Genomic DNA, 115,124 nt, shown 5'->3' with positions numbered 1-115,124 from the left:
AAATGAGATTTAAAATCTGTTTTGATTGATTACGGAAGCGAATATATTTGAAGAGCCCGGTGCGGTAGTTCCGCACGCCGGGATCTGTACGGGGTGCACTGGGTAACCAGTGCGTCTACCGTGACTGAAATCACTTTAAAAATAGAAGGGATATTTCGTAAATATCAAGATATAGAATGGACTATTAGGCACAATAAAATTTATATACTTCAAGCAAGACCTATTACAACCTTTAAAATTAAAGATTTTGAATTACTGTGGCAAAAGGAAGATGCAGAAAATTATACTTGGGATAGGGAATGTGACAAGCCCTATGAGCCTTTAATTAATGAATTAAGCTTAATACAAGGTGAGGCTCTAAATGAAGGGTTTTATGCTGTAGGTTTTCAAAATTTTTATACTGAATATTGTGTCCAAAATGGTTACTTCTTTTATAGAGATAAAGAAATGGTAAATCAAGAGCAGCAAGAGGGAAAATTTCTAAATATGTTAGAGGGGTTACATAATGAATATAAGAACATATTCCAAGATGTTGTATTGCCAGAATTATTACTTCTTAAAAAGGATTTAGATAATTACATATCAAGAGAGTTATCGCAAGGTGAAGCATTAGTGTTTTTAGAAAAATCAGTAGAGTACATGGAATTTATAGCAACAAATCATTGGCCAGTTACTCATGGATGTGATTATGTAAATACTTTTATGGAATACTGTAAAAATATAATTAGTGATTTTAATGTAGATGATTTTTACGACCTAGTGTTTAATGTTAGTATACTAAATAAAGAAAGAGAGTTTTATATTGGTATGGCAAGTGAGGTAAATTTAAATCCAATTTTAAATGAAATGTTTAAAGCTTGTCCCTATGATGAGATTTTATATGCAAGGCTTAAGAGGGTTTCTGAAAGTGAGAATTTACTAAAATTAATAGAAGATTATATAGATCTGTTTGGAATTTGTTATTTAGATAGTGATGTTAACAGTGCTTATTTTAATCCACTACTAATGGAAGCACCTTCTAAAATAATAGGACATATGCGAGGATTTCTAAATCTTAATATTGAAAATTTTAAAGCTTCTGTAGGGAATTCTTTGAAAAATAAAAACAGAATTAAGTCCAGTATATTAAGTACATTAGACAAAGAAAAAGGGGGAGAATTTTCAAAAAAACTTATTTTAGCCCAAAAAGCATACTTAGCAAGAGATGACCATCATTATTATTTTGAACGTATGGCAAAATCATATTTACGTTTAGCATTATTAGAGGCTGAAAAAATACTAATTAGAAATAAGCAAATACAACATAAAGAAGATATATATTTTCTTACTCTAAATGAAATTAAAGAGGGATTATTAAACAGTGGTAATTTTAACAATATTATAAATGAAAGAAAGCAGCTTTTTAATTATCAAAAAAAACTATTTGCACCATCTACCATTGGAAAGCAAGTTGCTCAAAGCACCGAGGGCATAGATGAGAACAACGAAGGTGGTAAAAGTGATTTTAAAGAACAGATTGTAATTTTAAAGGGACTTTCAGGATTAAGAAAAAAGGTTAAGGCAAAAGTCAAAATGGGAATGCCTGATTATCTAGAGGAGGATTGTATATTAGTAGTGCCATTTACACGCTGTGGGGAGCTTGAACCTATAGTTAACCATGTAAAGGGCATTATTGTAGAGGCCGGTTCTCCCTTTGATCATCTAGGAATTCTTGCTAGAGAAATGAATATACCAGTTATATATAATGTTAAAAATGCAATGAGTATTCTTAAAGATGGAGATGAAGTTCAGGTAGATGGATTTGTAGGTGAAGTTCAAATAATAAAAAAATGCTAATAACTTTACTTATAATAATCAAAAACTTGTAACTATACTTTAAATTTGGCCCAAGAAAAATTTTGTATTGTATTATTATAAAAAGTTGGTATAAAACTTTCACTTAGACACAACATAATAAAGCACATAAAAATAAATATTGTAACATTCTTAAGTGTTACTTATTGGAATGTGTCTAGTGAAAGGAGGTATTTATATGAAGACTAATGAAACAATTACTGTACTAAATGAATATGGCAAGAAAGTAGATTTAGAATTGATTGATGCTATTAAAATGGATGGAAATGAATATGTGATAGTTGGCCCCAAAGATTCCGATGAGGCTTATGCTTACAGATCAGTTGTAGTGAATGGTGAAACAGAATACTCCTCCATTGGCCTTGGAGCTGAGTTTAAAAAAGTCTTAGATAAGTATAATGAGCACCAAGATCAGTAATAATTTGTAGGAGGTTTTTATATGAAGGATCAGGAGCAGGCTAGCAAGGAAAATCTGCGTGATTATATTAAAAAAGATACAAAGTCTCAAAATGCACATTCTAAGAATCAAATAATTCAATCTGTTGAAGAAAGTGCATATAATGAAAGCGTTTTTGAAACTAAAAAAAGTGAGTATGGTGGGGCTAAGTCAGAATAACGAATAGAAATATAGTATAAGAAAAGAGGCAGGTGTTTATTATCTAAATAGGATAATAAACACCTGCTATTTTTGTTATAATATAATAATAAAGGATTATATAAATAAGAATAATAAAAAGAAAGGAATTAACATATGAAGAAAATGTTTGAAGAATTTGAAAAGCATTTAATGGAAGACGAGAAGCCTTCTATATATTTCAATAAGATAATAAGTAATGACAGCATATTTACGCAGTATCCCTATACATTATTAAGCTGCTTAGTAGAAACTCCCCAATCTCCACAGCATCATCCAGAAGGGAATGTATGGATACATACGATGCTGGTGGTAGATAATGCAGCAAAGGTAAAAGGGTTAAGTGAAAATCCTAGAGCCTTTATGTGGGGTGCATTATTACATGATTTAGGAAAAGCACCTACTACAAAAATTAGAAAAGGTAAGATAACATCTTATGACCATGACACAGTGGGTGCAGAGCTTTGTAGGGAATTTCTTGGAACATTTACAGAGGAGGAAGAATTTATTAAGCGGGTTATAGCCTTAGTTAGGTGGCATATGCAAACTTTATTTGTAATTAAAGATTTACCTTTTGGCGATGTGAAAGGCATGGCTCAAGAAATATCCATCAAAGAAATTGCACTGTTATCACAGTGTGATAGGCTTGGTAGGGGTGAACTCGATGAGAGTAAAATCAAAGAGGAGAAGGAGAATATTAAAGCTTTTATCCACAAGTGTGAGAAGTATTTAGAAGGTTCGAAATAGATTTAATAAATAAAAGTATATATTGTTACAACTGCATTCACTTCGCCAAGTAATTCTGCAATTTATTTTATATATAGCTACTAAAAAATGCAAACTCGCTGACGCTCAAACATGCATTTTTCTATACGTAGCTATATATAAAATAAATTGTGAATTACTAAGGCTTGTTCAAATGCAGTTTACACAATATATACTTTTAATAATAAATGACAAATTTCAAAAATATTAAAAAGCTATAAAAAATCATCTACATTATAGGGTGCATTTTATTGACGCTCAAACATGCATTTTTCTATACGTAGCTATAACAAAATAAATTGTGAATTAGTAAGGCGCAGGGAATGCAGTTTACACAATATATACTTTCATTACTAAATCTTAAATTTGAAAAACTACTAAGATGCACCTATAAAGGCTGATTTTTTATAAAAGCATATGGTATACTAATAAAAGAATTCAACAAAAAATATTCATGGAGTACAAAATAAACCCATAGGCCGGTGGATATGGGGAGTCTGAGATATGCGGAGATGATTATTGTGAGATATGAAGGTGTAGTATATAGACCACCCAGTGAGGCATATAGTCTTATAGTACAAGTTACTATTGGATGTTCACATAATGGGTGTAGCTTTTGTGGGATGTACAAAGAAAAGAAGTTTAGAATACGTGATTTAAAAGATATTATAGAGGATTTGGAGCAGGCTAAATTAAACTATGGAATAGTTAAAAAGATATTTCTAGGGGATGGAGATGCGCTAGTACTACAAACTAGTAAATTAAAATCTATACTATCAAAAATAAGAGAATTATTTCCTGAGTGCGAAAGAGTGGGCATTTATGGCACATCTAATGATATTTTATCAAAATCACTAGACGAACTTAGAGAACTTAAAGAGTTTGGCCTTGGCATTGTGTATCTAGGTGTTGAATCTGGAAGTAATGATATATTAAAAAGTATAAATAAGGGAGTAACTGCAGGCGAGATAATTATGGCAGGACGCAAGGTTAAAGAAAGTGGAATAAAGTTATCTGCTACACTGATTTCAGGAATAGGAGGTAGGGCAAAAATAAGAGAGCATGCAATAGAATCTGCAAAACTTATAAGTGCTGTAAACCCGGATTATCTAGGTTTTTTAACTTTAATGCTAGAAAGCGGAACTCCCATATATGAAGATGTACAAAAAGGTGTTTTTCATATATTAACCCCAGAAGAAATAATGTATGAGACAAGAGAATTTTTGCAAAATGTAGAAGTTACTTATTGTGTTTTTAGAAGCAATCATGCTTCAAATTACATGGCACTTTCGGGAACATTGCCAGGAGATAAAAATCAGCTATTACAAGACATTGACCTTTCACTGAAAGATGGATATAGATATAAGCAAGAAGAAGAGAGAAGACTATAAAAAGGGGGTGGACATTATTAAGGAAAAAATTCTTAAGCTACTTAAGGAAAGTGGAAATGATTTTATATCAGGACAAAAAATCAGTAAAGATCTAGGAGTTAGTCGTGCTGCTATATGGAAATATATAAATACAATTAAAGAAGATGGCTACGAAATTGAAGCAATTTCAAGAAAAGGGTATAGAATAATCTCTTCACCAGATATACTTACCTTTGAGGAGATTAAAGACTTTCTAAGTACGCAGTATATAGGTAAAAATGTAATTTACTATGATTCTATAGGTTCAACAAATTCTATTGCTAAAGAATTAGCAGAGAGTGGGGAAGAACATGGCACAGTTATAATAAGTGAGAAGCAGACAACAGGCCGTGGACGGCTAGGACGAAAATGGATATCTCCTAAATATAAGGGCATATGGATGTCAATAATACTTAGACCAAACATAGTCACAGAAAATATATCTCAAATAACTTTAATCGGAGCAGCAGCTGTTCAACAGGCTATTTTGAAAATGGGCATTAAAACTAGTATTAAGTGGCCTAATGATATAGTACTTAATAGTAGAAAAGTCTGTGGTATATTAACAGAAATGAGTGGAGAAATAGATCATATTAATTACCTAGTTATGGGAATTGGGATAAATGTAAACTTGGAAGAAAAAGATATACCAGCGGATCTAAAAGATGTGGCTACTTCACTTATAATAGAGAGTGGTAAATGTATAGATAGGAAGCTTTTGCTAGCAAATGTCTTAAATGTTTTTGAAGAACTATATAATGATTTTATGAATGAGGGCAATGTATCCGAAACTATGGAAATTTGTAGAAAAAACTCTTTGCTTTTAGGAAAAGAAATCCAATTGATAAATAGAGGAAAACAAGTAAAAGTTAAGGCAATAGATATAAGTGATAGTGGAGAATTAGTTATTGAAAATCAACAAGGTATATTAGAATATATTGTTTCAGGGGAAGTTTCTGTAAGAGGAATTTATGGATATAATGAGTAAATATATATTAAGGTATCATAAATAAAATAGGCTAGAATACTTTAAAGATGATTAAGCTTAAAATAAAGTTAAAATGTAATTTTCATATAGACATATTAGCTAGATTAACGGTATAATATGAGTATTAAGTTTGAAAGGAGAATGATTATGGAAGAAAATAAAATTATATCAATGATGGATGAAGATGGAGAAAAGGTTGATTTTGAATTAGTAGAAATCATTGAATTAGATGAAAATAGATATGCACTATTAGCGCCTATAGGGGATGAAGAGGATGCTTTTGTCTATAAAATCACAACAGTAGATGATAAAGAGGAATATAATGCAGTTGAAGATGAAGAAGAGTTTGAAAGAGTATTAGAAGAATACGAATCAACTTTTGAGGAGTAAATAGCATACAAATAAATCCTTAATGGCTTATTGGTCATAATCCACAATCTAATAAACCTTAACCCAATAAACCCTTAGGGTTTATTGGGTTTTTATTATAAGTATAATAAAAAATTTATCCTAAATATTAAACTCCTAGGAATAATTGTGTGTTTTTATAAGTATTAATAACCTGGGAGGGGATCCTATGTTATTATTTAGAAGGATAATGAATGTTTTTGTTTTATCTGTGGTCTTAATTACAATTCTGGTAAGCTTAAGTTCTAGTAATTCTGTGAATTATAATATTGATTTGGAAAAAAGTATTATTACTCAAGAGGATACTGAATCTGTGGGAATAGATTACTTGTGTATTGTGAAAAAATCTAGAAGAGATAGGCTCCATAAGAGTTATGAAGATCAATATTCAGCTATAATAACTACAAATGCTGAAGCCACAAATATAAAGTATGCAATTTTTAATGGTAATAAAAAAATAAATGAGTATAAGATCAAAGGGAATGTAATGTTTCCTCTAAAATACTCAGAAGTAGAAGGTGTATTAACTTTTAGGGGAAATAATCTTAGGGATTGTGCAAGTTATGGAGTAGCTAATATAAAAGAGAAAAAATTGGAACGCCTCTGGAGTTTTAGAACTTCTTCTAGTACCTGGGGTGGAGGTGCAGGGTGGACTGGGCAGCCTTCATTGATTAAATGGCCAGCACATGTGAAAAAATTTATGAACTTAGAGGATAAATATAAGAAAGACGATAATTTTATAGAAGTAGTTTATGCATCATTGGATGGGCGCATATATTTCATTGATAATGAAAGTGGCAGTGAAACAAGGTCTTGCATTAATATAAAGAATCCTATAAAAGGCAGTGTATCTCTTGATCCTAGAGGGTACCCTTTACTTTATGTAGGACAAGGAATTCCAGAGAAAGGTCCCATTGGATATAGGATTTTTAGTCTTATTAACATGGAACAATTATACTTTATAGATGGAAAGGACCCTATAGCATATAGAAACTGGGGGGCGTTTGACGGTGCACCTTTAATTAATAGTGAAACGGATACATTGGTTCTTGGTGGAGAAAATGGAGTTTTTTACAATATAAAGTTAAATACCTATTTTAATGAAAAAACAGGAGAGCTTAAAATAAATCCCAAAGATATAAAGTATATATATAAAATTTCAGGGAATAATTATCAAGGCATAGAAAATTCAGTAGCAGCCTATAGAAACCTTGTTTATTTTGCAGATAATGGGGGATATATTCAATGTGTAGACTTATTAACAATGAAGCCAGTATGGTCTTTTAATTCAGGAGATGATACGGATGCATCATTAACCATTGAAGTAGAAAATAATATTCCATATATTTTTACAGGTAATGAAGTTGATAAGCAAGGAGCAAGAGGCATAAGTCATATAAGAAAAATTAATGGGATAACAGGAAAACTAGTTTTTGAAAATGCATATGAAGTAATGTCTTTAATTGGCGAAAATGCTGTTAATGGTGGAGTTCTTGCAACTAATATAATAGGTAAAAAATCAATGAAAAATTTAGTGATATTTACAATTGCTAGATATAAAGAGTTCAATTCTGGGATAATATTAGCTATAGATAAATTTACAGGAAAAGAAGCGTGGAGGTTTGAAATGCCAAATTACGCTTGGTCATCACCTGTGGATTTTTATGATGCTAATGGCACTGGATATATAATTCAATGTGACTCTTTAGGTAATATGTATTTAATCCAGGGAGAAACAGGTGAAGTATGTTTTAATATTAACTTAGGAAGTAATATAGAAAGTTCACCTGCAATTTTTAATGACAGTATTGTTGTAGCAACTAGAGGTGGAGAAATTCACTGCGTTAAGATAAAATAGGATAGGCTAGAATAGATTCGCACAGTGGCTTATTTACAGGAGGTAAAAATTTGAATTTATTAGATGTTGATATAGAAGCACTTGTAGAAACAATTTCACATGAAGACGATAATTTAGGAAAAAGCTTTTTAGACACACATACCGGGGAGGTCATATATATTCCCACAGAAGTGAGTTTAGCCTTAGAAAAGGGAACATTAATAGAGGATACTTTTGATAATTGGTTAAAAGAATTTGTTCGTGTAGCCATACTTATTAGCGAAGACACTGTTAATAGATATTTAAGTACTCCTCTTATAGATGAAGACTTTTATATAAGTACAATGAAGAAATATGTAAATACCATAATTAGTAATTCAGATTTAAAACAAGAATTACAGAAGGCATTACATAGTAAAGAACCTATAAAGAGGTTTAAACACATTTTAATGGATAAAGAAAATAAAACAGAAGAATGGTATAAATATGAAGATAGTTGTATAAATGAATTTGTTAGAGTATGGTTAAAATCTAATGGCATTGAGTTAAAGTATTTAAATTAATCATCATCTGCGATGCTGCAATTAACGACTTCAGAAGAAGATTTAGATTCCAACTGAAGTATATTTTTGTTATAGTATATTATCTCCGCTTATAGAAGTGGGAGACTTCCTTCTGAAATGTCGTTAAATCAAGCAAAAAGCAGCCAATTTGGTTGCTTTTTTCTTAAGATATCGTATTATGAAACCATTAATAATGCGTCACCAAAGGTGATGATTTAATGTTGCAGGCTAGTGTGATATAATTGTTTTATAAAAAGTGTTGATTTTATACATTTTTTTAATTATGAATTATTTGAATTATGATAATGGGAGTGAGAAATATGGAAAATGAATTTTATAATAAAATTCGAGAAAATCCAGTAATTGCAGCTGTAAACAATTTGGAAAAGTTAGAAAAGGCCATAGAATCTCCCTGCGAAATTATTTTCTTGCTTACAGGAAGTATCTTTAATTTAAAAGAGCTTGTTAATCGTATAAAAACACAGGGTAAGAGTGTATATGTACATTTGGATTTAATTGAAGGGTTTTCAAGAAATGTTTGTGCTTTAAAATATATAAATGAAAAAATTGTGCCGGACGGAATTATAACTACTAAAAGCAGCCTTATTCGAGCTGCTAAGGAAATGGGCTTATTTTCAATACAAAGACTTTTTATGTTAGATGCATTGTCACTGGAAAGTGGCATTAGTTCTATTAAAAACATAAGACCTGATGCTGTAGAAATATTACCTGGAATTATGCCAAGAGTAACAAAAACAATTAGTACTGAGGTAAATATTCCTATAATTACCGGTGGGCTAATTTCAGATAAAGAAGATGTAATTGCTAGCATTAAAGCAGGGGCTATTGGCGTTTCTACAAGCAAAGAGGAAATATGGTATATGTAATTATGTATATATCAGCTTTTAATTAATTATAATAGAATATGATAAATTTTTTGGAGGTATGTACATGTTAGCATATGAAGTAGCAATAAGGCTTGCCCTCGCGGTTATAATTGGCGGTTTAATTGGATATGAGAGAGAATTTAAAAATAGACCAGCTGGTTTTAGAACACATATTTTAGTTTGCTTAGGTGCTGCCGTTACCTCAATTATACAATTATATTCAATTGAAGATGCAACCAATATGATAATTCAGCATCCGGAACTTCAAAACGCATTAAAAGCAGATATTGGAAGACTTGGAGCGCAGGTTATAACTGGAGTTGGATTTTTAGGTGCAGGGACTATTATACATGAGAAGGGGTCCGTAAAAGGGCTTACTACGGCAGCAAGTATTTGGACAGTAGCATGCATTGGGCTTGCAGTTGGGTTAGGGTATTACACTTTAACCATACTAGCAACTATATGTGTTTTTATAGTATTAGTATTTTTTAAGACTTTTGAAGCCAAGCTTTTTAAAAACATTAATATTCTTAAAATAGAAATCCAATATAGCAACAAGAAAAATATGGTAGAAAAATTAGAAGAGTACTTTGATGGTATGGGAATAAAAGTTAAGACTATAGACTTTGCTATTGATGATGAAGAGGAAAATCCAGGTTATAGCACAACTATTTATACGATTTTAGCACCAAGACATATTAAGAGCAATAAAATTGTACAAAAAATATGCACTTTTGAAGAAATATACAAAGCAAATATAGTAGAATAAAAATAGTTATTTAGATAATATATATATTAGTAATATCTCAATTAATAAGATAAAAATTAACGTATAAAGCAATTTTTTAAATTTATTCATAATCATCACCTCATTTACATTATATGTTAAAGTGGGCGATAAAATAATTAAAGGTAAAAAAAATGTTTGAAACTTTGCAAAAGAAAAGAGAGTCCTTAATTAATAAGGACTCTCTTTTTAGTTAGTAAACCTATCTTCTAGATTTAGCAACTTCAATATTAACTTTTCTACTATTTAACTTTTTACCAGAACTATTGTTTAAAATAGAGTCAACTAGGTTTGAAGGTACATCTAAGAATGAGAATTTATCTAAAATATCAATACGGCCAAGTTCATTTTTATTAATATTAGCTGTCTCGCATAAGAAAGATATAATATCTTTAGTCATAACTTCATCCATTCTTCCGATAGAAAGGAATAATCTAACATTATCTGTTACTAATGCTGTTGTTACAGAATCATCTGCATAGTTATAGTTAACTTCTTTATCAAATATAATTTTGATTAGAGAAGCAGCTACATCTTCAGCACCAAATTCTTTTATAAGACCTTTACCAAGTGGAAGAAAGTTCTCATATAAATTTTCGTCTAAAACTAATTTTATAGAATCTAGAATAGTTTCTGATTTTGCTGCAAAAATATCTGTTATAGTAGGTACAGTTTTTTTAGTGATTATACTTTTAGTATCACGTTCAATCTGTCTTATAGCAGATGCTTCTCGTCTTGTAATAAGACTATAAGCTGTACCTTCTTTACCAGCTCTACCAGTTCTTCCAATTCTATGGATATATGATTCACTATCTTGTGGTAAATCATAGTTTATTACATGAGTAACATCTTCAACATCTATTCCTCTTGCAGCTACATCTGTTGCAATTAAGTAATTTAAATTACCATCTTTGAATTTCTTTAGAGTATTCATTCTTTGACTTTGCTTCATGTCTCCATGCATGCCTTCTACTGTATAGCCTCTTGGTTGTAATGCGTCAACTAACTCATCTACACCTTTTTTAGTTTTACAGAATAGTATACAAGTCTTAGGAGCATCTACATCAAGAATTCTACATAATGATTCAAATTTATTCTTTGGATTCACTTCGTAGTAATATTGCTTAATCTTAGAAACCGTTAAAGATTTCTTTTCTATTGCAATAATCTTTGTTTCAGGATGCATATATTTTTTAGACAATATTTTAATAGCTCTTGGCATAGTAGCTGAGAAAAGTAAAGTCTGTCTATCTTCACTTAAATTACTTATAATACTTTCGATATCTTCAATAAAGCCCATGTTTAACATTTCGTCAGCTTCATCTAAAACAAGAAATTTAGCATTGGCAAGTTTCAAAGTGCCTTTTCTAATATGGTCTAGTAATCTTCCTGGAGTTCCAACAACAATATCTACTCCTCTTTTTAGGGCAGATATTTGTCTATCAATAGATTGACCACCATATATTGGCAATATCTTAACTCTTTCATGTTTTGCAATACGTGAAAGTTCTTCAGCAACTTGAACAGCAAGTTCTCTTGTTGGAGACATTATTATTGCTTGAACTTTTCCATTAGATTTTTCCATTAAGCTTAAAATAGGGGCACCAAAGGCTAATGTTTTACCAGTTCCTGTTTGAGCCTGACCTATAATATCAAAGCCTCCTAATACAACTGGAATAGCTTTTGCTTGGATATCAGATGGATATTCAAATTTTAAATCTTGTATAGCGTGTAGTACTGATTCGTTTAGTCCTAGTTCGTCAAATTTAAGTTTTTCAATTTTGTTCATTAAAATTCCTCTTTCTTCTCATAAAGTATCAAATACATCTCATATTATTAAGTATATACAGAATAACAAATATTAAACTAAAAAAGCAAAATAAAATTGCTTTTTTCAATTATTTAAAAAAATTCCTCAAAATTGAGTTCTTTTCAATAACATAAATAAGAGGTAATCCAATTCCATAACAGCAGACTAATTCTCCCCATGCAACTTGTAGCATACAAAGTAGGAGGGGCATGTCTTTAAAATATAAAAGCTTTAACATTATGCCTATAATAATGGCATTAACTACTACGGCTGGTAATGGAGCAAGTATTCTTTTAAATTTCAGTTTGCTTTTACCAATATAGTAAGTTGAAATCGCGGCTATAAATGTTGCAAGGGAACCGAAAATCATATCCATAATACCTAGTGGACTTATGATGTTAGAGACTATACAACCAATTACCAGCCCTGGAATAGAAAAAGATGCAAAGTAAGGTAGGATAGTAAGTCCTTCAGCAATACGATATTGAATAACTCCAAAGCTGAAAAACGACAAGCTTAGAGTTAAAGCTGCATAAATAGCAGCTACCATTGCTGCAAAAACAATTTTTCTTATTTTTACAGACATGGTTCCTTCATTTAATTTAATATTCATTTTTATGCCTCCGTAGTTTTGTTTTGAGACAGGATGGTTACGAACTGTCTATACGTATTCGACCCGAACTTTAATTCTACTATATAATTTAGGATTAGTCAAATATATTTATCTTTTTATATAGGGGATTTACTCTAGTTTTAAATTGTTATAAGCTATATTGTCGCTAAATTTATTTTTGGTTATCTAAGCAAATTGGGAAATTAGAGTTAAATCATCATATGCGAAGCTTTTCATTTTCTTTGAAGCTACAATTATATGATAAAAGAATATTGATAAGAAAATAGTCTAAAATAGTTAAAAGTATGATATAGTTTATCTATCTATAATTTTATTTTTTGATTTGCTTAAATCATTCAAAATAAAATATAAGTTTAATAATGCAGTTTTGCTTAAAGGAGAATATTATGAGTAAAGAAATTTTTAATACTGAATTAACAGAATTGAGTAATGGTATTAACCTTATTACTATTAAAAAGGATAGTCAAATTTCAGCAATTCATGCTGGGGTAAATATAGGTTCATTTTATGAAGAAAAAAATGAAAAGGGAATAGCTCATTTTATAGAGCACATGCTTTTTAAAGGTACAGTTAGTAGAACCAACGAAAAATTAAACAGCGATTTAGAAAATTTAGGTGGAGAATATAATGCATATACGGATTTTAATTGTACAGTATATAGCGCTACAATTTTAAATGAAGAATTAGAGAATGCATTAGCATTGATTGGTGATATGCTCTTAAATTCAACCTTTCCAAAAGAAGAAATTGAAAAGGAAAGGGGCGTAATCCTGGCTGAAATTAGAACAATTAATGATGACATTGAAGACTTAAGCTTTAAGAGAGTTAATGAGATTGCGTTTATGTATAGTCCGCTTAGGGAGGATACTATTGGTAATGAAAACATAATAAAAAAAGTCGCAAGAAAGCAACTTGTTGATTTTTATAATAGATATTACGTGCCAAATAATTCTTTTATATCTATTGTATCCCCATTTGAACATGAGGACATAATAAATATGGTGAAGAAGTATTTTGGTAGTTGGACTAAAAAGAAATTTGAGAAGCGAGAAATAATATATGAGCATCACAAATTTGTAAAAGAAATTTCATATAAAAAAGAAATTGAGCAAAGTACCATACTATATTTATATACATTTAAGGGGCTATCTAAAGATGAAGAATTAGCTCTTAGAATATTAAATTATAAATTCGGGGAAAGTTCTAATTCTATATTATTTAGAGAACTTCGGGAAGAAAGAGGTTTGTCCTATGATGTTTACACTCATTTAGACACTTCGAATAACGTTAAAACACTGTATATTTATACGTCGGTTTCAGAAGAAGACGTAGATGAGGCAATAGACGTAATTGATTCTGCCATCAGGAATATTAAAAGTGAAAAAATAGTTTTTGATGATAATACAATAGCGTTAATGAAGAAAATATTAAAAACTGCTATAGCATCAACCTTAGAGGATTCTACGGATCTTGGCAATTATGTAATTCATCAGGCAATGGAAAATGAAGATATATATCAGTTTACTGAGGATATGAAAAATATGGGGAATATTAAGAGCAAAGACTTATATAATATTGCTAGAAAAGTATTGCAAAAGCCAACAATTCACGTATTTTTACCAGAAAAGAGAGGTTAGTTTTGAGTAGTATTATAACAAAAATTGAAATTCAAAAAAAAAATAAGAATAGAGTTAACATTTATATGAATGATGAATTTGCCTTTGCCTGTGATGCAGCTCTTGTGTATGTCCATAATATTACAAAAGGTGCAACAATTGAAAAAGATAGGCTGCAAGATATAATTGATGAAGATAATTATATTAAAGGGAAAAATTGCGCGCTTCATTTTTTAGAAAGAAGCGCGAAGTCAGCTAAACAAGTAGCAGATAAATTAGCAACAAAAGAATTTGATATTAAAACCATAGATAGAGTAATGGAGTTTTTAAAGCAGTATGAATTTGTGGATGATAAGCGATTTGTTGACTTATTTATAAAGGAAAAAATTAAGACAAGTGGAAAAAATAAAATTAAGGCTACATTACTAAAAAAATTTCTTCCAAAAGAACTAATTAAAGAAGCACTTAATAAAATAAATTCGGAGCAGCAGCTCCAAACGGCTTTGATACTCGGTGAAAGAAGAATGGGTACATTAGCTAAGAGTGAAAAAAATACGTTAAAACTTTATAAAAAAACATGGGATTATTTAGTTCGAAATGGATATGATTTTGGAATAGTAAATGAGGTTTTAGATAAAATCACTAAAAATGATAATAATGAGCAGCCAAGTGAAAAAGAACATTCTGAAGAGAATTATGAAGAAGATTATAAAAAATTACAGGAAATAGCTAGTAAAAGATACAACATATTAATTAAGTCGGAGACTGTGAAAATAAAGCTATATAAAAAGCTGGGAGACTATCTTTTAAGGCGGGGCTATAAGTGGGATGAAATCAAAAAAGTGTTAGGAGATTTAATTAATGGTGTGGAGGATTTATAGGAGTTTAGCAAGTTGCAAATTTGATTACAATTGCATAATAACGAAAGCGGGTGATAGATTTGTTTAGGGAGCCTGTTACTTTGATTTTACTATTGTTATTTATATATCCAGTAATTAAAGGGTTTATATTTAAATTTTCTTCTGAAAATTTAAAAGGATCTATTCATGGAGCGTTTCAAAGTATTTCATTTTTAAGTGCACTACTTTTAGGCATCTATTACACCAAAAAAGTTTTTATTCAGCACAATGATGGTATGTATGAAAAAATATATAAAAGTATACCTTTAGATGCTATAGAATTTATTAACAATAAACCATTAGTGATTTATGTGTTATTGATGCCACTGGTGGTGCTAATAATTTATACAGTCATAAATTTTGTGGTTAATCTTATTAGTCATATTACTATTTACCCTTTGTTTGATAGCATAGAAAATAAGTTGAAAAATAAAAGCGATATTTTTAAAAGAGTGGTAGGGGCAATATTTCAAGTGCCCAAGGCAATATGCTATGTAACTGTTATTGTTTTTATGTTGAATTTTCTGTCGCTTTTTAAGATAACTGATACATATAATCAATATTTAGAAGAGTCGCAATTATATAATTATATATCCAAAGAGGTTGTCATTCCATTGACTAATTCAAAGCTTGCCAAACAACTTCCCAATATTGTTAATAACTCTTTTAAAATTGTAGTAAAAGAAACAAGTGAAAAGGAACCTAATGTAAAAAATAAGCAAAAGGTTATAACTTATTATAATGGCGTTACTTTGGAACAAGGAGTTCAATCTAATAATGAAATTGATAAGTTTGCAATTAATCTGGTACAAAATAAAAATGCAACAAGAGAAAAAGCAAAGCTTATATACAACTGGGTAGGTAGTGAAATAGTTTATGATGATGCAAAAGCAAATAGAGTATTAAATAATGATTTAGAAGTGAAATCAGGCGCTATTCCAACCTTTGACTCGAAAAGTGGAATATGTTTTGATTACGCATGCCTACTTGTAGCTATGTGCAGGGCTAATAATATAAAGGTAAGAATTATAACTGGTCAGGGATTCAATGGGAATAATTGGGTTAGTCATGCTTGGAATCAAATATATATAGAAGACGAAAAGAAATGGATAAATGTAGATCCTACATTTTTAATTGGTGGGGACTATTTTGATAGTAAAAGATTTGTTATCGACCATAAGGAAGAGAATATAGCTGGAGAATGGTAGAAAAAGGATTTATTATAGAATAGCTCCCTGTGTTTTAGGGAGCTATTCTATAACTTTTTAATAATAAGTTAATTGCTTTTTCGCAATCTTCGTCTTCATTGTTTAGTGTCCAAGCGGTATTGAAGTAATATAATGCCTTTGGCTTGTTGAGGCACATGGCATAGCAATAGGCTAAGTTGAAGAAGTATTTGCTTTCAGGGCGTAGATTTATAGCATTATGAAATAAGGGTATTGCTTTTTCATATTCCTTTAGGTGAATAAAACATACAGCGCTATTATAAAGAGAGCCCGCCTCATTGTCTTTCATTTCTGCAGCTTTTTTATATAGAGCAATTGCTCTGTTATAATCCTTAGTATTGTATATGTCGTTAGCCTTTTGAAAGTAGTCCATTATTTTCCTCCTTATAGTTCCCCAACAGGTTATAGTTCTCTAACAAGTTATAGTTCTCTAACAAGTTATAGTTCTCTAACAAGTTGGTATTTATTTTAATGTTCCTAAATAATGATATTACTATTTTGCAAAGAATATTCCATATAAATACTGCCCAAGGATTATAATTATATTCACTTAAAATTAAAAATTATTTATTTTTGCCTACTACTTTTCTTTCGATAAATGCCACCATTTCATACATGAGGTAAGCCAAGATAGAAAGTATAACTATACTCATCATTACCATATCTAGCTGAGAAATTTGTCCGCCAAAAATAATAAGAAAGCCTAATCCGTTTTTGGCCACTAAAAATTCACCCATTATTACACCCACCCATGAGAGCCCTACATTGATTTTTAATGCAGAAATAAGAGCTCCGATGGATGCAGGAATAATTAGATTAATTAGTATTTGAAATTTAGAAGCTCCAAAGGTTTTTAAAAGCTTGATTTTATCTTCATCCACTTCTTTAAAGCCGCTTAGTATGCTTATTATAGTTACAACTATTGATATTAAAAGAGCAATTACTATTATTGCCTTTATTCCATTGCCTACCCAAAATATAATAATAGGCGCAAGAGCTACTTTAGGTAGAGCATTTAATACTATTAAGTAGGGATCCAAAACTCTTGAAACGAAATCTGACCACCATAAGAGAATTGCAATTAAAGCACCTAAAATTGTCCCAAGTACAAAACCTACTACTGTTTCAAAACAGGTTATAAAGATATTATATAGCAATGTACCTTCATTATATATTTGTATAAACGAATCATACATTTTTGAGGGTGTACTTGTTAAGAAAGAATCAATCCATTTTAGCCTGCCAGCTATTTCCCATAAACTAAAAAAAGCAATCAGTATTACGAGTCGTGTAAGAATAACACAGTATTTCTCCCTTTTTACACTTTTAATATACTTTTTGTGTTCATCGCTTTGAATCAGCATTGCGGTTCATCTCCTTCCAAATTTCATTGAAATAAACTCTAAAATTTGGAGTTTCTCTACGTTTTAAAGGAAGAGAAAAATTTTCTTCAAACTTAAGGTTTATGTTTTTAATAATTACAGCAGGGCGATTTGAAAGAATAATAATATCATCTGACATGGAGATGGCCTCTGATATATCATGAGTTACCATTATAGTAGTCTTTTTTTCTTTTTTTATAATTTCATAAACTTCATCACTAATGTTTAATCTAGTTTGATAATCTAGTGCTGAAAAAGGTTCATCTAAAAGAAGTACTTCAGGTTTTAGTGCTAAGGTACGAATTAGAGCAACTCTTTGGCGCATGCCTCCAGATAATTCTCTAGGATGATGATTTCTAAATTCCCAGAGATTATAGCGTGTTAAAAGATTTTTCACCATTTCCACATTACCTTCTGTAATACAATGGTTAATTTTAAGACCTAAAAGTACATTGTCCCATATAGTTAACCAATCGAATAGTTGATCCTTTTGAAACATATATCCAATTTTGGAAGAGGTTGAACAACCATCACAATTTTTAATTGTTATTTCCCCATTAGATGGCTTAATTAAGCCTGCTATTATATTTAATAGCGTGGATTTTCCACAACCAGAAGGACCTACAATACTTAAAAAGTGACCTTCCTGTACACCAAATGAGATATCCTTTAAAGCGGGAGTTTCTGCAGCTTGCGAATGATAATTCATGGATATATTATTAATCTCTACTTTAATCACTTTATCATCTCCTTGAGGGTTATACTTTAGTATATGAGTTTTAATAATGTATTGTTAACGACATTTCAGAAGGAAGGGTGCCTATTTTTACAAATAGGGATATATATTACGATAAAGATAAAACTTCAGCGGTTGTATAAATTTCCTTCTGAAGTCGTTAATGTTGCAGCATCGAAGATGATGATTAACGACATTTCAGAAGGAAGGCTGCCTATTTTTACAAATAGGGATATATACTACAAATAAAGTTTGTGGAGGCTTTGAAATATTGTTGTTATTAAGCTATAATATAATATAATTATATGTTAATTTTCTGTAAATGTAGTTGATATTTACAGGGGGTTTGAATATTATGTAACTAATACAAATTATAATATGGAGGAGTATATTGCAGAAAATAAATTTAGTTTTTAAAGACTAAGGATATTGGTATAGGAACAATTAGGTTATTTACTCAGATATTAAATAATTTGAAAAAATATGAAGATTGAATCCTATTGCATAAACATATATAATTAACTACTAGGTTAAAAATAAGAATAAATCCAAACTTGCGGGGAAAGAGAAGATAATTATGAAAAAAATATTAAATGTTGGGTTAGATGTAGGATCTACTACTGTTAAGATAGTAGTACTAAATCAGCAAGAAAAAATAATATATAGTAAGTATCAGAGGCATTTTTCTGATATAAAAAGTACAATAGCTGATATGTTATATGAGGCTTATAATGATTTTAAAGATTGCAATATTACTATAATGGTGACCGGTTCTGGTGGACTAGCTTTATCTAAATGGCTGAATATTAAATTCATTCAAGAAGTTGTAGCTAGCACTTATGCTATAGAGAATATTATTCCAAAAACTAATGTGGCTATTGAGCTAGGCGGAGAAGATGCAAAGATTATATATTTTGATGGGGGCATTGATCAAAGAATGAATGGTACATGCGCCGGTGGTACTGGGGCATTTATTGATCAGATGGCGTCACTTCTTCAAACGGATGCCACAGGACTTAATGAACTTGCAAAGTCACACAAAACTATATATCCTATTGCAGCTAGATGCGGAGTTTTTGCAAAAACCGATATTCAACCCTTATTAAATGAAGGGGCTGCAAAAGAAGATATTGCTGTATCGGTTTTTCAAGCAGTAGTTAATCAAACAATTAGTGGACTTGCTTGTGGTAGACCAATTAAAGGGAATGTCGCATTTCTAGGGGGTCCATTATATTTCTTATCTGAACTACGGCAAAGGTTCATTGAAACTTTAAAATTAACAGAGGAAGAAATTATTTTTCCAAAGGATTCTCAGTTATTTGTTGCACTAGGAGCGGCTATGGCTTCAAAGGATGAGTGTACTATTTCTTTTGAGCACTTAAAAATGCAGCTTCCAAAGCTTAAAGAGGCATCTGGTCAAGAAGTTCAAAGGCTTAGACCACTATTTATAGATGAACAGGAGCTACAAGCTTTTAACAAAAGGCAGAGTAAATATAAGGTAGCAAGAAGAGAACTCGCCAACTACCAAGGGGATTGTTTTTTGGGAATAGATGCTGGGTCTACTACTACTAAAGCTACACTTATAGATGAGAATGGTGCACTTTTATACTCGCATTATGGAAGTAATGAAGGTAACCCATTAACTTTAGTTAGAAAAATATTGAAAAATATATATGAAATTTTACCAAAAGGTGTAATTATTAGGAATTCGGCAGTGACAGGTTATGGTGAAGGATTAATAATGGCAGCATTAAAAGTGGATATTGGAGAAATTGAAACAATAGCTCATTACAAAGCAGCAGAATTTTTTCTGCCAGGAGCAGACTTTATATTAGACATTGGTGGACAAGATATGAAGTGTTTAAAAATAAAAGATGGTGTCATTGACAGTATAATGCTAAATGAAGCTTGTTCCTCTGGATGTGGATCTTTTATAGAAACCTTTGCTCATTCTTTAAACATGAAAATAGAAGAATTTGCAAATGTAGCTTTAAGTTCTAAAAGTCCGGTGGACCTGGGTTCAAGATGTACTGTGTTTATGAATTCAAGAGTAAAGCAGGTTCAAAAAGAAGGTGCTTCTGTAGGGGATATATCAGCAGGTCTTTCTTACTCAGTCATAAAAAATGCACTACTAAAGGTTATTAAAATAAGAGACCCAAAGGACATGGGCAAAAAAATAATTGTTCAAGGTGGGACCTTTTATAATGATGCAGTACTTAGGGCGTTTGAACTAATTTCAGGAAGAGAAGCAGTTAGACCAGATATTGCAGGTCTAATGGGTGCTTTTGGGGCCGCACTTATTGCAAAGGAAAGAACAGAGGAGGGGAAAAGTTCTACATTATTAACACTTCAACAATTGGATATCTTTAATGTAGAAACCTCAATGGGAAGATGTACGCATTGTGCAAATAAATGTGTTCTTACCATTAATAAATTTGATAAGAGCCGGGAATTTATATCTGGTAATCGCTGTGAAAAAGCACTAGGTCTCAGCGGTAAAAAAGAAGATATTCCTAATGTCTATAATTACAAATATAAAAGAATATTTGATTACATTCCACTAAAGAAGGAACAAGCATTTAGAGGCACAATAGGTATTCCAAGGGTACTTAACATATATGAAAATTATCCATTTTGGTTTACTTTCTTTACAAGTTTAGGATTTAGGGTAGAACTGTCTCAAAGATCATCTAAACAGATATATGAAATGGGAATAGATACAATACCTTCAGAATCGGCTTGTTATCCTGCTAAAATAGTACATGGACATATAATGAGTCTTATAAATAATGGAATAGATACTATATTCTATCCATGTATTCCTTATGAAAAAAAGGAACAGGCGGGAGCGGACGATCATTATAACTGTCCTATTGTAACTTCCTATCCTGAAGTAATAAAAAACAATATGGATATATTGAAGGAAAAAAACATTAAATTCTTAAGTCCTTTTATTTCTTTAGACAATAACAAAAAACTAGTTAGTAGATTAACGGATGAGTTATCATGTTTTGCCATTCATAAAGATGAAATTATGAAAGCGGCTGAAAAGGCATGGACTGAAACTGAAAAGGTGAAATTGGACATTCAAAATAAGGGTGAAGAAGTAGTAGAATATATTAGGAGAACCGGAAAGAAGGGTATAGTTTTAGCTGGGAGACCTTATCATATAGATCCAGAAATCAATCATGGTATCCCTAGTGTAATAACTGATTTTGATATGCCTGTACTTACGGAAGATTCTGTGGCTCATTTAGGTGTTGTTGAAAGACCTTTAAGAATAGTAGATCAGTGGGTATATCATTCTAGATTATATGCTGCAGCTAGTTTTGTAGCTAAAGAGCCAAATATTGAACTTATTCAGCTAAATTCTTTTGGGTGTGGACTTGATGCAGTTACCTCGGACCAAGTTCAAGAGATTCTAGGAAATAGTGGAAAGATATATACAACTTTAAAAATTGATGAAGGAAATAATTTGGGAGCAGCAAGAATCAGAATAAGGTCTCTTAAGGCTGCCCTTAATGAAAGAGAGAAAAGTGGGATTATGCCTAAAAAGCCTGAGCAGGGTCACAATAGGATTATTTTCACTAAAGAAATGAGAAAAACACACACGATTTTATCTCCACAAATGTCTCCAATACATTTTCAATTTGTACAGGAAGCTTTTAACTGCTCAGGATACAATTTAGAAATTTTACCTTCAGTGGATACTCAGGCTGTAGAGGAAGGCTTAAAATATGTAAATAATGATGCTTGCTATCCAACAATAATTGTAGTGGGACAAATAATTGCTGCATTAAAATCAGGTAAATATGATATAGAAAACACCTCTGTTATAATTTCTCAAACTGGGGGCGGGTGCAGAGCTACAAATTATATTGGATTCCTTAGGAAGGCATTAAAGGAAGCAGGGTTCCCAAAAGTTCCAGTTGTATCTTTAAATGCTGCTGGTCTTGAGTCAAATCCAGGGTTTAAATTTACGCATTCATTGGTTAAAAAATCAATAATGTCCTTGGTGTACGGAGATTTACTTATGAGAGTGCTCTATAAGGTTAGACCATACGAGCGTATACTTGGTTCAGCTAATTTACTTTACGAAAAATGGGTAAAAATATGTAAAGAGTCAGTAATAAGGGGGAAAACCCAAGAGTTTAAAAAAAATATTTCTTCTATAGTGGCTGATTTTGATAATTTAGAACTTAAAAATATTTCAAAACCTCAGATAGGGCTAGTAGGAGAGATTTTAGTTAAGTTCCACCCTACAGCTAACAATAACATTATAGATGTTATTGAAAATGAAGGTGGAGAGGCAGTTATGCCTGATTTAATAGACTTTTTCCTATACTGTGCTTTTGATGCTAACTTTAAATATGAATATTTAGGAATGAGCAAGAAGGATAAGATAATAAGCACTATAGCCATTGGATATATAGAAAGGTTTAGAAAGCATATGAAATTAGTGCTTGGACATAGTAAAAGATTTCACGCACCAAAAACTATATATGAATTAGCAAAGGGGGCAGAACCTATTTTATCCTTGGGTAATCAAACCGGTGAAGGTTGGTTTTTGACTGGCGAAATGGTAGAACTTATTGAAAGTGGTACAAAAAATATAGTGTGTATGCAACCTTTTGCTTGTCTACCTAATCATGTTACAGGTAAAGGAATGATTAAAGAATTAAAAAGACGGTACCCAGGCGCTAATATAACGGCTATAGATTATGATCCAGGTGCCAGTGAAGTAAATCAAATTAATAGAATAAAGCTAATGATGTCTGTTGCTTTAAAGAATCTTGAGAGTGAAGTAGAAGTTAAAGATGCTCACGAGGAAGTGGCTAGTGATAAAAAAATAGACTAGTAAAACGAAGGAGTGTACATTATGGATCAGGGAATTAAAAATAACACAGTATTTAAAGAAAGAAAAAGACTAATGTTATTTGGATTACCATTTACATTTACAGTATATAACATTGAAGAGGATAAGTTAACGATACAAGAAGGATTTATAAACAGGAAGATAAATGATTGTTACTTATATAAAATTCAAGATACAACTTTAAATAAGAGTTTATTTGAGAGAGTATTTGGACTTGGTACAATTATATGTCATACAGGGGATGTAACTCATCCAACACTAGTGTTAAAGCATATAAAAAAATCTGATGCCATTAAGGAGTATTTGTTTGAGACATCAGAACAAAGTAGATTAAAAAGAAGAACAGTTAATATGCAAAACATAGGGGCTGAAGACTTAGACGAAATGGAGTAGACTACGAACTCAAAACTGGAAATTTTATTAAGAGGTTTTTCTTATATTATGCTATAACGAAAAGTATATATTGCTAGAATGCTCTCCCTTCGCTAAGTAATTCTAAAATTTATTTTATTCACAGTTGCTAAAAAATGCACCTGTAAATAAATTGTGAATTACTAATGCTTGTTCGAATGCATTCTGCGCAATATATACTTTTGTTAGCATAATCTAAGAAAAATAGCTAATTTTAAATTTTAATAGTTCTATAGCTTCATATTACAAGTCACTCCGAAGAAAATTCATACTTTATTTTAGATCTTTTACTACTTTTTCTGCAAATGTATTGTTTATAATTTTATCAAAGGCAGGTCTTTGTGGAATTAAATCTGCTTTGTAAGATTGTATTATGTCCATAAGCCTAGTTAAGTCTTCTGATTTTAGTATTGGGTTTGGTGAAAAAGCATTTATTTCTCTATAGTTTTTAATAGATTCAACAAGTACTGTCTCATCTGCACCAGGGAAGAAGGACTTAATTGAATTGCATACTTCTGCGTCAGAATGACTACTTACCCATTTTTGACCTTTATAAATTGCTCTAGTGAGCTTTTCTATTATAACTGGATTTTTTTCTATATAAGATTTTGTAGCAAAAAAGCAAGTATACGGCATGGTTCCAGCAGAGGCACCTATGGAGGCTACAATATGTCCTGAATTATCTTTTTTCATCATACTAGCAGTGGGTTCAAAAAGAGCAACATAATCACCTGTGCCACCCTTGAAAGCTCCAGCAGTAGCTGTGAAAGCAAGATTTGTAATAAGTTCCATATCTTTCATAGGATCAATACCATGATTTCTTAAAACATATTCTAGAGCCATTTCAGGTACTCCGCCAGGTCTTCCACCTATTACAGTTTTACCCTTTAGGGATTCCCAGTTAAAGTTTGTTTCAGCATTTCGAGCTACTAAGAAAGACCCGTCCTTTTGTGTTAATTGTGCAAAAATTACGGGATAGTCTTCTCGCTTTTGATTGTAGATGTAAATAACTTGTTCTGGCCCACAGAAACCTATGTCTACAGCATTACTTAAAACTTGTTGCATAGTTTTGTCTGCTCCTTGGCCCGTAGAAAGGTCAATTTCAATACCTTCTTCTTTAAAGAAACCTTCAGAAATAGCTGCATACATAGGAGCATAGAAAATAGAGCGAACTACTTCATTTAATTTTACTTTTGCTAAATCTTTATTATCATTAGATTTACAACTAGAAAATAAAGTAGCTATTAGAAAAAGAGAAAGAGATAAGCAAAGAACAGGGAGTTTTTTTATTTTCATATATACCTCCATATTATAAAAATAGTATCAATGCATAATATGAATAATAGAGGAGTTTTGTTAAAAAGATTTTCAAGTAGATTATATGTAAAGATTGACTGCTCTTATTTTTGTTTGAATATGAAAAAGTGTGCATTCTAAATTAAATAATGAAATGTCTTGACATATATAAAAATCAAGAGGTATAATTAGGATAAATTAAAATTTTATAAACCTTAAAAAGCTTAGATGAAGAGGAGTAAAGGGAAATTAATATTAAGAGAGGAAGATCCATAGGTTGTAAGATCTTCTATATGAAAAACCTTGAAGGTAGCTTCGGAGCTTCTTTGTTGAATTCATTTAATATGAGTAGTAGACAAAGACGGTTTTCTTAATCGTTAAATTATCAAGAGCCTGTAGATTTGCAGGAAAAAAGGTGGTACCGCGAGTTCTTCGTCCTTTTATAGACGAAGGCTCTTTTTGTTTTTTGGAAATTAAGAGTTTCAAGAGAACTGTAAGCTATAAACTATCCTAAAGGGATACTGGTTTTATGGCGGATTTTATAAACAAGGAGGAGTTAATTATGGAAGAAAATAATAATATTGCTAAGAATTATGATCCCAAAGATTTTGAAGAAAGACTTTACGCAGGATGGGAAGAAAAAGGATACTTTACCCCAGAGGTTGATAAAAATAAAAAGCCCTTTACAATAATGATGCCACCTCCAAATATTACAGGACAATTACATTTAGGCCATGCGCTTGATAATACACTTCAAGATATTTTAATAAGAACAAAGAGGATGCAAGGGTATAGCACTTTGTGGCTTCCAGGACAAGATCATGCAAGTATAGCTACAGAAGTAAAGGTTGAAAATGAACTTTTAAAGCAAGGACTTGTTAAAAAAGAAATGGGAAGGGAAGCCTTCCTTGAAAAAGTTTGGGAGTGGACTGGTGAATATAGAGAAAAAATAAGAGGGCAATTAAAGAAAATGGGTTGTTCTGCTGACTTTACAAGGGAAAGCTTTACTATGGATGAAAACTTAAATCATGCAGTAAGAGAAGTTTTCGTTAAATTGTATAAGAATGGACTTATTTATCAGGGAAATAGGATAACAAACTGGTGTCCTAAATGTATGACGGCAATTTCAGATGCGGAAATAGTATTTGAGGAACAAGCAGGTCACTTCTGGCATATAAAATATCCAGTAGTAGGTAGTGAGGAATTCTTAGAAATAGCTACCACAAGGCCAGAAACCATGCTTGGAGATACGGCTGTGGCAGTAAATCCTAAAGATCCTCGTTATGCACACTTAGTGGGAAAAACACTAATGCTCCCTATAGTAAATAGGGAAATACCAATAGTTGCAGATGATTACGTTGATTTAGAGTTTGGAACAGGTGCAGTTAAAATCACTCCAGCACATGATCCTAATGATTTTCAAATAGGAAAGAGACATAATCTACCTGAAATAGTGGTTTTGAATGAAAATGCAACTATATGTGAAGGTTATGGAAAATACTCAGGTATTGACAGATATGAAGCAAGAAAGCTTATTGTAGAAGATTTAGATAAACAAGGCTTACTGGTTAAAATAAAAGACCACGCTCACAATGTAGGTACTCATGATAGATGTGCAACGACTGTAGAGCCACTGTTATCTAAACAATGGTATGTTAAGATGGAATCACTTGCAAAGCCAGCGATAGAGGCTGTACGGGAAAATAAAACTAAATTTGTACCAGATAAATTTGATAAAACCTACTTTCATTGGATGGAAAATATCCAAGATTGGTGTATATCAAGACAATTATGGTGGGGTCATAGAATTCCAGTGTGGTATTGCAAAGATTGTGGAGAAATTATAGCTTCAGTAAGCGAACCAACAAACTGTACTAAATGCAATAGTGCAAATCTTAATCAAGATAAAGATGTTCTTGATACGTGGTTTAGTTCAGCATTATGGCCTTTCTCAACGCTTGGTTGGCCTAGTAATACAGAGGATTTGAAATACTTTTATCCAACAAGTGTTTTAATAACCGGATACGACATTATATTCCCATGGGTTGCAAGAATGATTTTCTCAGGACTTTATAACTTAGAAGAAGTACCCTTTGAAACGGTATTAATACATGGAATGGTTAGAGATGATCAGGGAAGAAAAATGTCTAAGTCTCTTGGCAATGGTACAGACCCACTAGACGTAATAGAAAAATATGGTGCAGATGCTTTAAGATTCTCACTTGCTACAGGAAACGCACCAGGTAGCGACATGAGATTCTATGAATCAAGAGTAGAAGCAGCCAGGAATTTTGCAAATAAAATTTGGAATGCTTCTAGGTTTGTTATGATGAATTTCAATGAGGAGTTAATGGCGCAATACAAAGATAATAAAAACTACACTATTGCAGATAAGTGGATATTATCAAGAATGAACACTGTAGTATACGAAGTTACAGAAAATATCGAGAAGTTTGAAATAGGCATAGCTATACAAAAGGTTAATGATTTTATGTGGACAGAATTTTGTGATTGGTATATTGAGCTTGTTAAGCCAGTATTATATGCAGAAGACGGGGAAGCTAAAGGTATCGCATTAAATGTATTAAACAATGTATTGAAAACTGGACTTAAATTGCTTCATCCTGTTATGCCATTTATAACAGAAGAAATTTATACTCATTTAGATAACGAGTACGAATCTATAACTATTGCTAAATGGCCGGAATATGAAGATGCTCTTAAAGATGAAAACGCAGAACAAAGCATGAACTATATTATAGAAGCAATAAAAGACGTAAGAAATGCTAGAGCAGATATGGACGTACCACCTTCAAGAAAAGCCAAAACATTTATCTATGCTACAGAAGGAAAAGAAGCATTCCAACAAGGATTAGTTTATTTCCAAAAACTTGCTTCTGCAAGCGAAGTAGTATTCTTAAATTCTAAAGAAGAAGCACCAGAAAATGTAGTTACAGTAGTAACTAAGGGTGCAGAAGTGTATATGCCACTACTTGAGCTTGTAGACTTAGAAAAAGAATTAGAAAGATTAAACAAAGAAAAAGAAAAACTCGCAAAAGAAATAGATAGAGTAGAGAAAAAGCTCTGTAATGAAAAATTTACAGCAAAAGCTCCAGTAGAAGTAGTGGAAGAAGAAAAAGCTAAGGGTGAAAAATATAAAGAAATGTACAATTCGGTAGTTAAAAGTATAGAAAACTTAAAATAAACTTTAGCAAAAGGCTCCTATGTTTAAATAAAACATAGGAGCCTTTTTACTAAAAGATAAGGGGACAGTTAACAATTAATTAAACTAATTAGTAGAATAGATAAATTAGTTGTTAACTGTCCCCAATGTTTTTAGTTGTTAATCGTCCCCAATGTTTTTATTATCCATAATAATAAAAATAAAAATATAACAATAAAAGGTTGTTAACTGTCCCTATGTTGGTATAGAATTTAAGGGATAGTCAAAAATTTATTAACTGTCCCAACCTAGTTTGAAAGGAATGATAAATATGAATTATGATGAAGCTATGAATTATATAAAAAATACAGCCAAGTTTGGTACAAAACTTGGCCTTGAGAGAACTGAAAAAATATTAGAACTTTTAGGAAATCCACATAAAAAATTAAAATGCATACATATTGCAGGAACTAACGGAAAAGGTTCTACTACAGCTATGGTGACTAATATTTTGGTTGAAGCCGGATATAAGGTAGGTTCATATATTTCTCCATTTATTGAAGAGTTTGAAGAGCGTATGCAAATAAATAATGCGAATATTGCTAAAAGAGATTTAAGTGATATTATAACAGAGGTTTCAAAAGCAGTGGAAAAAGTGGTGGAACTAGGATATAGTAACCCAACAGAATTTGAAATAATTACTTGTGCAGGTTTTTTATATTTTTATAAAAACAAGGTAGATTTTGCAGTAATGGAAGTGGGCATGGGTGGAAGGCTTGATTCAACAAATGTAATTATACCTGTTTTAAGTGTTATTACATCTATTAGCTTGGATCATACTCAAATATTAGGTGATACCATAGCTAAAATTGCTTATGAAAAAGCAGGCATTATTAAAGAAGGAATTCCTGTAGTTATGTTTCCGCAACAAAAACAAAGTGAAGATGTAATAGAAAGAGTATGTAAGGAAAAAAAATGCAAATTAATAAAAGTACCCCGAGGATCAGCTACATATTTAGGAAAGGAAAATCTGCAGCAGATTGAAATAACTTCATTAGAGGGGACAACTTATAGTAATAATAATCTTATAACTCAAAAATTGAAAGTACAAACTTTAAATAGGGATTATATTATTGATTTGGCACTTCTAGGAAAGCATCAATTATTAAACTGCTCTGTAGCAATTCATGTTATAGAGGAGCTTATAGTGCAGGGCGAAAAAATAAGTAAAGATGATATTTTAAGGGGCCTCAGAATGGTAAAATGGCCAGCTCGCCTTGAGGTAATGAATAAAAAGCCCTTAGTTGTTATAGATGGAGCGCATAATATAGATGGTATAAAAAACCTAACTGAAAGTATGGACATGTATTTTAATTACAACAAAATCATATTAATTTTAGGAATACTTGCAGATAAACAAGTTGAAGAGATGATAAAGACTATAGTGCCAAAGGTAAGTAGAGTTATTACCGTTACTCCCCATAGCCAGCGGGCAGAACTTTCACAGCAATTAAAAGTCCAAGTAGAAAAATATATTGCAAGCTGTGAATCAATTGAAAATTATGAGGAGGCATATAAAAAAGCTTTGAGCTATTGCGCACAAGATGATTTATTGTTAGTGTGTGGTTCCTTATACATGGTAGGAGATATGAGAAAAATAATACGAAATATTCATATATTAAATAGATAAAAGTGGTTGTCTCAAAAGTCTAGATTGTGTGACTTTATAGAATATAAATTGCATTTTAAATGTAAAAAGCTATGTAATATAGGTTTACACCTTAATTACATAGCTTTTATACGTTAATATTGCAGCATTGCTGGTGAAGATTTGATTAAGCATTTACAATTAAGTCTTCAAGTGCCAAAGCTAATTGGTCAGGGCAAGAAGTACTTTTATCACCACACCTAATACCCTTAAGCTTTTTTATGACATCCGCAACATTCATCCCTTTTACTAAGGCGGAAATTCCAAGTAGGTTTCCGGAACATCCTCCCGTAAAAATAATCTGTGCTATTTTACCATCTACTATTTCAAAATTTATGTTTCTAGAACAAACGCCTTTTGGTGTATAACTATACATAATGTACCCCTCCATCCTTCGAGATATTAATAATCACAAAGGTTATTATATACTATTGAGTAGTTCCACTTCAAGAAATAAAGAAAAATAAGTAAAATTTAAAATAAATTTTTTTCTTAGATGATGCTAACAAAAGTATATATTGCGTAAAATGCGTTTGAGCAAGCTTTAGCAATTCACAATTTATTTTATTTATAGCTGCGTAAAGAAACCCACATGTTTGAGCGAAGCGAGTTTGTGGGTTTTAGCAGTTATAAATAAAATAAATTGTAGAATTACTTAGCGACGCGAACGCATTTGTAGCAATATATACTTTTCGTTATAGCATACTCTAAGAAAAAACTCTTTAGCTCTAATTTGCAGACTATCTTGATTTAACTCCCATATTAATTTTTATGAAAACATTGTTAGCAGATTATTACTATTTTCATATTATGGTTATGAGGAGGTGGGGGATTTGAGAAAGTTATATGTATGTAGTACTTCATCAGATTGCATATCAAAAGTTAACTTGGATTTATTTGTAGAAGAAGAAAAAATATATTTGGATAAAAAAAATCTCAAAAAAATTGGTCCTCATGGTATATATGTTTATGAAAATAAACTCATAACAGCTAATAATTATGATAATAGTATTTCTATAGTTGATATGGATAATTATGAAACTGAAAGTTATTTTATAGGCATGCACTGTAATGATTTATCAGTTTATGATAATAAAGCTTATGTAATTTGTGGTGATTGTGATGACATAATAGTTTTTGATTTAGAGAAAAAGCATATTGTAGAAGCAATTCCCTGTGGCAATTTACCACATAGTATTTATATTTGTAAAAGAAAAAATCTAATTGTAGTAGCAAACATGAATAGTGATAGTATAACCGTAATAGATTGTGCTCCTAAGGGAAGTATTAAAAACCTTAGGGTAGGGGCATATCCTACTAAAGCTCTTATTACACCAGACGGAAATTATATTTTAGTTTGTGAAAGTAATATAGGTATGGATAGCAAAGGAAGTATAAGTATTATTTCATTAAAAAACTACAATGTATTATACAATATACCTGTTGGTAATTCACCTGTGGATATGTATTGTAATGAAAGATACTGCTATATATCAAATTTTGGAGATGGCACAGTGAGTATACTCGACATAAACAATTATAAAGAAATAAGAAAAATAAAAATTGGAGGCATGCCTAGAGGGATACTGGAAGATGAAAAGTATTTGTATGTAGGTGATAACTATAACAATTTACTTTTTAGAATTGATAAATTAACTGAAAATAAAAAAGCCATTTCTATTGGCGGAGAGCCCACAGGAATGACACTTTTATAGTGACTAATCATTTATGAGAAGGTTTATTATCTTTGTATAATATTCAGAAGGATTTTCTCTCCATTTGCTGCATAAATCTCGTGCTTGTTTGTTAGAAGCAACACTAAGTTTTATATCAATAAGTGTAAAACTACCCTCTGACGCAGTTAGGTTAACTAAATAATTGTTGTTATTTTCTATTGTGTAATCAGCACTAACTGTAAGCTCTTTTTTGATATTTTCAAGATGGATTTTCAAGTAGTCATCAATAAGTTGTATTTTGGTTTCAGAAATTCTTCCTTTAAATAGTGATAGAACATTGTCACCTTTTTGGGTAATGACTAATCTATGTTTGCCCTTTTGCTCAGTAGGCTCAAGAAGGTTAGACGCTATAAGTTCCGTCATATATTGTTGCAGCGTAAAATAATTTATAAAATTATTTTCTAGAATAATTTGTGTTAATTGAATATTAGAAATAGGGAGTTTTATTTTATAAAATATATAAAGTAAAAGAAGCTTATTTTCAGCGAGGTCTAAAGCATCTTCAAACATATCGTTTCCTCTCCTCCTTGTAATCCTCTTAGTACAAAACAATTATGAACTATTTTATTTCATGTAAAATTAACTATAAACATTATAACATAAAAAGCATCGAAATGAATCGGTGCTTTTAATTTTTAATGATTTATATAAATTTTTTACAATAAATGATTTAATATGAAATAATTTTATAAAATAAATTATACATATATTTTAACTTTTAGAATATAAATTTAAAGTATAAATGTAGAGGGGGGATAGCATGGGTATGGATTACATAAAAAAGAAGTTAATAGTAATTTTTGTAATTTTTTTTGGATCTTTAATAATTTTATGTGTTTATAACTTGAAAACTAAAGGTGTATTTTTCGGCCAGCAACGCAAATTACCAATATATTCTGTAGATACTAAAGATAAGAAGATTGCAATTTCATTTGATGCAAGCTGGGGCGATGATAGAACAGATGCTATTTTAAAGACATTAGATAAATACAATGTTAAAGCAACATTTTTTATAGTTGGAGCGTGGATAGACCAGTATCCAGAAAAGTTAAAGAGCATGCATGAAAAAGGGCACGAAATAGGAAATCATTCTAATAAGCATCCTATTATGACTACAATATCTAAAGATAGAATGATTCAAGAAATAGCCATGACGGATGCTAAAATAATGTCTGTAACTGGACAAGGAAGTGCTCTTTTTAGATGTCCATCTGGAGAGTATAATAATTTAGTAATTGAAACTGTAGAAGCTACAAATCATTATTGTATTCAATGGGATGTAGACAGTATTGATTGGAAAGAAGAAGGATTAGATATCGAGTTCAATAGAATAGTAAAAAAGACTAAGCCTGGGTCCATTCTTTTATTTCATAATGATGCAAAATATACCCCTGAGAATTTACCTAGAATTTTAGAATATCTAAAAGGGGAGGGGTATGAATTTGTTAAAATATCAGACTTGATATATAAGGAAAATTATTATATAAATGTAGAAGGAAAACAAATACAAAAATAAAAATTAAATAACTTGAAATTTAGTGAGTATTTGTATTATAATGGAAACACCCAATAGTTATAATTTTGCTAAAATATATATGGGGAATATTAAAATAAATAGCAAATTATTTATTTGAGAAATTTAGGCAAAATTATATTAATATTAGGTATATTACATTAAAAAACTGAATACTTATATTCTAAGGAAAGCTTATTAAAAAAACTAAGGGAAAGAGGGGTTATGATGGATAATGTTATGTTAAATAACAAGATTTATTTAGAAGGAAAGGTAATGTCTGAATTAAAATTTAGTCATGAAATGTATGGGGAAGGTTTTTATGTATTTGATTTTGAGGTTTGGAGATTAAGTGAAACAACAGACATTTTAACTATAACAATTTCTGAGCGATTAATCGCAGGTATGAGCATCAATATAGGAAATGAATTTATAGTTGAAGGCCAGCTTAGATCCTACAATAAATTTGTTGATGGATCTAATAGGTTAATCTTAACAGTATTTGCTAGAGATATTAAAATTTGTGAAGAACGTAGTAAAAATCCAAATCAAATATTTTTAGATGGTTATATTTGCAAAAGCCCAGTATATAGGACAACACCTTTTGGAAGAGAAATTGCAGACATGCTACTGGCAGTTAACAGATTATATAATAAATCTGATTATATACCTACAATTGCTTGGGGTCGAAATTCTAGATTTTGCAAAAGTCTTGAAGTAGGGGATAATATAAGGATTTGGGGAAGACTCCAGAGTAGAGAATATCAAAAGAAATTATCTGATGAAGAAGTTATAAGAAAAGTAGCATATGAAGTGTCCATATCAAAGATGGAAAAGGTTAATAAAGATGGTGAGAACATAGTAGAATCAGATATGATAATTGATGAAGAGCAAGATTTTGATGCTCTAGATGTTATCTAGTGTATATATAGTATACGTTTTCAACTTTAGTTCGTTGAAAACACCGTAAATTAGGGAAAGTTAATTTACGGTGTTTTAGATCCAAATTTCACTGTTAACTGGTTGAAACGAAGGTACTTGATTTTAAAACTGTAGAAAGAGCATTTGTAGTAATATATGCTCTTTCTACAGTTTATTTTCTTAGGTCATCGAGTAATTTAGTTTTCTCTTTAGTGCCGTCATCCACATTTTTTATTATTTTTGCGGGTGTTCCAGCAACTACAACATTTTCAGGGACATCATTTACGACTACTGACCCTGCTGCTACTACAGAGTTTTTTCCTATCTTTACTCCTTCGAGTATTACAGCATTTGCTCCAATTAATACATTGTCTCCAATTTCGCAAGGGCTTTTGCTTGGCGGTTCTAGAACACCAGCAACTACAGCACCAGCGCCTAAGTGAACTCTCTTACCTAGTTTTCCTCTAGCTCCAACCACAGCATTCATATCTATCATAGTTTCATCGCCAATTTCAGCGCCTATATTAATTACAGCGCCCATCATTATAACGGCATTTTTGCCTATGCTAACCTTATCACGTATAATTGCACCTGGTTCAATTCTTGCATCAATGTTTTTTAGGTCTATTAAAGGAATAGCAGAATTTCGTCTGTCTTGTTCAAGTTTGAATTTTTTTATTTTATCTTTATACTTTATTAGAAAATCTGATACCTCCACACTTTCGCCAAAAAGTATATAAAAATTACCACTACCGAAATTCTCTATATTTCCAAACTGACATTGTGATAAATCCCCATCAATGTATAGTTTAATGGGAGTAGCCTTTTTAGCTTCTTTTATGTATCTTGCAATTTCATAGGGGTCTGTTAAATCATAGTTCATATTTATTCTCCTTTCGTATTATAAGTATTAAGCCAAATTGTTGTTTTTATGCATATGTTTTCATGTGCATAAAACTTGAATTTGTCATTCTTCATAAAAACATAGATAAAATTAAAAGTAAAATTTTAAAATAAAACTATGTACCTTATAAATAATATAGTAAAATGAACATTATTTAAAGGGAAATATTATTATTATCTTAGAAAAATTTAAAAATTAATGATTTTTATGCTTTTATATAGTAAAATAACAATAACTTAAACATATGTAAAGGGTGATGTTATGAATAATGTATTCTCAAATAATGTAAACAATATAGAGATTTCTGGAATTAGAAAGTTTTTTAATAAGGTATCAAAGGTTCAAGGGGCAATTTCTCTGACTCTTGGGCAACCAGATTTCCCGGTACCTACAAATATTAAAAAGGCTATGATTTCCGCTATACATGAAAATAAAACTGAGTACACAGCTAATGCTGGCATTCCGGAGCTTAGACATGAAATTTCTAATTTCTTAGGGAGCATGGATATTAACTATTTAGATGATGAGATAGTTGTCACTGTTGGTGGAAGTGAGGCGTTACTAAGCACATTTGCCGCATTTTTAAACCAGGGAGATAAAGTCTTAGTGCCCTCGCCAGCTTATCCAGCTTACGAGAGTTGTGTAAAACTTTTTGGAGCAGAAGTGGTTAACTATAATCTTAATAGTGATTTTACTATTAATTTTGAAGCCTTAAGTAAACTTATTAATGAGGAAAATCCAAAGCTTATAGTGGTGTCCTATCCTTCTAATCCTACTGGAGCAACATTATCCCTTCAGGAAAGAGATAAACTTTTTCAAATTCTAAAAGAAAAAAATATTTATATAATAAGTGATGAGATTTATAGCTCATTATGCTATGAAAAATACTATTCTATAGCTCAAATTGATGAATTAAGAGATAGAGTAATATTGGTGGGTGGATTTTCTAAAATGTTTTCCATGACGGGACTTAGGGTAGGGTATGTATGCGCAAGTAAATATATTATGGATAATATAATGAAAGTACATCAGTATAATGTTTCTTGTGCCACCTCAATATCTCAATGGGGTGCCTACACGGGATTACTTTCTTGTATGAATGACGTGGACAATATGAAAGTAGAGTTTGAGAAGAGAAAAGAATACGTATATAAAAGATTAATTGAAATGGGAATGGAGGTAATACTTCCTAAAGGTGCTTTTTATATATTTCCATCTATAACGAAATTTTCTATGGACAGCGAGGAATTTTGCAATAGACTATTATATGAAGGTAAGGTTGCTGTTGTACCTGGGTCAGCTTTTGGACCGGGGGGGGAAGGGTTCATCAGGATTTCCTATTCTTATAGTTTAGAAGTGTTAAAAGAGGGTTTGGATAGAATGGAAAAATGGCTTAAAATGTTAAACATAACTAATTGAATTAAAAAAAGCCTTGGAACAGATGGTTATCTGCTTCAAGGCTATAATATTGATTAAATCATCACCTGCGGTGCTGCAGTATTAACTACATCGTCCATACTGTATAGACCACTTTCTTTTCCGTATATATATTCACAAGCCTTTAATGCACCTATAGCAAAAACTTCTCTTGATATGGCAGTGTGCTTAATTTCAATACACTCTCCCTTTCCTGCAAATATGATCTCATGGTCACCTATAATATTTCCACCTCGTACCGCATGAATGCCTATTTCATTGCGTTCTCTTTTACATATGCCATTTCTTCCATTGTTGAAGATGGTATCTTCTTTGATAGAATCCTTAATTGTATTTGCAAGGAGCAGTGCAGTACCACTAGGAGCATCGATTTTTTGATTGTGATGCTTTTCAATTATTTCAATGTCAAAATCCTTATAAAGCATATTACTTATACTCCTCAGCATATTATTAATAATATTAATACCTATTGACATATTTGCAGAGTGAAATACTGCAATGCTTTCGCTAAGTGAATGAATTTTAGATAGCTGTTCCTGGGTATAACCAGTGGTGCAGAAGACAATAGGTATATTTTTCTCTTTGGAATAATTGCATAGAGCATCTAGAGCATCCGGTCTTGAAAAATCTAAAATCACATCTATTTCATCCACGCATTCATCTATGTGATTGTAACAATGATAGTTTAAATTAGATGAATTTTTGTCAATACCAGCAACAATTGAAATAGTTTTAGATGCTTCAGCCATTTCAGAAATAACTTTTCCCATTTTCCCATTACACCCATTTAGAAGCATTTTAATCATTAAATTTCCTCCTTTAAAGGAATATTATACGCACTTAACTCTTTTTTTAGAATTTTAAGTGTATTTTCTTCCATTTCACATAGTGGTAATCTTAAAGAGCCTACTTTAAGTCCCATAAGATTCATAGCTGTTTTTACAGGGATAGGATTAGTCTCTATAAACATCGCACTGTTAAGAGCAAGAAACCCCAGTTGAATTTTTAGAGCCTCTGCATGCTCACCTTTTAAATATAATTCACACATGTTATGAATGTCTGTAGGAATTATATTTGCAAGAACAGATATAACTCCGATAGCACCTAGGGAAAGTATAGGTATAGTTTGGTCGTCGTTACCGCAGTAAATATCTATTCTATCTCCACATAGGGCTTTAATCTGTGCTATTTGACTTATATCGCCACTTGCTTCTTTAATTGCTACAATATTTTGCACCGCACATAATTTTAGAAGTGTGTGTGGAGTAATATTAAGCGCTGTTCTTGAAGGAACGTTATATATTATTATTGGTGAATTTACATTATTTGCAATTGCACTAAAATGTTCAACTAAGCCTTTCTGAGTAGTTTTATTGTAGTATGGCGTAATTACAAGTAGTCCGTCTACTCCAATTTTTTCTGCCCATTTACTCATGCTTATGGCAGAGGCTGTGTTGTTACTGCCCGTACCTGCGATCACTGGGATTCTCTTATTAACTAAATCAACTACAAATTTTATAGTTTCTTTTCTCTCTTGCTCTGTCATAGTAGAAGCTTCGCCAGTAGTACCACATACTATAATAGCATCGGTCTTGCTGCTAATCTGCCATTCTATTAATTCCTCTAGTTTTTTGAAATCTACTCCTCTTTCATTAAATGGAGTGACTATGGCAACACCAGAACCTTTAAAAATACTCATGTAATTACCTCCTCGTAGTTATATGGGAAATAACAATTAATTGTTATTATCCATATAACTATCTTATTTCTATTACTATATATTTATTAATTCAAATTGTTTTTAGTGAAACATTTTTTTATGTTATTTGATAATAAAATTAAAGATCACATGTATTATCACTAAAATGTTTTCTTTACTATATTATATAGCCCCTTTGTGAAAATATATATACTTTTAAAAAAAAAAGAAAATCTGAAATATTTAGCTTGCAAGAAAGTATTCATAATATTATAATTATGATGTAATAGCATGAATATCATAGTCGAAAGCATATCTGAATAGGTATAACAGCAATCATAACTAATAACGACAAATAAGTTTGACAACTTACAAAAATAGTGATAATATGAAAAAAAGAAAAATGATAAAAAATGTGTTAAATGGTTCAAATTTCACATTGTTCAATATATTAGAACAACAAACAATTACAAAATTCTCCAAATCTTAAATGGTAAGAAAAGGATTTCATTCACTGCTAAAGCCGATCAAAATGGTTTTGCGAATAGTCTGAACTTTCAAAAAAATCATTTGTTAATATATTTTATGAAAGTTTTCATGCGTCTCAAATTCAAACTGACTCGAAAAAACAGTTTGAACAGGGTAGTTCAAAAACAATAGTATTTTTATTCTGAAAAATCATAATTTGGGCTTAATAAGTATTTTACTTATTGCTATATAAACATTTACATAAATATAGGGGGGGAATTTTAGTGAAAAGCAAAAAAATATTAGCTGCATTATTAACACTATCATTAACTGCATCTGTTGCATTAGTAGGATGCGGAAAACCAAAAGATACAAAAACAGGTGCTGCTGAGAGTAAAACAGCAGCAATAGACAAAGAACAGTTTTTAAATGGTCTTTTACAGGCTGAGCCAAAAACACTTGACGCATCAAAAGCTACTGATGTAAACTGTTCTGATGTATTGGTTAACTGTATGGAAGGATTAACTAGAATTGAACAAGCAGAAGATGGTAAGGACTCAATTAAAGCTGCAGGAGCTGAAAAATGGGAAACTAATACAGATAAAACTGTATGGACATTCCATTTAAGAGATTATAAGTGGTCAGATGGAAAACCGGTAACTGCTAACGATTTTGAATATGCAATTAAAAGATCTCTTAATCCAGATGTTGGTTCATTATACGCGTTTATTTTATATCCTATAAAAAATGCTCAAGCATATAATTCTAAGAAAGCAAAGGCAGCTGAAGTAGGAGTTAAGGCAATAGATGCAAAAACACTTCAATTCACATTAGATAAACCATGTCCATACTTCTTAGATTTAACTTACTTTAAAGTTATGCTACCTCAAAGAGAAGATGTAGTTAAAGCTCAAGGAGATAAGTATGGTACAGAATTAAGTGGAATGGTATTCTGCGGACCATATGTTTTAAAAAATTGGGCGCACCAAAGTAAGATAGAATTAGAAAAAAATCCAACTTATTGGGATAAAGATTCCGTTAAACTTGAAAAATTAACGCTTAATATTATAAAAGATGCAACAGCAAGAATGAACTCCTTATATAGTGGTAGCATAGATTATGCTGGAGTAAGTAAACAAGAATGGATAGAAAAGTTTAATGCAACAGGTAAATTTAATGTAATAAAAGCTAATGAAGCTGGAACAAATTTTGAGTTTTTTAACCAAAAAGATAAATATTTTAAAAATGCTAAAATACGTCAAGCATTCAGTTTAGCTAATGATAGAGAAGAAAAAATAAAGATTATATTTAGAGGCCTGGGTCAACCGGCATATGGGTTCTGTCCACCAACACTTCAAATAGGTGGAAAAGATTTCAGGGAAAAAGTTGGCGTAGAACCACTTAAAACGCTTAAGGAAGCAAATAAAGATGCAAAAGCATTATTAATTGCAGGTTTAAAAGAAATTGGAGCAGATCCGGATCCGGCAAAAGCTACATTTACTTACCTACAATCTGGAACAACTGCTGTAGAAAGAGAAATGGCTGAATACGATCAACAGATGTACAAGAAAAGCCTAGGCATAGATTTAAAAATGGAGTATGTTGAATGGCCAGTATTCCAAAAGAGAACTGAAGAAATGGACTATCAAATAGCTGGTATGGCATGGAGCGGAGACTACAACGATCCAAACACATTCTTTGATATGTGGGTTACAGGGACAGGCACCGTTCCTACAGGCTGGTCAAATGCAAAATATGATAAGTTAATTAAACAAACTACTGAAACTACCAATCCAGAAGAGAGAACAGAATTATTTAAACAGGCAGAAAAAATATTAGTAGCTGATGATGCAGTTATCTCTCCAAGTATGTATAGAATGAGAAATTCTTTTAGAAGGAAATATGTAAAAAGAGTAATGAAACCGCTATTTGGAGCTCAAGACTTTAAGTACACATACACTCAAGGAAGATAATTAAGGGTATAAACAAAATCTATAAAATCGCGACAGGGTAAAAGCCCTGTTGCGTGTTTTATAATCTGTTGTGTATTTTATGATTAATTGCGTATTTTATAATTAATTGCGTATTTTATAATTATGATAGGGGGGATATTAAAAAATGTTTAAATTTACACTTAAGAGATTAGGTTATATGTTTGTGACTCTTTGGATAGTAGCTACTATCACCTTTATGTTAATACATGCTATTCCAGGAGACCCATTAGCAGGACTAGCAAGAAAGTTGCCGGAACAAATAAGAGCAAATTACTATGAAAAATATGGACTAAATAAACCGGTAATAATACAATACGGTAAGTTTATGGAAAATATTGTGCTTCATGGAGATTTAGGAGAATCACTTGCTTACCCAGGAAGAAAAGTTAGTAATGTTATAAAATTACATGCACCTGTATCTGCAAGACTAGGTATACAAGGGCTTGTAATGGGATTTACTATAGGGGTAAGCCTTGGAATAATAGCAGCCTTTAATAGAGGGAGATGGCCAGACTATATTATTATGTTTATAGCCATATTAGGTATTTCTGTACCAAACTTTGTTATGGGATCTTTACTGCAATACTTTTTTACAGTTAAAAATATGTGGCTTCCAACAACGGGATGGGCAGGGTTTGAATACACTATATTACCAAGTATAGCCTTGAGTTTTGGTTCTATAGCCACTTATGCAAGATATATGAGAGCAAATACGCTTGACGTAATAGGTCAAGATTATATATTAACTGCAAAATCTAAAGGTATCTCGAAACTTAGCTTAGTATGGAAACATGTTATTAGGAATGCCATACTTCCAGCAATCACAATTATAGGACCGCAACTAGCAGATATATTCGTAGGTGGGTTCGTTATAGAAACTATGTTTGCAATTCCAGGATTTGGATTTAATTTTGTGTCTGCAATAGCAGATAGAGATTACACTATGATTATGGGCGAAACAGTTTTCGCATGTGCGTTATTAATAGTTGCATATTTTCTAGTAGATGTAGTATATGGATTGATTGACCCAAGAATAAGATTAACTGGGGAAAAGAGATAGGGGGGAAAAGTATGGCACAGTTATCGAAAGAAAAGTTTAAAATAATTGGATGTGAAAATGCTAATGCTGATGAAATATTAAGACCTAGTATAACCTATTGGCAAGATGCATGGAGAAGATTAAAACAAAATAAATTGGCTACTGCATCATTGATAGTACTAGTTTTAATATCAATAATGACTATTTTTGGACAATATATTAATGGATTTAGTTTCGAAGTTACAAACAATGATTTAATAAATACTAAGCCTAACATGCAGCATTGGTTTGGAACAGATACTATTGGGCGTGATATATTTTCAAGAGTCTGGGCAGGAGGTAGGGTTTCTATAGAAATAGGACTTATAGGAACTTTGATAGTTACTATAGTAGGTTCTATATACGGTGGAATATCCGGATTTTATGGTGGATTTGTTGATGACATTATGATGAGAATAGTTGAAATACTTGGAAGTATTCCTTATCTAGTAGTTGTTATATTAGTTTCACTAATATTTGAAAAAGGTATGTTTGCTATTATTGTTGCAATGAGCGTAACAGGGTGGGTTGGAATGGCAAGGCTTGTACGCGGACAGTTGTTACAAATAAAAGAACAGGAATATGTGCTAGCTGCCGCGGCGCTAGGTGCTAATCCTTCAAGAATTATTGCAAAACACTTACTTCCAAATACACTAGGAATAATGATAGTATCCATTACTTTCGCAATTCCAGGTTTTATATTTGGGGAAGCCTTCTTAAGCTTTTTAGGACAAGGAATTCAATCGCCAAAAACAAGTTGGGGAGCATTAGCAGCTGCAGCACAACCAAACTTAATGTTTTACCCTTATCAGTTATTCTTCCCATCACTATTTATTAGTTTAACGTTGTTATCATTTATGTTGCTTGGTGATGGTTTAAGAGATGCGCTAGATCCAAGATTACGTCAATAGGGAGGAAGAATTATGGAAAAAATATTAGATGTAAAAGACTTAAGAGTTTCATTTCATACTTATGCTGGTGAAGTACAAGCAGTAAGAGGTATTTCTTTTTATTTGAAAAAAGGAGAGACTTTAGCTGTAGTTGGGGAATCTGGATGTGGTAAAACTGTTACTTCAAAATCACTAATGAGATTAATACCAGAGCCACCAGGCGAAATAAAAAAAGGTTCAAAGATACTATTTGATGGTAAAGATGTAAGTCTTATGTCAGAAAAAGAACTTAGAGAGTTAAGAGGTTCAGATATTTCCATGATATTCCAAGATCCTATGACGTCTCTAAACCCAACTATGACTATTGGAAGACAAATAGCAGAAAGCTTAATTATACACAGAGGCATGAGTAAAACCGAAGCTATGAATGAAGCAATAAAAATGTTAGATCTAGTTAATATCCCTGATGCTGATAAGAGAGCTCATCAATATCCACATGAATTTTCAGGTGGTATGAGGCAAAGGGCAATGATTGCTATAGCACTAGCTTGTAATCCTAAAATACTTATAGCAGATGAACCAACAACAGCATTAGATGTTACAATACAAGCTCAAATAATGGATCTTATTGCAGATCTTCAAGAAAAGCTTGGAACAGCAGTTATTCTTGTAACTCATGATTTGGGAATTGTTGCAGATGTTGCAGATAGAATACAAGTAATGTATGCAGGACAAATAATAGAGCATGGAACGGTAGATGAAATATTTAAAAACCCACAACATCCATATACTTGGGCACTACTTCAATCAGTTCCAAGACTGGACACAAAAAATAAAGGTACGCTTTATTCTCTGCATGGAACGCCACCAGACTTACTTAAACCGCCAGTAGGATGTTCCTTTGCAGCAAGATGTGAGTACTGTATGCAAATATGTAGAGAAGAAATGCCAGAAGTTACAACTTTAAGTGAAAACCATGAAGTTTGCTGTTGGTTAAAACATTCTATGGCACCTAAGGTTGATATTCCTGCAGCATTAAGAGGTGATAAATAATGTCTAACAATAATGAAAATTTAATAGAGGTTAAAAATCTTAAAAAGTATTTTCAAGTTGGCAAAAATGCTACCTTAAAAGCAGTGGATGATGTTAGTTTTTTTATAAGAAAAGGTGAAACTCTAGGACTTGTTGGAGAATCTGGTTGTGGAAAAACTACTTGTGGAAGAACAGTAATGGGTATGTATAGTGCAACTGGTGGAGAAGTATTATTTGATGGAATTGATGTTCATAAATTAGATAAGAAAGCAAAAAAAGATTTTGCAAGAAGAGCACAAATAATATTCCAAGATCCTTATGCTTCATTAAATCCAAGAATGACTGTTGGAGATATAATTGGTGAGGGAATAGATATTCATAATCTTTACAGTGGACAAAAAAGAACTGATAGAATATATGAGCTTTTACAATTAGTAGGACTAAATAGAGAACATGGTTCAAGGTTTCCACATGAATTCTCAGGTGGACAAAGACAAAGAATAGGAATAGCAAGGGCCCTTGCTATAGAACCAGAATTTATAGTATGTGATGAGCCAATTTCAGCTCTTGACGTTTCAATTCAAGCACAAATTGTTAACTTATTGATACAACTTCAACAGGAGCTAGGACTCACTTATTTATTTATAGCTCATGATTTATCAATGGTTAAACATATATCGGATAGGGTAGGAGTAATGTATCTTGGAGCAATGGTAGAGCTTGCAAGTAGTCATGATTTATATGAAAAACCACTTCATCCATATACTCAAGCACTACTATCAGCAATACCAGTACCGGATCCGGAAGTTGAAAGGAAAAAGGCGAGAATTAAACTCGAGGGTGAAGTACCAAGTCCTATAAATCCAAAACCAGGCTGTAGATTTGCACCTAGATGTAGATATGCAAAACCAATTTGCAGCGAAGTGACACCAATACTTAAAGAAATAGAAAAAGAACATTATGTTGCTTGTCACTTATTTGATTAAAAATTACAATTCAATTTTAAAAAAAAGATGGGATATTTTATCTCATCTTTTTTTTATATTAAAAAGAAATTTCTATGTGCTTTCCTTTTTATATAAAACAAATAGGGAAGTAAAAGTAAGTAACTCAAATTAAAGTGTTAATCTGATAAAGTAAATGATTAAAATGTAGAAAAATAACAAAAAGTTCTTATAAAAAATAAAAATCTCAAACAAAATTTAATTAAACTTTAAAAAACTGTTAAACTTTTAATTAATAGTAAATACTTTCAAAATTATCAATATAAAAGATGATTTATCTTGATTTACCTTTTGAAATAATATATCATGTAAATTAAACAGAAGCCAAAATAGTTTAATTCTGAATTGTCGGAATATTTACAATGTAAATACTTTTGCAATTAAGTAAATCTAATAAGTTATATAATTCTATTTTTACTAATAAAAAGGTAGTGGACATGCCATTTTATTAGTAAAAATGAATTTGTAAATATAAAAAGGTTTACTTGGGTTTACACTATGATTTGATAATGGATGGAAACAAAATCAACTTTTTAAAAATTAATGATGGGGGGGGTTAAAAAAATGTTCAAATTTACGCTTAAGAGATTAGGTTATATGTTTGTGACTCTTTGGATAGTAGCTACTATCACCTTTATGTTGATACACGCTATTCCGGGAGACCCATTAGCAGGCCTGGCAAGAAAGTTGCCGGAACAAATAAGAGCAAATTACTACGAAAAATACGGACTGAATAAACCGGTAATAGTGCAATACGGTAAGTTTATGGAAAACATTGTGCTTCATGGAGATTTAGGAGAATCACTTGCTTACCCGGGAAGAAAAGTCAGTGGTGTTATAAAATTACATGCACCGGTATCTGCAAGACTAGGTATACAAGGGCTTATAATGGGATTTACTATAGGGGTAAGCCTTGGAATAATAGCAGCCTTTAATAGAGGGAGATGGCCAGACTATATTATTATGTTTATAGCCATATTAGGTATTTCTGTACCAAACTTTGTTATGGGATCTTTACTGCAATACTTTTTTACAGTTAAAAATATGTGGCTTCCAACAACGGGATGGGCAGGGTTTGAATACACTATATTACCAAGTATAGCCTTGAGTTTTGGTTCTATAGCCACTTATGCAAGATATATGAGAGCAAATACGCTTGACGTAATAGGTCAAGATTATATATTAACTGCAAAATCTAAAGGTATCTCGAAACTTAGCTTAGTATGGAAACATGTTATTAGGAATGCCATACTTCCAGCAATCACAATTATAGGACCGCAACTAGCAGATATATTCGTAGGTGGGTTCGTTATAGAAACTATGTTTGCAATTCCAGGATTTGGATTTAATTTTGTGTCTGCAATAGCAGATAGAGATTACACTATGATTATGGGCGAAACAGTTTTCGCATGTGCGTTATTAATAGTTGCATATTTTCTAGTAGATGTAGTATATGGATTGATTGACCCAAGAATAAGATTAACTGGGGAAAAGAGATAGGGGGGAAAAGTATGGCACAGTTATCGAAAGAAAAGTTTAAAATAATTGGATGTGAAAATGCTAATGCTGATGAAATATTAAGACCTAGTATAACCTATTGGCAAGATGCATGGAGAAGATTAAAACAAAACAAATTGGCTACTGCATCATTGGTAGTACTAATTTTAATAACAATAATGACTATTTTTGGACAATATATTAATGGATTTAGTTTCGAAACTACAAACAACAATTTAATAAATGCTAAGCCTAGCATGCAGCATTGGTTTGGAACAGATACTATTGGGCGTGATATATTTTCAAGGGTCTGGGCTGGAGGTAGGGTTTCTATAGAAATAGGACTTATAGGAACTTTCATTGTTACTATAGTAGGTTCTATATATGGTGGAATATCCGGATTTTACGGTGGGTTTGTTGATGATATTATGATGAGAATAGTTGAAATACTTGGAAGTATTCCTTGGTTAGTAATTGTTATATTAGTTTCACTAATATTTGAAAAAGGTATGTTTGCTATTATTGTTGCAATGAGCGTAACGGGGTGGGTTGGAATGGCAAGGCTTGTACGCGGACAGTTGTTACAAATAAAAGAACAGGAATATGTGCTAGCTGCTGCTGCGCTAGGTGCTAATCCTTCGAGAATTATTGCAAAACACTTACTTCCAAATACACTAGGAATAATGATTGTATCCATTACTTTCGCAATTCCAGGTTTTATATTTGGAGAAGCCTTCTTAAGCTTTTTAGGACAAGGAATTCAATCGCCAAAAACAAGTTGGGGAGCGTTAGCAGCTGCAGCACAACCAAACTTAATGTTTTACCCTTATCAGTTATTCTTCCCATCACTATTTATTAGTTTAACTTTGTTATCATTTATGTTGCTTGGTGATGGTTTAAGAGATGCGCTAGATCCAAGATTACGTCAATAGGGAGGAAGAATTATGGAAAAAATATTAGAAGTAAAAGACTTAAGAGTTTCATTTCATACTTATGCTGGTGAAGTACAAGCAGTAAGAGGCATTTCTTTTTATTTAAAAAAAGGAGAGACTTTAGCTGTAGTTGGGGAATCTGGATGTGGTAAAACTGTTACTTCAAAATCACTAATGAGATTAATACCAGAGCCACCAGGAGAAATAAAAGAAGGTTCAAAGATACTATTTGATGGCAAGGATGTTAGTCTTATGTCAGAAAAAGAGCTTAGAGAGCTTAGGGGTTCAGATATTTCCATGATATTCCAAGACCCTATGACATCGCTAAACCCAACCATGACTATTGGAAGACAAATAGCAGAAAGCTTAATTATACACAGGGGCATGAGTAAAACCGAAGCTATGAATGAAGCAATAAAAATGTTAAATCTAGTTAATATTCCTGATGCGGATAAAAGAGCTCATCAATATCCACATGAATTTTCAGGTGGTATGAGGCAAAGGGCAATGATTGCAATAGCACTAGCTTGTAATCCTAAAATACTTATAGCAGATGAACCAACAACAGCATTAGATGTTACAATACAAGCTCAAATAATGGATCTTATTGCAGATCTTCAAGAAAAGCTTGGAACGGCAGTTATTCTTGTAACTCATGATTTGGGAATTGTTGCAGACGTTGCAGATAGAATACAAGTAATGTATGCAGGACAAATAATAGAGCATGGAACAGTAGATGAAATATTTAAAAACCCACAACACCCATATACTTGGGCGCTGCTTCAATCAGTTCCAAGAATAGACACAAAAAATAAAGATACACTTTATTCTCTGCATGGAACACCACCAGATTTACTTAAACCACCAGTAGCATGTTCCTTTGCAGCAAGATGTGAGTATTGTATGCAAATATGTAGAGAAAAAATGCCAGAAGTTACAACTTTAAGTGAAAACCATGAAGTTTGCTGTTGGTTAAAACATTCTATGGCACCGAAGGTTGATATTCCTGCAGCATTAAGAGGTGATAGATAATGAATAAGAATAATGAAAATTTAATAGAGGTTAAAAATCTTAAAAAATACTTTCAAGTTGGTAAACATGCTACCTTAAAAGCGGTGGATGATGTTAGTTTTTTTATAAGAAAAGGTGAAACTCTAGGACTTGTTGGAGAATCTGGTTGTGGAAAAACTACTTGCGGAAGAACAGTAATGGGTATGTATAGCGCAACTGGTGGAGAAGTATTATTTGATGGAATTGATGTTCATAAATTAGATAAGAAAGCGAAAAAAGATTTTGCAAGAAGAGCACAAATAATATTTCAAGATCCTTATGCTTCATTAAATCCAAGAATGACTGTTGGAGATATAATTGGTGAGGGCATAGATATTCATAATCTTTACAGTGGACAAAAAAGAACTGATAGAATATATGAGCTTTTACAATTAGTAGGACTAAATAGAGAACATGGTTCAAGATTTCCACATGAATTCTCAGGTGGACAAAGACAAAGAATAGGAATAGCAAGGGCCCTTGCTATAGAACCAGAATTTATAGTATGTGATGAGCCCATTTCAGCTCTTGACGTTTCAATTCAAGCACAAATTGTTAACTTATTGATACAACTTCAACAGGAGCTAGGACTCACTTATTTATTTATAGCTCATGATTTATCAATGGTTAAACATATATCGGATAGGGTAGGAGTAATGTATCTTGGAGCAATGGTAGAGCTTGCAAGTAGTCATGATTTATATGAAAAACCACTTCATCCATATACCCAAGCACTATTATCAGCAATACCAGTACCGGATCCGGAAGTTGAAAGAAATAAGGCAAGAATTAAACTAGAGGGTGAAGTGCCAAGTCCTATAAACCCAAAACCAGGCTGTAGATTTGCACCTAGATGTAGATATACAAAACCAATTTGCAGCGAAGCAACACCAATCCTTAAAGAAATAGAAAAAGAACATTATGTTGCTTGTCACTTATTTGATTAAAATTATCATTACAATATAGTGAAAATTCTAAATATTTCACAAAACAACATGAAAATAAAATGTAATTGCAATATTCAGAAAATTATACTTGATATTTGAGAATATATGGTATATTATGAGAATATGAAATTAAACATTATATTAAATGGCATTATATACAATATATAGAATATATATTGTATATATATATATATATATATAGAATATGATATATTCGATGCTATTAAAGTTGAACAAGTTATATCATCAATTGAATAACAGGATTTTATCAAATCTTATTATGAGTCTAACCATATTAAAAGGGGGGTTTTTTCGTGAAAACAAAAAGATTAATGGCTATGTTACTAACACTTTCACTAACTGCTTCAATTGGATTGGTAGGTTGTAAAAAGAAACCGGTAGTTAAAGCACCTGAAACAAAACCTGCTCCAGAGGAAATTAAAATGGACAAAGTTCAATTTTATAATGGTATTTTAGGAATGGAGCCAAAATCACTTGACGCATCACGTTCAACTGATTTGTACTCATCAGAAATTTTAGTTAACTGTATGGAAGGTTTAACTAGAATCGAACAAGATAAAGATGGTAAAGATACTATAAAAGCTGCAGGAGCAGAAAAATGGGAAACAAATGCAGAAAAAACTGTATGGACATTCCATTTAAGAGATTATAAGTGGTCAGATGGAAAAACAGTAACAGCTAAAGATTTTGAATATGCAATCAAAAGATCTCTTAATCCAAATGTTGGTTCACAATATGCATTTATTTTATTTCCTATAAAAAATGCTCAAGCATATAATTCAAAAAAAGCTAAGGCTGAAGAAGTAGGAGTAAAAGCAATAGATGATAAGACATTGGAATTCACATTAGAAAAAGCATGTCCATATTTCTTGGATTTAACTTATTTTAAAGTTATGTACCCTCAAAGAGAAGATATAGTAAAAGCTAGTGGAGATAAATTCGGGACAGAAGCAAATACATTAGTATTCTGTGGACCATTTGTAATAAAAAATTGGGCACACCAAAGCATGGTAGAGATGGAAAAAAATCCAACTTATTGGGATAAAGATTCCGTTAAACTAGATAAACTAACGCTTAAGGTTATAAAAGATGAAACAGCAAGAATGAACTCACTATTTAGTGGCTCAATAGATGCTACTGGAGTTTCTAAAGGAGAATGGGTTGAGAAATTTAATGCAACAGGTAAATTTAATGTACTGAAAAAAAATGATCCTTCAACAAGCTATGTGCACTTTAACCAAAAAGATAAATATTTTAAAAATGTTAAAATACGTCAAGCCTTCAGTTTGGCTATTGATAGAGAAGAAAGAGTGAAAGTTGTTAATAGAGGTATAGGGCAAGTAGCATATGCATGGTGTCCACCAACACTTCAAATAGGTGGGGAAGACTTTAGAGAAAAAGTTGCTGTAGAGCCATTTAAGAAATTTAAAGAAGAACATCCAGATGCTAAGGCATTGTTAATTGAAGGTTTAAAAGAAATTGGAGCAGATCCAGATCCAGCAAAAATGACGGTTACTGAGTTAGTGGCGGGCGTAACTGCTAGAGATAGAGAAATTGCAGAATATGATCAAGATATGTATAAGAAAAAACTTGGCATAAATATAAAGGCGGAATATGTTGAATGGGCAGTATTCCAAAAGAGAACTGATGAATTTGACTATCAAATGGGCGGCGTTGGCTGGACAGGAGACTATAACGATCCAAATACTTTCTTTGATTTGTTTGTTACAGGAGCTAATATGGTTGCAACTGGTTGGTCAAATCCAAAGTATGACGATTTAATTAAACAAGCGTCTAACTCTACTGATCCAATTAAAAGAACAGAGTTCTTTAAACAAGCGGAACAAATATTATTAGTAGATGATACTGTAATAGCTCCGACGTTCTATCAAATGAGAAACACTTATAGATATAAATATCTAAACAAAGTAATGTCACCATTATTTGGAACTAATGACTACAAATATACTTTTACTAGTGGAAGAAAATAGTAAAAGTTAGATTATAAAAGAAAAGATAGTGTAGTAATATATATTACCACACTATCTTTTTATTTTAGATATATGAAAAAGTAAAGTGTATAAAAATGCTAGGGAAGTATAAATAGCATAATTTAACTTATAATTCAAATATTTAGGAAGATTAGCTTGATTTATGATAATATATGGTATATTATAAGAATATGAATTTAAGTAATATGAGAAATGGCATTAGATAGAATATATAGAACATATTGAATATATAGAATATATAGAATATGAGATATTTAATGCCGTTAAAGTTAAATAAGTTATATTATCAATTTTAATTAAATTGATAATATGTATATACTTATTATTTAAATTAAATAACAAGATTTTATAAAATCTTGTTATTAGTCTAAACATATTAAAGGGGGGGATTTTTTCGTGAAAACAAAAAGATTAATGGCTACGCTACTAACACTTTCACTAACTGCTTCAATTGCATTGGTAGGTTGTGGAAAGAAACCTGTAGTTAAAACACCTGAAACAAAAGCTACTGCAGGGGAAATTAAAATGGACAAAGTTCAATTTTATAATGGTATTTTAGCCATGGAGCCAAAATCACTTGACGCATCACGTTCAACTGATTTGTATTCATCGGAAGTATTAGTTAACTGTATGGAAGGTTTAACTAGAATTGAGCAAGATAAAGATGGTAAAGATACTATAAAAGCTGCAGGAGCAGAAAAATGGGAAACAAATGCAGAAAAAACTGTATGGACATTTCATTTAAGAGATTATAAGTGGTCAGATGGAAAAACAGTAACAGCTAAAGATTTTGAATATGCAATCAAAAGATCTCTTAATCCAAATGTTGGTTCACAATATGCATTTATTTTATTTCCTATAAAAAATGCTCAAGCATATAATTCCAAGAAAGCTAAGGCTGAAGAAGTAGGAGTAAAAGCAATAGATGACAAGACATTGGAATTCACATTAGAAAAAGCATGCCCATACTTCTTGGATTTAACCTATTTTAAAGTTATGTACCCTCAAAGAGAAGATATAGTTAAAGCTGGTGGAGATAAATACGGGACAGAAGCAAATACATTAGTATTCTGTGGACCATTTGTAATAAAAAATTGGGCGCACCAAAGTATGGTGGAACTGGAAAAGAACCCAACTTATTGGGATAAAGATTCCGTTAAACTAGATAAATTAACTCTTAAGGTTATAAAAGATGAAACAGCAAGAATGAACTCATTGTATAGTGGAGCAATAGATGCTACTGGAGTTTCTAAGGCAGAATGGATAGAGAAATTTAATGCAACAGGCAAATTTAATGTACTGAAAAAGAATGATCCTTCAACAGCCTATGTGCACTATAATCAAAAGGATAAATATTTTAAGAATCTTAAAATACGTCAGGCCTTCGGCTTAGCTATTGACAGAGAACAAAGAGTGAAAATTGTAACTAGGGGATTAGGACAAGCGGCATATGGATGGTGTCCACCAACACTTCAAATAGACGGACAAGACTTTAGAACAAAAGTTGCTATAGAGCCATTTAAAAAATTTAAAGAAGATCATCCAGATGCTAAGGCATTGTTAATTGAAGGTTTAAAAGAAATTGGAGCTGATCCAGATCCAGCAAAAATGGCAGTAACTAAGTTAGTGGCGGGGGTAACTGCTAGAGACAGAGAAATTGCAGAATATGATCAAGATATGTTAAAGAGAAACCTAGGCGTAAATATAAAAGCAGAATATGTTGAATGGGCAGTATTCCAAAAGAGAACTGATGAATATGACTATCAAATGGCTGGAGTTGGTTGGACCGGAGACTATAATGATCCAAATACTTTCTTTGATTTGTTTGTTACAGGAGCTAATATGGTTGCAACTGGTTGGTCAAATGCAAAGTATGATGATTTACTTAAACAAGCGTCTAACACTACTGATCCAGTTAAAAGAACAGAGTTCTTTAAACAAGCGGAACAAATATTATTAGTAGATGAGGCTGTAATATCTACACAGTTCTATCAAATGAGAAACACTTATAGATATAAATATCTAAACAGAGTAATGTCACCATTGTTTGGAACTAATGACTACAAATATACTTTTACTAGTGGAAGAAAATAGTATAAGTTAGATTATAAATGAAAAAATAGTGTGGTAATATTTATTACTGCACTATTTTTTTTATTTATATTATAGAGAAGAGAATTATGGAGTTTGCTGCTTATCTGATTTGAATTGCTGGTGTAGAATACAATGAAAATTCAAAATATTCTATAAAATAACAAAAAAATATATTATAATCGCAAAATTTAGAAAATTAAACTTGATTTTTGAAAATGCATAGTATATTATTAAGATATGAATTAAAGAAGTGCACAAAACGTCATTATATTGAATATATAGAATATAATGAACATATTTTCTTTATGCTAGTAAACTTAAACAGGTTATATTATCAATTTATTTAATACAAATTATATTGGTAATATATACATGTCCATCGTCCGGATTTAATAAAAAATCTTATTAAGAGCTTAAACAAATGAAAAGGGGGAATTTTTCGTGAAAACAAAAAGATTAATGGCCACTTTACTAACACTTTCATTAACTGCTTCAATTGCATTGGTAGGTTGCGGAAAGAAATCTGAAGTTGCAAAACCTGCTACAGATGCTACTGCGGTTAAAATGGATAGCCTTCAATATTTTAATGGTACCTTAAAGATGGAGCCGAAATCACTTGATCCATCCCTTGCAACTGATTTGTATTCATCAGAAGTTTTAGTAAACTGTATGGAAGGGTTAACTAGAATTGAGCAAGGAGAGGATGGTAAGGATGTTATAAAAGCTGCAGGAGCAGAAAAATGGGAAACTAATGCAGATAAAACTGTATGGACATTTCATTTAAGAGATTATAAATGGTCGGATGGAAAAGCAGTAACAGCTAAGGATTTTGAATATGCAATTAAAAGATCTCTTAATCCAACAGTTGGTTCAACCTATGCCTTTATTTTATTTCCTTTAAAAAATGCTCAAGCATATAACTCTAAGAAGGCTAAGGCTGAAGAAGTAGGAGTTAAGGCAATAGATGAAAAAACACTCCAATTCACATTAGATAAAGCATGCCCATACTTCTTGGATTTAACTTATTTTAAAGTTATGTATCCTCAAAGAGAAGATATAGTTAAAGCTCAAGGAGATAAATTTGGTACAGAATCAAATACAATGGTATTCTGTGGACCCTTTGTTTTAAAAAATTGGGCACATCAAAGCAAAATGGAATTCGAAAAAAATCCAACTTATTGGGATAAAAAGTCAGTTAAACTTGAAAAGCTAACTCTTAATATTATAAAAGAAGAAGCAGCAAGAATGAACTCCTTATATAATGGTGCAATAGACAGTGCTGCAGTTACTAAGCAAGAATGGATAGAAAAATTTAATGCAACAGGTAAGTTTAATGTATTGAAAGCTAATGAACCTTCAGCAAGTTATGTTCATTTTAATCAAAAGGATAAATATTTTAAGAATGTTAAAATACGTCAAGCATTCAGCTTAGCTATGGATAGAGAAGAAAGAATAAAGATTTTATATAAAGGATTAGGTCAACCAGCATATGCATGGTGTCCACCAACGCTTCAAATAGGTGGAAAGGACTTTAGAACTAAAGTTGGTATAGAACCACTTAAAGCCTTCAAAGAAGCAAATCCAGATGCTAAAAAGCTATTAATTGAAGGTTTAAAAGAAATTGGAGCAGATCCAGATCCGGCAAAAATGACAATTACTGCATTGCAAGCTGGAACTGATGCTGTAAGCAGAGAATTTGCAGAATATGATCAACAAATGTACAAGAAAAACCTGGGTGTAAATTTAAAAGCAGAATATGTTGAATGGCCAGTATTTCAAAAGAGAACTGATGAATTTAACTACCAAATGGCTGGTGTAGCTTGGAGCGGAGACTATAACGATCCAAACACCTTCTTTGATATGTTTGTTACAGGAGCTAATATAGTTGCAACTGGTTGGTCAAATCCAAAGTATGATGATTTAATTAAACAAGCAGCTAACACAATTGATCCAGAAAAGAGAACAGAATTTTTTAAACAAGCAGAACAAATTTTATTAGTAGATGATGCGGTTATAGCTCCGGCTTTATATAGAATGAGAAATACATTCAAATATAAATATCTAAACAGAGTAATGTCACCATTGTTTGGTGCTAATGACTACAAATATACATTTACTAATGGAAGAAAACAGTAAATAGTTTATAAATAAAAGATAGTGTGGTAAATAATTATTTACCACACTATTTTTTTTATTATGAATAAAAGAACTCCAAATTGTGAAAAATATAAGATATTACAATTGGGAGGGCTATCATGGGAAAAACACCTTTAAAAAAAATTATAAAAGCTAAATTAAGAACTAATAAAGAACTAACTAAAAACGAAATGCTCAGGGAAACACTAAAATATGAAATTGCGGAAGAACTAGGATTAACAGAAAAGATAAAAACCTGTGGCTGGAGTGGATTAACAGCAGAAGAAACAGGAAGAGTTGGGGGACTAATGACAAAAAAAAAGAAGAGTAAAAATCTCCCTAAAAACGAAGATCTTTAAAAATATGAGCAAATTATTTTGGACAATATTTGGTGTATAGGTTAGAATATTATATATCATTATAGTTTTAAAAGGAAAAATCTTTGAAAAAGGAGAAACCTTTGAAAAAGGAGAAATGTTAAAATGGATTGTTATAAAGAGTTTGCTCATATATACGATGAACTAATCAATTCTGATATTGATTATAAAACATGGGCTGCAAATATATTATGTATTTGTAGTGAATATGGCATTGACAGGGAGAGCTATTTAGATTTAGCCTGTGGTACAGGAAATCTTACTATAGAAATTGCAGGTAAATTCAAGCAAATATGGGCAGTTGATTTATCTTGCGAAATGTTGTGTGAGGCAGAGAAAAAAATTAGGGAAGCGGGTATAAAAGCAAAATTTGTATCTCAAGATATTTGTGAATTGAATTTGAATAATACCTTTAATCTTATAACTTGCTGTCTAGATTCTAGTAACTATATATTAGAAGAAGAAAAATTTAAAAAGTATCTACTTGGTGTTTATGATGTATTAAAACAGGAAGGTTTATTTATTTTTGATATCAATTCTTATTATAAACTTACTAATGTACTTGGTAATAATATTTATAATTACGATTCAGATGATGTAGTGTATATTTGGGAGAATTACTTAGAAAATGATGTAGTAGAAATGAATTTAACTTTTTTTGTAAAAGAAGGACAAGTATATCGAAGGTTTGACGAGGAGCATTCAGAAAGGGCCTATAAAGAAGAATATATAGAAAGTGTTATAAAAGAAATTGGATTTGAAATAATAAAAAAACTAGATAACTACGAAGAGAAAGCAGTAAGTGAAAACACAGAGCGAATATGTTATGTGCTAGGCAAGTCAAAAAAATAAAAGGGGGAATTTGTATATGGATAAATTGGTTAGAGCTACTGCAAAGGGCGGACAGGTTAGAATAATTGCAGCCATAACTACAGATTTAGTAAATGAGGGAGTAAACATGCATCAATGTGCACCTACTGCAGCGGCAGCATTAGGTAGGATGCTAACAGCTGGGACGCTTATGGGAACTATGCTAAAGTCGCAGAGTGATAGTTTAACAATGCAAATAGATGGTGGAGGAAAAGCTAGAGGGGTTGTAGTAACCGCTCATGCAGATTCAAGTGTAAAAGGATATATAGGAAATCCTGATGTGGATTTACCAGCGAATAGTATGGGAAAACTTGATGTAAGTGGCGCCATTGGTGTGGATGGTTATTTAAGAATTATAAGAGATATGGGACTAAAGGAACCCTATATAGGGCAAGTACCAATTTCTACAGGGGAAATCGGAGATGATCTAGCTTATTACTTTACTGTTTCAGAGCAGACACCGTCAGCTGTAGGCCTTGGAGTATTAGTGGACACAGATATGAGTATTAAGGCTTCGGGAGGGTTTGTAATCCAAATGATGCCTGGTGCAGATGAATTTTTGGCTGATATAATAACATATAGGCTTGAAGAAATTCCATCAATAACTGAATTCATAGAAAAAGGGATGACTATTGAAGAAATTTTAGGATTTATATTTGAAGACATGGAACTTAAAATACATGAAGAGATTTTGCCAACATATAAATGCGATTGTTGTAGAGAAAGAGTTGAGAGGGCATTAATAAGTATAGGTAAAAAGGACTTAGAAGAATTGCATAATGATGGTAAAACAGAGGAAATTAAATGTCATTTTTGTAATAAAAGTTATGAATTTAATCATGAAGATATTGGGGAATTGCTGAAAAGCGTTAACTCATAGATCAAAATATAGTTTTTTAAAGGAGAAGTACAGTAAATCTGTTCTTCTTTCTTTTATTATATTAATAGAAGCTATATTTTATAGTAATATCTACGTGGTTTACCATATACTAAAAAACATAGAAAAACAGAGCAAATTTGACAATTGAGGAGCATAAGAGAAATGTATATGAATAGTCATAATATATCTTGTTGACAATTGCACCAAAATTTTATACTATAGTAATGTACTAAGTCGCTAAAGAGTAAACAAAAAAGTGAAAAAAGTTAACGCATAAAGGTGTTGACAAGTTTTATGAAATGATGTAGACTATAGTAGTTGATGAAATTATGTGGGAGCATAGCTCAGCTGGGAGAGCATCTGCCTTACAAGCAGAGGGTCACAGGTTCGAACCCTGTTGTTCCCACCACATATGGCCCAGTAGCTCAGTTGGTTAGAGTGCCGCCCTGTCACGGCGGAGGTCGAGGGTCCGAGTCCCTTCTGGGTCGCCATTTTCATTTAGTAAATTTGAAAAAATTAATAAGGCTGGATAGCTCAGTCGGTAGAGCAGAGGACTGAAAATCCTCGTGTCCCTGGTTCGATTCCTGGTCTAGCCACCAATGTTGCGGGAGTGGCTCAGTGGTAGAGCGTCACCTTGCCAAGGTGAACGTCGCGAGTTCGAATCTCGTCTTCCGCTCCAATTTAATTTCAACTAATGGCGCTATAGCCAAGCGGTAAGGTCAAGGTCTGCAAAACCTTTATTCCCCGGTTCAAATCCGGGTGGCGCCTCCAAAGTAGTAAAAAAAAGTAGTTTAAGTACTGATATTTCAGTATTTAAACTGCTTTTTTACTTTATAATCATAAAGTTAGCTATTCCATCATATAAATTTAATAATGAATTAGGATGGAGATGATATTTATGAAATTGAAATCAATAACAAGGAGATTAGAAATGCTTGGCGCAGTGAAAGCATTCCAGCAACATATATTTTTAGTTAGATCATCTTATAGAAAAAAACTTCCTAAATTCTAAAAATACTACCTCTATCAACTAGTTTCCCATTTCTTAAAAACGCAGGTTCTACCTTGTGTTTGTTCAAAAATTTTAATACTTCTTTTCCATACAAATAGTTATCTAAGTGACCATAAAAAGCTAAAACGTTATCTTCAATCAGGCCGGTTGCACCACCCACAAAACCGTAGTTAAGTCCTGGAAGGAGAATATCTCCAGGAGGTACTAATAAAACATCTATTTTCTCGAAGCTCAAAGCTTTGGCAATAGAAACATCACTAGTAATGATCGCATGATTATTTACTATGCAAGTAGAGCATTTTGTATAACCTTGCTTTACATTTATTATTTTTTTGCTTTTAAAAAGTGATAAAAGATTAGTATCAGTATAATTAGTAGAGTGAACAAAAAGATTTCCTATGCACAATGCATTGAGAGATATATTATAAGGGTATTTAATTTGCAGGGTTGAATTTGATTTATAAACTTTGTAATTTAGTAAATCTAACTCCCGTATAAATTTATTATCCATATCTTTATGCACCATAATACTGTGACCCAAAATATGCATAAGCATATCTGGGTGACCAGATACAGCATCATATAAAAGATTACTAGGAGGGCAAATAAGTAAGTTATACCCTCTAGAAATTAAATATTCACTTTCTTCTTTATGAATTCTAAAATCAACAATAATGTTTTTCATTTTGAACCTCTTATCTCATATACATATTTTTATTACTATAGTTTACTTTATAACACAAAGCTATTGTAAATTGCAATATGTCGATAATTGTTTAATGTATTTTGCATATCCATTAATTTTACACACATACTATCTTATGAGAAAGGAGCGTGCGAAATGCTTTTATTAACTGTTGTATATAATAGCAGTATGGAATGCATTATTGATGAAATTAAAGATATTAAAAACTGTTTTGAACATAAAAAAATGATTTTAGGTATAGCGGAGAGTATAATAGAAGACACTCACTTCATAAAATTCTTTTGTACTGATGATAACTTAAGCGATAGCAGTGTAAAAGCATTTAATTTAAATATTGCTAATATGTTATATAAAATAGTAATAATGGAATTTTGTAAAAAAGAAATGAATAATTTTCTAGCTGAAACTTATTTTTTTCTGCGATATGATGAAATAAAACAGGTTAAACCTAGGATACAAGAGGCATTGCTTAGTGAGGGGGCTATATCTGGTCCTAGTGCGGTATATTGTATAAATAGAAAAAATAGTATTATGGATAAAATAACTAAATGCATAGAAGAAAATAATGAAATTAATATAAGTGGATTTTTGACTTTTAGGACAAAGGCGCTAAAGAATGATTTAGAGTGCATGGTTGATAAAGTTGTAGAAGAATATATGGTAGAAAAAGAATATAATGAGTTTATAAAGTTACTTAAATATTTTGTTGAAATTCAAGAAAGTAAGGTAGACGAGGTTAATATTCTAATTGAAAAAAATGGAGATTACTATTTAAAGGATGAAGAAGGAAATGATTTAGCTGGAGATATGTTAATAGAACTACCAAAAGTTAAATTTGATTTAAAGGAAAATACAGAAGAACTTATAATTAGCACTATGATAACTAGTGCCCCTAAAAAAGTAATTATACACTGTGCACAGAATTGTAGAAATAAAGAATTATTACAAACTATAAGTAAGGTCTTTATAGATAAGGTTTATTATTGTGATAAGTGCGCTGCATGTGAAAAGATAAAAAAAGGTATAACCATATGACAATTAAGGTATTTAAAAAGAATTAGAAGTCAAAAATATTTATATATTCATATGTTTAAAATAAAAACAAAAAAAGTATTGACAAGCAAAGATATAAATAGTATAGTTGTAATTGTTGTGAATGAAAATATAAAAAAATATTTTAATATAATAGAATTGTGTTTCACAAGAAGAAACAGCCGTTTCTCACCTAACAGTAATGCTAGTTAGGTTAATTAGTAATTTAAATTTGTTACTATTAAGGACGGCATTTGCTGTCCTTTTTATTATTTTAATATTATAAAATTTTCTAAATGCACCTAGGAGGTGAAAGTTATTAGTAAAAACAAAGATTTCATGATGAATGAGGAAATAAGACACATAGAAATAAGAGTTATAGGAGCTGATGGTTCTGCATTAGGTATTTTGAATACTAAAGATGCCTTAAAGCTAGCAGAAGAAAAAGACATGGATTTAGTTATGATGTCTCCTACTGCGAAACCACCAGTATGTAGAATAATGGATTTTGGTAAGTTTATCTATGAACAACAAAAAAAAGAAAAAGAAGCCAAGAAGAAGCAAAAAGTTGTAAATCTTAAGGAAATACGATTAAATGCTACAATAGAAGACCATGATATTGCAATCAAGGCTAGCAATGCTAAAAGATTTTTGTTGGATGAAGATAAAGTAAAAATAACCATTAGATTTAAAGGAAGACAAATTGAAAATACAAAAGTGGGATATAAGATACTAAGCTCTTTTGTAGAAAAAATCGGTGATGTTTATATTGTTGAAAAAGCAGCCAGGCAAGAAGGAAGAAATATGATAATGATTTTAGCTCCTAAAAGAGCATAACCGAGAGGAGGAATTTTATTATGCCTAAAATGAAGACACATAGAGGCGCAGCAAAAAGATTTAAGAAGACAGGTACAGGAAAGTTAAAAAGAGCTAAAGCTTTTAAAAGTCATCTATTAACACATAAAAGCTCAAAAACAAAAAGAAACCTTAGAAAAACTGCGTTTGTTTCAACAACTCAACTGAAAGCAATGAGAAAATTGTTACCATACTTATAATTGAATGGTGATTAGGAGGAATATTAAATGGCAAGAATAAAGAGGGCAGTTAACGCTCGTAAAAACCATAAAAAAGTATTAAAACTTGCAAAAGGATACTATGGTGGAAAAAGCAAGTTGTTTAAAACAGCTAATGAATCAGTAATAAGAGCATTAAGAAATGCTTATATTGGAAGAAGATTAAAGAAAAGAGATTTTAGAAAACTTTGGATTGCTAGAATCAATGCGGCTTCAAGACTTAGTGACCTTTCATATTCAAGATTTATGAATGGAATGAAACTTGCAGGCATAGATATTAACAGAAAAATGCTTTCTGAAATTGCTATAAATGATCCAAAAGCTTTTGCTGAATTAGTAGAAGTTGCAAAAAAACAATTACAAGCTTAGAAATTATTTATTTATAAATGTAGCCTTTAGGCTACATTTTTTATTGCATTTTGACAAATATATTTTGAATGCTATAATATAGTAATATGACATCAATGGTAAAATTTAGAGGTGGTTAAAGTGGAATCTGGTATTAAGGCTATTAAAAGGAAAAATATATATACTCCTGTTCAAATACTTGCATTAGGGTTTGCTGTGGTAATATTCATAGGTGCAATATTACTTAGTCTTCCTATATCCTCTCAGAGTGGTAAAATTACACCCTTTATAGATTGTATATTTACGTCTACTTCTGCTGTGTGTGTTACAGGACTAGTAACTGTAGATACGGGAACGTATTGGACGTATTTTGGAAAAACAGTAATAATGTTACTTATAGAAATAGGTGGTCTTGGATTTATGTCTGTTGCCACATTAGTTTTTTTTCTTTTAGGTAAAAGAATAACATTAAAAGAAAGACTAGTTATGCAGGAAGCTATGAATGTTAATTCCTTGCAAGGATTAGTTAAAATGGTTAAATACGTATTGATATTTACATTTTCTGTTGAGGGAATAGGTGCAGTATTATTCTCAACACAATTTATTCCTCAATTTGGAATTTTGAAAGGAATTTATTATAGTATATTCCATGCGGTTTCTGCTTTCTGCAATGCTGGTTTTGATTTGATGGGTAATTTCAGTAGTGTTACGGCTTATGCCAATAATTCTGTAATAATATTGACAATCGCAGCATTAATCGCAATAGGTGGGTTAGGATTTTATGTTTGGGTAGAAATCTATAATTGTAAGGGAATTAAAAGATTGTCTTTGCATTCTAGAGTAGTTATTTATACCACCCTAGTGTTAATTGTTGGAGGGGCAATACTTATGTATATTTTTGAAATGAACAATTCTTCCACCATGCAAGGAATGTCTATAAAGGGCAAATTTCTATCTTCAATTTTTGCATCAGTTTCTCCAAGAACGGCTGGGTTTAATTCTATTCCATTAGATAAAATGACTATGGCAGGAAAGTTTTTAACAATAATTCTAATGTTTATTGGTGGATCTCCTGGTTCCACAGCTGGTGGAATAAAAACAGCTACTGCGGTAGTGCTTTTTATGACTGTAGTGTCTGTGGTTCGTGGACGTGAAGAGACTGAAATATTTCAAAAACGCATAAATAAGGAAATGGTGTATAAATCTTTTGTAATAACTATTCTTTCCTTAACGCTTGTTATAATAGTTACCATGATATTATCTATTACGGAGCAGCAGGGTATTCCTTTTGAGTACTTTTTATATGAGGCTACTTCAGCATTTGCTACAGTTGGGTTAACCTTAGGGTTAACTACAAAATTAACATTTGTAGGAAAGATAGTAATAAGTCTTACAATGTATGCTGGGAGGGTAGGACTACTTACTATAATATTGGCATTAGCTAAAAGTAAAAATGCTAAATCTGGAACTATAAGGTATCCAGAAGATAAAATTTTAATTGGATAGGGGTGGAGTTGATGAGCAAAAGACAGTTTATTGTTATAGGCCTTGGAAGATTTGGAACCTCCGTTGCTGAAACACTATATTCACTAGGAAATGATGTGTTAGCGGTTGATTTCGATGAGGATGTAGTTCAAAACATTTCAGATAAAGTGACTCATGCAGTTCAAGTTGATGCAAATGATGAAAATAGCTTAAGAGCCCTTGGTATTCGTAATTTTGATTGCGCAGTTATTAGTATAGGTACTAATATCCAGTCTAGCATTTTGGCAACACTTTTAGTTAAGGAACTGGGAGTAAAATATGTAATTACAAAAGCAACTAATGCCTTGCATGCTAAAGTATTATATAAAATAGGTGCAAATAGAGTAGTTTTTCCAGAACGAGATATGGGTGTACGAGTTGCTCATAATTTAGTGTCATCAAACATATTAGATTATATAGAGTTATCACCGGATTATAGTATAGCGGAAGTTGTGAGTCCAGAAGAATGGCATAATAAAACCTTAAGAGAATTAAATATAAGAGCTCAATATGGTATAAATGTAATGGCTATAAAAAGAAACAATGACATTGATGTTTCGCCGTCTGCGGATAACATTGTTGAACCGGGCGATATTATTGTGGCTATAGGCAGTATTGAAGAATTAAATAAATTAGAAAGTCTAGTTAAATAAGGGGTATTAAGTTTGGAATATATTCAGAGTAAAGATAATTTATTGATTAAAGATATTAAAAAATTAAAAGAAAAAAAATATAGAATAAGCAGTAATATGTTTTTAGTTGAGGGTTTTAGATTTACGCAGGAAGCAATAGATTCCGATTTTGAAGTGGTAAATATTTTTATAAGTTCAAGGGGCGAGCTGAAATATGAAAACTCTTCTTTGAAAAACAAGCTACAGTGCAATACTAAAGTTTATGGCATTAGTGACAGTTTGTTTAAAAGTATTTGCGACACGGAGAATCCACAAGGTATTATGGCCGTTGTTCGAAATAAGCCTGTAGAGATTAAGTATGATCAGGGGTTCTATGTTCTTGCTGATAAAATTCAAGATCCTGGTAATATGGGAACTATAATTAGAACAGCTCATGCGGCAGGAGCATTAGGAGTTATAATTACAAAAGGTACTGTGGATATTTATAATGAGAAAACTTTAAGAGCAACCATGGGTTCTATTTTTAAAATACCTGTTCTTTATGATAATGATTTATCATTGGTTCAAAAACTTAGAAATAGTGGATTTAAACTAGTTGCTAGTTCATTAGATTGTGATAAAAATTTTTATGAGATAGATTTAAAAGAAAAAATTATTATATCAGTTGGAAATGAAGGCAATGGAATAAGCGACGAAGTTTATGAACTATGTGATTTAAAAATCAAAATTCCTATGCCTGGTGGTGCGGAATCTTTAAATGTAGCGGTGGCTGCATCAATTATGATGTACGAAGTGGTAAGGCAAAAAAATAATATATGATTTTAAAATTTATAGTTGAATTTTTTTGTAATTGTGGTTATAATGTTTTGTATACTTTTAAATAATAAACTATGACGGAGAGAGTAAATATAAGAATACTTACAGGGATAAGAAGCCTTAGACTGAGAGCTTCTAAAGCAAATTTTTATATCGAAGTTCGCTCTAGAGTTCTAACAGCGAAACAAAGTAGCTGCTAGCGGGTAAAATCGATAACTTTATCTAAGAGGACTTTTATTTAAGTCAATTAGGGTGGTACCGCGGATTTTCCGTCCCTTCATTGTGGACGGTTTTTTTTGTTTTATAAAGAATTATTAAATGTAAAAATTGCATAAATATGAAAGGAGTGTTGATTATGAAGGAAAAGTTAGAAGCCATAAAAGCAGCAGCACTGCAAGAACTAAATGAAACGAATATTAAAACAGATTTAGAAAATATTAGAGTTAAATATTTAGGTAAAAAAGGTGAATTAACACAAATATTAAGGGGCATGGGAAAGTTATCAAATGAAGAAAGACCAATTGTTGGTAAATTAGCAAATGAAGTTCGAGAGGACATAGAAACACTCATAGCTAAAGCCTCAGGTTTATTAAAAAAACATGAGGTGGAAACAAAGCTAAAAAGTGAAATTATAGATATATCATTGCCGGGGAAAAAACAAACAGTAGGGAAAAGACATCCATTAGATTTAACACTTGAAAAAGTTAATGATATATTTTTATCTATGGGATTCGCTATTGAAGAGGGTCCTGAAGTAGAGAGAGATTATTATAATTTCGAAGCTTTAAACATACCTAAAAATCATCCAGCAAGAGGTGAACAAGATACCTTTTATATAAATGATAGTATAGTTTTAAGAACTCAAACCTCGCCAGTACAAATACGAACTATGGAAGTTCAGAAACCACCTATAAAAATGATTTCACCTGGTAAAGTTTATAGATCAGATGCAGTAGATGCTACTCATTCACCAATATTTTATCAAATTGAAGGGTTAATAGTAGATAAGGGCATTACTTTTGCAGATTTAAAGGGAACCCTTGAATTATTTACCAAAAAAATGTTTGGGGATAAAATGGAAATGAAGTTTAGACCACATCATTTTCCGTTTACAGAACCATCCGCTGAGATGGATGCTACTTGTTTTGTTTGTAATGGTAAAGGCTGCAAGGTCTGCGGTGGTAGCGGCTGGATAGAACTTTTAGGTTGTGGAATGGTTCATCCTGACGTATTAAGGAATTGTGGAATTGATCCAGAAGTTTATAGTGGGTTTGCTTTCGGATTTGGTCTTGATAGAATTACAATGTTAAAATACGGAATAGATGATATTAGAGCACTTTATGAAAGTGATATGAGATTTTTAAAACAATTCTAAAATGTAAATTTATAATTACTACTTATAATAATACAAGAAGCTAAACCGTTGATAATTGTTTAGTAAAAAACAATGCTAGGAGGATATAAAATGAAAGTACCAGTTAAATGGCTTAAAGATTATGTTGATATAGATATTTCACCAAAGGAGCTTTCCGATAAACTAACTATGTCTGGTTCAAAAGTAGAAGAGATTATTATATCAGGTGCTGAAATTGAAAATGTTGTAACAGGAAAAATAATAGAAATAGTGAAACATCCAGATGCTGACGCGTTGGTTGTATGTCAAGTAAATATAGGACTTTCAGAGCCAATACAAATTGTTACAGCAGCTACTAATATGAAGCAGCAGGATATTATACCAGTAGCACTTCATGGATCAAGTTTGCATGGAGGATTAAAAATAAAAAAAGGTAAGCTTCGTGGTATAGTTTCAAATGGTATGTTCTGTTCTGAGGAAGAACTGGGAATTGCTGGGGATGAACCTGTTCATGGGTTAATGATACTTCCAGGGGATACTCCTATTGGAAAAGATATAAAAGAAGTTTTAAAGCTTCAAAGTGTATTAATAGACTTTGAAATAACTTCAAATAGACCAGATTGCTTAAGTATTCTAGGCATAGCTAGAGAAGCAGCTGCGACTTTAGGTATAGAATATAGAAAGCCAGCCCTTGATTATAAAGCTACCGCATCTGACAATGTGGAAGATATTTATAAGGTTAATATTAAAGATGAACTTTGCAGAAGGTACATGTTAAAAGGTATAAAAAATGTTAAAATAGAGCCTTCTCCACAATGGATGCAAGAAAGACTAATAGAGGCAGAAATTAGACCGATAAATAACATAGTGGATATTACAAACTTTGTTATGGTAGAGCTTGGGCAACCTATGCATGCTTTTGATGCTAGGCAAATTACTACTAATAATATAGTAATTGAAAGAGCTAATCCTAACGAAAAATTTATTACCTTGGACGAAGTAGAAAGAGAATTAGATGAAAGTATTTTAAATATAAAAGATGGAGATAGAACTATAGGTCTTGCAGGCATAATGGGAGGTTTAAATTCCGAAATTAAAGGAGATAGCACAAGCATAATATTTGAGAGTGCGAACTTTGATGGGGTAAATATTAGACTTGCTTCTAAAAAATTATCACTAAGAACTGATGCATCTTCAAAATTTGAAAAAGATTTAGATCCTAATATGGTCCAAATGGCTATGGATAGGGCTTGTAATTTAATACAAGAATTAGGTGCAGGTGAAATAATGGAAGGATGTATAGATGTATATCCGAAAATTCTAAAACCTCATACTTTAGAAGTGGATGCAACTTGGATTAATAGTTTTTTAGGAACTGATATATCCAAGCGTGATATGAAAACATATTTGGATAGATTAGAACTAGCTACAGAAATAAAAGGTGATTATTTAATTATAAAAGTGCCTACAAATAGAGCTGATATTAATATCAGAGAAGACATCGCCGAAGAAATAGCTAGAATATATGGTTATGACAATATACCATCTTCGCTTCCGAATTGTGCCACTTCAAAAAGTGGAAAAAGTGAAAAGCAAAAATTAGAAGATAAAGTAGTGCTTTCTTTAACTTCCAGTGCGCTTAATCAATCTATAAGCTATTCTTTTGTAAGTCCTAAAATTTTTAATAAAATTTTAGTGCCAGAAGATAGTAAGCTTAGAAACGTGGTTACTATAAAAAATCCTCTAGGAGAAGATTATAGTATAATGAGAACTACAACTATAGCATCTATGATGGAATGTTTAGGTCGTAATTACTCAAGAAATAATGAAGAAGCTAGATTATTTGAAATAGGCAAAGTGTATATACCAAATGAGGATTCAGATAAGCTTCCAGAAGAAAGAAACATATTAACTATAGGAATGTATGGGAATGTTGATTATTTAGATTTAAAAGGTGTAGTGGAAAATGTAATAGATAGTTTGGGATTAAAAAATACCTCATTTAAAAGAGAAAGTGAGAATCCAACTTATCACCCTGGAAAAACTTCAAATTTATATGTAAAGAGAGAACTTGTAGGCGTGGTTGGAGAAATCCATCCTAGCGTTTCAGAGAACTACGAAGTGGAACAAAGGTGCTATATAGCAGAATTAAACTTAGATATGCTATATAAATATGCTGACTTAAATAAGAAATATAATGCACTACCAAAATTCCCTGCTGTAACAAGAGATATTGCACTTATAGTGGACGCTGAAGTTCTAGTTCAAGACATTGAAGATATAATTGTAAAGCAAGGTGGAAATATTTTGGAAAGTACTAAGTTATTTGATGTTTATAAAGGCAAACAAATAGCTGAAGGTAAAAAAAGCATAGCCTATGCTATAATATATAGACGTGTTGATAAGACTTTAACTGATGAAGAAGTAAACAAAGTGCACGAAAAAATATTAAGAACTTTAGAACATAAATTAGGTGCACAGCTTAGATAATAATCTTAAATAAAAACTCTCTTAGAAATAAGAGAGTTTTTATTATTACAAGGGATATTGAAGAAATATTCTGTGAATTAATTTGAAATTTTTGGTTTTATTAAAAGATATATTGTGGTACAATGGATATAACTAATCTGTCTAAGAGGGTGTTTTAGATGAACGTTGTAACAATAAAGATAAACGGTAATGAATATAATTTAAAAGGTGACGAGCGAGAAGAATATTTACATATGGTAGCTAGCTATGTTGATAAGAAAATAAAGAGCATAATGGGTAACAATGAAAAGCTTAGCACTTCTTCAGCAGCAATTTTAACTGCTTTAAACTTAGGCGATGATATGTTTAAAAGTCATTCACTTTGCAAGGAACTTTCAATTAAAAGTGAATCTTTAGAAAAGCATGATAAAGAATCTATTGCACAATTAGAAGATTTTAAAAAACAGTTAAATCATATGGAAGCATATAATGAGGAATTGCACAATAAATTTAAAAATATAGAAAATGGTGAGTATGTAAAAACATTAGAGCAAGAAAATATAAGAGTTGGGCAAGAATTAGAAGCAATGAAAGAGTCTACGAAAGTTTGTATTGAAGAAAATAGAAAAATAAAAGTGGAGAATAAGGACATGAGATTTAAGCTCCAATCTTCTAAGTATAAAATAATTGATTTGCAAAACAAATTGATAGAATACCAAATTACTTTAGCAAAACAAAGAAAAATTAGTAATCCTCTTTTAACTAGGGACAAAGAATAAATTTATTTCATAAAATATGTAATGTTATTTATGGACAATGGATATATTGTTGAAGATGGAACACCTGAGGAAGTTTTTAATAACCCTACCAATCAACGAACAAAAGAATTTTTAGCGGAAATTTTGTAATCACAAAATTATATAAAAGTCATATATTAAAAAGAACTAGAAATAGTTCTTTTTTTTAATTATCCACTTTGTTTCAATAATTACAATATATTTTTCGAATTTACATTTACGACCTGTAATTAATTGTAGTATTATATATTTATAACTATTTATTGGATTATAAATACAATTAATTATCAAAGGACAAGGTATTAAAGAGGAATGTAAACAAAGGTAAAAATCATTAGTTGATAGGAGATAGGTTATGAAAAAGCAATCATTTATAAATATCAAAAAGTTTCAAAAGGTATTAGGCATATTTTTAATAATATTATTTCTAAATCCCATATATTCAAAAGTACTAGCTCAAACTACCATACTTCAAGAAGGTAAAGAAATTTTAAAAAATAATTATGTAACCACGGTGTCGGATTACGTATTAAATGCACCGGATTTAACTGAAATGGTGAAGAGACTTGATGATCCGTATTCTGATTATTTTACAAAAAAAGAGTATACGGAATTTGTGGGTAGCATAAACAATACATTTAGTGGAATAGGTATTGGAATTGATATGGTACCAGCAGGAATACGGGTGTCTAGGGTTATTGATAATTCCCCAGCGGTAGAGGTGGGACTTGTGGCGGGAGATATTATTGTACAAGCAGATAACAACAATTTAGTTGGAATTACATCTGCTGAGGAAGCGATAAAATATATAAAGGGTGAAACAGGGACTTATGTGAAGATAGTAGTGCAAAGAGGCAAGTCAGTACTAAATTTTAATATTCAGCGCAGAGAAATAAAGTCACCAACTGTAAGGAGTGAAATGCTAGTAGGCAAGGTAGCATATATATCTATTGTGTCTTTTGGACAGGATACAAGTGAGTTGTTTTCTGCAGCCGTAAATAAAATGAGTGAGCTGGGGGCGAGCAGCTATATTATAGACCTCAGGTATAATGGTGGGGGGTATATGGGTACAGCGCTAGATATAGCAGGTCATTTTATTGGAGGTACTCCCGCAATTATTATAGAAGATAAAGAGTTAGTAAAATATAAATTTAATGCAGTAGCTCATAAAAAGCTTATAGACAAGCCAGTAATTTTTTTGATAAATCAATATTCTGCAAGCTCATCGGAGATATTGGCAGCTGCTATTAAGGATTATGATAAGGCTATGTTTGTTGGTACAACAACCTATGGAAAAGGAGTCGCTCAGCAACTATTTCCATTGTCTGATGGTAGCGTCCTTAAGCTTACTGTGGAAAAATTTTATTCTCCTTATGGTAATATAATTCATAAGACTGGAGTATCTCCAGATTTTGAAGTAAAGGCTGATGGAGTTGATTCAATGAAGGTAGCAAATTTACTTCTAAGTAGTACAAGTGTGCCAAAAGACAAAAGCGGATATATGAGAATTGACATAGATGGCAAAGAGTATTATATTGACCTTACAATGGCTAGGAGTGAAGATTATTGGACTACATTTACTTATATACTAAGTAAAAATTCACTAAGTAACGTTTACCGGGGAACTAATGTTGGTTGGAAAAAAACAACTAAAGAGGAATTAAGCAACAATATTCTTCAAGGTTTTTCTAATTACAAAGTATTAACTGACCTAAAAAAAGACATAAATGTGGATAAACATTTTACCATAAATTTCAATATGCCTATAGATAAGGACAGTATAAAGTCACAAGGCATTGAGCTTATGGCTGAGACTACCGGAAAAAGAATTCCGGTAAAATTAGATATCAATAATAATACAGTAATAGTAACCCCTGTAGAACAATTAGAAAAAGGACGGACTTATTATTTAGTAGTCAATGATAGTGTATGTGATACAAAGGGGAAAAAAATTGTGCAAGGCACTGTAATTAAATATATAGTACCTTAACGTAGCAGGTTATTTTTAAAGTTCATGTAAGGTTTAATATTTTAAAAATAAAAAATGAAAAATAAACACTAATATAAAGAAAGACTCACAATTTTTTTAAATTGTGAGTCTTTCTTTATATTAGTAATAGCGATAACTATTCTTCTAGTCTGTAGGTTCACATATATTGCTTAAGAAGTCGAAGAATAATAATTGCTAATATATAACAATTATACTATAATTTACATAAATAGTTAGATGCAACATTAACATAATTGCTACCCATATAATTATATAGTTAGGGGAATTACAGTTTATAGAATAAAAGGGAATTAGTATTGAAAGATGAATTGTATAATAATTATATGCGTCAATACACAAAGGCACTGTTATCAGCTGTAGCATTGCCAGAACCAACATTAAAGAGGGAAAGAATTATATTGCAAGGCGATATACCAAGTCCCGCAAATCCATCTTAAAGCTATAAATTTCATGCAAGGTGACCTTATGCTATGGAAAGGTGCTAAAGTAAGGGAGGGAGATTACTATTAAAATGGAAAGAGAACTCAAAGGGATAAGAGCTACAGATCTTCTATGTAAGGAAGTGAAGTATGATGATGGTGTAGGTTGGAAGGAGATTGTAGCTATTATTACAGCACAATTTCAGATATTCATGCCTATAATGATTGGAGCTACATTAGTTATGAGTTTGCTTTTATTCATCATGATGAAAGTATGGACCAGGAGCTAATAACATTTAGAATTTAAATAATAGACCCCAGTAGTAGTGAAAAATTGCCTTCTGCAAATTTACACTATCACTGGGGTGTTTATTTGGTTATAATTAAAGTATAAAGTTATAAGATGAAAAGGGTGGTACGTATATGAATATATTAACAATAGAAGAAATGAGTAAAAGTTATAGTGAAAAAATACTCATTAATAAAGCATCACTTGGTATAAGTGATGAGGATAAAATTGGATTAATAGGAGTTAATGGAACAGGAAAATCTACTTTTTTAAAAATAATAGCTGGTTTTGAAGTTCCGGATTCTGGAAGGATTTTAAAAGGCAGCATGATAAATATAGAATATTTATCTCAAAATCCTGAATTTGATGCAGAAGCTACAGTGCTTGAGCAAATTTTTAAAAGTAAGACTGATGTTATGAAGGTTATACGCGAATATGAAGTTGCTTTAGAGAAAATGGAGGAAAATCCAGAGGATGAGTCCGTTCAAAATGCTTTAATGAGACTTAACACTAAGATGGATGCATGCAACGGTTGGGAAGTTCAAAATGATGCAAAAATTATACTTACGAAACTTGGAATAACTGATTTCAAGCAGCGAATTGGTGAGCTTTCAGGTGGACAAAGAAAAAGAGTGGCTTTATGTAGTGCTCTAATTACTCCTTCAGATTTACTAATATTGGATGAACCTACAAATCATATGGATAATGAAATAATAGATTGGCTTGAGAAATTTTTAAATAATAGAAAAGGCGCACTACTTATGATTACGCATGATAGGTATTTTTTAGATAGAATTACAAATAAAATAATTGAATTAGATAAAGGTAATCTATATAGCTACCAGGGAAATTATAGTGTGTTTTTGGAAAAGAAAGTTGAAAGAATGGCTTTAATGGGTTCAATAGAGAAAAAAAGAGAGAGTTTATTTAAAAAGGAACTAGCTTGGATAAGACGTGGGGCTAAAGCTAGAACTACTAAGCAAAAGGCAAGAATTGACCGTTTTGATGAGCTTCGCGATGGAAAAGTTGAGGTAACAAATGAAAAGTTAGAATTATCCTCGGCATCAACAAGGCTTGGTAAAAAGATTATGAATGTAGAACATATTTATAAAGCATTTGGTGAGAAGAAATTAATTAGTGATTTTAATCATATTTTCACTAGGAGAGATAAAGTAGGTATTATAGGGCCTAATGGTATGGGAAAATCTACGCTTATGAATATTTTAAGTGGAATATTAAGTCCGGATTCAGGGGTAATTGAATGGGGCGAAACATTGAAAATTGGCTTTTTTCACCAAGAAAATGGTGAGATGAATGAGAAGCTGCGCGCTATAGAGTACATTCGAGAAGGGGCAGAATATATAACTACAGGCGATGGAGAACAGATTACAGCTTCCCAAATGCTTGAGAGATTCTTATTTGATGGAACTACAAAGCATTCCTTTATTTCTAGTTTATCAGGTGGAGAAAAACGAAGATTATATTTATTAAGAATTCTTATGGAAGCTCCAAATGTACTATTTTTAGATGAGCCAACTAATGACTTCGATATTCAAACTCTAGCAGTTCTGGAAGATTATTTAGATGGATTTAATGGTGTGGTTATAACTGTATCGCATGATAGATACTTTTTAGATAGAGTTTCCGAAAAAATATTTAGTTTTGAAGGGAATGAAAAGATAATTCAATTTGTAGGTAATTATTCTGAGTATAAAGAATATATAGAGAAAAATCCGAATTTATTAGTGGAAGATAAAGAAGATAGTAGAGAAGAGAATAAAGGTGAAAATGCAGAGGAAAAAAATAGTGAAAATTATGAAAGTAGTAAAGCAGAGGAAACTAAAGGGGATAAGCTTTTGAAGTTTACTTTTAAAGAGCAAAAGGAATTTGACGAAATTGAGGGTAAAATTGAGGAAAAAGAGATCCAGCTAGAAGAAGTTAATAGAAAAATAAATGACGGAAGCAGTGATTTTGAGTATTTGCAGAAACTAGTTGAGCAGCAAAAGGAAGTAGGACTAGAACTTGAACACTACATTATGAGATGGACATATCTAAATGAATTAGGTGAGAAAATAGAGGCGCAGAAAAACAAGTAAAACTTATTGGTAGTAAATTAATTAAGAAGGTAGAATTTATGGATAAAAATAGAGATATAAAAATATCAGTGCGCAATTTAGTAGAGTTTGTACTGCGAGCTGGGAATTTAGATATGAGGTTTATGGGTAGTAGTAGAGCTGTAGAGGGTACTAAAGCACACCAGAAAATTCAGAAGGAAAATAGGGAGAAATATTCTGTATTTCTTGGAGAAGAATATTCGCCTGAAGTAAGCTTAAAGCATATTGTACCATACAATGGTGGCAATATTGTAATTGATGGGCGTGCTGATGGTATTCTAATAAAAAACGAGGTCGTCACTATTGATGAAATCAAAACAGTTACTAAAGATGTAGAATTGCTTCGTGAGGATCATAATAGCCTCCATTGGGCTCAAGCCAAGTGTTATGCTTATATATATGGGATTCAAAATAACCTTCAGTCTATGAATGTACAATTAACTTATTACGGAATAGATAATGAAAAAATTAAAAGATTTATTAAAGTTTTTTCAATTGAAGAGCTCCAAAATTTTTTCGATGAACTTATTTCTAACTATTTTATATGGGCCAATATTACAAGTGATTGGAATGAAACAAGAGATAACACTATAAAAGATTTGAAATTTCCCTTTGATAATTACAGGGAAGGTCAGAGGGAACTGGCTGTTTCTGTATATAAGACAGTAGTAGAACATAAGAAAATGTTTCTGCAGGCCCCCACTGGAGTAGGTAAAACTATATCTACATTGTTTCCAGCGGTTAAAGCCATGGGAGAAGGGTATACTTCAAAAATTTTTTACTTAACAGCTAAAACTATAACAAGGCAAGTTGCCGAGGATGCCTTTCATAAAATGAAGGATAATGGACTTAAATTCAAGACTATTACAATAACAGCAAAGGATAAAGTATGTTTTAGTAAGGGGAGTGCCTGTAATCCTGAGCAATGTAAATTTGCAAAAGGACATTTCGACAGAGTTAATGAGGCACTACTAGACATTCTAGAGAATGAAAATACATTTAGTAGAGAAGTAATTGAGATTTATTCAATTAAGTATAGCGTTTGTCCCTTTGAATTTTCATTGGATCTAACACTATGGTCTGATTGTGTTATATGCGATTATAATTATGTGTTTGACCCTAGAGTTTATCTAAAGAGATTCTTTATGGATAATAATGGAGATTATACTATTTTAGTTGATGAGGCTCATAACTTAGTGGATAGAGCTCGCGAAATGTTTTCGGCGCAGTTTCATAAAAAACCACTTTTAGAGTTAAAGAGAGAAATAAAAGGTCGCGACGATAATTTGTATAAAGTTTTGAATAAGTTAAATGCATTTATGCTCAGTATGAAGAAAATGTGCAATGAAAAAGGATATTACAAACAAAATTCTCAGCCTGAGGATATATATAATCTTCTTAATAAACTTACTAAAATATTAGAAGTATGGCTGACAAAAAATGAAAAATCTCAAATGTATGATAAATTTTTGGACTTGTATTTTAATTCATTGAGTTTTATTCGCATATCCGAACTTTATGATGATAAATATATAACCTATGTAGAGTGCACTGAGGATGAAGTAGTTTTAAAGATGTTTTGCCTCGATCCATCCAAACTTTTGAGAGAAGCATCAAAAAGAGGGAAATCAGTGGTGTTTTTCTCTGCAACTCTGCTACCTTTAGTATACTTTAAAGAAATTTTGGGTGGAGAAAATGAAGATTACCATCTAACTTTAGATTCTCCCTTCCATAAAGAAAACCTTAAAGTAATGATAGCTAAGAATATTTCTACTAAATATAGATATAGAGAAAATAGTTACTCCAAAATAGTTGAATACATATACTCTATAATAAGCGCTAAAAATGGGAATTATATGGTGTTTTTTCCTTCTTATAAGTATATGGAGGTGGTGAGTGATATGTTTGTTCTAAAATATCCAAAAACAAAAGTAAGGGTTCAAACTAATTTTATGACTGAAGATGCCAGAGAAGCTTTTCTCCAAAATTTTAGTGATAGGGACTCTGAGGATATTTTAGGTTTTGGAGTTTTAGGGGGTATATTTTCGGAAGGAATTGATTTAAAAGGTGACAGGCTAATTGGTGCAATAGTAATTGGTGTAGGACTCCCTATGATTTGCTTTGAAAAAGAAATTATAGTGGAATATTATGATAAAAAAAGCAATTGCGGCTATGAATATTCTTATATGTACCCAGGAATGAATAAAGTACTACAGGCAGCAGGCCGGGTAATTAGAACAGAGGAAGATAGAGGTACGGTGCTTTTAATAGATGATAGATTTCTAGAGGGAAGATATAGACGACTATTTCCAAAACAATGGGATGATTTTATCAAAATAAATAATAGTGAAGATGCAAAAAAAAAGGTTTGTGAATTTTGGAAATGAATTAAAAAGAACTTGAGCATTTGCTCAAGTTCTTTTTATATAAATAATTAAAATTTATCAAGTATATGGGGGGGATAAAGAAAAAGGAAACTAAATATTTATAACTGCTACAAATATATCTACATTACTATAAGATATTTACAACTACGAATACGATAATATTTCTTTGTTTGTTAGTTTAAATATTAGAACAAATAATCACCATCATTGTTAAATATAAAAAATAAGTAGTTTCCATTTATCTTTTGTTTTTGGGGGAGTTTAATCTTTGTAGGTTTATATCGAAATAAGCTTTTTCTTTAGTGGCTTACTATTGTTGCTATTCGACTTATTTCTTATTTTTATAATAGCATGATTAACACAAATAGTCAATAGATTTTATTAAAAGTTAATATGATGAAGACTAAAAATGAAAAACATAAACCGATTCGACAAAAAGTATAAAATATGTAATTTAATTTTTAAGCTTATTCTGAAAGGGTAATTGTAGCAATGCTTTTTAAATAGTAAATTATTTCTTTTCACAAGAACAAAAAGAAGAATTATATAGTATGTCTAAATATTTTATGAACTCTATTCTATCATCAGAATCTATTGATTTTAATGCTGCATTTACAAATTCACATCTTTCATTTAGCACTTTATCGATAATATCGTAACCTTTTTGTAGCACACTAACTCTTACTACTCTTCTATCTTTAATATCTCTTGTTCGCTCTACAAGTTGAGTATTTTCCATTCGGTCAACTAAATCAGTAATAGTACTAGGAGCTTGAAAGAGTTTTAAGCTAAGGTCACTTATAGTTAATCCACCATGGTGAATTAAGCATTGAAGAGCATCAAATTGAGGCGGAGTAATTTTGTACTCTTCTAGAATACCTCTACCTCTTTTTTTAATGCCAAAGCACACTTTTCTCAATAAAAATTCAATTTTTATTATGTTTTCATCATAATTTTCCTTCATATTTAAACCTCCTAGTTATTTTTGATAGAGCAAAAAAACCTATTCATACCCTTTTAAATGTTTCGCCGCAGGAATAATTATATACCCGCAAATTTGGTGGGTCAATTAAATTTTACAAAAGTACCTTAATCAACCATTTATTGCATGAATGTAATTAAATAAAAACTTTTGTGAACTTTTGACGGATATTTTTTACAGAAAATTAATAATGATTTAGGTGTTATAGTGCTAAAATGAAAGTAAGAATAAGAAGGGTGATAACAATTGTGAATTGTTATGTACTCCAGAGAATAATAGGAGGAATAGTATAGATGTCTGTTAACTTTGCTAGGGAATTTTATGGCTGGGATGGATTTTCAAAAATAATCTTATTGATAGGAATATTTTTGTTTGTGACTGGGTATGCATGGATTTTAGGAACAGCACTTATTATCTATTCAATTTGGAGAAGCAAATCAATTAAAATGAGTGGTAGAAATAATAAAAAATTTGTTTTTGAAATTACAAAAGGAAGTTTTCATCATAAAATGGATATTTTCAAAAAAAACATGAACTTAATTAATATTAAGAAAGATATGGAAATACTTAAGGCTATGATCAAGAAATATAAACCTATGGAAAAATTAAAACAAAGAAGAAAGTATATAGTTACCAGTTGTCCTAAATGTGCGCAAAAACTAAGATTACCAAAGGGGAAGGGTAAAATCATTGTAACTTGCTCTAAGTGTTGTAGCGAGTTTAGACTAAAAACGTAAAAAACAAACGAGATATCCCAATAAAGGAAATCTCGTTTGTTTTTTGCTTTGAGCCCTGGCTTATTCAAACCAGGGCCTATTTTAAAAAAATCTTAAATTATTTACCTGAACCTAATTCAGCAAGACAATCTTTACAAATGTTTTTACCTTTGTAGTTTACAACGTCTCTTGCGTTTTGACAGAAAATACAAGCTGGCTCATATTTTTTAAGGATGATTTGTTCACCATCTACATAGATCTCCAAAGCATCTTTGATATCTATATCCAAAGTTCTTCTCAATTCTATAGGAATAACAATTCTTCCAAGTTCGTCCACTTTTCTTACTATACCTGTTGATTTCATATAATTTCCTCCTCAAACATCTTTCGACTTATTTATAATTAAATTATAGCAAAACTAACATAAAACGTCAATAGGTTTATGAAAATATTTAATAATAATAATAAAAATTAATAAACATTTACGTATTATGCAAAAAAGCCACAATAGTCTGTCATTTTAAACAGTATTATAATGCCCTCTACATTATACATAATTTTTTATAAAAATACAATATCTATAACGAATTGTAATTAGTGTAAAAAATTATAGGGTATAAAATAAATAGTAAAAAAAAGGTTAGTACCATGGGTACTAACCTTTGAGCATGTAACTATCTATAATTAGTGAATTGAAGAGCAATATCAAAATCTTTTGATTTTACCAGGGCCATTACTTCTTGCAAATCATCAAGGTCTTTACCCGTAATTCTTAATTGGTTATCCATAATTTGAGCTTGAACTTTAATTTTACTAGATTTAATTTCTGCAATTATTTTTTTTGCTTTTTCAGTGGAAATACCTTTTACAATTTTAGCGGTTTGTCTTGCAGAACCTAATGTAGCAACATCTTGTTTACCTAAATCTAATGCTTTTCCAGATATACCTCTTTTAATTAATTTGCTTACAAGAACTTCTATAACTGATTTCAATTTAAAATCATCATCAGATACTATTTTAATATCTTCTTTTACTAAATTGATTTCAGTAATAGTGTTTTTAAAATCATATCTCTGTTTGATTTCTTTCAATGCTTGGTTTATTGCATTGTCTACTTCTTGCAAATCTACATCTGATACTATGTCAAACGAATGTGCAGCTGCCATAATTAAAAACCTCCTCTATACTTTAATAGAATTCACTAATTAATAGAATTCACTAATTAATAGAATTCTCTTAATTAATAGTAAATTAATAATATGAAAATGTAAAGGAGTTAATTAATAAAGGTTATAATTTATATGCATTTATGATTATTTTACGCTTTAGAAGATAAATTAACTAAGAGAAATGTATAGGTAGAGGAGATGATTTTTTTTCTAAGGTATTTACATAATTTAACGATATAGTTAATAGACATAAAAATAAGATGTTTTTAAAATTATAAGGGGTATATAATAAGTATTATGCACAATAAGGTTAAACATAAATGTTTGTAAGGAGAGAAATACGTGAGAGTAAATGAAAAAAATAAATTAAAAAGTATAAACAATATTGAAATTAATAAAAACCCTAAACAAATGTTAACCTACATAGATCAACATTTCCTATTTAATACATTAAACAGTATATTATCCTTGTGTAGGGAGAATTCGAAGGAAGCTAGAAAAGTTATTTTAGAACTTAGTAGCTATCTAAGATTTAATTTTGATGTAACTGATGGAATCGTTTTTTTGAATGAGGAAATAGAGTATATAAAATCTTATTTGTATATTCAAAAGGTCAGATTTGACTGTAGATTAAATATTGTGTACGATATTCAAGGAGATGTAAATTTTTTAATACCTAAAAATTCACTATACAACTTAATAGAAAATGCAATTATCCATGGAATCTTAAAAAAAAATCATGGAGGAACAATAACCTTTATGGTTGTGCGTGATAGTGAGAAAATAGTAATAAAAATCAAAGATGATGGTGTTGGTATGGATGAAAAGCAAATAGAGGGATTATTTAAAGATGAAAATGGGGGCTCAATTTCATTTATTAATTCTCAATATAAAGATATATATAATGCGGAGTTAGAAGTTGTTAGTAAATTAAATATTGGGACATGCATAACATTATATATACCAATAGAGAATATAAAATATGAGTAGCTTCAATTTTATTATTATATGAAATTTAAATATGGGTGGGGTTTATATGTTAAGAGTAGTTTTAGTAGATGATGAAAAATTGTCTTTGGAGGAATTAAGTTTTATTTTAGGTAAAAACAATGAGATAGAAATTATAGGTAAGTATGTGGATGCATTAAGCGCTTTAGAATTCATAAAAAAATCTAAACCGGAAATTGTGTTTCTAGACATAGAAATGCCAGAGATTGATGGATTTACTTTAGCTGAGGAAATATGCAAAATGGATTTTCCAGTTAGTATCATATTTGCAACAGTATTTGATAAGTATGCTGTAAAAGCTTTTGAAATTAATGCTATTGATTATGTTTTGAAACCATTTTCGGAGAAACGGCTCCAGATTACCATGGATAAAATAAATGAAAGATATAATTCTAATGAAAATATACCATCATGTAGCTATAATAATATATTTCCAGAAAAACAAGAAATTAAGGGCATGAAAAAGCTACCACTTTGGAAGGACGAATGTATATATCTTGTGCATCCACAAGATATATTATATTGTACCGTGTTAAATAAAGAGGTGCTTGTTTTAACTAAAGATGACAATTTCACAACACAGTACACTTTAAATCAATTAGGAAATAAATTAAGCAATCATAATTTCTTCAGGAGTCATAAAAGTTATTTAGTTAATTTAGATAAAATTTATAAAATAGTCCCCTGGTTTAATAGTACTTTTGTGTTGAAAATAGAGGGATACAAAGAGGAAGTGCCTGTGAGTAGACACTATGTTAAGGAATTCAAAAAAATAATTGATATGTAATGTTAAAGGTGAGGGGTGCAAATGAAAAAGATACTAATAGTAGATGATGAAGTCAATAATAGGTTATTATTAGAGGAAATACTTGAAGACTTTAAGGAACAAGGAGTAGAAATATTTCTTGCGGAAGATGGAAAGCAAGCACTGGGTATAATTCAAAGGGAGAGACCAGATTTGGTATTCTTAGATATTATGATGCCTGAAATAAATGGTTATGAGGTATGTAATATAGTGAAAAAGGAATTAAAGCTAATTAATACTTATATAGTACTGTTAACTGCAAAGGGACAAGCAGAAGATAAAAATAGAGGTAAGGACGTATTATGTGATAAATACATTACCAAGCCTTTTTATTTTGATGAAGTTATAGCTATAGCTGTAGAAATACTAGGATTAAAACTTAATTAACTATAGATTTTTAGATTTATTCTTTTAATTTTTTCGCACTGAGAAAATGAAAGAATAAATCTATTTTTTTATGTTTTAAATATGATAAAATTGACAAAAATAAATAAGAGTAGGCTTTTAGGAGTTAAAAATAAAGTTCTTAACCATAGGGGTACAAAGTTTTTCAAATAATGTTATACTATTATAAGGAATTATTACGGATGAGAGGTAGAGATGTATGTTACGTAAGGCACAAGAAAAATTAAAGAAGTATTATGGATATGATAGTTTTAGAAAAGGACAAGAGAGCGTAATTGAGAGTATTATAAATGGGAAGGATACGTTTGCTGTAATGCCTACAGGTGCAGGAAAATCAGTTTGTTATCAGATACCTGCACTACTGCTACCAGGAGTAACCCTTGTAATATCGCCACTTATATCTCTTATGAAGGATCAAGTAGATACCTTAAATAGTGTAGGTATAGCGGCAACTTATATAAATAGCTCACTTAGTGTTAATGAAGTTAATGAAAGAATTGATAAGACTTCTAAGGGGGAGTATAAGCTTCTTTATGTAGCTCCTGAAAGGTTAGAATCAGAATTTTTTTGTAACATGCTGAATAGATTGACAATATCGCTTTTAGCAGTTGATGAAGCTCATTGTGTATCTCAATGGGGACATGATTTTAGACCTAGTTATTCAGCAATTTCTAGTTTGATAAGAAAACTTTCTGTAAGACCAATTATAGCAGCATTTACTGCCACCGCAACGCAAGCGGTAAGGCAAGACGTTATAAAATTACTAGAATTAAGAGAGCCAGATGTTTATGTAACTGGGTTTAATAGAGAAAATTTAAGCTTTACTGTAATTCGTGGAGAAAACAAAAGAGATTTTGTTTTAAAATATATTGAAGATAACAAAGACAAAGTAGGGATAATCTATACAGCTACAAGAAAGGAAACGGATAATCTTTATGAGCTTTTGCATAAAAAGGGATACAATGTTGGTAAATATCATGCAGGGTTAGGTGACGAGCTGCGGCGGGAAAACCAAGAAAAGTTTTTGTATGATGATATAAACATTATTATTGCTACAAATGCTTTTGGAATGGGAATAGACAAATCAAATGTTCGATATGTAATTCATTATAATTTAACAAAGAGCATGGAGGCCTATTATCAAGAGGCAGGCCGTGGAGGCCGTGATGGAGAGCCTAGTGAATGCGTATTACTGTTTTCGGCTGCAGATGTACTGCTTCAAAAATTTTTTATAGAACAAAGCACCGTATCACCTGAAAGAAAGATAAGCGAATATAAGAAACTTCAAGCTATGGTGGATTATTCACATACTACTAGATGTCTTAGGCAGTTTATTTTAGAATATTTTGGTGAAGAAAATGTTCAGGATAAATGCTACAATTGCAGTACCTGCAATGATGAAAGTGAACTGGTAGATATAACTATAGAGGCGCAAAAAATCTTTTCTTGCATCCTTAGGATGAAGGAGAGGTTTGGTACTACCTTAATTGCAGAGGTGCTTCGAGGTTCTAAGAATAAAAAAGTTTTGGACCTTGGATTTGAGAAACTATCTACCTATGGAATAATAAAGCAATATACTGTTAAAGAGATAAGAGATCTTATAAATGTACTTACGGCAGAAGACTATCTTTCTCTTGCAGATGGTCAATTTCCAGTGGTTCGATTAAAAGAAAAAGCTGTGGCAGTACTTAAAAACCAGGAAAAGGTCTATCAAAAGGTTGAGAAAAGAAAAGCTAAGGCAGCTGGAGGTAATGGTTTATTTGAAATACTGCGCTCACTTCGAAAAGAGATTTCAGAGCGGGAAAAAGTTCCACCATATATTGTTTTTGCAGATAGTGCCCTAAGAGAAATGAGCGAATATTTCCCAGTAAATAAAAGTGCGTTGTTAAGTATCAAAGGTGTAGGAGAATCTAAACTTAACAAGTATGGAGAGGAATTTATTGGGGTTATAAAAAAATATATGAGTGAAAATAATATAGAACTTAAGGAAGAAATATTATATAATGAAGAAGTTGATATTACGGCTTTAAATGAAACTGCAGTAGAACAGAAGGGCGAAAATGAAGATAAGGTTCCTAGCTATGTTATTACTTATAATATGTATAAAGAGGGCAAAAGCATAGAGGATATAATTTCTGAGAGACAATTAAAAAGTCTTACAGTACAAGATCATATATTAAAATGTGCTTATGAGGGTTTTGAAGTGAATTTAGATGATTTTATTCCAAAAAATCATGAAGCACTTATTATAGAAGTTATAGAAAAAATCGGAGCTTCAAAGTTAAAACCTATTAAAGACGCGCTGCCAGAGGAAATAGATTATTTAGCTATAAAAGCAGCTATATTTAAGCACGCCAACAATAAAATTTCTTAGAAAAAAGGAGAAAATATGGATAAATCATTTGTTGAATTAGGAGTACAAGAAAACCTTATAGAGGGGTTAAAAAAACAAGGGATCGAAAGCCCTACAGAAATCCAAGCAAAGGCTATTCCCCTAGGACTTGAAAACAAAGACATCATAGGAGAATCAGAAACGGGTACAGGTAAAACACTAGCTTATTTACTGCCTATATTCCAAAAAATAGACGTTACATCAAAGGATATTCAAGCAATTATACTTGCACCTACTCATGAGCTTGCAATGCAAATACATAAGCAGATAGAACTTTTATCAGAGAACTCAAAGAGTTTAATAAAATCCACTAGTATAATAGGCAATGTTAACATCAAAAGGCAGCTAGAGTCTCTTAAAGAAAAACCACATATAATAGTTGGCTCTGCAGGAAGAATTTTAGAACTTATAACTATGAAGAAACTAAAATCACATGGAGTTAAGACTATAGTAATTGATGAAGGCGATAGAATGATAGATGAAAATAACATAGAGGGTGTAAAGGCTATAATAAAAACTACTCTTAGGGATAGACAAATTATGTTATTTTCAGCTACAGTATCACTTAAAGCAGTAGAAATTGCTAAAACACTAATGAAGGATGCAGAGGTTATTAAAGTAGGGGATAAAAGCGTTGTAAACCCTAATATTGAGCATATGTATTTTCTAGTTGAAAGAAGAGAAAAACTGATTCTTTTAAGGAAACTTATAAGTGCCACAAACCCTAAAAAAGCAATAATATTTATAAACAAAAGTGATGAGGTAGAAATTACAACTTCAAAGCTTAGCTATCATGGATTAAAAGTAGAAGGAATTCACGGAACATCTGATAAGGAAAATAGAAAGAAAGCTATTGAGGATTTCAATTCAGGGAAAATCCAACTTTTGGTGGCTTCTGATTTAGCAGCTAGAGGACTTGATATAGGAGGAGTAACACATATATTCAACCTTGATATACCAGAGAACTCTAAGGACTATTTACATAGAGTAGGAAGAACAGCAAGAATGGGTCAGCATGGGCTGGCTCTATCCATAGCAGAAGAGAGAGAACTTGATCTTATTAAAACTTATGAAAAAGATTTTAATATAGAAATCCTGCAAAAAGATATCTACATGGGAAGAATTATTGAGCCAGGGGAGTCACCTAAAGCTAAGCACGCAGAAAGGCTCCAAAATAAAATATCAAACACTAATAATTTCAATAAAAATAAATAAATTAGGAATAAATTTCATTAGCCTACTTTCCTTCCTTATGGTATAATGGGCAGTAGTTTGACTATAATGGAATCACTTAATGTATGGAGGTATTTATAAATATATGATTAGTACAAATAATATAAGTTTAAGATATGGTGCACGTAAATTATTTGATAATGTTAATATAAAATTTACACCTGGCAATTGTTATGGATTAATTGGTGCAAATGGTTCTGGTAAATCAACTTTTCTTAAAATATTATCAGGGGAAATTGAGTCTAATACAGGAGAAGTTATAATTACGCCAGGAGAAAGATTAGCAGTTTTAAAGCAAGATCATTTTGAATTTGATGAACATGAAGTTATTAAAACCGTAATGATGGGACATGTAAGACTTTTTGAAATAATGAAAGAAAAAGATGACCTATATGCAAAACCAGATTTTACAGATGAAGACGGAATTAGAGCTGCAGTACTAGAAGGTGAATTTGCAGAACTTAATGGATGGGAAGCTGAATCAGAAGCTTCAACTCTTTTAATGGGCCTTGGCATAACTGAAGAACTTCAAGATAAAAAAATGAAGGAACTAACCGGATCAGAAAAGGTTAAGGTACTCCTTGCACAAACACTATTTGGTAAGCCAGATATTCTATTACTGGATGAGCCTACAAACAATTTAGATGCAAAATCTAAAAAGTGGCTTGAAAATTTCTTGCTGAATTTTGATAGTACTGTTATAGTTGTCTCACATGATAGACATTTTTTGAATAAAATATGTACTCATGTTGCAGATATAGACTTTAGTAAAATTCAATTATTTGTTGGAAATTATGATTTCTGGTATGAGTCTAGTCAACTGGCTCTTCAAATGGCTAAGGATTCAAATAAGAAAAAAGAAGAAAAAATTGCAGAGCTTCAAAACTTTATTGCTAGATTTAGCTCTAATGCTTCTAAAGCAAAACAGGCTACTTCTCGTAAAAAACAATTAGATAAATTGACATTAGATGATATAAAACCTTCTTCTCGTAAATATCCTTTTGTTGGGTTTAAACCAGAAAGAGAAGCTGGAAATGATTTATTAGTAGTTGAAAATTTAACTAAAATTGTAGATGGAGTAACACTTCTTGATAATTTATCTTTTATAGTTAACAAGGGAGATAAGATTGCATTTACAGGGGCAGATGAAATAGCTAAAACTACATTATTTAAGATATTAATGGGTGAAATGGAGCCAGATAGTGGTGAATTTAAATGGGGCGTTACTACTTCCCAAGCTTATTTACCTAAGGATAACTCAGAATATTTTAACGCTGTAGATTGTAGCTTGGTTGATTGGCTCAGACAATTTTCAGAAGAAAAAGCAGAAAGCTTTATTAGAGGATTTTTAGGAAGAATGCTTTTCTCAGGAGAAGAAGCTCTTAAACAATCTAGTGTCTTGTCTGGTGGAGAAAAGGTTAGATGTATGCTTTCTAAGATGATGCTTAGTAATGCTAATGTGTTAATTTTAGACGAGCCTACAAATCACTTAGACTTAGAGTCTATTACTGCTATAAACAACGGTTTAACTAGTTTTACTGGAACAATTTTGATTACGTCTCATGATTATCAGCTAATTCAAACAGTTGCAAATAGAATAATAGAAATTACACCTAAGGGTATAATGGATAAACAAATGTCATATGATGAATTCCAAGAAAGCGATGATATTCAAAAGGAATTAGAACTTATGTACAAATAAAGAAAAGCACTTCTAATAAAATTTTTATTAGAAGTGCTTTTTAAATTAACTATAAACCAAAGCCGCCAAAGCCACCGCCACATCCGCCGCCGCAACCACCACGTCCACCAATGCCTAAAAGTAAAAGAACTAACCAAATACCGCTGCCACCACCACAACCATTTCCAAAGCCGCCTCCACAACCATTTCCGCAGCTGTTTCCACAAGTAGGTTCACATCTGCAAACAGGTCTGCAGCAACAATTATTATTACAACAACAGTTTTTATGTCTATGACTCATATAAAAACCCTCCCTTTATATTTCGGTACATTCGAATAAATAACAGCTTGTTATTTATTTTCCTGTGCCTAAGTAAAAGTCTGAAAATCAACTAAAGTGACATAATTCGCCACTTAAAGAAGAAATTTTACACTTTAACTTAAGTATTGGAGTTGCTTTGGTATTAATACCACCACATCTAGGTGATGGACTTCTTTTTAAAAAACCGTCAAATAAAAGAAGTTATAGCTGGTACTTTAGTATATTCTGGATTTTACTAAATGTGTATATAAAACAATAGTAAAGATTAAAATAAAAACCCCCTTGCATTATATACTTTAAGGTGTATAATCTAATTATAAGACACCCCCCCATAGGGGGGTAATAAGGAGAGGGTTAAATGAATGTAGAAAAAGTTAAGGCGTTACAAGCATTAAAAACTTCTAAAGGACAAATAGAGGGAATAATAAAAATGATGGAAGATGGAAGATACTGTGTTGATATATCTAACCAAATCATTGCAGCCCAAGCCCTTTTAAAAAAAGCAAATCTTCTAATTTTAAAACAACATATGCATCACTGTGTTGTAGAGGCAGTTAAGCAGGATAATGGAGATGAAAAAATAGATGAAATTATAGAACTTTTATCTAAAATAATGGATAAATAGAATTTAAATATTGAATTATAGGAGGGAAAGTTATGACAACAAAGTCATTAAAAATAGATGGAATGACCTGCTCCGCTTGTGCTAAAGCAGTTGAAAGAGCCACTAAAAAGCTAGATGGAGTAATAGAGTCAAATGTAAATTTTGCTACAGAAAAACTTACTATAAACTATGATGAAGCTAAAACATCAGTGCCAGATATTCAAGCTGCTGTAGAAAAGGCAGGGTATAAGGCCTTGATTGAATCAACTAGCAAGACTTTTAAAATTGAAGGTATGACTTGCGCGGCTTGTGTTAAGGCAATTGAAAGAGTTACTAAAAAGCTGGATGGCGTAATAGGGGCAAATGTAAATTATGCAACAGAAAAATTAAATATATCCTATGAACCATCAAAGGTTAGAATATCAGATATAAAGAAAGCCGTAGAAAAAGCTGGTTATAAAGTATTAGAATCAGAAACTACTGTTGATGCTGATAAAGAAAGAAAAGAAAAAGAAATAAAATTATTATGGAATAAATTTATTATTTCTGTAATGTTCACAGTACCATTACTCTTTATATCCATGGGACATATGGTAGCTGAAAAATTTGGATACCATCTTCCAGAATTTATAGACCCTATGAGCAGTCCAAGGTTTTTTGCAATTCTGCAATTAGTTTTAGTTATACCAGTTATGATTGCAGGTAATAGATTTTTTAGGGTAGGCTTTAAATCTTTAATACGAAGAAGTCCTAATATGGATACGCTAATTGCAATGGGTACTTCAGCAGCATTTTTCTATGGAGTATTTGCTATAATGCAAATTTTCGGTGGAAATGTAGATTATGCCTATGACTTATATTTTGAGTCAGCAGCGGTTATTATAACCCTTATTACCCTAGGTAAATACTTAGAATCAGTTACAAAGGGAAAGACTTCCGAAGCTATAAAGAAACTTATGGGGCTCGCTCCTAAAACAGCTATTATAATAAGAGATGGAAAAGAAATTGAAATGCCTATAGAAGAAGTTGAAGTAGGCGATATAATTTTTGTAAGGCCAGGTGAAAAAATGCCTGTAGATGGTGAAGTTGTCCACGGAATTACTGCTGTAGATGAAGCTATGATTACAGGGGAAAGTATGCCAGTAGAAAAAACTGTTGGTGATAAAATCATAGGAGCTAGTATTAATAAGAACGGTACTATAAAATATAAGGCAACAAGGGTTGGAAAAGATACAGCCTTAGCTCAAATTATAAAACTAGTAGAAGATGCCCAAGGATCTAAAGCTCCAATTGCAAAAATGGCTGATATAATTTCAGGGTATTTCGTTCCAGTTGTTATGGGTCTCGCACTTTTATCTAGCGCAGGTTGGTATCTCTCAGGTGAAACTGCAGTATTTTCTTTAACTATATTCATATCTGTGCTTGTAATTGCTTGCCCTTGTGCATTAGGCCTTGCAACTCCAACAGCAATAATGGTTGGTACAGGTAAAGGTGCAGAGTATGGAGTTTTAATAAAAAGTGGAGTTGCTTTAGAAACAGCTCATAAAATTGAAACTATAGTTTTTGATAAAACAGGAACTATAACAGAAGGAAAACCAAAGGTCACTGATATAATTGTTACAAACAATATAACAGAGGAACAATTATTGCAAATAGCAGCCTCAGCAGAAAAGGGTTCAGAACATCCTCTTGGTGAAGCAATAGTAAAAGCGGCAGAGGAAAATAAAGTAGAATTTAAAATTTTAGACTTTTTTAAAGCAATACCGGGACATGGAATCCAGGTTAAAATAGATGGCAAAAATATTTTACTTGGAAATAGAAAACTTATGGTGGAGCGCAATATACCTCTAGATAACCTAGAAGAAACTTCCCATAATTTAGCGGCAGAAGGTAAAACTCCAATGTATATAGCAATAGAAGATAAAATATCAGGAATTATAGCTGTTGCTGATACTGTTAAAGAAAGTAGTAAAAAAGCAATTGAAAAACTTCATGAAATGGGAATTGAAGTAGTAATGATAACTGGAGATAATAAGATAACTGCAGGAGCTATAGCGAGAGAAGTAGGCATAGATAGAGTTCTTGCAGAAGTGCTTCCAGAAGATAAGGCAAATGAGGTTAAAAAACTTCAAGCCACAGGAAAGAAAGTTGCTATGGTTGGTGATGGTATAAATGATGCTCCAGCACTAGCACAAGCAGATATTGGTATAGCTATAGGATCAGGTACAGATGTTGCAATTGAATCCGCAGATATAGTTCTTATGAGAAGTGATTTAAGGGATGTTGCAACTGCAATAGAATTAAGTAAGAAGACTATAAAAAACATCAAAGAAAATTTATTCTGGGCCTTTGGATATAACACCTTAGGTATCCCAGTTGCTATGGGAGTATTATATGTCTTTAACGGACCACTGCTCAGTCCAATTATAGCAGCTACAGCCATGAGCTTTAGCTCGGTATCTGTATTATTAAATGCATTAAGACTAAAGGGATTTAAACCTGTTAGGTAAAAAGGTGCCACCCAGGTGGCAAGTGGCAAGTTTATAAGAAATATTGAAAGCACATGGAATTCCATGTGCTTTTAATATTTTGGATATGTTATACGAAAATAGTTATATTATAAAAAAATATGTTTTTTTTCACTATATGAAACTATTTGTTAAACATCTTTGTCTAATGGGTGAAGATAAAAAATTATAGATCTATAAAAAATCTCTATAGGGGTGATTAAACTGATAGAATTAATTGAAAAAGCTATAAAAGGGGATAATGAGAGTTTTGATACCTTAATACAAAGTAGAAAAGATAATATATATAAGGTAGCATACAGTTATGTAAATAATACTGAAGATGCTCTTGATATAATGCAAGAAGTGATTTACAAAGCGCTAGTATCCATAAAACATTTAAAAGAGCCACAGTATTTTAATACATGGCTCACAAGAATAACTATAAATTGTTCAATAAACTATTTGAATAAATCAAAAAAAGTTATATATATTGATGAAAAACACATAGAAGACATGGCTTCAAATTTAAATAATACTGAAGAAATTATGGATTTACATGAAGCTTTAAAGAATTTAGATACCAAATATAAATCCATAGTAATTTTAAAATACTTTGAAGATTTAACACTAAAGGATATTTCAGATATTTTTAAAATACCATTAAGCACAGTTAAAACACAACTTTATCGTGGTTTAGAAAAACTTAAAATTGATCTTAAGGAGGTTGAATAATATGAGTAATAATTTAGATGATTTAAAGAAAATTTATAATGACATAGAAGTACCAGAAAATTTAAGTGAATTTGTTGATATATCATTAGGGAAAGGAAGATCAAGAATGAAAAAAGAAAATATAAAAAAAACATGGATAAAAGGATTTGCTGCAAGTGTTGCTATTTTTACTGTGTTCACTATTAGTATAAATACTATGCCTACATTTGCTAACTCTTTAGTAGATGTTCCTATAGTTGGGAAATTAGTTAAGGTACTTCAGTTTAAAAATGGAGAAGCTACTGGTGGTAAAATTACTGATGGAGCAGATGCAAATTCTATAAATCTTAAAAAGAATGCTAGTAATGAAACTATAGTGATTAACTTTACGAGCAGTAAGGATAACAAAGTTACAGATAATGTTGCTCACTTTAAAGTGGATTATAAAAATAATCCTTCTACTATGACTTTTACCATTAATGGAGCAAGAGCTTTAACAGCAGAAAAAGACTTTGAAGTTATTAAGAAAAGTAGTTATGTTTCAGATATATACAAAAATATGATGTTAGATGATTCAGCTGTTAAATTTACAATTGTGTTTAATAAACCTATAAAATATGAAGTAAAAGAATATAAGGATCCTGCTCGTATTGTAATTAAATTAACACAGGATATAAATCAATCAACAAAAACTGTGTATGCTGTTAGAACCTTGTCTAATGAATTTGGGGAGAATTTAGGAATAATAGAGGAGCAATTGTTTCAACAACTTAATATTAGAACACTTAAGGATAATAAAGGGACATTCTGTGTGGAGGCAGGTGTTTTTAATACTAAAGCTGAAGCAGAGGCTAAGATTAAAGATTTAACGACAAAATACAGCGAAAATCTTAAATTTGTTGTTGAAGAAAGAGGTTGTTTAGAGATTCCAAAACAAATTAAATAATTAAAAGTAAAGCGAGGCTGTAAAAGTAACAGGATACAATTATGTTTTTGTATTCTGCTACTTTTTTAATGTTTTTCGTTATTTTATGGAATATATTACATTTATTTCAAAGAAGTGTTATAATGTTTCTAGAATGCAATTATAGGTAGTATTTTATTTCTACAAAAAAGTTTTTTTTAAAACAAATAGAATATATTAATAAAATTAAAAAATATTTATAAGCGGAGGTAAAAAAGATGAAAAAAAATAGTGATTTAACATTTACGAAAGCGGCTGTAAAGTCAACAGCAGAAAAAGTTATAAAGTCTACGGAAGAGACAGCTGAAGCAGCAATAAAAATGGCTTCTGCTGTTGTTAAAAAAACAATAGCTAAGAAAGTCGATGTTGCATTTTATGTTCAATATCAGGGAAAAGAGATTAGCAAACAAACAATACTTGAAAAAATTCATGATGAGTGGATTAAATCTCATAAACTTTCAGAACTTAAGACATTAGATGTATATCTAAAGGTTGAAGATGATACAGCTTATTGTTTGGTAAATGGGTCTATTAACATAGATTTAAAATTATCTTAAAATAATCGAATAAAAAAAAGAAGGCTTCTGCCTTCCTTTTTTTATTCGATTAGAAAATTAATGGAGTAGTAATGCTAAGCAGTTTTGTTTTCTGATTAAGTGGGTTTGTCCATGAATGATCAGTGGTTGAGGGATATTGTATTGAATCACCTGCTTTTAATAAATAATCGATTCCAGCAAGATTTACAATTAATGCTCCTTCAAGCAGATAAACAAACTCTTCACCGGGATGACTGGATTTGCTTCCATGCATTTGATCTGGAGGAATAATGATTATTAAAGATTCAATTTTTCTTCCAGTAAAATCTCCGCTAATTCTAATGAATTCTGAATTTGATCCTTCTATTTTAAATACTTTATCTTCCTGCGCCTTAACTAAAAAATTGTGTATTTCAGGAGGCTTGAAGAAATAGTTCATTTGAACATTTAATGCTTCTGCAATTTTTTTTAGTGAGGTTATTGCAAGTGAAGAATAGCCGTTTTCTACCTGAGATAGAAAGCTTACTGAAAGACCAGTCTTCATGCTCAAATCTTTTAACGTTAGGTCTTTTTCTTTTCTTAGATTACGAATTTTTCCTGCTATTTCAGTTAACATTATTTGCCTCCAAATTTATCAATTGTTACAATTCATAATAGTTTATAACTTAAAAGCTTTTTATTTATTTTACTACAGTAATAACATCTATTATTGAATATAGTACCATACTAAAAAAAAATATTCAATATAGCAAAATCATAGTTATTACAATATTAAATTAACTAGGTACTTATTACAAAAATTTTAACTTAATAAATTACTGTAGCATTAAAATAACTATTGTAATACTTAAATAATTCTGTACATTGTTAAATTTTTATGATAGAGTAAAAGTGTAAATAACATAATATACTGAATATTAATAATACATTAAAAAGAAAGCAGGGGGCAAAAAATGAAAGAAAAAACTGGTTTAATTAAACGAAAGATTGGGTTATGGGATTTAGTATTCATGAATGTATCAGCACTGTTTGGAATTAGGTGGATTGCAAAGTCAACGGCATCAACCTTTGGACTTGGACTAGGAGCTATTCCAACATGGGTAGTTTTCACATTTATATTCTTTGTACCAGGTGCACTTATTTGTGCTGAACTTGCAGCAACTTACCCAAGGGATGGGGGGCTTTACGAATGGGTGAAGGAAGCATATGGTGAAAAACAAGGTTTCTTGGTTTCATGGCTAAATTGGACTGCAAAATTATTTTGGTATACTTCATTCTTGACATTCTTAATTGTAAATATATCTTATGCTATAGGAAGACCTGAGCTTGCTAGTAATAAGATGTTTGTAATGGTATTATCTTTAATAATTTTTTGGATACTATCATATATAAGTACAAGAGGTATGGGTTTTGCTAAATTGTTTACCAATATAGGAGCGTTAGGTTCAACGGTACCTGCAGTGTTATTAATAGTTTTGGGTATTGCTTCTGTGTACATTTTTGGTAATGAACCGGCATCTGTTTATACAGTTAAAACTCTTACTCCAAAATTAAATGTGGACTCATTCGCAGCTATTTCAAGTGTAATGTTTGCACTATCTGGGGCAGAGACAACTGCAAACTTTGTAACAGAGATGGAGAACCCTAAAAAAGATTTACCTAAAGCAATATTAATTGCAGCTTGCTTAGTTGCAGGTCTTTATGTTTTAGGTTCAATTGCGATTACACTTATTTTACCAGCTAGTAAGATAACGGCTTCACAGGGAATTTTAGTAGCACTTTCAACAGTTGCTACAAGTCTTGGAATTGGAACTTGGTTTATAAAAATTATTGCACTTGGAATATCACTTTCAGTGTTTGGAGCGATAATACTTTATATTGCTTCACCAATAAAAATGCTTTTTGGAAGTGTTCATAAGGGTATATTCTCAAAAAAATTCACAAAAGTTAATGAGAACAATATACCAGTAAAAGCAGTTTATCTTCAAGCAGTAATAGTATCAGTAATTTTACTTGCGATAAATTTGTTGCCTTCAGTTGATACAATATATAATGTACTTGTTACAATGACTGCACTTACAGCGTTGTTCCCTTATATATTACTATTTGCAGCTTATATAAAGCTGAGGAAAACAAGACCAAATGAAATAAGACCATATGAACTTTCAAAAAATAACAATACTTCAATTAGAATTGCACAAATGGTATTAGTTGTAGTAGTAATTGGTATAGTTCTATCAGCAGCACCAGTAATGCCAACTTTGAAAGAAAATATAATATACGAGGTGCAAATGATTGGTGGAGCATTAGTTGTTATAGTTAGTGGAAATGTTATTTGGAATAATTTCGTAAAGAGAACAGGATTTAAAGAAGAAAAAAAATAGTTTATACTTCCCTGCCAAAAGCAGAGAGTCAAAATATAATCATAATATTTTAGGAGGGGTTTTTAATGATACAGGAAAGACTTAATAAAGTTTTAAAAATTATGGGAGATAACAAAATACCTCAAATGATAGTTTCTGATTCAAATGCTATTTTCTATCTTACGGGCAAATGGATTTTACCAGGAGAGAGAATGCTTGTATTGTATCTTAATACAAATGGAAATAATAAGTTGTTTATTAATGAATTATTCCCTATAAGTGAAGATTTAGGTGTGGAAATGGTATGGTATAGTGATACGGACAAACCAGTAGAAATTCTTTCAAAACATATTGATAAAGATGCACCAATGGGTATAGATAAAAACTGGCCTGCTCATTTCTTATTAAGGTTGATGGAACTAAAAGGTGGTAGCTCATTTGTTAATGGTTCTAACATTATTGATAAAGTAAGAAGTTCAAAGGATGAAAAAGAAAAGGAATTTTTGAGAGCATCATCAAAGCTTAATGATATTGCTGTTGAAAAGATGATAAAACTTGTAACAAAAAAATATACTGAAAAGAAAATGGGCAAACTACTTGGTGATATGTGGGAAGAAATGGGAGCAGAAGGACATTCATTTGATCCTATCGTAGGGTATGGTGCTAATGCAGCAGATCCTCATCATGTGATGGATAACTCAACTGTTAAAGAAGGCGATAGTGTAGTTATTGATATTGGTTGTATTAAAGATTCATATTGCTCAGATATGACGAGAACAGTTTTTTATAAAAGTGTATCAGACCATAGCAGAGAAGTTTACAATGTAGTTAGAGAAGCTAACAAAAGAGGAATTGAAAAAGTTAAACCTGGAGTTAGATTTTGCGACATTGATGCTGCAGCAAGAGACTATATTACAGAAAAAGGTTATGGAAAATACTTTACGCATAGGTTAGGACATTCTATAGGACTTCAAGATCATGAGTTTGGAGATGTTTCTTCTGTTAATACAGATAAAGTAGAAGTAGGAATGTGTTTCTCAATAGAACCAGGTATATACATGCCAGGAGATGTTGGTGTACGTATAGAAGATTTAGTAATAGTTACCGAGGATGGTTGTGAAGTATTAAACAATTATTCAAAAGATTTAATTATTGTAGAATAGCATAAAATATTTAAAAAAGTGGGAGCCTCATACGTGAAAAATGAGACTCCCACTTTTTATATATTTTTATAATTGTTCTACAATGCTTTCTAAAATTTTCACTAATTCTTTATCATCTAATATATCTACAGTGCAAAATGCAAATAAATCAATATACATATCTTTATCTGGTATATGTATAAATATATTTTTATCTGTTGAATCTTCATCAATTTTAAATTCTCCTATGACTGCATCAAATTTAGAGATTTTTATTTTTTTTAATGAGGTACCTTTTTTAAAAGTTGCTTGGAGCTCTTTTTGTTTAACCGCACTATGAACAATATCAATTATAATTGTATTACCAGTAAAATGCTCAATTCTTTTACCTTTTTTAAGATAATCGATCTGCCTGTAATTTAATGTAAAATCATAAATGGAGTTACTAATTTCTTGATAATTTGCATACATAAACCTATAATTTTTAGGTAAGTAATTTGATAACACTATTCTATTTGATATTTTTTTAGCTTCTTTAATATTATATGCAGTTTTTTTAGTAACTGGACTTACTAATTCTTTATCACTAAGGTCAAAAGGAAGTGGCTCTTCATAACTGTTAAATTTATATTTTACACCATTAGAATTAAATATAATCTCATTTATTAATTCCAATCCTGCCCCAAAAGCTTTAAAACTAAATGGTATAAACATAATAATAAGTAAAGAGATAGCAAGGTACTTTTTTTTATCACAAAATCCAATAATGAATTTATTTTTTGATTTGTCTTTATTCATTATATTTTTCATTACTGATTCATTAATATTTGAATTTTTAAGATTATATTTATATGAAAATACTGACATTGTATTTTTGAATTTATTAATATTATTATAATATTCTTTGCAATGATCACATTTTTTAATGTGACCTAATACATCTTCTTTAGCAATGGCATCTATTTCTTCATCTAACAATAAATCTATTAAATTTTTCGATATTTGGCAATCCATTTTAAGTCTCCTCCCTTTTCTTTGATATCATTTTTTTCTATTTTATTAATTAATTTTTTACGTGCAGTAAATAATCTAGATTCAACTTTGCTTATTGGTATATTTAGTTCTTTACTTATTTCTTTATAGCTCAAATTTTGTATATATTTCAATATAATCAAAACCTTATATTTATAGGATAGAGAGTTTATAAAATTATATAGTTTTAAATTATTACTTTTATCCGCATATATTTTTTCTGGATTAAATTTTAAAATTGTACTAGAATAATAATCGTCTAGATAAAAATTGTTTAGCTCACATTGCTTTTTATTTTTTCTTAATTCATTAATAGTAGAATTCTTTGCTATAGTTAAAATCCATGTAAAAAAATTTTTACTTAAGTTGAATTTGTTTATATTTTCATATGCTTTTATAAATGTTATCTGTGTTAATTCTTCAGCCATATGTTCATTCTTTACAATACTACAAATAAAATTATAGGTATTTTTACTATATTTCTTTATCAATAAATCATAATTCTCAATTTCTCCTTCTAAAACTTTAATTATTATATCATTATCATTCATATTCATATTATAAATCACCTCCCCTGAACTTATTACACTTTCACTATATATACAATTCAAAATACAAAATCTTTATTAATTTTCATAAATATATATATTATTCCTCATTTATCTATTAGTGTGTTTTTATTACATTATACACTGATATATTTTAAAGACTTGCGATATATATTAATACACATACTAATATATAAGTTTCGGATACACTAACAATTAATAATATATCTTATAAATTTAAATTTTGGGGTAGAAATGAAAGATTCCAAAGTATAGAACACAAGTAAGCAGGATTATCACCCCACAAAATTGAATTTATTAAGTAGCATTAAAACAAAATAATTGGAGGAATAATCATGTTAAATATAGGTTGTCATTTATCAGTATCAAAAGGCTACAAAGCTATGGGCGAAGAAGCTCTTCAAATAGGAGCAAATACATTTCAGTTTTTCACCCGTAATCCTAGAGGGAGCAAAGCAAAAGAAATTGATCCAAAAGATGTAGCAGCACTATTAGAAATAACAAAAGAAAACAAATTTGCTATAATACTAGCACATGCGCCATATACCTTAAATGCTTGCTCTGCTGATGAAGGCACAAGGGAATTTGCAATGAAAATTATGGAAGATGATTTAAATAGAATGGAATACATGCCAAATAGTCTTTATAACTTCCATCCAGGTAGTCATGTAAAACAAGGAGCTCAGATAGGGATAGAATACATTATAAATATGCTAAACACTGTGCTAAAACCAGAACAAACTACCAAAGTACTTCTTGAAACAATGTCTGGTAAAGGAACAGAAGTTGGTCGAACTTTCGAAGAACTAAAAGAAATTCTTGATGGGGTCACACTTTCAGGCAAAATGGGCGTATGTCTTGATACTTGTCATATTTACGATGCAGGTTATGATATTGTTAATGATTTAGATGGAGTAATAAATGAATTTGATAGAATTATTGGCCTTGATAAGCTATATGCAATTCATTTAAATGATAGCAAAAATCCATTTGAAAGTCATAAAGATCGCCATGAAAAAATTGGTGAAGGTTCTATGGGAAAAGAAGTGTTTATTAAAATTATTAATCATTCCAAACTACGTCATTTACCATTTTTTTTAGAAAGTCCAATTGATTTATCTGGTCATGCGCAGGAAATTAAGATGTTACGAGAAGCATATATAGAATAAGGTGCCACCCACGTGGCAAGTGGCAAGTGGCAAGTTTTTAAATGGATATGTTAATAGCATTTAAGCATGGAAGTTTTTTATTTGTTATGGTATCAATACAGTTACTATTAAGTACTGTATTGATATAAATAAATACAATGTTTTTACAAAAACATTTTTTGAATTGTAAAAATATTTTGTAAATTTCATTGACTTTTATTTATCAAAGTAGTAATCTTAAGAAATAAAGGATATATAAGGAATATATCTTAACAGGTGACAGTAGAGGTTAACTTGTTATAGATGATTCGTAAATATTTTGTAACAATTAAGAAAACGTTTGCATAATAGATATTCTTTAGAAAGGTAAATAAACTAAAATATTTATATGCTTATGCATGCTTTAATTACAAAAGGAGGGTATTTTATGAGTACAGTAAATTCATCTAAGGACAAGGGTGGTATATTATATACGATAAATGACAAACCACCAATTCACATAACAATTTTACTTGCGTTTCAGCACATTATGGCAGCATTCGGTGGTATTGTAGCAGTTCCACTAATAGTTGGTGCTGCTTTAAAATTACCAGTAAATGATATTGCATTTTTAGTAAGTGCTGCATTATTTGCAGCAGGTATAGCTACATATATTCAAGCTAAGGGAGTTGGTCCTGTAGGATCTAAGCTTCCATGTGTTATGGGAACTGACTTTACATTTGTTGGACCATCTATAGCAGTAGGTTCTGCTTTTGGGTTACCGGGAATGTTTGGTGCAACCATAATGGGATCTTTCATTGAAATTATTTTAAGCTATTTTATTAAACCTTTAAGAAAATTTTTTCCACCAATTGTAACAGGAACAGTTGTTATGTTAATTGGATTAACTTTAATACCTGTAGCAATAGATTGGTCTGCTGGTGGGGCTGGAGCTGCAGATTACGGCAGTATAAGGAATATATGCATTGCCTTTTCGGTTATGGCAGTAATTGCATTATTAAATAGATATGGTAAAGGGCTCCTTTCTTCTGCATCAGTTATAATTGGTTTAGTATTTGGATATGCAATATGTTTTCCTCTAGATATGTTAGATTTTTCAGTAATAACAAATGCTAGTTGGATTGCTTTCCCAACACCTTTTAAATATGGTATTACTTTTAAATTTGGTGCATTTGCTTCATTTATCACAGCTTATTTAGTAACAACTGTTGAGACGGTAGGATGTCTTATGGCGGTTGGTGAAGCATCGGGAAAAGAGGTATCATCAGAAGAACTTTCAAAAGGTATACTTGCTGATGGAGTAGGATCTCTTATAGCAGGATTTGTTAATGCTGGTCCTAATACATCATTTTCACAAAATGTTGGTCTTATATCGCTTACTAAAGTTGCAAGTAGATTTGTAGTTACTATGGCTGGAATTATTTTAATGCTATTAGGAATATTCCCTAAAATTGGGGCGATTGTTGCTATTATGCCAAATCCAGTTTTAGGTGGTGCAGGTATTATAATGTTTGGAATGGTTGTATCATCAGGAATTAAGACTATTAAAGATGTTGAGCTTAACAATAGAAACATGCTTATTCTAGCTATTTCAATTGGAATAGGTTTAGGTGTTACTGTAAGACCTGATTTTTTAAATAGTATGCCTTCTGCAATTAAGAGTTTCTTTTCATCAGGTATAAGTGCAGGTACGGTGGCAGCGTTATTACTTAATTTAGTATTAAAAGAAGAAGCTCCATCAAACATAGATGCGGACTTAGATTCAAAAACAATTTCACAATAAAAAAATATTAAAGGAGATGCTAGGGCATCTCCTTTAATATTTTTTATTGGATAGATTGTTTAAGGGTGAAAGTTAAAAATTTTAAGCATGACAAGGAAAACTAATAGTAATTGGAATCATTTGCTTTGCCAACATAAAGGTTATATCCCATGAAGAACGAAGCAACGCAGGTTATAACTGTTGCAATAGTTAAACAAATCAAAATTGTATTCGCCTGAGGCATGACAGAAAAGCTTTCAAGAAATTCAACCCGGTCAGAGTTTGGGGATATTGGCATATTGAGCTTTAGGAAAAATAAAAGTCCATAGCCAATAGTACCAAAGGCTGCAAATAGGGAAAGCCTGAGTTTTTTATTTTTTATAAGAGTAATTGCAACTCCCACAAAAAGAATTATTACTAATATACAGAACATTAACATATTGCCTTTTGTTGTGTTTATTACTTGATTTACCGCAGATTCTGGAGGGGAATTACTAATATTTTGGGGAGATACAAGATAAAAAATGCCAAATACAATACCTGCTAATGATAAACCAGCAATGGAGACTACAATATATAGTATAAATATGATCACTATTGATAGCAGGAATATATTTAATGCTGTATATTTTCTACTAACAGGAACAGTTTCAAACAGTCTTTGATCACCGTAGAGTATCCTGTTAATCATCCATACACTTATTATAGGAAAAACAATGGGAACAATATCATTTGAAGACATTGTATTACCGAAAAATATAAACATATTCATAAAAGATATCGAAAAGATAGCAAAAATATAAAGCAATATTTTGGAAGAACTTTGGAATCTTATATCAATCGGCGTAGTTGAATTGAGTAATAGTCTTTGATAAGTAATGAGTTTATTTAGCATATTAAGAACCTCTTTCCTTTGTATAGTCTGTAGGATATGAATATTGAAATAGGGATTATTACTAAGCATACACAAATTAATATTAATAGAGTTTCATTATAATGTGGCATTGCCTTAATGTTTTCTAAAAAGCTTACGTTACCAAGCTGACTTGCAACAGGTGCTGTGTATAGAAGTACTATTGTGGTAAGTGCAGTTACTGATATTGTAAGAATTTTTCTAAGAAAACTAAGTCTTATAAAAAATACAGGCAATAAAATACTTGTAATTATTGTAGAGATACAGCTTATTAAAAACATAGCATTCCAATTAATTACTAATATATTTAAAGTAGAGGTTGGTTGCATTAGAAATGTGGCTAGTATAAGAGCTATAGTACTCCCAATAGTTATAGCCAGGCTTGTTAAAAAAACATATAAATAAAGATTTATAAGCGAGTATACTTTTGAAACAGGAACAAGCTCAAATAATTTGTTTTCTGAATTTATAATAGAATAAACCATACACAAAGCAATAATTATGGGGTAAAATATTACTCCAAATCCATCAACATTACCAATGAAAACACCTATAAATAATATAAAACTAAATAGAATAAAAAAATGGTATTTTGAAGTTTTTTTAGGATTAATAAAGCCAAGTGAACCACTTAAAAGTAGTTGGTAATTCCAAAATCTGTTTAACATTTCTTTGCCTCCTTGTAAAATTTATTATGTTGTAGTTTCCAGTTAGTTTCATTTTTTTGCACCCATATAAAGCATAATGTCTTCAATGGTAGGCCTGGCAATTTTAAACCCTTCTAAATTTTGAAGTTTTAAATTTTTATTGCATAAGCCCTCATATCCAAAAGTTGTTTCTTTTATTCCTATAAGTTCGGATTTAATTGTATCTGTCATAGCAGCTCTATCAACATGTGCCAAGGCGTACATATCAAGCATTTCGTCTTTGCCCTTAGAAAAAACAATTTTACCATCATCAATCATTGTTATATAATCAGCAATTTTTTCAAGGTCACTTGTAATATGTGTTGAGAATAGTATAGATCTTTGCTCATTTTGCATAAGTTCTAAAAGTAAATCCATAACATCGGCTCTTGCAATAGGGTCAAGTCCTGCTGTGGGTTCATCAAGGATGATTAATTCTGGATTATGACATAGTGCCATTACAACTCCGAATTTCATCTGCATACCCTTCGAATAAGTTGAAAGCTTTTGACGCTTATCAAGTTCAAAGCGGTTCATAAGTTCGTCAAACCTTTTAGGATCGAAGGTTTGATAAAAAGGTGATATCATATTTTTTATTTTAGTAGGTTTGAGATTAAGAGGATAGATTAAACTATCAAATACAACCCCTATTTTTGCTTTAACAATTTCTTCGTTTCCGTACATGGGGATACCGTCGAATAACACATTTCCGCTTGTTTGTGGAATCATATTAAGTATTGATTTAATAAGGGTGGTTTTGCCTGAGCCATTTCTTCCTATAAACCCCATAATAGTTCCCTTTTCTACTGAAAGATTTACATCATTTAAAGAAAAATTACCGATACTGACCTTCAAGTTTTTGATTTCTAAAGCCTTATTTGTCATTTTTATTACCTCCGTATATTTCATTTAGAACTTCAAACATTTCAACAGATGATATATCTGACGCATCTGCAAATTCTTTGATTTCAAGAAGCCGTTCCCTAAGCATATCTATGTGTATGGCCTTAATCTTATTTCTGTCAATCTCTGTAACAAAGCATCCTCGGCCTTGCAGATTGAGGACAATACCCTCTTTTTCAAGTTCTTCATAAGCACGTTTTACGGTTATGATGCCAACCTTTAAATCCTTTGCCATAAGCCTTATTGACGGCAGTTGCTCCTGAGATTTTAAATTACCCTTGAGTACCATTTCTTTTATTTGAGTTTGTATTTGTTCATATATGGGGGTTTGGGAAAGGGTTGATATTAGAATATTCAAGCACATCTCCTCCTTGTCTACTGTTACTATATAATAGACACAGTTAAATGTCAATGATTTCTTTGGATTACAATTAATTCTTTTAATTACTTTACTATAAGTAAGGATCAAATTTTGTTATTTTAGGATAAGGTTAGTTTTGAATTTGATATTTTTAGAAACCTAATATAAAAATAGCCGACTAAAGTGTTTTGTTACACTTTAGTCGGCTATTTTTAATTAAAGATGCCACTTGCCACGTGGGTGGCACCATAGATTCTATTTAAATAAATTTGCTACCATATCGATAATTGGCTTTAGCAACTGTAAAAGAGCGCTAAGAATATCCGTTAAAATAGGTATTGTAATACCTATTTGTTGAAGTACATATATTAATAGGAATATACCAATGGCGATACTTATTATCCTTCCAACTATTTTAAATACCGAAATACCAAGATAAGCAAGTAATATAGCTAATGCAAACATAATAATGGTACTCAGATTAATATTAGAAAAATTAACGTTCATAAAAACACCTCCATTATTAATAAAATTATAACTTAAAGAATATGTTTTAGCAACCATTGGGCTACATAGTTGTTAAAAGTAGTTTAATTCCAACCAGTGATAGTACTGAAGCGCCAACACACAGAGCAATTAAGATAGAAGATAATCTGGACATTTCAGGCACATTTTCGTATTTAGGTTTCATAATAAAGGGCCTCCATTTCGGTATTTATTGGCTATAACATAAAATTCAATCTAATACTGATGTAATTTTTTTAGTAATAACACCATCTATTAATAAAATACTGGATAACTGTTGCATTTAAGTGTCAATAATGTAAACAATCTATAACCATTAGGGCAAAATCGCATTTTTTTTAGTGTTGACATATACAGTTAGACTGTATACAATGAAACTATATAGTTAGACTGTACAATTAAAACTAAGTTATTGGAGGGAATTATGAATAGAGATAAAAATTTACCAGTAACAGAAACCACTTATTATATTCTTTTGGCATTATTAGAACCTGCTCATGGCTACCTTATAATGCAAAAAGTTGAAGAATTAAGTATTCAACAAGTTAAGATAGCGGCGGGAACACTTTATGGAGCTATTGAGAATTTGCTGAAACAAAAATTAATACAATCGGTAATAAGCGAAGATAGTAGGAGAAAAGTGTATCTTATCACTGAAAGTGGAAAAGAAGTTTTAATGTTAGATCTTGAGAGAATGCGGCATATGATTAAAATAACAGAAAGTAAATTGAAATTGTAATTAGGGGGATTAGTATGAGGAAATTCAAGTTTTTTATTGACTATGATAAAGAAGAAAAATGGCTAAAAAAGATGGCTAAAAAGGGATATGAATTAGAAAATATATCTTTTGGACACAAATTTCGTTCTATAAAGCCAGAGAATGCAACAGTTAAAATTGATTATCGAATTTTTAAGAAAAATGAGGATTTTATTGAGTACTGCGTTTTATTTGAAGATAGTGGTTGGAAACATATAGCGGGTAGTAAAAAATCAGGAGTACAATATTTCAAAAAAAATGATGAAAATAGCCAAGAAGATATTTTCTCGGATACTATCTCTAAAGCAGGAAAATATAAAAGATTATCGAATATGTTTCTGATTCCTACAGCAACTAATTTAGCATTGTTTGCAATATATATAACTGGGGGCCAAATTAATGTTAATTCATTGATTAATCTTAAATTACTGTATCATACACCAGGATTATGGGAAAGGACAGGCATAGCATTTTGGGGAAGGTTTTTACTTGAGACACCCTTTGTAGTTATGAGAGGATCTATATGGTTAATACCTCTAATGATGATTATATCTTTTTGCCTAGTAATTAAAACTAGAATATTATATAATAAACAAAAGAAGGCTTAAATATGCCACTGGCCATAAGGCTAGGACTACACGAAAGGACCAAAGATTTATGTGCAGAAAAAGGTTTGATCTTATTACAATAAGTTTAGAGCACTTGCCATGTGGATGGCATTTTTAAAATGAATTGTCTTAATACCAAGTCTATTAGCTGCTTCAACATTTACTAAGGTATCATCAATAAATAAGCATTCTTCAGCATTTAGCTTATAAGTATCTAAAAGTTTAGTGTAAATTTCAGCTTGAGGCTTTAGAAGATTTTCTTTATAAGATATTGTGCCTCCGTCAAAATGTTTAAAAAAATCATATTTAGAATAAATAGTTTCAAAAGCTAATGAATGAAAATTCGAAAGAAGATATAGTTTATAGCCATTTTCTTTTAGCTGACTCAGAATTTTTACTGTGCCCTCAATAGGTGTCAATATTTCAATCCAATTATCCATACACTTTTTAATAGGTATTTCACGATTAGGATTTCTTAAAGATATTATTTTTACGGCCTCTTCTTGAGTTATTGTTCCTCTATCTAGGTTAAGCCACTCTTCACTTTGAAATATTTCTTTGTAAAAAAGTTTTTCAATGTTGTCATCGTTGAAAGTTCTTTTAAGATAATCTAGCGGTTTAAATTCTAGTAATACATTTCCAATATCAAATATTATATTTTTAATCATTTTTGCCCTCCGTAATAAATTGTAATTATATCTATAATGCAACTTTTAGGGTTCTCCAATCTTTTTAACACTTTATGCTTATAATACATTTTTCCTTGGCCATCCGCTGTTTGATATATAATATCTCCGACATAATGCGTAAATCCATTTTAAATAAGCAAAATATACTTAGGCACAACTGTATAGTTCTATAAGTAATTAAATTATCCTCCAAGTAAAAAGAAATATAAATATTTTATGTGTTTTTGGACAAATATTCAAAATTGTATAAATACAATTAATTTTAGTTGAGTTATAATAATGAATAAGATATTTATTATTAATGAAATAGAAAATGGAGGTAATTTTTATGTCTAAAAAATCAAACAAGAATAATATAAATTTATTACTTACAATAGGTGCAATAGCTGGAGCCGCTGCTGTAGCAACTATTAGTGTAAAGGAGTTTAATAAAAAACATAAAAAAGCAAAAAGTTTACCTGAGAATAAAGATAATGATCATAGGCAAGTTTATTTCATTGGTGGTGGCTTAGCTTCCCTGGCAGGTGCTGCTTATCTTGTGCGAGATTGTAACTTTAAAGGCAAAAATATTCATATTATTGAAGGAATGAAAATTCTAGGAGGTAGTAATGATGGCGCAGGAGATGCCATAAATGGGTATGTATGCCGTGGTGGTAGAATGTTGAACGAAGAAACCTATGAGAACTTTTGGGAATTGTTTTCAGATATACCATCTTTAGATATGCCAGGTATGAGCGTTAAAGAAGAAATTCTTAATTTTGATCATTTGCATCCAACCCATGCACAAGCAAGATTAATTGATAAAGATGGAGTAATTCTTGATGTAAGTAGCATGGGATTTAATAATGCGGATCGAATGGCTCTTGGCAAATTGATGATTACATCAGAAGAAAAACTAGATTATAAGACTATTGAGGAGTGGTTTAACGGTACACCACATTTCTTTGAAACTAATTTCTGGTATATGTGGCAAACAACCTTTGCTTTCCAAAAATGGTCCAGTCTTTTTGAATTTAAGCGCTATATGGAACGTATGATTTTTGAATTTTCACGTATTGAAACTTTAGAGGGTGTTACACGTACTCCTTATAATCAATATGAGTCAGTAATCCTTCCATTAAAAGCTTATTTAGATAATTTTGGAGTTGATTTTAGTATAAATGCAACTGTAACTGATTTAGATTTTAAGTCAGGGGATGAAATTACAGTAACTGCGCTGCACATAGAAGAAAATGAAGCATCTAGAGTTATTACCTTAAACCCTAACGACGTTTGCATCATGACAAATGGCTGTATGACTGATTGCGCAACACTTGGCGATATGTACACACCTGCAGCGTATAATCCTGAAAAACCAATCGCAGCTGAGCTTTGGGCAAAAATAGCTGAAAAGAAAAGAGGCCTTGGAAATCCAGAACCTTTCTTTGGACATGCAAATGAAACTAATTGGGAAAGCTTTACAGTAACTTGTAAGGGCAATAAATTCTTGAACTTAATTGAAAAGTTCTCCACTAACATTCCGGGTAGTGGAGCCTTGATGACATTTAAGGATTCCAATTGGTTAATGAGCATAGTTGTTGCGGCTCAGCCACACTTTAAAAATCAGCCAATTGATACGACTATGTTTTGGGGATATAGCATATATACTGATAAAATTGGTGATTTTGTAAAGAAAGCAATGCGTGATTGTACAGGTGAGGAAATGTTAATGGAACTTTTATACCATATGCATATGCTAGACAAAAAAGAGGAAATTATGGACACAGTAATTAATGTAATTCCATGTATGATGCCTTATATAGATTCGCAGTTTCAGCCACGTAAGATGACTGATCGTCCTAAGGTTGTACCTGAAAACTCCACAAATTTTGCTATGATTAGCCAGTTTGTTGAAATCCCAGAGGATATGGTATTTACAGAAGAGTATTCTGTTAGAGGAGCAAGAATTGCTATATATAATCTGTTTAATGTAAAAGATAAAGACATTTGTCCTGTAACTCCTTATAAAAAGAAGCCTAGGATAATAAAACAAGCATTAAAAACTTCCTTTAGATAAAATTAGGAGATGGCTTTCAGTCATCTCCTACAATATTTGGGAGTTGTTATTTTATTTCTTCTAAAATCTTAACTACTCTTTTTAACTCTTCTCTAATTTTAAGGCGTTGTGGACATTTTGATTCGCATATACCACAATCTGCGCAGGCTTCTGGCATTGAACCCTTTTCTGGGTTATTTTTATAGGCATCAAAATCCTTCTTAGCTACGTCTGTTAAGCCATAAACATTGTGGTAAGTGTACATGTTAAATATCTTAGGGATAATTATGTTCTTAGGGCACGGCTGACAGTAATTACATCCAGTGCAATATAATTCTGAAAACTGCTTAATCTCTTCCATAGCTATACCAACTTTGTATCTTTCTGAATTATTCATATAAGTCTCAACATTTGCGATAGCAAGATTTTTTTCTAACATATCCATAGTCTCCATGCCTGATAGAGCAAGACTTATATCCTCGTTTCCTAAAACAAATCTTAATGCGAGCTCATAGGTGGCTATAGATTCTTTACCAGTAAGCTTTTTATAAAGTTCTGTAGGCGCAGCAAGCCTACCACCTGCTACAGGGCCCATAGCTGCTACTCCTAGTCCCTTCTTTCTGGCGTAGGCAATAGACTTTTCATTTGCCCTGTCAAGAAGATTATACTGGCATAAAACAGATTCAAAGATTCCTTCTCCAGCATTTATAATATCAATCATGTTTTCAGGATCGTCATGGAAAGAAAAACTCAAATGTCTTATTAGTCCTTCTTCCTTTGCTTTCCGTGCCTCATTAAAAAGGTCATTGGTTCTAATATCCTCAAGGGAATCTTTGTTTATTCCCCAAAAATGGTAGAAATCTATATAAGGTGTGTCCATGTTTTTTAAACTGTTTTCTAGAATTCTTCTCATATCAGAAGGCTTTTTAACATCATTCAAAGGCAATTTTGTAGTTAGCTTAACCTTACTTCTTACACTTTTTAAAGCTTTCCCCACTGCATGCTCACTATTTTTGTGACAGTAATAGGGTGCTGAGTCAAAATAATTTATACCACTTGCATAACCACTAAAAAGCATAGGTAAAGCTTTTTCCTCATCAATATACCATTTTTCATTTATTTCAACCTCAGGTAACCTCATGCAACCAAATCCTAAAGTTGAAACCATTTCTCCTGTATTACCATAACTTCGATACTTCATTATTTTCATTCTCCTTTATACTCAGTAATTTATAAAACAATTATTTGTTGAAATTAGAGCTACGGTTTGATTGTATATATAATTATACTGTTTATTTAAAGGAAAAGCTATTTTTTAATAACCTAAAAAATGTTATAAATTCTATAAAAAAGCCAATAAAAAATCATTTATGTATATGTAGTTGAGAAGGTTTATACGACTAGGTTTCCTTCAGTAGTAATATGTGTTTCTGATGGAATAAGAGATATTATTTCCTTTATTTTTGGCCATGATAAAATAGAAATTATATCTATATCAGGAAGTCAGTTTCTTCGACTAATTGAGAACTTTTTAAAATATCCTGACATTGAGTGAAAAAGGCATAAAAAAAATAATTTTTAAAATCGAATTAATGCCTCTAGGTGGCTAATTCACTTGTAATATTGGACACTTGATGATAATTTTTGTTGATAATATATTAGTATAACTTGCATTATAGAATAACTTGTGATATTATTAAGGCATAACTTAAATGAATAGTAAATAAAACAACACAGATATATTTCAATTAATTAGTACTCTTTAAATATAGTATTTTTATATCGAAATTTTATAGGTGTGGTATTACAAAGTGTTTAAGAATAAAATTTCGGAGGTACACATATATGAATGGTACAGTTAAATGGTTTAATTCAGAAAAAGGATTTGGTTTTATTACAGGAGAAGACGGAGTAGATGTTTTTGCACATTTCTCTCAAATAAATTCAGATGGTTATAAATCACTTGAAGAAGGACAAAAAGTATCTTACAGCATCGTTGAAGGACCAAAAGGACCACAAGCAGAAAATATTACTATTGTAAAATAATAATATTTTAAACATCAAGTAGCTTAGCTACTTGGTGTTTTTTTTATTTTTGTAACACTTATAAATTCATACATAACAGGTTACCTGTTATGTATGAATTTATAAGTGTTTATTTTAGTTATATCTCTTTAATAGTATTAGTAACTTGTATATAATTGGATTATATATAAAAGCAATTGTTAAATAATCAGGAGGCGTGGGTATGGGTTTTAGATTTTATAAAAGAGTGAAAATTTTACCAGGCATAAGCATGAATTTAAGTAAATCAGGACCATCTTTTTCTTTTGGTCCAAAAGGTATGAAAATGACCCTAGGCGGAAAGGGCATAAGAAGCAGCTTTGGGATTCCAGGTACTGGTGTTTATTATACAACTTACAAAGGATTTAAGAAAAACTCTAATGGTGTCATTAGTAGAAATATTCAAGGTGATGGAAATCAAACGGCGAATAGGGCTACTTCTACAGTAGCTCCTAACTTGGGGTTTTTTAAGGGCTTATTCATGTCTCCTCAGGAAAAAAACTTTCTTTCGGGAATAAAAGCTTTTGCACAGGGGGAAAATGATGAAGCATTTAAAGCTTTTAGCATAAACAATGATAATGCAGATAGCTTATTTATGGCAGGATATATAGCTCTTGGAAATGAAAAATACTCTGTAGCTGAGGATTACTTAACAAGATGTAAGCAAAAATTAAATGAGCTAGGCACGACTATATCTGTGTTTGATAATTATTTTGAATTAACTTTAGCTATAACAGATTATATTGAAATACCAATTAATTTGAATTTTAAAGGTTTAACTTTAGCGATAGTCGAGGCATATCAGAACCAAGAGAAGTATAATGAGGCTATAAATTCATTGGAAGAATTATGGAATCAAAATCCCAGTGATAAGGTAATATGTCTATCTGTGATTGATTTAATAGCTCATCATGAACCTCCTGTAAAACAACATTTAACAGATATAATAGAAGCAACCAAGGGTATTGATAATGATGAACCTATAGACACTAACATAATTTATCTTAGAGGATTTGCATTATATGCACTTGGGCTTGTGGATGCAGGAATCAAACAATTAACTGATGTCTTAAGACGAAAGAAGGATAGGCCGGCTGACTTGCTTTTACAAATAAGATATATTCGCGGTAGAATTTATGAAGAAGCTGGGCAAGGTTCAAAGGCAAAAGCAGATTATGAGAAGGTATATTTAGAAGAACCTAACTTTGAAGATGTTAAAGAAAGATTAGGGTTACTATAATTTAACAATATATATACCAAAATGTACCATATGGATTAGAAGATAGTTTAATTTAGATGGTACACTTTGGGTATACATAAAGAATCTAATCACTCTTTAATTATACTTACTAACTCTATTTTATAATTTCCATCAGGAGATTCTACCTCGACGGTAGATCCAATGGTCTTTCCAAATAATACTCGCCCTATTGGCGACTCAATACTAAATTTACCATTTGCTATATCCACTTGCAATGTTGTTACAAGTTCAATTTCTTCTATATCATTAGTGCCAACAAAGTTTATTAGTAATTTATCACCTACATTTGCACCACTAGTATTAACAATAACATCATCTATAACTTCAGCAGTTCTAATCATTTTTATTAAATAACCCATTCTTCTGTAGTTGTCGTACATATTTGTTTTGGCAGCTTTATACTCAGCATTTTCACTTCTATCACCATGAGCAGCAGCAATCATTTTTTCATGGGCAATTTCCATTGTTAAAGGGCCTTTGCGATAATCAAATTCCTTTTGAAGTTCTTCAATATCTTTTTTAGTAAGTTTATTATTAATTTTGTCACCTTCTCTTATTTTATATTATTACCAAACTATTTATTTATAATTTTAGACCATTACCAAGTGTAAAACAAGTGGTATTTATATTCTATATAAGTAGAAAGAATATATTAAATAGTGCTTGTACTTGTACTTGTATATAAAATTTTTTAGCTATGTTAACAGTAAATAATTTTATTGGCTTGACAATATTTTAACTATGAAATATAATTTAGCTACTAGGGCAAACGTTTGCATAACTAAAATAAGTATAAAATTATAATTATCCAATGAATCATTTTTAAATTCAATTAAAAGATTTGAGGATATAACAAGAGATTCATCAAGGGAAGTTTTTATTAACTAAAGAAAATTTAATATAGATGCATTGCTTCATAGTTGAGTATAATCATTAGACAATATATTTAATAAATATATTGTCTAATGATTATAAATTTTAAAATTGAAGTTATAGAGATCTGTTAAATTAATAATGGAGGTAATCGGAATATGGTTAAGAGTAAATCAAAAATAATATCTTTTGATTTTTGGCAAAAATTTGGGAAGGCACTATTGGTAGTGGTTGCAGTTATGCCAGCGGGTGGACTAATGATTTCATTAGGATCAGTTATAGGAATATTGGCACCAAATTCTTCATTTATGCAAACCTTATCACAAGTTGTGGGAGGTATAGGTTGGGCAATAATAGTTAATTTAGGGCTATTATTTGCTGTAGCTATCGGTGGATCTTGGGCTAAAGAACGTGCTGGCGGAGCATTTGCAGCGCTTATTGCATTTATTTTAATAAATAAAATTACTGGTAACGTATTTAATATTACAAATGAGATGCTCACGGATGTACATGCAACAGTAACTTCATTAACAGGTCAACAACTTTTGGTTAAAGATTACTTTATTTCTGTTCTTGGATCTCCAGCATTAAATATGGGAGTATTTGTTGGGATTATATCAGGTTTTCTTGGAGCGGTTTTATTCAATAAATATTATAATTACAATAAATTACCCAATACGCTTGCATTCTTTAATGGTAAACGTTTTGTTCCATTTGTAGTTATTGCAGGTTCCACAGTTACTGCATTTGCATTTGTTATAGTTTGGCCATTTGCTCAATCGGTTATAAATGGATTTGGAAAGTGGATTGCAACATCACAAAATACTGCACCATTTATTTCACCATTTATATATGGTACACTTGAGCGTTTGTTATTACCCTTTGGTCTTCATCATATGATTACAATACCAATAAACTATACAGATCTTGGTGGAGCATATAAAGTATTAACAGGTGCTAATGTTGGTAAGCTTATACTTGGACAAGATCCACTTTGGCTTGCATGGGTTACTGACTTAGGTAATTTGAAAGCAGCGGGAGATATGAGTGCATACAGTAACTTACTTGCAACAGTTCATCCAGCAAGGTTTAAGGTTGGACAAATGATTGGAGGAGCCGGATCATTAATGGGTGTTGCATTTGCTATGTATAAAAGTGTAGGTAAGGAAAAACGAGCAAAATATAAATCAGTGTTTTTTTCAGCAGCCATTGCAGTTTTCTTAACAGGTGTAACTGAACCTTTAGAATTCATGTTTATGTTTGTTTCACCAATATTATATGCCACTTATGCAGTTATACAAGGATTTGCATTTATGTGTGCAGACATATTTAATTTAAGAGTGCATAGTTTTGGTGTTATTGAGCTTGTTGCACGTATACCTATGATAGTAAAAGCAGGAATTATAGGTGATTTAATAAGATATGTACTAGTGACGGTGGTATTTTTCTGCATAAACTATTTTGTATTTAAATTTATGATAAGTAAATTTAATATAGCAACTCCAGGTCGTAATGGAAATGAGATTGATATGGGAGATAATTCAATAGACTCTACTGCAGAGCAAGAAGTTGATGCTAGCAAAACAGGAAGCCAAGCTACAGCTATAATTGAATTACTTGGAGGAAAACAGAATATTGTAGATGTGGATGCATGTATGACCCGTCTTCGTGTAACAGTTAAAGATAGTTTATTAGTAAAGGGAGAAATGGAATGGAAAAAAAATCAGGCATTAGCTTTAATAATTAAAGGTAATGGTGTACAGGCTATATATGGACCAAAGGCAGACGTTTTAAAATCAGATATTATAGATATACTAGGAGTTTAATATGAAATTATTAACTTTAAATTGTCATTCATGGATGGAAGAAAGTCAAAATGAAAAGATAAAGATTATTGCAAATACCATAAAAGAAAAAAAATATGATGTAATTGCACTACAAGAAGTAAGTCAATCTATAAACGAAAATATAGCTTATGATAATATAAAAAAGGATAACTTTGCTTTGATTCTGCTAAAAGAATTAGAAAACTTAGGATGTAAAGAATACACAATGCTGTGGGAATTTTCACATATAGGTTATGATATATATGAAGAAGGAGTAAGTATTATAACTAAACATAAAATAGTAGAAGGTAGTGCACACTCATTTTTCATAAGTAACAGGCAGGATCGAGAGTTTTGGAAAACTAGACTGGTCATAGGAGCTTCAATTAAAATTAATAGTGAAATAGTGGATTTTTACTCTTGTCATTTAGGGTGGTGGCAGGATGAAGAGGAACCTTTCTGCGACCAAGCAGATAAGTTACTTAATAATATGAAAAAGGACAGACTAACATTCTTTATGGGCGATTTTAATAATAACGCTTTTAAACGAGATGAAGGTTTTGATTATTTAATAGAAAAAGGAATTAAGGATACTTTTGATCTTGCTAAAGAGAAAGATTGTGGGATAACTATAAAGGGTAAAATAGATGGATGGGATTTGAATAAAAATGATTTAAGGCTGGATCTCATCTTAGTAAATATGAATGTAGATGTTAAATATTCTAAAGTAATATTTAATGGCGAAAATGGGTTAGTGGTATCAGACCATTATGGAGTAGAAATAGATACAAGTTTATAGCAAGCACTAATACTAGCAATTTTTGAAGTTTATTTAACAAAGAGCGATATTATATATATATATAGGAATATAAACCGCTCTTTGTTTTTTTTGATGTTAAGCGAAATCCATTAAATATAAAGAAAGATATTAGTGTGTCAGGGTACTCGTTTTTATAGTAAAAGGTACAAAAACAGATGATAGTGGCGCAGTAAGTTAAGTGCTAATTACTATATAATATGTTTTTTAATAAAAATAGATTATAAAAAGTGATTGACAAAACAAGAAATACCTAGTAGTATAGTAGAAGTCGTCACATGATGACAAAGCAAATTGGTCTTTGAAAATTAAACAGAGAAATAGGTAAAATAGCGAAATAACATTTCGCTTGACCAGTTAATTACTTTAGATAAAAAAGTAATTTTAG

102 protein-coding genes, 5 tRNA genes, 1 pseudogene and 3 other annotated features are annotated in these 115,124 nt (G+C 31.1%); of the genes and pseudogenes, 80 read left to right on the top strand and 28 right to left on the bottom strand.

Annotation, left to right across the window (positions count from 1 at the left end; genetic code table 11):
* Positions 1–120: 120 nt before the first annotated feature.
* From ACREV6_RS18565 to ACREV6_RS18515, 11 genes are all read left to right on the top strand, one after another.
* A complete protein-coding gene (locus ACREV6_RS18565) occupies positions 121–1,836 on the top strand; it encodes a PEP-utilizing enzyme (protein WP_431579528.1) in 1,716 nt (571 codons plus the stop codon).
* Positions 1,837–2,032: 196 nt separating this feature from the next.
* Positions 2,033–2,272 carry a DUF1292 domain-containing protein gene (locus ACREV6_RS18560; protein ID WP_431579527.1) on the top strand — a complete coding sequence of 80 codons (240 nt, stop codon included), beginning with the start codon at positions 2,033–2,035 and terminating at the stop codon, positions 2,270–2,272.
* A gap of 21 nt (positions 2,273–2,293) precedes the next feature.
* Positions 2,294–2,470 (top strand): hypothetical protein, encoded by a 177-nt coding sequence (locus ACREV6_RS18555; protein ID WP_431579526.1) that lies wholly within the window; start codon positions 2,294–2,296, stop codon positions 2,468–2,470.
* 135 nt (positions 2,471–2,605) lie between these two features.
* Positions 2,606–3,235 (top strand): HD domain-containing protein, encoded by a 630-nt coding sequence (locus ACREV6_RS18550; protein WP_431579525.1) that lies wholly within the window; start codon positions 2,606–2,608, stop codon positions 3,233–3,235.
* A gap of 539 nt (positions 3,236–3,774) precedes the next feature.
* Positions 3,775–4,644 (top strand): radical SAM protein, encoded by an 870-nt coding sequence (locus tag ACREV6_RS18545; protein ID WP_431579524.1) that lies wholly within the window; start codon positions 3,775–3,777, stop codon positions 4,642–4,644.
* Between the two features lie 16 nt (positions 4,645–4,660).
* On the top strand, positions 4,661–5,650 hold the full coding sequence (locus ACREV6_RS18540; protein WP_431579534.1) for a biotin--[acetyl-CoA-carboxylase] ligase: 990 nt from the start codon (positions 4,661–4,663) through the stop codon (positions 5,648–5,650).
* Positions 5,651–5,797: 147 nt separating this feature from the next.
* Positions 5,798–6,040, top strand: coding sequence for a DUF1292 domain-containing protein (locus tag ACREV6_RS18535; RefSeq protein ID WP_431579523.1), 243 nt, complete (start codon positions 5,798–5,800; stop codon positions 6,038–6,040).
* 187 nt (positions 6,041–6,227) lie between these two features.
* On the top strand, positions 6,228–7,916 hold the full coding sequence (locus ACREV6_RS18530; RefSeq protein WP_431579522.1) for a PQQ-binding-like beta-propeller repeat protein: 1,689 nt from the start codon (positions 6,228–6,230) through the stop codon (positions 7,914–7,916).
* A gap of 50 nt (positions 7,917–7,966) precedes the next feature.
* A complete protein-coding gene (locus tag ACREV6_RS18525; protein WP_431579521.1) occupies positions 7,967–8,458 on the top strand; it encodes a UPF0158 family protein in 492 nt (163 codons plus the stop codon).
* A gap of 320 nt (positions 8,459–8,778) precedes the next feature.
* On the top strand, positions 8,779–9,345 hold the full coding sequence (locus tag ACREV6_RS18520) for a glycerol-3-phosphate responsive antiterminator (RefSeq protein WP_431579520.1): 567 nt from the start codon (positions 8,779–8,781) through the stop codon (positions 9,343–9,345).
* 64 nt (positions 9,346–9,409) lie between these two features.
* Positions 9,410–10,114, top strand: coding sequence for an MgtC/SapB family protein (locus ACREV6_RS18515; RefSeq protein ID WP_431579519.1), 705 nt, complete (start codon positions 9,410–9,412; stop codon positions 10,112–10,114).
* A 220-nt stretch (positions 10,115–10,334) separates the two neighbouring features.
* Here the strand turns inward: ACREV6_RS18515 and ACREV6_RS18510 are convergent, their stop codons facing one another.
* Both ACREV6_RS18510 and ACREV6_RS18505 read right to left on the bottom strand, forming a co-directional pair.
* Positions 10,335–11,912 (bottom strand): DEAD/DEAH box helicase, encoded by a 1,578-nt coding sequence (locus tag ACREV6_RS18510; protein ID WP_431579533.1) that lies wholly within the window; start codon positions 11,910–11,912, stop codon positions 10,335–10,337.
* A gap of 118 nt (positions 11,913–12,030) precedes the next feature.
* A complete protein-coding gene (locus ACREV6_RS18505; RefSeq protein WP_431579518.1) occupies positions 12,031–12,555 on the bottom strand; it encodes a QueT transporter family protein in 525 nt (174 codons plus the stop codon).
* A 407-nt stretch (positions 12,556–12,962) separates the two neighbouring features.
* On the opposite strand from ACREV6_RS18505, the gene ACREV6_RS18500 reads away from it, so the two are divergent.
* Genes ACREV6_RS18500 through ACREV6_RS18490 form a run of 3 tightly spaced genes read left to right on the top strand, consistent with a single transcriptional unit; the run spans position 12,963 to position 16,299 of the window.
* On the top strand, positions 12,963–14,213 hold the full coding sequence (locus ACREV6_RS18500; RefSeq protein WP_431579517.1) for a M16 family metallopeptidase: 1,251 nt from the start codon (positions 12,963–12,965) through the stop codon (positions 14,211–14,213).
* Between the two features lie 2 nt (positions 14,214–14,215).
* Positions 14,216–15,073, top strand: coding sequence for a recombination regulator RecX (gene recX, locus ACREV6_RS18495; RefSeq protein ID WP_431579516.1), 858 nt, complete (start codon positions 14,216–14,218; stop codon positions 15,071–15,073).
* Positions 15,074–15,132: 59 nt separating this feature from the next.
* Entirely contained in the window at positions 15,133–16,299 is a 1,167-nt protein-coding gene (locus ACREV6_RS18490; RefSeq protein WP_431579515.1) for a transglutaminase domain-containing protein, read from the top strand.
* A gap of 34 nt (positions 16,300–16,333) precedes the next feature.
* On the opposite strand, the gene ACREV6_RS18485 is transcribed toward ACREV6_RS18490, so the two are convergent.
* The 3 genes from ACREV6_RS18485 to ACREV6_RS18475 all read right to left on the bottom strand — a co-directional run bounded on the left by ACREV6_RS18485 (position 16,334) and on the right by ACREV6_RS18475 (position 18,438).
* Complete coding sequence (locus tag ACREV6_RS18485; RefSeq protein ID WP_431579514.1) at positions 16,334–16,690, bottom strand: tetratricopeptide repeat protein; 357 nt, start codon at positions 16,688–16,690, stop codon at positions 16,334–16,336.
* 190 nt (positions 16,691–16,880) lie between these two features.
* Positions 16,881–17,681 carry an ABC transporter permease gene (locus ACREV6_RS18480; protein ID WP_431579513.1) on the bottom strand — a complete coding sequence of 267 codons (801 nt, stop codon included), beginning with the start codon at positions 17,679–17,681 and terminating at the stop codon, positions 16,881–16,883.
* Positions 17,662–18,438 (bottom strand): ABC transporter ATP-binding protein, encoded by a 777-nt coding sequence (locus ACREV6_RS18475; protein WP_431579512.1) that lies wholly within the window; start codon positions 18,436–18,438, stop codon positions 17,662–17,664. Before ACREV6_RS18475 ends, ACREV6_RS18480 begins: the two co-directional genes overlap by 20 nt.
* A 574-nt stretch (positions 18,439–19,012) precedes the next feature.
* Between ACREV6_RS18475 and ACREV6_RS18470 the strand changes: the two genes are divergently transcribed.
* The gene (locus tag ACREV6_RS18470; protein ID WP_431579511.1) at positions 19,013–23,293 is read left to right on the top strand and encodes an acyl-CoA dehydratase activase-related protein; all 4,281 of its coding nucleotides are present in this window, start codon (positions 19,013–19,015) and stop codon (positions 23,291–23,293) included.
* A gap of 21 nt (positions 23,294–23,314) precedes the next feature.
* Entirely contained in the window at positions 23,315–23,704 is a 390-nt protein-coding gene (locus ACREV6_RS18465; protein WP_431579510.1) for a PH domain-containing protein, read from the top strand.
* A 291-nt stretch (positions 23,705–23,995) separates the two neighbouring features.
* Here the strand turns inward: ACREV6_RS18465 and ACREV6_RS18460 are convergent, their stop codons facing one another.
* A complete protein-coding gene (locus ACREV6_RS18460) occupies positions 23,996–25,018 on the bottom strand; it encodes an ABC transporter substrate-binding protein (RefSeq protein ID WP_431579509.1) in 1,023 nt (340 codons plus the stop codon).
* Positions 25,019–25,234: 216 nt separating this feature from the next.
* Positions 25,235–25,461: a binding site (T-box leader), on the top strand.
* Positions 25,462–25,580: 119 nt separating this feature from the next.
* Between ACREV6_RS18460 and ACREV6_RS18455 the strand changes: the two genes are divergently transcribed.
* Positions 25,581–28,223, top strand: a complete 2,643-nt coding sequence (locus ACREV6_RS18455; protein ID WP_431579508.1) for a valine--tRNA ligase — start codon at positions 25,581–25,583, stop codon at positions 28,221–28,223.
* A 289-nt stretch (positions 28,224–28,512) separates the two neighbouring features.
* Positions 28,513–29,871: a bifunctional folylpolyglutamate synthase/dihydrofolate synthase gene (locus ACREV6_RS18450; RefSeq protein ID WP_431579532.1), complete on the top strand. Its 1,359-nt coding sequence runs from the start codon at positions 28,513–28,515 to the stop codon at positions 29,869–29,871.
* Positions 29,872–30,016: 145 nt separating this feature from the next.
* On the opposite strand, the gene ACREV6_RS18445 is transcribed toward ACREV6_RS18450, so the two are convergent.
* On the bottom strand, positions 30,017–30,265 hold the full coding sequence (locus tag ACREV6_RS18445) for a TIGR03905 family TSCPD domain-containing protein (protein ID WP_431579507.1): 249 nt from the start codon (positions 30,263–30,265) through the stop codon (positions 30,017–30,019).
* Between the two features lie 457 nt (positions 30,266–30,722).
* Between ACREV6_RS18445 and ACREV6_RS18440 the strand changes: the two genes are divergently transcribed.
* Positions 30,723–31,604 (top strand): YVTN family beta-propeller repeat protein, encoded by an 882-nt coding sequence (locus ACREV6_RS18440; protein WP_431579506.1) that lies wholly within the window; start codon positions 30,723–30,725, stop codon positions 31,602–31,604.
* Positions 31,605–31,607: 3 nt separating this feature from the next.
* Here ACREV6_RS18440 and ACREV6_RS18435 read toward each other — a convergent pair whose 3' ends face one another.
* Complete coding sequence (locus tag ACREV6_RS18435) at positions 31,608–32,135, bottom strand: DUF4364 family protein (RefSeq protein WP_431579505.1); 528 nt, start codon at positions 32,133–32,135, stop codon at positions 31,608–31,610.
* A gap of 256 nt (positions 32,136–32,391) precedes the next feature.
* Here ACREV6_RS18435 and pdaB point away from each other — a divergent pair, with 256 nt between their 5' ends.
* Positions 32,392–33,141, top strand: a complete 750-nt coding sequence (gene pdaB / locus ACREV6_RS18430) for a polysaccharide deacetylase family sporulation protein PdaB (protein ID WP_431579504.1) — start codon at positions 32,392–32,394, stop codon at positions 33,139–33,141.
* A gap of 225 nt (positions 33,142–33,366) precedes the next feature.
* Positions 33,367–34,059, top strand: a complete 693-nt coding sequence (locus ACREV6_RS18425) for a single-stranded DNA-binding protein (protein WP_431579531.1) — start codon at positions 33,367–33,369, stop codon at positions 34,057–34,059.
* A gap of 172 nt (positions 34,060–34,231) precedes the next feature.
* Here ACREV6_RS18425 and dapD read toward each other — a convergent pair whose 3' ends face one another.
* Complete coding sequence (gene dapD / locus ACREV6_RS18420) at positions 34,232–34,942, bottom strand: 2,3,4,5-tetrahydropyridine-2,6-dicarboxylate N-acetyltransferase (RefSeq protein WP_431579503.1); 711 nt, start codon at positions 34,940–34,942, stop codon at positions 34,232–34,234.
* A gap of 282 nt (positions 34,943–35,224) precedes the next feature.
* Between dapD and ACREV6_RS18415 the strand changes: the two genes are divergently transcribed.
* Positions 35,225–36,382, top strand: a complete 1,158-nt coding sequence (locus ACREV6_RS18415; protein WP_431579502.1) for a pyridoxal phosphate-dependent aminotransferase — start codon at positions 35,225–35,227, stop codon at positions 36,380–36,382.
* 53 nt (positions 36,383–36,435) lie between these two features.
* On the opposite strand, the gene dapB is transcribed toward ACREV6_RS18415, so the two are convergent.
* Both dapB and dapA read right to left on the bottom strand, forming a co-directional pair.
* On the bottom strand, positions 36,436–37,206 hold the full coding sequence (gene dapB, locus ACREV6_RS18410; protein ID WP_431579501.1) for a 4-hydroxy-tetrahydrodipicolinate reductase: 771 nt from the start codon (positions 37,204–37,206) through the stop codon (positions 36,436–36,438).
* Positions 37,206–38,099 (bottom strand): 4-hydroxy-tetrahydrodipicolinate synthase, encoded by an 894-nt coding sequence (gene dapA, locus ACREV6_RS18405; RefSeq protein ID WP_431579500.1) that lies wholly within the window; start codon positions 38,097–38,099, stop codon positions 37,206–37,208. The genes dapB and dapA overlap by 1 nt, the downstream gene beginning before the upstream one ends.
* Positions 38,100–38,851: 752 nt before the next feature.
* On the opposite strand from dapA, the gene ACREV6_RS18400 reads away from it, so the two are divergent.
* The 20 genes from ACREV6_RS18400 (at position 38,852) to ACREV6_RS18305 (ending at position 58,152) form a co-directional block, all read left to right on the top strand.
* A complete protein-coding gene (locus ACREV6_RS18400; RefSeq protein ID WP_431579499.1) occupies positions 38,852–40,540 on the top strand; it encodes a peptide ABC transporter substrate-binding protein in 1,689 nt (562 codons plus the stop codon).
* A 145-nt stretch (positions 40,541–40,685) separates the two neighbouring features.
* Positions 40,686–41,621, top strand: a complete 936-nt coding sequence (locus ACREV6_RS18395) for an ABC transporter permease (protein ID WP_431579498.1) — start codon at positions 40,686–40,688, stop codon at positions 41,619–41,621.
* An 11-nt stretch (positions 41,622–41,632) separates the two neighbouring features.
* Entirely contained in the window at positions 41,633–42,550 is a 918-nt protein-coding gene (locus ACREV6_RS18390; protein WP_431579497.1) for an ABC transporter permease, read from the top strand.
* Between the two features lie 12 nt (positions 42,551–42,562).
* A complete protein-coding gene (locus ACREV6_RS18385) occupies positions 42,563–43,582 on the top strand; it encodes an ABC transporter ATP-binding protein (RefSeq protein ID WP_431579496.1) in 1,020 nt (339 codons plus the stop codon).
* The gene (locus ACREV6_RS18380; RefSeq protein WP_431579495.1) at positions 43,582–44,547 is read left to right on the top strand and encodes an ABC transporter ATP-binding protein; all 966 of its coding nucleotides are present in this window, start codon (positions 43,582–43,584) and stop codon (positions 44,545–44,547) included. The genes ACREV6_RS18385 and ACREV6_RS18380 overlap by 1 nt, the downstream gene beginning before the upstream one ends.
* Positions 44,548–45,129: 582 nt before the next feature.
* Positions 45,130–46,065, top strand: a complete 936-nt coding sequence (locus tag ACREV6_RS18375; protein ID WP_431579494.1) for an ABC transporter permease — start codon at positions 45,130–45,132, stop codon at positions 46,063–46,065.
* Between the two features lie 11 nt (positions 46,066–46,076).
* On the top strand, positions 46,077–46,994 hold the full coding sequence (locus tag ACREV6_RS18370; RefSeq protein ID WP_431579493.1) for an ABC transporter permease: 918 nt from the start codon (positions 46,077–46,079) through the stop codon (positions 46,992–46,994).
* A gap of 12 nt (positions 46,995–47,006) precedes the next feature.
* On the top strand, positions 47,007–48,026 hold the full coding sequence (locus ACREV6_RS18365) for an ABC transporter ATP-binding protein (protein ID WP_431579492.1): 1,020 nt from the start codon (positions 47,007–47,009) through the stop codon (positions 48,024–48,026).
* Positions 48,026–48,991, top strand: coding sequence for an ABC transporter ATP-binding protein (locus ACREV6_RS18360; RefSeq protein WP_431579491.1), 966 nt, complete (start codon positions 48,026–48,028; stop codon positions 48,989–48,991). The genes ACREV6_RS18365 and ACREV6_RS18360 overlap by 1 nt, the downstream gene beginning before the upstream one ends.
* Before the next feature lie 314 nt (positions 48,992–49,305).
* Positions 49,306–51,003, top strand: coding sequence for a peptide ABC transporter substrate-binding protein (locus ACREV6_RS18355; RefSeq protein ID WP_431579490.1), 1,698 nt, complete (start codon positions 49,306–49,308; stop codon positions 51,001–51,003).
* Between the two features lie 417 nt (positions 51,004–51,420).
* The gene (locus ACREV6_RS18350; protein ID WP_431579489.1) at positions 51,421–53,118 is read left to right on the top strand and encodes a peptide ABC transporter substrate-binding protein; all 1,698 of its coding nucleotides are present in this window, start codon (positions 51,421–51,423) and stop codon (positions 53,116–53,118) included.
* 441 nt (positions 53,119–53,559) lie between these two features.
* Complete coding sequence (locus tag ACREV6_RS18345) at positions 53,560–55,254, top strand: peptide ABC transporter substrate-binding protein (protein ID WP_431579488.1); 1,695 nt, start codon at positions 53,560–53,562, stop codon at positions 55,252–55,254.
* A 119-nt stretch (positions 55,255–55,373) separates the two neighbouring features.
* The gene (locus tag ACREV6_RS18340) at positions 55,374–55,613 is read left to right on the top strand and encodes an alpha/beta-type small acid-soluble spore protein (RefSeq protein WP_431579487.1); all 240 of its coding nucleotides are present in this window, start codon (positions 55,374–55,376) and stop codon (positions 55,611–55,613) included.
* Positions 55,614–55,736: 123 nt separating this feature from the next.
* Complete coding sequence (locus tag ACREV6_RS18335) at positions 55,737–56,483, top strand: class I SAM-dependent DNA methyltransferase (protein WP_431579486.1); 747 nt, start codon at positions 55,737–55,739, stop codon at positions 56,481–56,483.
* A gap of 16 nt (positions 56,484–56,499) precedes the next feature.
* On the top strand, positions 56,500–57,381 hold the full coding sequence (hslO, locus tag ACREV6_RS18330; RefSeq protein WP_431579485.1) for an Hsp33 family molecular chaperone HslO: 882 nt from the start codon (positions 56,500–56,502) through the stop codon (positions 57,379–57,381).
* A 333-nt stretch (positions 57,382–57,714) separates the two neighbouring features.
* Positions 57,715–57,790, top strand: a tRNA-Val gene (locus ACREV6_RS18325).
* Between the two features lie 5 nt (positions 57,791–57,795).
* Positions 57,796–57,872, top strand: a tRNA-Asp gene (locus ACREV6_RS18320).
* Positions 57,873–57,904: 32 nt separating this feature from the next.
* A tRNA-Phe gene (locus tag ACREV6_RS18315) sits at positions 57,905–57,980 on the top strand.
* A 5-nt stretch (positions 57,981–57,985) separates the two neighbouring features.
* Positions 57,986–58,060, top strand: a tRNA-Gly gene (locus ACREV6_RS18310).
* Positions 58,061–58,077: 17 nt separating this feature from the next.
* Positions 58,078–58,152: transfer RNA gene (locus tag ACREV6_RS18305), tRNA-Cys, on the top strand.
* Between the two features lie 230 nt (positions 58,153–58,382).
* Here the strand turns inward: ACREV6_RS18305 and ACREV6_RS18300 are convergent.
* The gene (locus ACREV6_RS18300; protein ID WP_431579484.1) at positions 58,383–59,078 is read right to left on the bottom strand and encodes a DUF6873 family GME fold protein; all 696 of its coding nucleotides are present in this window, start codon (positions 59,076–59,078) and stop codon (positions 58,383–58,385) included.
* Between the two features lie 156 nt (positions 59,079–59,234).
* On the opposite strand from ACREV6_RS18300, the gene ytxC reads away from it, so the two are divergent.
* The 15 genes and pseudogenes from ytxC to ACREV6_RS18225 all read left to right on the top strand — a co-directional run bounded on the left by ytxC (position 59,235) and on the right by ACREV6_RS18225 (position 76,364).
* Complete coding sequence (ytxC, locus tag ACREV6_RS18295) at positions 59,235–60,134, top strand: putative sporulation protein YtxC (protein ID WP_431579483.1); 900 nt, start codon at positions 59,235–59,237, stop codon at positions 60,132–60,134.
* 161 nt (positions 60,135–60,295) lie between these two features.
* Positions 60,296–60,406, top strand: a sequence feature (ribosomal protein L20 leader region).
* A gap of 34 nt (positions 60,407–60,440) precedes the next feature.
* Entirely contained in the window at positions 60,441–60,968 is a 528-nt protein-coding gene (infC, locus tag ACREV6_RS18290; RefSeq protein ID WP_431579482.1) for a translation initiation factor IF-3, read from the top strand.
* A 20-nt stretch (positions 60,969–60,988) separates the two neighbouring features.
* Positions 60,989–61,186: a 50S ribosomal protein L35 gene (gene rpmI, locus ACREV6_RS18285; RefSeq protein WP_125004334.1), complete on the top strand. Its 198-nt coding sequence runs from the start codon at positions 60,989–60,991 to the stop codon at positions 61,184–61,186.
* 27 nt (positions 61,187–61,213) lie between these two features.
* On the top strand, positions 61,214–61,573 hold the full coding sequence (gene rplT / locus ACREV6_RS18280) for a 50S ribosomal protein L20 (RefSeq protein WP_431579481.1): 360 nt from the start codon (positions 61,214–61,216) through the stop codon (positions 61,571–61,573).
* 120 nt (positions 61,574–61,693) lie between these two features.
* On the top strand, positions 61,694–63,058 hold the full coding sequence (locus ACREV6_RS18275) for a TrkH family potassium uptake protein (RefSeq protein ID WP_431579480.1): 1,365 nt from the start codon (positions 61,694–61,696) through the stop codon (positions 63,056–63,058).
* An 11-nt stretch (positions 63,059–63,069) separates the two neighbouring features.
* On the top strand, positions 63,070–63,729 hold the full coding sequence (locus ACREV6_RS18270; RefSeq protein ID WP_431579479.1) for a potassium channel family protein: 660 nt from the start codon (positions 63,070–63,072) through the stop codon (positions 63,727–63,729).
* 12 nt (positions 63,730–63,741) lie between these two features.
* On the top strand, positions 63,742–64,527 hold the full coding sequence (locus tag ACREV6_RS18265) for a TrmH family RNA methyltransferase (RefSeq protein ID WP_431579478.1): 786 nt from the start codon (positions 63,742–63,744) through the stop codon (positions 64,525–64,527).
* Positions 64,528–64,589: 62 nt separating this feature from the next.
* Positions 64,590–64,804 (top strand) — a binding site (T-box leader).
* 75 nt (positions 64,805–64,879) lie between these two features.
* Positions 64,880–65,899, top strand: a complete 1,020-nt coding sequence (pheS, locus tag ACREV6_RS18260; RefSeq protein ID WP_431579477.1) for a phenylalanine--tRNA ligase subunit alpha — start codon at positions 64,880–64,882, stop codon at positions 65,897–65,899.
* Between the two features lie 90 nt (positions 65,900–65,989).
* Complete coding sequence (pheT, locus tag ACREV6_RS18255) at positions 65,990–68,368, top strand: phenylalanine--tRNA ligase subunit beta (RefSeq protein ID WP_431579476.1); 2,379 nt, start codon at positions 65,990–65,992, stop codon at positions 68,366–68,368.
* Between the two features lie 158 nt (positions 68,369–68,526).
* Positions 68,527–69,126 (top strand): cell division protein ZapA, encoded by a 600-nt coding sequence (locus tag ACREV6_RS18250; RefSeq protein ID WP_431579475.1) that lies wholly within the window; start codon positions 68,527–68,529, stop codon positions 69,124–69,126.
* Between the two features lie 373 nt (positions 69,127–69,499).
* A complete protein-coding gene (locus ACREV6_RS18245) occupies positions 69,500–71,134 on the top strand; it encodes a S41 family peptidase (protein WP_431579474.1) in 1,635 nt (544 codons plus the stop codon).
* Between the two features lie 308 nt (positions 71,135–71,442).
* Positions 71,443–71,589, top strand: a pseudogene (locus tag ACREV6_RS18240) (peptide ABC transporter substrate-binding protein); the annotation flags it as partial.
* A gap of 77 nt (positions 71,590–71,666) precedes the next feature.
* Positions 71,667–71,864: a hypothetical protein gene (locus ACREV6_RS18235; RefSeq protein WP_431579473.1), complete on the top strand. Its 198-nt coding sequence runs from the start codon at positions 71,667–71,669 to the stop codon at positions 71,862–71,864.
* Positions 71,865–71,997: 133 nt separating this feature from the next.
* Positions 71,998–73,959: an ABC-F family ATP-binding cassette domain-containing protein gene (locus ACREV6_RS18230; RefSeq protein WP_431579472.1), complete on the top strand. Its 1,962-nt coding sequence runs from the start codon at positions 71,998–72,000 to the stop codon at positions 73,957–73,959.
* A 38-nt stretch (positions 73,960–73,997) separates the two neighbouring features.
* The gene (locus ACREV6_RS18225; RefSeq protein WP_431579471.1) at positions 73,998–76,364 is read left to right on the top strand and encodes an ATP-dependent DNA helicase; all 2,367 of its coding nucleotides are present in this window, start codon (positions 73,998–74,000) and stop codon (positions 76,362–76,364) included.
* A gap of 511 nt (positions 76,365–76,875) precedes the next feature.
* Here ACREV6_RS18225 and ACREV6_RS18220 read toward each other — a convergent pair.
* The gene (locus ACREV6_RS18220) at positions 76,876–77,328 is read right to left on the bottom strand and encodes a MarR family winged helix-turn-helix transcriptional regulator (RefSeq protein ID WP_431579470.1); all 453 of its coding nucleotides are present in this window, start codon (positions 77,326–77,328) and stop codon (positions 76,876–76,878) included.
* Positions 77,329–77,639: 311 nt separating this feature from the next.
* On the opposite strand from ACREV6_RS18220, the gene ACREV6_RS18215 reads away from it, so the two are divergent.
* Entirely contained in the window at positions 77,640–78,083 is a 444-nt protein-coding gene (locus tag ACREV6_RS18215; RefSeq protein WP_431579469.1) for a hypothetical protein, read from the top strand.
* A 97-nt stretch (positions 78,084–78,180) separates the two neighbouring features.
* On the opposite strand, the gene ACREV6_RS18210 is transcribed toward ACREV6_RS18215, so the two are convergent.
* Together ACREV6_RS18210 and ACREV6_RS18205 are read right to left on the bottom strand one after the other, a co-directional pair.
* Positions 78,181–78,426, bottom strand: coding sequence for an AbrB/MazE/SpoVT family DNA-binding domain-containing protein (locus ACREV6_RS18210; protein WP_125004371.1), 246 nt, complete (start codon positions 78,424–78,426; stop codon positions 78,181–78,183).
* Between the two features lie 310 nt (positions 78,427–78,736).
* Positions 78,737–79,228: a YajQ family cyclic di-GMP-binding protein gene (locus tag ACREV6_RS18205; RefSeq protein ID WP_125004373.1), complete on the bottom strand. Its 492-nt coding sequence runs from the start codon at positions 79,226–79,228 to the stop codon at positions 78,737–78,739.
* Between the two features lie 345 nt (positions 79,229–79,573).
* Here ACREV6_RS18205 and ACREV6_RS18200 point away from each other — a divergent pair, with 345 nt between their 5' ends.
* The 6 genes from ACREV6_RS18200 (at position 79,574) to ACREV6_RS18175 (ending at position 86,776) form a co-directional block, all read left to right on the top strand.
* Complete coding sequence (locus ACREV6_RS18200) at positions 79,574–80,221, top strand: sensor histidine kinase (RefSeq protein ID WP_431579468.1); 648 nt, start codon at positions 79,574–79,576, stop codon at positions 80,219–80,221.
* 46 nt (positions 80,222–80,267) lie between these two features.
* Positions 80,268–81,026: a LytR/AlgR family response regulator transcription factor gene (locus ACREV6_RS18195; protein ID WP_431579467.1), complete on the top strand. Its 759-nt coding sequence runs from the start codon at positions 80,268–80,270 to the stop codon at positions 81,024–81,026.
* A 21-nt stretch (positions 81,027–81,047) separates the two neighbouring features.
* Complete coding sequence (locus ACREV6_RS18190) at positions 81,048–81,431, top strand: response regulator (protein WP_431579466.1); 384 nt, start codon at positions 81,048–81,050, stop codon at positions 81,429–81,431.
* A 217-nt stretch (positions 81,432–81,648) separates the two neighbouring features.
* Complete coding sequence (gene recQ / locus ACREV6_RS18185) at positions 81,649–83,823, top strand: DNA helicase RecQ (protein WP_431579465.1); 2,175 nt, start codon at positions 81,649–81,651, stop codon at positions 83,821–83,823.
* A 15-nt stretch (positions 83,824–83,838) separates the two neighbouring features.
* Entirely contained in the window at positions 83,839–85,056 is a 1,218-nt protein-coding gene (locus ACREV6_RS18180; protein WP_431579464.1) for a DEAD/DEAH box helicase, read from the top strand.
* Positions 85,057–85,159: 103 nt separating this feature from the next.
* On the top strand, positions 85,160–86,776 hold the full coding sequence (locus ACREV6_RS18175) for an ABC-F family ATP-binding cassette domain-containing protein (RefSeq protein ID WP_431579463.1): 1,617 nt from the start codon (positions 85,160–85,162) through the stop codon (positions 86,774–86,776).
* Between the two features lie 49 nt (positions 86,777–86,825).
* Here ACREV6_RS18175 and ACREV6_RS18170 read toward each other — a convergent pair whose 3' ends face one another.
* Positions 86,826–87,056 carry a ground-like protein gene (locus ACREV6_RS18170; protein WP_431579462.1) on the bottom strand — a complete coding sequence of 77 codons (231 nt, stop codon included), beginning with the start codon at positions 87,054–87,056 and terminating at the stop codon, positions 86,826–86,828.
* Between the two features lie 379 nt (positions 87,057–87,435).
* Between ACREV6_RS18170 and ACREV6_RS18165 the strand changes: the two genes are divergently transcribed.
* From ACREV6_RS18165 to ACREV6_RS18145, 5 genes are all read left to right on the top strand, one after another.
* Positions 87,436–87,702 (top strand): metal-sensing transcriptional repressor, encoded by a 267-nt coding sequence (locus ACREV6_RS18165; protein ID WP_431579461.1) that lies wholly within the window; start codon positions 87,436–87,438, stop codon positions 87,700–87,702.
* 32 nt (positions 87,703–87,734) lie between these two features.
* The gene (locus ACREV6_RS18160; protein ID WP_431579460.1) at positions 87,735–90,191 is read left to right on the top strand and encodes a heavy metal translocating P-type ATPase; all 2,457 of its coding nucleotides are present in this window, start codon (positions 87,735–87,737) and stop codon (positions 90,189–90,191) included.
* Positions 90,192–90,404: 213 nt separating this feature from the next.
* Positions 90,405–90,923, top strand: a complete 519-nt coding sequence (locus tag ACREV6_RS18155; RefSeq protein WP_431579459.1) for a sigma-70 family RNA polymerase sigma factor — start codon at positions 90,405–90,407, stop codon at positions 90,921–90,923.
* 1 nt (position 90,924) lies between these two features.
* On the top strand, positions 90,925–91,848 hold the full coding sequence (locus ACREV6_RS18150) for a DUF4179 domain-containing protein (protein WP_431579458.1): 924 nt from the start codon (positions 90,925–90,927) through the stop codon (positions 91,846–91,848).
* Positions 91,849–92,084: 236 nt separating this feature from the next.
* Positions 92,085–92,423 (top strand): DUF6465 family protein, encoded by a 339-nt coding sequence (locus ACREV6_RS18145; RefSeq protein ID WP_431579457.1) that lies wholly within the window; start codon positions 92,085–92,087, stop codon positions 92,421–92,423.
* Between the two features lie 49 nt (positions 92,424–92,472).
* On the opposite strand, the gene ACREV6_RS18140 is transcribed toward ACREV6_RS18145, so the two are convergent.
* Complete coding sequence (locus ACREV6_RS18140; protein ID WP_431579456.1) at positions 92,473–93,018, bottom strand: helix-turn-helix domain-containing protein; 546 nt, start codon at positions 93,016–93,018, stop codon at positions 92,473–92,475.
* Positions 93,019–93,376: 358 nt separating this feature from the next.
* Here ACREV6_RS18140 and ACREV6_RS18135 point away from each other — a divergent pair, with 358 nt between their 5' ends.
* Both ACREV6_RS18135 and ACREV6_RS18130 read left to right on the top strand, forming a co-directional pair.
* On the top strand, positions 93,377–94,786 hold the full coding sequence (locus ACREV6_RS18135) for an APC family permease (RefSeq protein ID WP_431579530.1): 1,410 nt from the start codon (positions 93,377–93,379) through the stop codon (positions 94,784–94,786).
* Positions 94,787–94,851: 65 nt separating this feature from the next.
* A complete protein-coding gene (locus tag ACREV6_RS18130; RefSeq protein WP_431579455.1) occupies positions 94,852–95,928 on the top strand; it encodes a M24 family metallopeptidase in 1,077 nt (358 codons plus the stop codon).
* Between the two features lie 66 nt (positions 95,929–95,994).
* Here the strand turns inward: ACREV6_RS18130 and ACREV6_RS18125 are convergent, their stop codons facing one another.
* Positions 95,995–96,921 (bottom strand): hypothetical protein, encoded by a 927-nt coding sequence (locus tag ACREV6_RS18125; RefSeq protein WP_431579454.1) that lies wholly within the window; start codon positions 96,919–96,921, stop codon positions 95,995–95,997.
* On the bottom strand, positions 96,894–97,496 hold the full coding sequence (locus ACREV6_RS18120) for an RNA polymerase sigma factor (protein WP_431579453.1): 603 nt from the start codon (positions 97,494–97,496) through the stop codon (positions 96,894–96,896). The genes ACREV6_RS18125 and ACREV6_RS18120 overlap by 28 nt, the downstream gene beginning before the upstream one ends.
* Positions 97,497–97,843: 347 nt before the next feature.
* Between ACREV6_RS18120 and ACREV6_RS18115 the strand changes: the two genes are divergently transcribed.
* A complete protein-coding gene (locus tag ACREV6_RS18115; protein ID WP_431579452.1) occupies positions 97,844–98,677 on the top strand; it encodes a deoxyribonuclease IV in 834 nt (277 codons plus the stop codon).
* Between the two features lie 406 nt (positions 98,678–99,083).
* Positions 99,084–100,439: a nucleobase:cation symporter-2 family protein gene (locus ACREV6_RS18110; protein WP_431579451.1), complete on the top strand. Its 1,356-nt coding sequence runs from the start codon at positions 99,084–99,086 to the stop codon at positions 100,437–100,439.
* Positions 100,440–100,539: 100 nt separating this feature from the next.
* Here ACREV6_RS18110 and ACREV6_RS18105 read toward each other — a convergent pair whose 3' ends face one another.
* The 6 genes from ACREV6_RS18105 to ACREV6_RS18080 all read right to left on the bottom strand — a co-directional run bounded on the left by ACREV6_RS18105 (position 100,540) and on the right by ACREV6_RS18080 (position 103,972).
* On the bottom strand, positions 100,540–101,109 hold the full coding sequence (locus tag ACREV6_RS18105; RefSeq protein WP_431579450.1) for a hypothetical protein: 570 nt from the start codon (positions 101,107–101,109) through the stop codon (positions 100,540–100,542).
* A 197-nt stretch (positions 101,110–101,306) separates the two neighbouring features.
* Positions 101,307–101,999, bottom strand: a complete 693-nt coding sequence (locus ACREV6_RS18100) for an ABC-2 transporter permease (RefSeq protein WP_431579449.1) — start codon at positions 101,997–101,999, stop codon at positions 101,307–101,309.
* A gap of 48 nt (positions 102,000–102,047) precedes the next feature.
* Complete coding sequence (locus ACREV6_RS18095) at positions 102,048–102,902, bottom strand: ABC transporter ATP-binding protein (protein ID WP_431579448.1); 855 nt, start codon at positions 102,900–102,902, stop codon at positions 102,048–102,050.
* The gene (locus ACREV6_RS18090) at positions 102,892–103,284 is read right to left on the bottom strand and encodes a GntR family transcriptional regulator (RefSeq protein ID WP_431579447.1); all 393 of its coding nucleotides are present in this window, start codon (positions 103,282–103,284) and stop codon (positions 102,892–102,894) included. The genes ACREV6_RS18095 and ACREV6_RS18090 overlap by 11 nt, the downstream gene beginning before the upstream one ends.
* 252 nt (positions 103,285–103,536) lie before the next feature.
* Positions 103,537–103,788: a hypothetical protein gene (locus ACREV6_RS18085; protein ID WP_431579446.1), complete on the bottom strand. Its 252-nt coding sequence runs from the start codon at positions 103,786–103,788 to the stop codon at positions 103,537–103,539.
* Positions 103,789–103,849: 61 nt separating this feature from the next.
* The gene (locus ACREV6_RS18080) at positions 103,850–103,972 is read right to left on the bottom strand and encodes a hypothetical protein (RefSeq protein WP_431579445.1); all 123 of its coding nucleotides are present in this window, start codon (positions 103,970–103,972) and stop codon (positions 103,850–103,852) included.
* 258 nt (positions 103,973–104,230) lie between these two features.
* Here ACREV6_RS18080 and ACREV6_RS18075 point away from each other — a divergent pair, with 258 nt between their 5' ends.
* Together ACREV6_RS18075 and ACREV6_RS18070 are read left to right on the top strand one after the other, a co-directional pair.
* Complete coding sequence (locus tag ACREV6_RS18075) at positions 104,231–104,545, top strand: PadR family transcriptional regulator (protein WP_431579444.1); 315 nt, start codon at positions 104,231–104,233, stop codon at positions 104,543–104,545.
* A gap of 14 nt (positions 104,546–104,559) precedes the next feature.
* Positions 104,560–105,171, top strand: a complete 612-nt coding sequence (locus tag ACREV6_RS18070; RefSeq protein WP_431579443.1) for a DUF2812 domain-containing protein — start codon at positions 104,560–104,562, stop codon at positions 105,169–105,171.
* A 74-nt stretch (positions 105,172–105,245) separates the two neighbouring features.
* Here the strand turns inward: ACREV6_RS18070 and ACREV6_RS18065 are convergent, their stop codons facing one another.
* Positions 105,246–105,839, bottom strand: coding sequence for an HAD family hydrolase (locus ACREV6_RS18065; RefSeq protein ID WP_431579442.1), 594 nt, complete (start codon positions 105,837–105,839; stop codon positions 105,246–105,248).
* Positions 105,840–106,188: 349 nt separating this feature from the next.
* Here ACREV6_RS18065 and ACREV6_RS18060 point away from each other — a divergent pair, with 349 nt between their 5' ends.
* Complete coding sequence (locus tag ACREV6_RS18060; protein ID WP_431579441.1) at positions 106,189–107,916, top strand: oleate hydratase; 1,728 nt, start codon at positions 106,189–106,191, stop codon at positions 107,914–107,916.
* 46 nt (positions 107,917–107,962) lie between these two features.
* Here the strand turns inward: ACREV6_RS18060 and ACREV6_RS18055 are convergent, their stop codons facing one another.
* A complete protein-coding gene (locus ACREV6_RS18055) occupies positions 107,963–109,096 on the bottom strand; it encodes an aldo/keto reductase (protein WP_431579440.1) in 1,134 nt (377 codons plus the stop codon).
* A gap of 644 nt (positions 109,097–109,740) precedes the next feature.
* Between ACREV6_RS18055 and ACREV6_RS18050 the strand changes: the two genes are divergently transcribed.
* Entirely contained in the window at positions 109,741–109,941 is a 201-nt protein-coding gene (locus ACREV6_RS18050) for a cold-shock protein (protein WP_125004432.1), read from the top strand.
* Positions 109,942–110,143: 202 nt separating this feature from the next.
* Positions 110,144–111,199 carry a DUF4236 domain-containing protein gene (locus ACREV6_RS18045; protein WP_431579439.1) on the top strand — a complete coding sequence of 352 codons (1,056 nt, stop codon included), beginning with the start codon at positions 110,144–110,146 and terminating at the stop codon, positions 111,197–111,199.
* A gap of 89 nt (positions 111,200–111,288) precedes the next feature.
* On the opposite strand, the gene ACREV6_RS18040 is transcribed toward ACREV6_RS18045, so the two are convergent.
* A complete protein-coding gene (locus ACREV6_RS18040; RefSeq protein WP_431579529.1) occupies positions 111,289–111,759 on the bottom strand; it encodes a GreA/GreB family elongation factor in 471 nt (156 codons plus the stop codon).
* Between the two features lie 492 nt (positions 111,760–112,251).
* Between ACREV6_RS18040 and ACREV6_RS18035 the strand changes: the two genes are divergently transcribed.
* Positions 112,252–113,919 (top strand): PTS transporter subunit IIBC, encoded by a 1,668-nt coding sequence (locus ACREV6_RS18035; protein WP_431579438.1) that lies wholly within the window; start codon positions 112,252–112,254, stop codon positions 113,917–113,919.
* A gap of 1 nt (position 113,920) precedes the next feature.
* Positions 113,921–114,718: an endonuclease/exonuclease/phosphatase family protein gene (locus ACREV6_RS18030; RefSeq protein ID WP_431579437.1), complete on the top strand. Its 798-nt coding sequence runs from the start codon at positions 113,921–113,923 to the stop codon at positions 114,716–114,718.
* The last annotated feature ends 406 nt before the right edge of the window (positions 114,719–115,124 follow it).

The sequence above is a fragment of the Clostridium sp. genome (genome assembly GCF_050717515.1).
In the GTDB taxonomy this organism is placed as follows: Bacteria; Bacillota; Clostridia; order Clostridiales; family Clostridiaceae; genus Clostridium_AD.
The sequence above is the reverse complement of the archived record's forward strand: the minus strand, read 5'-3'. Positions and strand labels throughout refer to the sequence as shown.

Bases quoted from the DNA above. Each gene is read 5' to 3' on its own strand.
- rpmI (WP_125004334.1), top strand. From the start codon at position 60,989: ATGCCTAAAATGAAGACACATAGAGGCGCAGCAAAAAGATTTAAGAAG.
- hslO (WP_431579485.1), top strand. From the start codon at position 56,500: ATGGATAAATTGGTTAGAGCTACTGCAAAGGGCGGACAGGTTAGAATA.
- ACREV6_RS18235 (WP_431579473.1), top strand. From the start codon at position 71,667: ATGGAAAGAGAACTCAAAGGGATAAGAGCTACAGATCTTCTATGTAAG.
- ACREV6_RS18100 (WP_431579449.1), bottom strand. From the start codon at position 101,999: ATGTTAAACAGATTTTGGAATTACCAACTACTTTTAAGTGGTTCACTT.
- ACREV6_RS18175 (WP_431579463.1), top strand. From the start codon at position 85,160: ATGATTAGTACAAATAATATAAGTTTAAGATATGGTGCACGTAAATTA.
- ACREV6_RS18300 (WP_431579484.1), bottom strand. From the start codon at position 59,078: ATGAAAAACATTATTGTTGATTTTAGAATTCATAAAGAAGAAAGTGAA.
- ACREV6_RS18030 (WP_431579437.1), top strand. From the start codon at position 113,921: ATGAAATTATTAACTTTAAATTGTCATTCATGGATGGAAGAAAGTCAA.
- ACREV6_RS18380 (WP_431579495.1), top strand. From the start codon at position 43,582: ATGTCTAACAATAATGAAAATTTAATAGAGGTTAAAAATCTTAAAAAG.
- ACREV6_RS18105 (WP_431579450.1), bottom strand. From the start codon at position 101,109: ATGATTAACAGGATACTCTACGGTGATCAAAGACTGTTTGAAACTGTT.
- ACREV6_RS18550 (WP_431579525.1), top strand. From the start codon at position 2,606: ATGAAGAAAATGTTTGAAGAATTTGAAAAGCATTTAATGGAAGACGAG.
- ACREV6_RS18465 (WP_431579510.1), top strand. From the start codon at position 23,315: ATGGATCAGGGAATTAAAAATAACACAGTATTTAAAGAAAGAAAAAGA.
- ACREV6_RS18090 (WP_431579447.1), bottom strand. From the start codon at position 103,284: ATGTGCTTGAATATTCTAATATCAACCCTTTCCCAAACCCCCATATAT.
- ACREV6_RS18520 (WP_431579520.1), top strand. From the start codon at position 8,779: ATGGAAAATGAATTTTATAATAAAATTCGAGAAAATCCAGTAATTGCA.
- ACREV6_RS18535 (WP_431579523.1), top strand. From the start codon at position 5,798: ATGGAAGAAAATAAAATTATATCAATGATGGATGAAGATGGAGAAAAG.
- ACREV6_RS18530 (WP_431579522.1), top strand. From the start codon at position 6,228: ATGTTATTATTTAGAAGGATAATGAATGTTTTTGTTTTATCTGTGGTC.
- ACREV6_RS18145 (WP_431579457.1), top strand. From the start codon at position 92,085: ATGAAAAAAAATAGTGATTTAACATTTACGAAAGCGGCTGTAAAGTCA.
- dapA (WP_431579500.1), bottom strand. From the start codon at position 38,099: ATGAGTATTTTTAAAGGTTCTGGTGTTGCCATAGTCACTCCATTTAAT.
- ACREV6_RS18250 (WP_431579475.1), top strand. From the start codon at position 68,527: ATGAACGTTGTAACAATAAAGATAAACGGTAATGAATATAATTTAAAA.
- ACREV6_RS18055 (WP_431579440.1), bottom strand. From the start codon at position 109,096: ATGAAGTATCGAAGTTATGGTAATACAGGAGAAATGGTTTCAACTTTA.
- ACREV6_RS18390 (WP_431579497.1), top strand. From the start codon at position 41,633: ATGGCACAGTTATCGAAAGAAAAGTTTAAAATAATTGGATGTGAAAAT.
- ACREV6_RS18125 (WP_431579454.1), bottom strand. From the start codon at position 96,921: ATGGATTGCCAAATATCGAAAAATTTAATAGATTTATTGTTAGATGAA.
- ACREV6_RS18215 (WP_431579469.1), top strand. From the start codon at position 77,640: ATGTCTGTTAACTTTGCTAGGGAATTTTATGGCTGGGATGGATTTTCA.
- ACREV6_RS18460 (WP_431579509.1), bottom strand. From the start codon at position 25,018: ATGAAAATAAAAAAACTCCCTGTTCTTTGCTTATCTCTTTCTCTTTTT.
- ACREV6_RS18385 (WP_431579496.1), top strand. From the start codon at position 42,563: ATGGAAAAAATATTAGATGTAAAAGACTTAAGAGTTTCATTTCATACT.
- ACREV6_RS18470 (WP_431579511.1), top strand. From the start codon at position 19,013: ATGAAAAAAATATTAAATGTTGGGTTAGATGTAGGATCTACTACTGTT.
- pdaB (WP_431579504.1), top strand. From the start codon at position 32,392: ATGGATTACATAAAAAAGAAGTTAATAGTAATTTTTGTAATTTTTTTT.
- ACREV6_RS18435 (WP_431579505.1), bottom strand. From the start codon at position 32,135: ATGTTTGAAGATGCTTTAGACCTCGCTGAAAATAAGCTTCTTTTACTT.
- ACREV6_RS18165 (WP_431579461.1), top strand. From the start codon at position 87,436: ATGAATGTAGAAAAAGTTAAGGCGTTACAAGCATTAAAAACTTCTAAA.
- recQ (WP_431579465.1), top strand. From the start codon at position 81,649: ATGTTACGTAAGGCACAAGAAAAATTAAAGAAGTATTATGGATATGAT.
- ACREV6_RS18375 (WP_431579494.1), top strand. From the start codon at position 45,130: ATGTTCAAATTTACGCTTAAGAGATTAGGTTATATGTTTGTGACTCTT.
- ACREV6_RS18050 (WP_125004432.1), top strand. From the start codon at position 109,741: ATGAATGGTACAGTTAAATGGTTTAATTCAGAAAAAGGATTTGGTTTT.
- ACREV6_RS18485 (WP_431579514.1), bottom strand. From the start codon at position 16,690: ATGGACTACTTTCAAAAGGCTAACGACATATACAATACTAAGGATTAT.
- ACREV6_RS18455 (WP_431579508.1), top strand. From the start codon at position 25,581: ATGGAAGAAAATAATAATATTGCTAAGAATTATGATCCCAAAGATTTT.
- ACREV6_RS18555 (WP_431579526.1), top strand. From the start codon at position 2,294: ATGAAGGATCAGGAGCAGGCTAGCAAGGAAAATCTGCGTGATTATATT.
- ACREV6_RS18340 (WP_431579487.1), top strand. From the start codon at position 55,374: ATGGGAAAAACACCTTTAAAAAAAATTATAAAAGCTAAATTAAGAACT.
- ACREV6_RS18035 (WP_431579438.1), top strand. From the start codon at position 112,252: ATGGTTAAGAGTAAATCAAAAATAATATCTTTTGATTTTTGGCAAAAA.
- ACREV6_RS18115 (WP_431579452.1), top strand. From the start codon at position 97,844: ATGTTAAATATAGGTTGTCATTTATCAGTATCAAAAGGCTACAAAGCT.
- ytxC (WP_431579483.1), top strand. From the start codon at position 59,235: ATGCTTTTATTAACTGTTGTATATAATAGCAGTATGGAATGCATTATT.
- rplT (WP_431579481.1), top strand. From the start codon at position 61,214: ATGGCAAGAATAAAGAGGGCAGTTAACGCTCGTAAAAACCATAAAAAA.
- pheS (WP_431579477.1), top strand. From the start codon at position 64,880: ATGAAGGAAAAGTTAGAAGCCATAAAAGCAGCAGCACTGCAAGAACTA.
- ACREV6_RS18130 (WP_431579455.1), top strand. From the start codon at position 94,852: ATGATACAGGAAAGACTTAATAAAGTTTTAAAAATTATGGGAGATAAC.
- ACREV6_RS18480 (WP_431579513.1), bottom strand. From the start codon at position 17,681: ATGCTGATTCAAAGCGATGAACACAAAAAGTATATTAAAAGTGTAAAA.
- ACREV6_RS18245 (WP_431579474.1), top strand. From the start codon at position 69,500: ATGAAAAAGCAATCATTTATAAATATCAAAAAGTTTCAAAAGGTATTA.
- ACREV6_RS18560 (WP_431579527.1), top strand. From the start codon at position 2,033: ATGAAGACTAATGAAACAATTACTGTACTAAATGAATATGGCAAGAAA.
- ACREV6_RS18095 (WP_431579448.1), bottom strand. From the start codon at position 102,902: ATGACAAATAAGGCTTTAGAAATCAAAAACTTGAAGGTCAGTATCGGT.
- ACREV6_RS18450 (WP_431579532.1), top strand. From the start codon at position 28,513: ATGAATTATGATGAAGCTATGAATTATATAAAAAATACAGCCAAGTTT.
- ACREV6_RS18075 (WP_431579444.1), top strand. From the start codon at position 104,231: ATGAATAGAGATAAAAATTTACCAGTAACAGAAACCACTTATTATATT.
- ACREV6_RS18195 (WP_431579467.1), top strand. From the start codon at position 80,268: ATGTTAAGAGTAGTTTTAGTAGATGATGAAAAATTGTCTTTGGAGGAA.
- ACREV6_RS18085 (WP_431579446.1), bottom strand. From the start codon at position 103,788: ATGAACGTTAATTTTTCTAATATTAATCTGAGTACCATTATTATGTTT.
- ACREV6_RS18395 (WP_431579498.1), top strand. From the start codon at position 40,686: ATGTTTAAATTTACACTTAAGAGATTAGGTTATATGTTTGTGACTCTT.
- ACREV6_RS18120 (WP_431579453.1), bottom strand. From the start codon at position 97,496: ATGAATATGAATGATAATGATATAATAATTAAAGTTTTAGAAGGAGAA.
- ACREV6_RS18270 (WP_431579479.1), top strand. From the start codon at position 63,070: ATGAGCAAAAGACAGTTTATTGTTATAGGCCTTGGAAGATTTGGAACC.
- ACREV6_RS18500 (WP_431579517.1), top strand. From the start codon at position 12,963: ATGAGTAAAGAAATTTTTAATACTGAATTAACAGAATTGAGTAATGGT.
- ACREV6_RS18180 (WP_431579464.1), top strand. From the start codon at position 83,839: ATGGATAAATCATTTGTTGAATTAGGAGTACAAGAAAACCTTATAGAG.
- ACREV6_RS18365 (WP_431579492.1), top strand. From the start codon at position 47,007: ATGGAAAAAATATTAGAAGTAAAAGACTTAAGAGTTTCATTTCATACT.
- ACREV6_RS18060 (WP_431579441.1), top strand. From the start codon at position 106,189: ATGTCTAAAAAATCAAACAAGAATAATATAAATTTATTACTTACAATA.
- ACREV6_RS18220 (WP_431579470.1), bottom strand. From the start codon at position 77,328: ATGAAGGAAAATTATGATGAAAACATAATAAAAATTGAATTTTTATTG.
- ACREV6_RS18515 (WP_431579519.1), top strand. From the start codon at position 9,410: ATGTTAGCATATGAAGTAGCAATAAGGCTTGCCCTCGCGGTTATAATT.
- ACREV6_RS18425 (WP_431579531.1), top strand. From the start codon at position 33,367: ATGGATAATGTTATGTTAAATAACAAGATTTATTTAGAAGGAAAGGTA.
- dapD (WP_431579503.1), bottom strand. From the start codon at position 34,942: ATGAACTATGATTTAACAGACCCCTATGAAATTGCAAGATACATAAAA.
- dapB (WP_431579501.1), bottom strand. From the start codon at position 37,206: ATGATTAAAATGCTTCTAAATGGGTGTAATGGGAAAATGGGAAAAGTT.
- ACREV6_RS18230 (WP_431579472.1), top strand. From the start codon at position 71,998: ATGAATATATTAACAATAGAAGAAATGAGTAAAAGTTATAGTGAAAAA.
- ACREV6_RS18370 (WP_431579493.1), top strand. From the start codon at position 46,077: ATGGCACAGTTATCGAAAGAAAAGTTTAAAATAATTGGATGTGAAAAT.
- ACREV6_RS18225 (WP_431579471.1), top strand. From the start codon at position 73,998: ATGGATAAAAATAGAGATATAAAAATATCAGTGCGCAATTTAGTAGAG.
- ACREV6_RS18505 (WP_431579518.1), bottom strand. From the start codon at position 12,555: ATGAATATTAAATTAAATGAAGGAACCATGTCTGTAAAAATAAGAAAA.
- pheT (WP_431579476.1), top strand. From the start codon at position 65,990: ATGAAAGTACCAGTTAAATGGCTTAAAGATTATGTTGATATAGATATT.
- ACREV6_RS18335 (WP_431579486.1), top strand. From the start codon at position 55,737: ATGGATTGTTATAAAGAGTTTGCTCATATATACGATGAACTAATCAAT.
- ACREV6_RS18160 (WP_431579460.1), top strand. From the start codon at position 87,735: ATGACAACAAAGTCATTAAAAATAGATGGAATGACCTGCTCCGCTTGT.
- ACREV6_RS18110 (WP_431579451.1), top strand. From the start codon at position 99,084: ATGAGTACAGTAAATTCATCTAAGGACAAGGGTGGTATATTATATACG.
- ACREV6_RS18045 (WP_431579439.1), top strand. From the start codon at position 110,144: ATGGGTTTTAGATTTTATAAAAGAGTGAAAATTTTACCAGGCATAAGC.
- ACREV6_RS18205 (WP_125004373.1), bottom strand. From the start codon at position 79,228: ATGGCAGCTGCACATTCGTTTGACATAGTATCAGATGTAGATTTGCAA.
- ACREV6_RS18360 (WP_431579491.1), top strand. From the start codon at position 48,026: ATGAATAAGAATAATGAAAATTTAATAGAGGTTAAAAATCTTAAAAAA.
- ACREV6_RS18150 (WP_431579458.1), top strand. From the start codon at position 90,925: ATGAGTAATAATTTAGATGATTTAAAGAAAATTTATAATGACATAGAA.
- ACREV6_RS18170 (WP_431579462.1), bottom strand. From the start codon at position 87,056: ATGAGTCATAGACATAAAAACTGTTGTTGTAATAATAATTGTTGCTGC.
- ACREV6_RS18065 (WP_431579442.1), bottom strand. From the start codon at position 105,839: ATGATTAAAAATATAATATTTGATATTGGAAATGTATTACTAGAATTT.
- ACREV6_RS18140 (WP_431579456.1), bottom strand. From the start codon at position 93,018: ATGTTAACTGAAATAGCAGGAAAAATTCGTAATCTAAGAAAAGAAAAA.
- ACREV6_RS18445 (WP_431579507.1), bottom strand. From the start codon at position 30,265: ATGTATAGTTATACACCAAAAGGCGTTTGTTCTAGAAACATAAATTTT.
- ACREV6_RS18190 (WP_431579466.1), top strand. From the start codon at position 81,048: ATGAAAAAGATACTAATAGTAGATGATGAAGTCAATAATAGGTTATTA.
- ACREV6_RS18070 (WP_431579443.1), top strand. From the start codon at position 104,560: ATGAGGAAATTCAAGTTTTTTATTGACTATGATAAAGAAGAAAAATGG.
- ACREV6_RS18210 (WP_125004371.1), bottom strand. From the start codon at position 78,426: ATGAAATCAACAGGTATAGTAAGAAAAGTGGACGAACTTGGAAGAATT.
- ACREV6_RS18415 (WP_431579502.1), top strand. From the start codon at position 35,225: ATGAATAATGTATTCTCAAATAATGTAAACAATATAGAGATTTCTGGA.
- ACREV6_RS18080 (WP_431579445.1), bottom strand. From the start codon at position 103,972: ATGAAACCTAAATACGAAAATGTGCCTGAAATGTCCAGATTATCTTCT.